This is a genomic window from Methylobacterium phyllosphaerae, assembly GCF_001936175.1.
Lineage (GTDB): Bacteria > Pseudomonadota > Alphaproteobacteria > Rhizobiales > Beijerinckiaceae > Methylobacterium > Methylobacterium fujisawaense.
In genome coordinates, this window is the sequence record NZ_CP015367.1 from 2,157,501 (window position 1) to 2,269,931 (window position 112,431).

Below are 112,431 nucleotides of genomic sequence, written 5' to 3' on the forward strand. Positions count from 1 at the left end.
TACGAGACGGCCGCGCGCCACGACCTGCCGCGGGCCGCCGTCGAGGATATCGTCCGGGTGTTCAGCTACGACCTGGACTTCCAGCGCCGCATCAGCAGCGGCGACGGGCTCGACGTGTTCTACAGCACCGACGACGATGCCAGCGCCGACCGTCCGGATCTTCTCTACGCGGCGCTGACGCTCGGTGGCGAGACCCGCAAGGTCTACCGCTTCCAATCCCCGGATGACGGGACGATCGACTATCTCGACGAGCAGGGCCGCTCGTTGAAGAAATTCCTGCTGCGCAAGCCCATCGCCGACGGGATCATGCGCTCCGGCTTCGGCTACCGGCGCCATCCGGTCCTGGGTTATGCCAAGCTTCACACCGGCGTCGACTGGTCCAATCCGATCGGCACCCCGATCATGGCAGCCGGCAACGGCGTGGTGATCCGCTCCGAGATGACCTCGGGCTACGGCAACCGGGTCGAGATCCAGCATGTCAACGGCTACGTGACGACCTACAACCACATGTCACGGTTCGGCCGCGGCATCCGGGAGGGCGTCAAGGTCCGGCAAGGGCAGGTCGTGGGCTATGTCGGCTCGACCGGCCTGTCGACCGGCGCCCATCTTCACTACGAGGTGATCATCAACGGCCACTTCGTCGATCCGATGAAGATCCGTGTCCCGCGTGGCCGGGAGCTCGACGGGCGCCTGCTCGCCGAGTTCAAGCGTCAGCGGGAGCAGATCGACGCCACCATGCAGAAGTCGAAGAGCGCCACCGCCATCGCCCAGCGCGATGCGGCGGTGCGCTGAGGCGATCGCTCAGGCGAAGCCGAGCCGGGCGCGGATGTCCCCGGGGGTCTGGCCGGCTTGCCGAAGGTCGGCGAGGGATTGCGAGCCGCGCGACTTGGACAGCTTCTCGCCCTCAGCGTCGTGCAGCAGCGGGTGGTGGTGGTAGCGCGGCGTCGGCAGGCCGAGCAGCGCTTGCAGGAGCACGTGCAGGTCGGTGGCGGCCTCCAGGTCGCGGCCGCGAACCACATGGGTGATCCCCTCGGCGGCATCGTCGTGAACCACTGCGAGATGGTAGCTTGTCGGCACGTCGCGGCGCGCGATCACCGTATCGCCCCAACGCCCCGGATCGGCCGCGATCCAGCGCTCGCCCGCCTCGTCGAAGGCGACGTAGCCGAGCGTCGAGCCGGCGCCGCGCAGGGCGGCCGCCATGTCGAGACGCCAGGTATGCGGATCGCCCCTGGCGAGACGGTCCGCCACGGACACGGCAGATTCGTGCCGGCAGGTGCCGGGATAGAGCGGCACGCCATCCGGATCGCAGGGGACCTCGCCCGCAGACGCGATCCGCGCCCGGATCTGCCCGCGCGAGCAGAAGCAGGGATAGGCGAGCCCGCGGCCGACGAGCCCGTCGAGGGCCGTCCGGTAGGCATCCATATACCGGGACTGACGCCGCACCGGCTCGGGATAGCTCAGCCCGAGCCAGGCGAGGTCCGAGACGATCCCGTCGATGAAGTCCGGCTTCGAGCGCGCCGGATCGATGTCCTCGATCCGCAGGCGGCAGAGGCCGCCCAGCCGGGTGGCGAACTGCGCGTTGAGAAGCGCCGAGTAGGCGTGGCCGAGGTGCAGGCGTCCATTCGGGCTCGGCGCGAAACGCAGGACCGGTCCTCCCGCACTTCTGAGCCGCTCCGCCGAGGCGCCCGGATCGGCCGGTCTGCGCGGGTGCGGCGTCAGCCCTCGCGGCGGCGGAGGCATTGCAGCGCGCCGGGCTGGCAGGCGAAGCCGGGGAGCGAGCAGGCCGGGCCGTCTGCGAGCCGCTGACAAACCTTGCAGCCGTCGCTCCATTCGAGGCAGGCCGGATCCTCGGCCGCCGAGCGCAGCGGTGCTGGGTGACGGGCGGGCGCCAGGGCGCCGATGAGCACGGTGGCGATCACGAGGACCGCGATGCCCCAGGCGGCAAGCGCGCCGCTCGACGAGCGCGGTGCGGGCGGCAGAGGGCTGGCTGTCGACATGGGCGTCCTGTTGGCGCGGGACTCGCCCGCCTGTCAACGCGCGCCCTCAGGCCGCGCGCGCGGATTGGCGCTCCAGCAGCGGGGGGAGCAGCTTCAGATTGAGCGGCTTGGCCAGGAACCCGTCGAAGCCGGCCGCCCGGGCGGCGATCTCGTCCTCGCGGCCCGCATTGGCGGTCAGTGCGACGAGATGGAGCCGGTGCGCGCAGCCCGATTCGGCCGCGCGGATCCGCCGGGCGGTCTCGTGCCCGTCGAGGCGCGGCATCCGCACGTCGATCAGCGCCAGGTCGAAGGGGCCGTCCGACTCAAACCGCTCGAGGGCCTCGACGCCGTCGGCCGCATGGACCACCGTGGCGCCGAGCCGTTCCAGCGCCCGGGTCGCCAGCAGGGCGTTGATCGGGTTGTCCTCGGCCAGCAGGACCCGAAGGTGGCTGCCGGTATGCGAGGGGGCCTCGGGCGGGGCGGCTGCGGCCTCGACCGGGCCCGTCGATGCGAGCAGGCGCTCGAACAGGGAGCGCGGGCGGACCGGTTTGATCAGGTAGCCGTCGAAGCCCGCCGCACCGGGCGCCCCGAAGCCGCGCCGGTCGAACGGCGAGAGGAGCACGAGGCTCGTGCGAACCCCGCAGGCCCGCGCCGCATCGGCGATCTGCCGCACGGCACCGTCGCCCAGCGCCCGGTCGGCCAGCACCACGTCGAAGGCGGCGCCCGACAGGGCGTCGAGGCCCGACTCGAGGCTGTCGACGATCACGGTGGCGGCTCCGGCCCGGGACAGACTGCGGGCGAGGTACGGCGCCTGGAACGGCGAGTCGGCGACGATCAGACAGCGTCGCGCGGAGAGCGGCGGCAACGGGACCCGTCCGCCGTCATCGATGCCGGCCACCTCGGCCAGCGGCAGCAGGACCCGGAAGGTCGAACCCCGCCCCAGGCGCGACTCCGCCTCGATCCGGCCGCCCATGCGGGTCACCAGACGCCGCGTGATGGCGAGACCCAGACCGGTGCCTTCATGGCTGCGGCTCGCGCTGCCGTCGCCCTGCTCGAACTCCTCGAACAGGATCGGCAGCCTCTCCTCCGGGATGCCTGGGCCGGTATCGGCCACGGCGAGCACGACCTCGCCGCCGGCTGCGGTCCGCACGAAGCTCAGGCTGACGCCGACGCCGCCCCGCTCGGTGAACTTGATGGCATTGCCCGCGAGATTGATCAGGATCTGCCGCACCCGGTCGGCGTCGCCCAGAACGGCGGCCGGAAAGTCCTCGGTCACGTCGAGGGCGATCTCGATCCCCTTGTCCTGCGCGCGGGGCGCGAGCAGTTCGACGACGCCCTCGGAGAGGGCCGGCAGGTCGAAGGACTCGGCCGCGAGGTCGAGGCGCCCGGCTTCGATCCGCGAGAAGTCGAGGACCCCGTCGATCAGGCCGAGCAGCGCTTGGCCGCTGGTGCGCACCGCCTCCACGTAGGTGCGCTGCTCGGGGTTCAGCTCGGTTCCGAGCACGAGGTCGGCCATGCCCAGGATGCCGTTGAGCGGCGTCCGCATCTCGTGGCTCACCGTCGCCAGGAAGCGGGATTTCGCGACGCTCGCCGCCTCGGCGCGCTCCAGGGCCGCGTCGCGGCTGCGGATCGCCTCGACCCGCGCGGTGACGTCCCGGCCCGCGCGGAGCCAGTGCGTCGCGTCGCCGTGCGCCACCGGCATCTCCACGAAGGCGAACCAGCGCGCCCGCCCGTCCGCCGCCCGGACCTGCGCCTCCAGGCGGCGGACCCCGTCCGGCCCGATCTCCACGGCGTTGCGGTCGAGGATCTCAAGATCGTCCTGAGAGCCGATCAGCGCGATCGGCTCGCGGCCGAGCAGGCGGGCGAAATCCTCGTTGGCGTAGGTGATGCGCCCGCGGGCATCGCGCTGGACGATGATCTCGGTGGTGGCGGCCACCAGGGCGCGATAGCGGTCCTCGCTCTCGCTGATCCGCCAGATGCGGTCCTGCAGCCGCTCGGTCTCGCGCTCGGCGCGCCGCGTTCCGCGCACGCGCCAGAGGCCGAGGCCCAGCGCGGCCGCTGTCAGGAGCGCCAGGACAGGCGCCATCATGTCGATCATTCCGGCCTCCCCGGCTTCAGGCCGGTCCGCCGCAGGATCGCAGCCGAAGCTGAAGGCCGCGTTGGGAAAGGCGCTTAACCGCCGGTTGCAGACTTCGCGGAGCCCGGGACGCCGCGCGCGCTTAACGGAACCGTGAGGTGATCCGAAAAGCGGCTCGCGAGTTGCCTGCCAGGACGCAGGTCCGGACGGAGACGCGACATGCCCGGTGAGCACTACGACGTCATCATTGTCGGGTCCGGTCCCGGCGGCGGCACGATGGCGTGGCGCCTCGCCCAGACGGGCAAGCGGATCCTGCTGGTCGAGCGCGGCGACTACCTGCTGCGGGAGCCGCGGAACTGGGACAGTCAGGCGGTGATCGTCGACGGCTACTACCAGGCCAAGGAGACGTGGTACTCCTCCGACGGCAAGAGCTTCCGCCCTGGCCTTCACTACTATGTCGGCGGGAACTCGAAGTTCTACGGTTCGATCCTCTTCCGCCTCCGCGAGAAGGACTTCTCCGAGATCCGCCACCAGGACGGCGTCGCGCCGGCCTGGCCCGTCGGCTACGACGTCTTCGAGCCGTACTATCAGGCGGCCGAGGAGCTGTTCCACGTCCACGGGCTGCGCGGCGAGGACCCGACCGAGCCCTGGTCGACGAAGCCCTATGCCCATCCGCCGGTGGCGCACGAGCCGCGGATCCAAGAGCTGTTCGACAACCTGAAGCGGGCCGGCCACCACCCGTTCCACCTGCCGGTGGGCGTGCGGCTGGTGGAGAAGGACGGCCGCGCGGTGCCGACCTCGCCCTGCATCAAGTGCGAATCTTTCGACGGATTCCCCTGCCCCACCAACGGCAAGTCCGATGCCCAGACCATGGTGGTGGACCCGGCCCTGCGGGACTGCCCGAACCTGACGCTGCTCACCCGCACCTTTGTCGAGCGCCTCGTCACCGACCCCTCCGGCCGCACCGTCACGGGCATCGTCGGCGCGCGCGACGGCGCGCCCTTCGAGGCCTCGGCCGACCTCGTGGTGGTGGCCTGCGGCGCCCTCTCCTCGGCGCTGCTGCTGCTGCGCTCGGCCAGCGACCGACACCCGAACGGCCTCGCCAACGGGTCGGACCAGGTCGGGCGCAACTACATGCGCCACAACAACTCCACCGTGCTGGCGATCTCGAAGGTCCCGAACCCGACCCGGTTCCAGAAGACGCTCGGCCTCAACGACTTCTACTTCGGCGATCCGGACCCGAAGGACGGCTGGGAGTTCCCCCTCGGCCACATCCAGATGGTCGGCAAATCGGACGGGGCCCAGATCCACGGCGAGGGCCTGCCGGGCTTCCTGCAATGGTTCCCCGACAAGCCCTTCGACTGGATCGCCAAGCACTCCGTCGATTTCTGGCTGACCTCGGAGGACGTGCCGCTCCCGCAGAACCGGATCTTCTATAAGGACGGCAAGGTCCATCTCGACCTCACCGAGACGAACGTCGAGGCGCACAAGCGGCTCCGGCAGAAGCTGCGCGAGATCTGCAGCTTCACCGACATCCACCCGCACCTGTTCGACCGCTCGCTCTATCTCGGCAAGAACGTCCCGATCGGCGGGACGGCCCACCAGGCGGGAACCCTGCGGTTCGGCGAGGATCCGAAGACGTCGGTGCTCGATCCGAACTGCAAGGCGCACGAGTTGGACAACCTCTACGTGACCGATGCCAGCTTCTTCCCGTCGATCGGCGCCGTGAACCCGACGCTGACCATCATCGCCAACGCCCTGCGGGTCGCCGATCATCTCGTCGCCCGGATGGGGGCCCGGGACGCGATCGCGCCGCCCCGGCTTTTCGATCACACCGAGCCGCGGGAGCCGCTGCCCGCCTGAGGATCGGCGGGGCGCGGAACACCGCTCCCGCCCGGCGCCGCATCCTTAAGCACCCGCGCCGGCGGGCCTAGAAGGCGGCTTCCAGGACGCGCGCGACCTGTGGAGGGCTCTCCCGAGGTCGCCGCGCTCCGGCACCTCGGGATGAGGGGCCGGCTTCGGATGTGCGTTATCGTCCCCGCGCGCCGCTGGCGCCGGGGGCATGGCCCGGGAGCGAACACGAGGGACGCGGGACGCCGCGGGAACCCAGGTGTCGGCCAAAGTCGCGCGGGATCCGATCCCCGCGGCGCCCCGCGGCATCGACCGGGCGCCTGCCCCGGCCGGTGCCGTCTTTCTCGTCGCGGCGTCTCCAGCGCCCCGGTCCTGCGACTCCCTGTTAGCGGTCTCGGGCGAGGCCCAGGCACGCCGTGCCCGCACCTCCGGAACCCGCATCAGCGCCGTGGCCTTCCAGCCGCCCCCCGCCTCGTAGTGGGCGGGTCCGCAGGTCGCTCAGGGTCGGCCCAGAGGCGGGTCGGCGCGGGGGCATTTCCTCGACCCCGCCGGGCAAACTGCCGCCCGGTCTCACGCCCGCTTCCGAGACACGCCCCGCACCGGTCCGCCGCCCGGGGCGATGGCGGCTGAAAGCCACCGACGCGGGCGCCGCCCCGCCCCCGGACCCGCACGGTCAGCCACCGGGCGGGCCCCCGAAGGACGCCCCGGGATCGCTCCCGGGCCGCCGCGGACAGGTGCGGTCAGGAAGCACAAAATAGGAACATTGTCAAGGTGCGGGCGGCGCGGCACGCGGGACTGGGCCTGTCCGCCGCGGTCTTCTGTACGTCCCCGCGCCGTCATTCCGGGGCGCCGCGGGCGCGCCGGAAATCCGGTGCCGCGGTCGGCGCGTCCGGATCCCGGGCTCCGCGCAGCAACACCGGGATGACGGGGAAGCGGCCGCGTCTGCTATGTCGGCGGTCCGAATCCTCATCGATCGCGCCGCCCGTGGCCATTGACCATATCGATCTCAGCCGGATCGACCTGAACCTGCTGGTGGCCCTGGATGCGCTGCTCGACGAGCGCAGCGTCACGCGGGCGGCCGCACGGGTGGGGATCGGTCAGTCGGCGATGAGTTCGAGCCTCGCCCGCCTGCGCCGCCTGTTCGACGACGAACTCCTGACCCGGGCGCCGGACGGGATGCGGCCGACACCGCGCGCCCTCAAGATCGCCGAGCCGCTGCGGGCCACCCTCCGGCAGGTGCAGGCGCTGGTGCATCGGGAGGAGCGGTTCGACCCGGCCACCGTCGAGCGCAGCTTCACGGTGAGCCTGCCGGACAGCGTCGAAGCGCTGCTCGGGCCGCGGCTGATCGCGCAGCTCCGCCGGGACGCGCCCGGCATCCGGCTCCTGCTGCGCTCGGTCGACCGGACCCGGATCCTCGACGAACTCGACGCCGACCAGGTCGATCTCGCCATCGGCCTGTTCTCCGAGGGGCAGCTCCACCACAAGCAGCGCCTCCTCTACCGCGACAGCTACGTGGTGCTGTTCAACGCCGCGCTGATCGGCCTGGAGCCGCCGATCGGGCTGGACGACTACCTGCGCTTCCCCCACGTGCTGACGTCCCTGCGCGAAACCGCCCACGGGGTGGTCGACGACGCCCTCGCGTTGATCGGCCGCTCGCGCACCCTGGCGGTGACGACCCCGCGCTTCCTCGTCGTCCCGTTCATGGTCCGGGCGGCGCCGGTGATCGCCACGATGCACGCCCGGCTCGCCACCTCCTTCGCCAACGCTCTGGCGCTCAGCGTCAGCCCCGTGCCGGTGCCCCTCGACGACGTGGCCGTGTCGATGCTGTGGCACGCCTCGTACGACCACGACCCGGCCCATCGCTGGCTCCGGGATCTGCTGGTCCGGCTGGCCCACGAACCGCCGGCCCCCGGCATCATCTGAGCTCGGCGCTCACAGGCAGGGATCGTCCGCGGTCTCCAGGCGGCCGCTCGCGATCGCCGCGCGGAACAGCGCGAAATCGGCCGCATTGCGCTCCGCATAGGCCGCAGCCCAGTCGGCGATCGCCGCGCAGAGGTCGTCGTGCTTGCCGCTGCCGCAATAGCCGGCGATCGCCGCCGCATCGCCGGTCCGCGCATGGGCACGGGCGAGAAGCGTGCCGTAGGCGTACGAGAAGGTCAGGAGCGGCGCGCCGGACATCCGCGCCAGCGGGATCGCGCCCTTCAGGTTCTTCATCTGCCGGACGTAGAACGGGCGGCCCGCGATGCTGGTCCAGCCGAGCAGCGGATCGCCCACCGCCTGGAGCAGGCGCTGGCCGTAGATCACGCGCTCGCCCTCGTGCCCGGAAAAGGGCGCCGGCACCCGCGGCAGGTACGGCGCGTGCGCCGGACGGACCGCCTCCTTGACCTGGAGGAAGAGTGCGTCCGCGTCGGAATTGCCGAACAGCAGCGCCAGATAGGCGCGGGTCCCGACGCTGCCCACGCCGACGACCCGATGGGCGACATCGACCACGTGGTAGCGGTCGAGCATGAAGCGCCGCTCCCGCGGCAGGGTCTCGGCGTAGCGCTCCAGACCGGTGACGACGCCCTCGCGGGTCGCCTCGTCCACGGGCGTCAGGATCGGCGGATCGGTTTGCAGGCGCCAGCTGCCGTCGGTGCGCCGCTCGGCGACCTGGGCGAGGAGGCTGCGGTTGTTCCGCCGCCGCGCCTTGTCGACGGCCCGCCGCACCACGGCCCGGGCCTCGGCATCCATCTGCAAACCGGCGATGTGCGGCGCGTCGGCACGCGTGGTCTGGTACCAGACGTCGAGGGAGCCCTGCGGCGCCAGGCGCCGCATCGTGTGTTGGTAGCCGGAGACCGCCTCCATGACGGCCGCGCGCCGCTCGGCCGCCGGCGCGCCCGCATCCGCGATGGCGACCGCGAGGCCGGCCGCGAGGCGCTTGAGATCCCATTCCCACGGGCCGATCGTGACCTCGTCGAAATCGTTGAGGTCGAGGACGACGTCGCGCTGCGGCGTACCGAACAGGCCGAAATTGTCCGTGTGCGCGTCGCCGTTCATCACCACGTCGATGCCGCTGCGCGGCCCGCGCGACAGGTCCCAGGCCATGACATGGGCGGCCCCGCGCAGGAACGCGAAGGGCGAGGATGCCATCCGGGCGACCCGCAAGGGGATCAGATGCGGCTGACGGCCCTTATGCGCGGCCTCGATCAGGGCGATCGGGTCGGGCCGGTCCGGACCGGGATCCAGCGTGGCCTGGCTCGCATGGGGCACCTCGGCGCGCAGCCGCTTGCCGGCCTTGCGGCGCTTGTCCCAGGCCTCGACGCCCACGCGGAGGTCGATCCGCGGAAACTCCGCGACCGGCGCGAGCACCGAGTCCATACCCGGGGCGTCGGAGACGCCGGTTTCCGGGGCAGTCCTGTCGCTCTCGATGCGATCCATCGATGTCCCATCGCGGCATGCAGGGCGGCCGCGGCCGTACGGGTCTCCCCCCCGAGCCGGGAGCGATTTCCATACGGTAGCATCGGCCCCGCTCTGTGACGTCCCGGGCCCGAACGGCCCTTGACCACTCTATAGGCGAGCCCTCTAACGAACCGAGTATTCGCGGGGCGTTTCCGGGTGCCGGGCCGTTCACAGCGTCGCGATCAGAGTTCCGGAAGTGGACGGGGCGTTCCGGGAACGCCGTTGCATCAGCGAGACTTCGCATGCCCAAGGGTTCAGATCTCCTCGTCGCCGCCCTCGAGAACGAGGGGGTCGACCGAATCTTCGGGATTCCCGGCGAGGAGAATCTCGACGTCGTCGAATCCCTGCGCAACTCCAAGATCGAGCTGATCCTGACCCGCCACGAGCAGGCGGCGAGCTTCATGGCCGCCACCCATGGCCGCCTCACCGGCCGCCCCGGCGTCTGCCTCTCGACCCTGGGTCCCGGCGCGCTGAATTTCTCCACCGGCGCCGCCTACGCCCATCTCGGCGCGATGCCGATGATCATCATCACCGGCCAGAAGGGCATCCTGTCGTCGCGGCAGGCCAAGTTCCAGATCGTCGACGTGATCAGCTCCATGAAGCCGATCACCAAGATGGCCCGGCAGATCGTCTCGGCCTCCTCGATCCCCACCATCGTGCGCGACGCCTTCCGGGTCGCCACCGAGGAGCGGCCGGGCCCGGTGCTGCTGGAGCTGCCCGAGGACATCGCGGCCGAGGAGGCCGAGGCCCACCTCGTGCCCTCGCACCCGATCGACATCCCGGTGGCCCATCCCACCGCCATCGCGCGCGCCGCCGCCATGATCCTGAAGGCCGAGCGCCCGCTGATCATGCTGGGCGCTGCCGCGAGCCGCCCCCGGGCCACCGGCGAACTCGGCGGCTTCGTGCAGCGGACCCAGATCCCGTTCTTCACCACCCAGATGGGCAAGGGCACGGTGGCGAGCGGCACGAACCTCTACATGGGCACGGCGGCGCTGTCCGAGCGGGACTACGTCCACGAGGCGATCGACCGGGCCGACCTGATCATCGCCATCGGCCACGACACGATCGAGAAGCCGCCCTTCTTCATGGGCCAGCACGACCAGAAGGTCCTGCACATCAGCTACATGCCGGCCAATGTCGAGCAGGTCTACTATCCCGACGCCGAGGTGGTGGGCGACCTCGGCCCCACCCTGAAGCTGCTCGCCGACCAACTCGACGGCAAGCTCCCCAACGCCGGCGCCCTGCTCCACCTGCGCGAGCACATCCTCAACCACATCGCCGACCGGGCCGGCGAGGACCGGTTCCCGGTGACACCGCAGCGGCTCGTGCGCGACGTGCGCCGGGTGATCCCCGAGGACGGCATCGTCTGCCTCGACAACGGGATGTACAAGATCTGGTTCGCCCGGAACTACCGGACCTACGTCGCCAACACGCTGCTCCTCGACAACGCGCTGGCCACGATGGGCGCGGGCCTGCCCTCGGCCATGATGGCGGCGATGCTCTACCCGAACCGGCGCGTCATGGCGGTGTGCGGCGACGGCGGGTTCATGATGAACAGCCAGGAGATGGAGACCGCGGTCCGCCTCAAGCTCAACCTCGTGGTGCTGGTGCTGGACGACTCGGCCTACGGGATGATCCGCTGGAAGCAGGCGGTCGACAAGTTCGCCGATTACGGGATGACCTTCAGCAACCCGGATTTCGTGCTCTACGCCAAGTCGTACGGGGCCACCGGCCACCGGGTCGAGTCGGTCAACGACCTCGTGCCGACCCTCGACCGGGCCTTCGCGGCGGGGGGCGTCCACCTCGTGGCGGTGCCGATCGACTATTCCGAGAACACCCGCGTGCTGGTCGACGAGCTGCGCGCCAAGGTGAAGGATTTCGAGCCGGCCGAGTGAGGCTGGTGTCGCAGTTGGGTCGGGACCAAGACAGGGCAGCGCGATGAACCCGTTCACCTTCCAGACCACGCCGAACGTGCTGTTCGAGGCCGGCGCCTCCAGGAAGCTGCCCGAGATCGTCGGCCGCTTCGGGGCGAAGCGCGTCCTGCTGGTCACCGACAAGGGCGTGCGCGGCGCCGGGCTGACCCAGGCCGCCGAGGCGGCGTTGGCGGCGGCCGGCGTCAGCCTCGACGTCTACGAGGACGTGGTGGCCGATCCGCCCTCCACGGTGATCGAGGCGGCGGCCAAGCGCGCCCGGGAGCTCGGGACCGACCTCGTCCTGTCGATCGGCGGCGGCTCGGCGCTCGATACCGCCAAGCTGGTTGCCTACCTCGCCAAGTCCGACGAGCCGCTCGACGCGATCTACGGCGTCGGCCTCGCCACGGGCGACCGGCTTCCGCTGATCCTCGTTCCCACCACCGCCGGCACCGGCTCGGAGGTGACGCCGATCTCGATCGTCACGACGCCGACCACCGAGAAGAAGGGCGTCGTCGCCCCGAAATTGCTGCCCGACTGGGCGGTGCTCGACCCGGAGCTGACGCTCGGCCTGCCGTCGCACGTCACCGCGGCGACCGGCATCGACGCCATGGTCCACGCCATCGAGGCCTTCACCAGCAAGAACAAGAAGAACCCGATCTCCGACCAGCTCGCCAAGCAGGCGCTGGCGCTGCTCTCGGCCAACATCCGCACCGCCTGCACGGATGGGGCGAATCTCGAGGCGCGCTCCGGCATGCTGCTCGGCTCGATGCTCGCCGGCATGGCCTTCGCCAACGCGCCGGTGGCGGCGGTCCACGCCCTGGCCTACCCGGTCGGGGCGATCTTCCACGTGCCGCACGGGCTCTCGAACGCGCTCGTGCTGATGGGGGTGATGCGCTTCAACCTCTCGCACGCGGAGGCGCTCTACGCCGAGCTGGCGCCGATCCTCGATCCCGCGGCCGCGGATCTGCCGCCGTCCGAGGCCGCCAAGCGCTTCGTGGAGAGCCTCGACGCGATCTGCCGCGACTGCAAGGTTCCGGCGTCCCTCGCCGAGGTCGGCGTCGCCCGGCAGGACCTGGAACGCATGGCCTCCGACGCGATGAAGCAGACGCGGCTCCTCGTGAACAACCCGCGCGAGGTCACCTACGACGACGCGTTCGCGATCTACGCCGAGGCGCTGGGCGAGGCACGCCCGGCGGCGTGAGGGCGGAAGCGGCGCTGGACTGCCGCTCGGCCAGTCCCGGCCACGCCGTCATCGCGAGCGCAGCGAAGCGACCCAGGGCAGCGCGACCTCGCCGAGCGAGACGCTGCTGGATTGCTTCGCTCCGCTCGCAAGGACGGAGGCGACGTTTCAGCCCTAGGGCTGTGAGGAGAAACGCCAGCATGGACCAGTTCGACGCGTTCCGGGCGATGGGCGAGTTCTGGACCCGGGCGGGCACGGGCTTCTTCACGCAGGGTCTGGGGCCATCCGCGCCCGGCTTCGGCTGGCCGACCTTTCCGGCGCCCGATCTCGCCGGCATGGCCGCCGCCCAGTCCAAGCTCACCGAGGCCTGGACCGCCGCCAACACCCTCTCGCAGACACTCGCGACATCGCTCCAGGGCGGCCCCGGGGCGCCGGACCCGACCGCCGGGGCGGTGCTCGCCCGGATCTTCGATCCCCAGGCCTGGCTCGGCGGCTCGGGCGAGTTCGACGCCGCGCTGACCCGCATGGCCGAGGGTCCGCAGCTCGCCGACCTGTGGCAGACCGAGCGACGCTACGCGGCCCTGTTCACCGCCTGGGCGACGCTGCGGCGAGCGCAGAGCGAGCATCAGGCCGTGATGCTCGACGCCTGGACCCGCGCCGCCGGCACCTTCGCCCAGGAGGCCAATGCCCGCGCCGAGCGCGGCGAGAGCTTCGCCTCCGCCCGGGAGATGATGACGCGCTGGATCGAGACCGCCAACGCGGTCCTGCTGGAGGTCCAGCGCTCGGACAAGTTCCTGGCCTCGCAGCGGGCGGTGCTGCGGGCCTCCACCGATCTCCGGCTGGCCCAGCAGGACGTCGCGGCCATCCTGTCCGAGTTCTACGGCCAGCCGACCCGGGCCGAGCTCGACGACGTCCACAAGAGCCTCACCGAGCTGCGCCGCGAGGTGCGGGCGCTCCGCCGCGAGCGCCGGCAGGCCGGCAAGGTCGCGCAGGCGGGTGGTTCAGAGGTCAGGAAGGAAGCCCATGGCTGACCAGGAAAGCCCGAAGGGGCCGGCCGCTCCGCTGAATCTCACACCCGCCGCGTTGCTGGCCGAAGTCGGCACCCTCGGCCGCCGGATCAGCGAGGGGGCCAAGCTGTTCGCCGATGTCAGCGACGCCGACGTCGCGATCGCTACCACGCCGAAGGATCTGGTCTGGAGCCAGGACAAGGTCCGGCTCTACCGCTACCGGCCCCTCGCCGAGAGCAAGGGCCTGCCGCCGGTCCTGATCGTCTACGGCCTGATCGGCCGCTACACGATGGCCGACCTGCAGGAGGACCGCTCGCTGGTCCGCAACCTGCTGAACCTCGGCCTCGACCTCTACGTGGTCGATTGGGGCAATCCCGGCCGGGCCGACCGCTACGTCACCATCGACGATTACGTGGACGGCTACCTCGCCGAGTGCGTCGCCGTCATCCAGGAGGCGGCGAAGCGCGACAGGATCAGCCTGCTCGGGATCTGCGAGGGCGGGGTCTTCACCACCTGCTACGCGGCGCTCTACCCCGAGACCGTCAACGCGATGGTGCTGACCATCACGCCGATCGACTTCCATGCCGATGCCCGGGATGCCCGCGCCGGCCACGGCTTCATCAATGTCTGGACGCGCTCGCTGACGCCCGAGGACGTGGACCGGCTGATCGACGCGCAGGGCTCCCTGCCCGGCGCTTTCATGGGCTCGGTGTTCTCCATGATGACGCCGATGCGCACCCTGACGAAGTACAACCTCGACCTGCTCGACGCCCTCGACGACAAGAAGAAGTTCTTGAACTTCCTGCGCATGGAGAAGTGGATCGCCGACCGTCCGGACCATCCCGGCGAGGCGGCGAAGCAGTGGCTCAAGGATCTCTACCAGGACAACAAGCTGGTCCAGAGTGCCTTCGAGCTCGGCGGCCGGACGGTGGATCTGAAGGCCATCACATGCCCGGTGCTGAACGTCTTCGCCCAGGACGACCACATCATCCCGCCCGCCACCTCGCAGGCGCTGAAGGACAAGATCGGCACCGCGGATTACACCGAGATGGGGCTGCCCGGCGGCCATGTCGGCGTGTTCGTCGGCGGCAAGGCCCAGAAGCTGCTTGGGTCGGGCATCGCCGACTGGCTCGGCCAGCGGGGGTAGGATGTCGGCCCGACGGTTCTCGATGAGCAGGACGCCCCTCCCCTCCCCCCGCTGTGGGGACGGCGACTGGACACACCCATCGTGCGCGGCGCCGTGGCGGCGGGATCAAGCGCGGGTCCCCTCTCCCGTGCGGGAGAGGGGCAGGGTGAGGGATCAGGTCCGTCCGATAAAGGCGCGACCTGACGGCGCTTCGAGGGCGTGCTCCATCCTGACGCGTCCCGTCCCTGACCCCGACCCTCTCCCGCACGGGAGAGGGAGCGCCTCGCGATCTGCCGCGGAGGCCAGCGTTCAATCCGGGCCGATGGACATCGTCGCTTCCCGGAGAAGGGCGAGCGCAGCCGCTCCGGCCGTATCCCGGGCGCCGAGGATCACCCGATGGGCAGCCTGAAGAACAAGATCGTCAGCGCCGACGAGGCGGTCGCCATCCTGCAGGACGGCGACATGGTGGCGGTGTCGGGCTTCGTCGGCATCGGCACGCCCGACGAGCTGATCCTGGCGCTCGCCCGCCGCTTCGAATCCGGCGCCGGCCCGCACGGGCTCGGTCTGATGTTCGCCGCCGCCCCCGGCGACGGCAAGGAACGCGGCCTCAACCGGCTGGCGCTCCCGGGCCTCGTCCGCCGCGTCGTCGGCGGCCACTGGGCCCTGGTGCCGAAGCTCGGCGCCATGGCGGTCGAGGGCCTGATCGAGGCCTATAACCTGCCGCTCGGCGTGGTCTCGCACCTCTACCGGGAGATCGCCGCCCACACGCCGGGCCACATCACCAAGGTCGGCCTGCGCACCTTCGTCGACCCGCGGCTGGAGGGCGGCAAGCTCAACGCCGTGACGCACGAGGACCTCGTCAGCGTGGTCGAGCTCGGCGGCGAATCCTGGCTCCACTACAAGGCGTTTCCCATCAACGTCGCGCTGATCCGCGGCACCACGGCCGATCCCGCCGGCAACATCACCATGGAGCGCGAGGCGCTCACCCTCGACAACCTCGCCGCCGCCATGGCGGCGAAGAACTCGGGCGGCTTCGTCATCGCGCAGGTGGAGCGGCTGGCCGAGGCCGGCTCGCTCAATCCGCGCGAGGTGCAGGTGCCCGGCGTGCTGGTCGATTGTGTGGTGCTCAGCCAGCCCGAGAACCACCGCCAGACCTACGGCACGCCCTACAACCACGCCTTCACGGGCCGCCAGCGGGTGCCCCTCGACCGGATCGCCCCCATGGCGCTCGATGCCCGCAAGGTCATCGCCCGGCGCTGCGCCTTCGAGTTGCCGCCGGGCGGCGTGGTCAATCTCGGCATCGGCATGCCGGAGGGCGTCGCGGCGGTCGCCGCCGAGGAGCGGGTGCTGAAATACCTGACGCTCACCGCCGAGCCCGGCGTGATCGGCGGCCTGCCGCAGGGCGGGCTCGATTTCGGCGCCGCCCTGAATCCGGCCGCGGTGCTGCACCAGAACCAGCAGTTCGATTTCTACGACGGCGGCGGCCTCGACCTCGCCTGCCTGGGTCTCGCCCAGTGCGACGCGGAGGGCAACGTCAACGTCAGCCGCTTCGGCAAGCGGCTCGCGGGCGCGGGCGGCTTCATCAACATCTCGCAGAACGCCAAGAGCCTCGTCTTCGCCGGCACCTTCACGGCCGACGGGCTCAAGGTCGCGGTGGAGGATGGCGGCATCCGGATCCTCACCGAGGGCCGCTCCCGGAAGTTTATCGCCGCGGTGGAGCAGGTGACCTTCTCGGGGGCCTACGCGGCCGAGCGCGGCCAGCCGGTGCTGTACGTGACCGAGCGCTGCGTGTTCCGGCGGACCCGGGCCGGGATGGAACTCGTCGAGGTTGCGCCGGGGGTCGACATCGCGCGGGACATCCTCGGCCAGATGGGTTTCGCGCCCATCGTGCAGGACCCGAAACCGATGGATCCGCGCCTGTTCCGCGAGGCCGTGATGGCCCTGGAGCCGTGGCTGCTGGGCCTCTCGCTGTCGGAGCGGATCAGCTACGACCCGGAGCGCAACATCCTGTTCTCGAACCTGGAAGGTTTCCAGGTGCGGACCATCGACGATGTCGAGCTGGTGCGCCGGGAATACGAGCGCGCCTGCCAGGAGATCGGCCGCAAGGTCCACCTGATCGCCAATTACGACGGGTTCGAGATCGACCCGACGGTGAGCGACGCCTATTTCTCGGCGATCGCCTATCTCGAGAACCGCTATTACGAGACCGCGTCGCGGTACACCACGAGCGCGTTCCTGCGATTGAAACTCGGCGCCTCGTTGGCGAGCCGCGATCTGGCTCCCCATGTCTTCGAGACCAAAGCCGAGGCGCAGGCGCGGAACACCGCCCAGAGCGTGCCCCTCAAGCCGCGCCCCGGCCTGTCCCAGCCCGACAGATCGCAGCCGCCGAAGGAACCGTTGGATGCCTGAGTTCGAGACCCCCGCCCTGACGGACCGCGCCTTGCTGGTCGATGCCTGCCTGATCGGCGGCACATGGTCGAAGGCCGGCTCCGGCAGCATCGACGTCACCAACCCGGCGACCGGCGCCTTGATCGCCCGGGTGCCGAATGCCGGCGCTGCTGAGACGGCCCAGGCGATCAAGGCCGCCCGCGCGGCCTACCCGGCCTGGCGCGCCAAGACCGCCAACGAGCGCGCCGTGCTGCTGCGCAAGCTCGCGGCGCTCGTCACCGAGCATCAGGAGGACCTCGCCCAGATCCTCACCGCCGAGCAGGGCAAGTCGCTGACCGAGTCCCGCGGCGAGGTCGCCATGTCGGCGGCCTACGTGCTGTGGTTCGCGGAAGAAGCGCGCCGCGTCTACGGCGACGTGGTCCCCTCCCCCTGGGGCGACCGCAAGATCCTCGTCACCAAGGAGCCGGTGGGCGTGGTGGCGGCGATCACGCCGTGGAACTTCCCGTCCTCGATGATCGCCCGCAAGATCGCCCCGGCGCTGGCCGCCGGCTGCCCGATCGTGATCAAGCCCGCCTCGCAGACCCCGCTCTCGGGCCTCGCCTGGGGCGTCCTGTGCGAGCGCGCCGGCTTCCCGGCCGGCACGGTCTCGATCCTCACCGGCTCGGCCCGCGCCATCGGCGCCGAGATGACCGGCAATCCGCTCGTCAAGAAGATCACGTTCACGGGCTCCACCGAGGTCGGCAAGGTGCTGCTGGAGCAGGCCGCCCACACGGTGAAGAAGGTCTCGATGGAGCTGGGCGGCAACGCACCCTTCATCGTGTTCGACGACGCCGACCTCGACAAGGCGGTGGCCGGCGCGATGCTCGCCAAGTACCGCAATTCCGGCCAGACCTGCATCTGCACCAACCGCTTCCTGGTGCAGGACGGGATCTACGACGCCTTCGCGGAGAAGATGGCCGAGGCGGCCAACCGCCTGAAGGTCGGCAACGGCGTCGAGGACGGCGTCGCCCAGGGGCCTCTGATCGACATGGCCGCGGTGGAGAAGACCGAGGCGCATATCCGCGACGCGCTCGAGAAGGGCGGCCGGGTGATCGCGGGCGGCCACCGGCACGCGCTCGGCGGCCAGTTCTTCGAGCCCACCGTGATCACCGGCGCCACGCCCGCCATGGCGGTGGCCCGGGAGGAGACCTTCGGACCGCTGGCGCCGCTGTTCCGGTTCCGCGACGAGGCCGAGGCGATCCGCATGGCCAACGACACCGAGTACGGGCTCGCCTGCTACTTCTACACCCGCGACCTCGGCCGCACCTTCCGGGTGGCGGAGGCGCTGGAATACGGCATGGTCGGGATCAACGAGGGGATCATCACCACCGAGGTGGCGCCCTTCGGCGGCGTGAAGGAATCCGGCCTCGGCCGCGAGGGCTCGTATCAGGGCATCGAGGATTACCTGAACACCAAGTACCTCTGCGTGGGCGGCCTCGGCGCGTAGGGCCGAGTCCCAGGTCGACCCGGATCGGGGCCTGATTGGTTCTCCCTCCCCTGCGGAGGAGGGAGAACCGGTGCGTCTTACTTCCCGCTCGGCGCCGCGCCGCTGCCCGTGGCGCCGTTGCCCGAGCTGCTGCCGGCGGGCGCGCCCGGGGTGCTGACGCGCGGGCCGCCGCTGGTGCCGGGCGCCATGCCGGCGCCGGTGGAGCCGGTGCTCTCCATGGAGCCGGCTCCCGTCCCGGTGCCACCCACCGCGCCGGACTTGTTGACGTTGCCCTGGTTGGCGCCGCCGGTCTGGGGGGCCTGAGCCAGCGCCGCGCCGGACGTGGCGAGCACGAGGGATGTGGCGAGGGCGAGGATCGTCTTCATGGGGACTCCTGACAATGGTGGGTCGTGTCAGAGCAACCCGGCGGCGCCGGGAATGTTCGGTCGCCTTTAGCGGGCGAGCGCCTCCCGCCACGCCGTCCAGGGCCAGCGCAGGGCCTCCCCGCCCGCCGACGGCGCGATCGACACCGTCGCGGTCCGGCCGCTGACCAGCCGCGGGTCCGCCGGGCCGCCGTCGAGGGTGATCCGCACGGGGATGCGCTGGGCCAGCCGCACCCACGAGAAAGTCGGGTTGACGTTCGCCAGCAGGTTGGTGGCGTCGCTGCGGCCGGTCTCGCCGATGCCCCCCGCGATGCTCGCCACGCGGCCCGTGAGCACGCCGTCCTCACCCATCAGCTGGACGGTGACCGGCGCGCCGACGCGGATGCGCGGCAGCTTGGTCTCCTCGAAATAGCCCTCGATCCGGACGGTGTCGCGGTCGATCAGCGCCATGACCCCGCGGCCCGTGGTGACGTAGGCGCCCGGACGCAGCTCCATGTTGGTGATCCGGCCGTTGACCGAGGCCCGCACCGCCGAGCGTTCCAGGTTGAGCTTGGCAAGGTCGCGGTCGGCCAGGGCCTGCTCGTAGGCCGCCTGGGCGGACAGGTCGGCGGCCTTGGTGGCCTCGACCTTCTGCTGCGAGACGGCCGCGTCGGAGAGCTTGCTGTAGCGGGCATAGTCGGCGGCGGTCTGCTCGGCGGTGGCCTTGCGGCCCTCCACCATCGCCTCCGCCTGCCGCAGCCCGATGCGGAACCGGTCCGGATCGATGCGGAACAGGACGTCGCCCTTCCTCACGACCTGATTGTCCTCCACCAGCACCTCGGTGACGAGGCCGGACACGTCGGGGGCCACCGCCACGACGTCGGCGCGCACGCGCCCGTCCCGGGTCCAGGGGGCATCCATGTAGTAATCCCACAGGCCGAGGCCGACGATCAGCGCCGCGGCGACCATGCCGAGGGTGACCAGGAGGCGGCCGAGGACGGAGAACAGGGCGGTCATTGCAGGGTCCGGTGGGCGAGGGTCACGACGCCGCCGAGCAGGACGACGTAGAGCGCGAGGTCGAAGAGCGGCCGGTGCCAGACGAGGCGGTAGAAGCCGGTCGCCGACAGGAGACGGCGGAGCGGCAGGCTGAGCGCGAAGGCGATGGCCATCCAGAGCGCGAGGCCCGGCACGAACACGCCGTAGAGGTCGATCTCGCCCATCATGCCGCCATCTCCCGGTCGTCCCGCGCGGGGGGCGCCGCCCGGTAGGCCGGCGCGTCGGGGAAGAGCCCGCGGCGCAGGCCGGTGAGTCCGATCAGGGCGGCCCGGCGTTCCGGCCCGGGGGCCGCATCCGCGACGGCGTCAAGCCCGTCGTCCAGCGCCGCCAGAAGCGCCGAATCCGGTCGGCCGGTCCGGTCGCGGAGCTGGCGCGCCGCCAGCGCGAGGGCCCGGTCGACGGCGGTCCGGGGCGGACCCGTCAGCCGCCGGCGCACCCGACGGACCTCCACGAGGTTGATGCCCACCCGGACATCGGCCAGCAGGTCGCCCACGGAAGCCGACGTCTCGGCCGGCAGCGTCGCCAGCCGCGGGGCGATCAGCCCGATGCGGTCGAGCATCAGGGCGGCGAGTTCGAGGCCGTGGCCGGTGCCGCGCCCGTCCGCGGCGGCTGCGAGGCTCTGCCGGTTGATCCGCACGAGCCGCCGGGCGCTCCAGCCGGCGCCCACCGAGCGGATCAGCCGGGTGACCACCGCCCCGACCCACATGCCCACCACCGAGGCGATCACCCCGTTGGCGAAGGGCGCGAAGTCGCCGCTGTAGCCGTTCTGGAGCGCCAGAAGCGTCGCGCCGTTCAGCGCCGCGCCCATGCCCATCGGGGCGGTGCGCGGCTGCGTCATCATCAGGCCGCACAGGATCAGGGCCGGCGCGAGCGCCAGGGCCAGCATCTCGAAGGAGGTGGCGAGGGGCAGCACGGCGAACAGGTAGAAGCCCGCGCCGAGGGCGCCGACGAGCGCCGAGTTGGTGAAGCTCAGGATCTGCGGCGCGGGATCATCCTGCGCGGCGAACAGGCAGCAGGCGACCGCGCCCATCATCGGCGCCGCGGATCCGTCGGGCCAGCCGGTGGCGATCCAGATCGCACAGCAGACCAGCAGGCCCACGAACACCCCGAAGGCCGAGAACGCCGCCAGCCCATGGTCGCGGTGGCGGATGGACCTGACCCGAGCCGTGTAGGCGAAGGCGAGCGGCGCCCGCGGCGGCGTCCCGGCGGCAAGGTGGCCACGGAGTGCCCGCAGGTCCTGCCGTAGGTCGATGACGTCGCGCAGGCGTGCCGCGAGGCTCGCGAGCAGCAGCGTGGTCCAGTCCGGATTCCGGCCGAGGGTCGGCTCGAACCCGTCGATCCGGCCGCGCAGATGCGCGGCGCGCTCCGGATCATCCGCCTCGTCGGCGAGCCAGACGGCGAGGTCCGACAGGAACGACCGGACCCGCGCCGGCAGCGCGCCCGCCCGCTCCAAGGTCTCGACGCGGTCCGCCACGGCGGCGACGATCGGCAGGACCATCAGCATGTGCTGCCGGAGCGGCGCGAAGGCCTCCGCGGCGCGCTCTGCACCCGTCGCCTCGTTGCGCAGGGCGAGGCCGAGGGCATCGAGGCCGAGGGCGTCCGAGGCGAGGCGCAGGCGCCGGCCCTGGCTCGTCCCGGAAGCCTCCGGCGCCCGGGCCGCCGCGAGGGCACCCTGGATCCACGCACGGGCTTCCGCCAGCCAGAGATTCAGACGCCCGACGATCAGGGGGGCCGCCGATTGCGGCAGGATCAGCGTGGCGGCGAGGCTGGCGCAGAGGATCCCCAGGGAGATCTCCTCGGCCCGCGCCACGGCGGTGTCGAAGATCGCCCCGGGATCCTCGACGGCGGGGAAGCCGATCAGCGCCGCCGTGTAGCCGGCGAGCATCGGCAGGTAGCTCGCCGGGGTACGATCGAGGAGCGAGACGTAGAGGCAGAGCGCGACCCAGAGGGCCACCGCGAGGCTCAGCAGGATCGGCTCGTTGACGAGGTTCGGCACCAGCACGACGCTCACCGCCGCGCCGAGCACCGTGCCGCCGACGCGGTAGACGGCCTTCGCGCGCGTCGCGCCCGAGAGGACCTGGCTGGTGATGTAGACGGTGCCCACCGCCCAGTAGGGCCGCGGCAGGTCGATCCAGAGCGCGAGGAACAGGGCGAGCATCGCCGCCGCGTAGGTCTTCAGCGCGAACGCCCAGTCGCGCCATCCGGGAAGGGTCACGACGCCGGCTCCAGCTCGGGGGCGGCCGCGGCGGCCTCCCGCCCGTAGCGCTGGAGCGCCGCGAAGACCCGCAGGCTCGCTTCGAGATCGGCGTCGTCGACCTCAGCGAAGACCCGCGCGCGCAGGGTCGAGAGCGCCGCCTCGATCTCCTCGAAGACCTGCCGTCCGCGCGGGGTCAGACCCAGCACCTTGGCGCGGCGGTCGGAGGGATCCTCGCGGCGGACCACCAGCCCGGCGACGGCGAGCTGGTCGAGGAGGCGGACCAGCGAGGGGCCTTCGATGCCGACGGCCTCCGCCAGGACGTTCTGGCGCGGTTCCTCTTCCATCCGACCGATGATGATCAGCGGGTGCGCGGTGGCGTCGGACAGGCCATGCGCCTCCGCGACATTGTTGGCGGCGCGCCGCCAGTGGCGTCCCGTCGTCAGCAACGCGTGCGTGATGGCCTGCTGCAGCCGCTCGCGCGTCCTGGGATCGTCGATGTCGGTCACGGTCTGATCCCCCGCCGCGAGGACCCGGCGAAGACGCCGGATCAATCAGTTCACATACTGATAGATAGCATCATATCGATTTGGACAGGGTGACATCGTGGTCGGTCAGGGTTGCGGGCAACGAATGGGCACGTCCCTCGTCGCGAGAGTGTGCAGCGTCAGCGGAATGCAGCTCAGGGTCCGGCACGCACGTGTGCGGAACGGTGAGCGGGCCAGTCCATCCCGCCCCTTCATCCTGAGGTGCCCGCGTCAGCGGGGCTCGAAGGCGGGCTTCGGGGATCGCGCGGCTGGCTGGAGCCCGCCTTCGAGGCCTCCGTTGCGCTCCGGCACCTCAGGATGAGGTGGAGCGGGGGGCGCCGATCAAGGGCGTCGCGGTCTCGCAGCCGCGCCGTCAGGCCGGATGCGTGTTGTGGATCTGGTCGAAGTCCAGCGACGCCGTATCGATCACGATCTGCGTCCGGCTGATGACCTCGAGCTTGCGCAGGATTTCCGAGACGTGCGCCTTCACGGTCGAGTCACCGACCTGCAGTTCGTGAGCGATCTGCTTGTTGAGCTTGCCCTGCCGGATCATCATCAGCACCCGCAATTGCTGCGGTGTCAGCCGGGCGAGGCGCTCGGGGAGCGGCGCCTTCTTGCTCCGTGGTGCGGGCGTTGTGGCCTCGGCGAGACCCGGCGGCAGGAACAGCGCCCCGCGCATCACCTCGGTGATCGCCCGGGTGAGCGTCGCCTTGTCCATGGCCTTCGGGACGAAGCCCGCCGCGCCGTGCTGCAGCGCCTCGCGCACGATGCGCGGATCCTCGTGGCCGGAGACGATCAGGATCGGGATCCGCGGAAAGCTCGCCCGGATGGTGATCAACCCGTCGAAGCCGGTCACGCCCCGCATGGAGAGGTCGAGGAGCGTCAGGTCGATGCTGCGATTCGCGGCGAGCACCGCGCAGGCCGCCTCGATCCCGTCCGCCTCGTGAAGGACCGCGTCCGGATGCGCGAGGCGGATCGTGGCCGCCAGGGCGTCACGGAACAGCGGGTGGTCGTCGACGATGAGGAGATTCACGCAGACCTCGGTCCTTCGCTCGAGATCCTCACAGGATCCGCCGAACCCGCGGGCGGGAGGTCCGAAGGGTGATCGATGCGGCCCCGGGGCGCAAGCGGGTGTTGAGACGAACGCCGCGCCCCGAGGCCCAGGCGTGCCGGCCCGGGAAGGCCGACACGCTTTCGGTTGCGCGCCGTCAGCGCGCCGCCACCGTCTTCGGCAGCTTGAACGCCCAGAAGCTGCCGCCCTGGTTGATGCCGGCCGTGGACTTGGCGACCTCGCCGCCCCAGAGCGGCACCGCGCCGCCCCAGCCGGCCGCGACGCCGACCCACTGCTCGCCGTCCTGCTCCCAGGTGATCGGCGAGGAGACCACGCCGGTGCCGACCTGGAACTTCCACACCTCCTCGCCGGTCTTGGCGTCGAAGGCCTTCAGGAAGCCCTCCGGGGTACCGGTGAAGACGAGGTTGCCCGCGGTGGTGAGCACGCCGGCCCAGAGCGGGGCCTTGTTCTTGTACTCCCAGACGACCTTGCCGGAGGCCGGGTCGATCGCCTTGAGCGAGCCGATATGGTCGTCGAAGACCGGCTTGATGGTGAAGCCGGCACCGAGATAGGCGGCGCCCTTCTTGTAGTTCACCGGCTCGTTCCAGATATCCATGCCCCACTCGTTGGACGGCACGTAGAACAGCTTGGTGTCGGGGCTGTAGCCGATCGGCATCCAGTTCTTGCCGCCGAGGAAGCTCGGCACCGCGAAGACCGACTTGCCCTTCTTGTCGTCGCCCTGGGCCTTGCTCGGGTCGCCGGGCCGGTTCTCCTCGTTGTAGATCGGGCGGCCGTTCTCATCGATGCCCTTGGCCCAGTTGATCTTCTCGACGAACGGCGTCGCCGAGATGAACTTCCCGTTGGTGCGGTCGAGGACGTAGAAGAAGCCGTTGCGGTCGGCGGTGGCGCCGGCCTTGATGGTCTTGCCGCCCTTGTTCAGGTCGAACGGCACGAACTCGTTGACGCCGTCGAAGTCCCAGCCGTCGTGCGGGGTGGTCTGGAAGCCCCAGACGATCTCGCCGTTGTCGGGGTTGAGGGCGAGGCGCGAGGAGGTCCACTTGTTGTCGCCCGGCCGCAGCCAGGAGTTCCACGGGCCCGGGTTGCCGGTGCCGAAGTAGATCAGGTTGGTCTCGGGGTCGTAGGTGCCGCCGAGCCACGTGGCGCCGCCGCCGAACTTCCACATGTCGCCCGGCCAGCTCTCGTTGACCTTGCCGGTCATGGTCGAGGGCTTGCCGTTGAGCTCGCCCATGTGGCCCTCGATCACGGGGCGCTTCCAGACCACCTCGCCGGTCTCGGCGTCGCGGGCCTCGATCCGCCCGATGACGCCGAACTCGCCGCCCGACACGCCGGTGATGATCTTGCCCTTCACGATGATCGGGGCGGCCGTGTAGCTGTAGCCGGCCTTGAAGTCGTCGATGTCCTTGCGCCAGACGACCTTGCCGGTCTTGGTGTTCAGGGCGACGAGCTTGGCGTCGAGCGTGCCGAAATAGACGTTGTCCTTGTAGAGGGCGGCGCCGCGGTTCACCACGTCGCAGCAGGGCAGGATGCCCTCCGGCAGGCGGGCATCGTATTCCCACTTCTTCTCGCCGGTGCGGGAATCGATCGCGTACATGCGCGAATACGAGCCCGTGACGTAGATGATGCCGTCCTTGACCAGCGCCTGGCTCTCCTGGCCGCGCTGCTTCTCGCCGCCGAACGAGAACGACCACGCCGGCACGAGGCTCTTGATGTTGTCGCGGTTGAGGGTCTTCAGCGGGCTGAATCGCTGGGCTTGCGGCCCGAGGCCGTAGGTGACGACGTCGCCGGGCGTCTTGGCGTCGTTGATGATGTCCTGCTCGCTCACCCCCTGGGCCATGGCCGGCAGGGCACCGCCCGCCACGAGGGCGGCGACGCCCACCGCGGCGAGGAACCGGGTCCGCATTCTCATGACGTCTCCTCCGTGATCGTCTCCGGTCCCTGCGGCCGGAGCTTTCGGGTTTCGGCGCGAGCCGCACGAGTCGCGGGGCGCCCCCTTGGAGAACGACGCTATCGCTGTTCTCAGGAAAGTCTTATTGGCCATTGGTCCAATAAGACGATCGGTCCAATGGCCGAGAAGAAAGTATTCGGTGAACCAAGAACAGCTGCCGCCCCGGCGCTGCGCGCCGGTCGGGGACGGAATGCACGGTCGGGTCCGTTCGACGCGCCGGTCTCGAACGGGCCGGTCGAGGGACGCTGAGATCCGACCCACGACCACATCCTGAGGCGCCGGAGCACAGTGGAGTCCTCGAAGGAGACCTCCAGCTGGTCGGGCCATCCCTGCAGATCTCCTTCGAAGCTGCTGCGCAGCACCTCAGGATGCCGTTGAGACTTGGAGATCCGGCTTCGGACCGTGATTTCTCCTTCCCTTCATCGTCCTCCGCCGGAGAGCGGCTCAGCGCCGCTCAGTACCCCTTCGGCGGCGTGTAGGTGACGCCGTAGGTCTCGCAGATCGCCTTGAGGCCGCCGTCCGCGTTCAGCGCCGTGATCGCGTCCCCGACCGCGTAGGCGAGGTCGCGGGAATCGGTGCGCACCGCCCCGCCGATCTCCCAGCGGGTCTTCACCAGCCCGGTCGAGGGGATCGTGGCGATCGGGTTGTCGTCCTTCGGGGCCTTCGCGGCGAATAGGGCGGCCTCGATCGCCGCGCGGGTGCCCGCCAGGATCGGCGCCTCGCCGGCGAGATAGGCCGTCGCGGCCTCCGCGAAGCTCTTGTAATGCTTCAGGTTCGGGCGGAAGCGGCCGCCCTGCGCGGTCAGCAGCATCAGGTCGGCGGCGCTGGTGCCTTCCAGGGCGACGGTCCTGTCGCCGATGTCGTCGAGCCTGTCGAAGCCCTCCAGGGCGTCCTTCCGGTACGCGAAGGCGATCTCCTGCTCGACATACGGGGCGGTGAAGAACACCTGCTCGTTGCGCAGGGCGAGTTGCCGGTCGGTCGGCACGTGCAGCATCAGGTCGGCGAGGGGCGTGCCGGCGAGATCGCCCCGCCACAGGTTCAGGCGCAGGTCGCCATCCACGTTCTCGCCGGCATCGACCACGCGCAGGTCGAGCTTCACCTTCAGCCTGTCGGCGATGGCTTGCGCGAGATCGGCATCGATACCCCGGGCCTTGCCCGTCCCCGCGTCGGAGAACGGCGCGTTGTCGCCGTAGACCGCCACCCGCAGGGTACCGTCCGCCACGACCTGATCGAGCGGGCGCGCGGCCGCCTCCGGCTGGAACCGGAGGGCCAGAAGCAATCCACAGGCGAGGAGGAGCCGCGCGCTACTCCTCATGCTTCGACTCGATGTAGCTGCGGATCGCCCAGAGGCCTTCCTGCGAGATCACCCCGTCGAAGGCCGGCATCTTGGTCGCGCCGTTGATGACGGCGCCGTGCTTCATGCGCTCGACGAAGTATTCGTCGCCCTCCTTGCCCTGCGGCAGGTAGCGCAGGTCCGGGGCGAGGCCGCCGGAGATCATCTCCAGGCCGTGGCAGCGGGCGCAGTTCTGGTTGAAGCCCGAGGCGCCGATCGCGATGGCGTGCTTGTCGCCCTTGTAGGGGTTCTCGGCGACCCACTCGGTGCCGAGCGGCTTCAGGCCGTCGGTGTTGACCGGCTGGGGCTGGACGTCGCCGTGTCCGAGGGCGCTGCCGGCGGCGAGGGCCAGCCCCAGCGCCGCGAGCATGCCGCCCGCCGCCGTCTTCATGGTGCGCATCCGCCGCCTCCCCTCGTTGTTGGACGAGGGTTAGCAAGGTTCGGGCAGCGGACCCATTATGCTTTGGTACGGATCTATAGGCTGATCGCCATCCACGACTTGTGTTGCACTGCATCATGATTGATGGGTGCACCTTGGTCCAATATCGGCGGGCACAACTCCGCTTCTAGACTCCGGCTCAACGACAAGGGACGCGGGGCTGGAGGAAACGGGCGGGGATGGTGTCCTCCGGTGCGCGACGGGCCAGGAAACGCGGAGGGCCGCAGGCCGCCCTGCGGCTGGCCGTCGTCCTGGCGGCTCTCGCGCCGGTCTCGCCCGGGCGGGCCGCGCCCGCGCCGGCGGGTCCGCCCCTGACGATCCAGTACCTGGAGCGGCGGGTCGAGCGGCCGGTGCCGCTGAACAACGAGGATCCGATCCCCGCCGATGAGGGGGCGAAGGGCGCGGAACTCGGCCTGAAGGATTCGAACGCCACGGGCCGCTTCCTCGGCCTGAGCTTCGGCCTCGACGCGAAGGTGGTCGAGCCGGGCGACGACATCCGCCAGGCCTTCCGGGATCTCGCCGACCGCCGCTTCGTGGTGCTCAACGCGCCGGCCGCCGACGTCCTCGCCCTCGCCGACCTGCCGGAGGCGAAGGGCAGCGTGCTCCTCAACATCGGCGCCCCGGACACGCGCCTGCGCGACGCCGATTGCCGGCGGAACCTGCTCCACGTCCTGCCGTCCCGCGCCATGCTGGCCGACGCGCTGGTGCAGTTCCTCGCCTTCAAGCGCTGGTCCCGGATCCTGCTGGTGACCGGGCCGGCGCCGGGTGATGCGCTCTACGCCGAGGCGCTGAGGCGCAGCGCCCGGAAGTTCGGCGCGCGGATCGTCGCCGAGTCGCGCTACGACCCGCAGGGCGGCGACGTCCGCGACACGGCTTTGCGCGAGTTCGCCCTGCCGACCCGCGGGCCCGAGCACGACGTGGTCGCGGTGGCCGACGAGGCGGGCGCGTTCGGCGCGAGCCTGAACTACAACACCGCCTCCCCCCGCCCCCTGGTCGGCACCCAGGGCCTTGCGCCGGCCGCCTGGGGGCGCCCCGTCGAAGCCTGGGCCGCCGTGCAGCTCCAGGGCCGGTTCCGGAAGCTCGCCGGCCGCGCCATGCGGCCCGTCGACTGGGCCGGCTGGATGGCGGTGCATGCGGTCGGCGAGGCGGCCGTGAAGGCGCGCAGCGCCGATCCCGCGACGGTCCGCGCCGCCCTGACGGCGCCCGGCTTCGAGATCGGCGGCTTCAAGGGGCGCCCCCTGAGCTTCCGTGCCTGGGACGGGCAGCTGCGCCAGCCGGTCTTCCTGCTCTGGCCCGGGGCCGTGACCGCGACGGCGCCGATCGAGGGCTTCCTCCACCACCGCACGGAACTCGACACCCTCGGCCTCGACGAGCCCGAGAGTGCCTGCCGCGCCTTCTCGGGGACACCAGGATGAGCCGGCCCGCCGCCCTTGCGCTGCTCCTCTGCCTCACAGGTCCCACGCGGGCCGAGGAGATCTTCGTCTCGAACGAGCGCGACAACACCGTCTCGGTGATCGACGGCGACAGCCTGGAGGTGCTGCGCACCTTTCCGGTCGGCCGTCGGCCCCGCGGGCTGACCTTCTCGCAGGATGGGCAGGCCCTCTACGTCTGCGCCAGCGATTCCGATGCCGTGCAGGTGATCGATCCGGATACCGGCGAGGTGCGGCACAACCTGCCCTCCGGCGAGGATCCGGAGCAGTTCGCCCTGGCGCCGGACGGGCGCACCCTGTTCATCGCCAACGAGGAGAACGCCACCACCACGGTGGTCGACGCGCAGAGCCGCAAGGTGCTGGCGCAGATCGATGTCGGCATCGAGCCGGAAGGCGTGGCGGTGAGCCCGGACGGCCGCACCGCCGTCACGACCTCCGAGACCACCAACATGGTCCACTGGATCGACACCAAGAGCCTGGCGGCGGTGGACGCCACGCCGGTCGGCCAGCGGCCGCGCTTCGCCGCCTTCACGGCGGACGGGGCCCGGCTCTGGGCATCCTCGGAGATCGGCGGCACCGTGTCGGTGATCGACGTCGCCACCCGCCAGGTGATGCGGACGATCGAATTCGCCGTTAAGGGGATCGCGGCCGACCGTATCCAGCCGGTGGGCATCCAGCTTTCGAAGGACGGACGCCACGCCTTCGTGGCCCTGGGGCCGTCCGACCGGGTCGCGGTGGTGGACACCGCGACCTATGCGGTCGAGAGCTACATCCTGGTCGGCCGCCGGGTCTGGCAGCTCGCCCTGAACGCGGCCGGCACGCGGCTCTTCGCCACCAACGGCGTCTCCGGCGACGTGACGGTGATCGACGCCGCGACGTTCAAGCCCATCAAGACCGTGAAGGTCGGCCGCTTCCCCTGGGGCGCGGCGGCGCGGCCGATGACGCCCGCGCAGGCGCCGGATGGGCGCGCCGCCGGTGCGGTGCCGTGAATCTTCCGCGATTGCGCATGGCCGCATCTCCCGCTCCCGTGAGGGCGATCGGATCCACGCATCGGCAGCGGCGACGCGGCTACGGGACGGAGCGCGGGTCCCCTCTCCCGTGCGGGAGAGGGACAGGGTGAGGGACATGCGGCATCCGGATAAGGCGCAGCGGACCCGCACGTCGACGGTGTGCTCCATGTTGGACGTTCCGATCCCTCACCCCAGCCCTCTCCCGCACGGGAGAGGGGGCCCGTCGCGCTCTGCCGCCAGCGGCCGTGCTCAACCCGGACGCGTGACCGACGCTGCCAGGGGCGGAGGCAGGCGGAAGGCCCGGCCGATGCGGGGCGGGGTGTCTCCGCGCCCGCCCGCGCCCCGGGCCGCGGTGGGTGGCGGCCGGGGCGCGGGCCTGCTCCTGCGCGCCGCATTGCTGCTTCTCGCTGTCCTGGTCGCGCACCCCGCTGCCGCCGGCCAGCTCGATCGGGCCGGCCTCGAACGACACTTCCCGCCTCCGCTGGTCGTCGGCGAGAAGGACGACAGGCTCCCGGTCTGGCCCATCCTGAAGCAGCAGGCCGGGTCCTACGAGGTCTTCGCCTACGCGTTCGAATCCGTCGATCTCGCGCCGATCCCCGGCTTCGGCGGCACGCCCCCCGACCTGCTGATCGCGCTCGCCCCCGACGGCACCTTCCGGGACGTGACGGTGCTCTCGCATCACGAGCCGGTCTTCCTCGAAGGCCTAGGCCCGGAGCCGCTCTTCGCCTTCGTCGAGCAGTATGCGGGCCTCTCGGCCCGGCAGGCGATCCGGGTCGCCCGGCCGAACGCGCGGGCCGCCGGCGCCGCGCCCCAGACCACGGTGGACGGCATCTCCATGGCCACCGCCTCGACCCGGGTGATCAACCAGTCGATCCTCGCCTCGGCCCTGGCGGTCGCCCGCGCGAAACTCGGCTTCGGGGCGGCCAATGTCGGGCTGAAGGTCGAGGCCAAGCCCGATCTCTACGAGCCCCTGGCCCTGGCCGACCTCCTCGCCCGCGGCTGGGTGAGGCGGCTGACGGTGACGAACGCCGATGCCGCGTCGGCCTTCAGGGGCACGGGCGTGGCGGACCCGTCCGAGGGACCGCCCGATGCCGCCCTGACCGACCTGTACGTCGCCGCCCTGGACCCGCCCGCGATCGGCCGCAACCTGCTGGGGCAGGCCCGCTACGACGCGCTGATGCACGAACTCGGCCCCGGCAACCACGCTGTGATGGTGATCAGCGCCGGACCGGAGGACGCGCCCGAGAACCCGGTCGGCGACCGGTTCGTCCTGGGCGCCGTTCCCGAAAGGCTGGCGATCAGCCAGGGCGGCCTGATCGTGAATGCCCGCGACATGGCGGTGGAGCGCCGCGGGGCCGGCCTCGCCGAGGGCCTGCCGCCCGGACCCTGGACGATCCTGCGGATCGACCAGGCCGCCGGGTTCGACCCGTCCGCGCCGTGGGTGCTGACCGAGACGATCGTCCGCGAGCGCGGCCAGATCCTGTCCGAGAAGATCGCCCGGACCTTCACGGTCGAGACCGCCCTCCCCGCCGACCTGTTCACCCGGATCCGGCCGGATGACGGGCCGAGCTGGACCGACCCCTGGCGGGCCCGGGCGCCCGAACTCGCGTTGATCGGGCTAATGCTCGCCGTGCTGGTGCCGGTCCTGAGCCGACAGCGCGCGCTGGTGGCGGACCGGCGCCGCTTCGCCCTCTTCCGCCTCGGCTTCCTGGCGCTGACCCTCGGCTTCGTCGGCTGGTTCGCGCAGGCGCAGCTGTCGATCGTGACCCTCGTCGGCCTCGTGCGGGCCGCCACGGTGACCCACGACCTTGCCTTCCTGCTCTACGATCCGCCCTCGCTGGTGCTCTGGGCCTTCGCGCTGGTTGCCCTGGTCGCCTGGGGGCGCGGCACGTTCTGCGGCTGGCTCTGCCCCTTCGGCGCGCTCCAGGAATTCGTCGGGCTGCTGGCCCGGCCGCTGCGCATCCGCCCGGTCGCGGTGCCGCCCGGCCTCGACCGGGCACTGCGGTCGCTGAAATACGTCGTCCTCGCCGGCATCCTCGGCGCGGCCGCGGCGGGGTCGCCCCTCGCCGACACCTTGTCCGAGGTCGAGCCGTTCAAGACCGCCATCACCCTGTATTTCGTCCGGGCATGGCCGTTCGTCGCCTACGCGGCCGCGCTGCTGGTCCTCAACCTGTTCGTCTTCAAGGGCTTCTGCCGCTACCTGTGCCCGCTCGGCGCCGGCCTCGCCCTCCTCGGGCGGGTCCGGATCCTCGACTGGATCCCGCGCCGGGCGGAGTGCGGCTCGCCCTGCCAGCTCTGCAAGGTCCGCTGCCGCTACGGTGCCATCGCGCCCTCCGGCCGCGTCGATTACGCCGAGTGCTTCCAGTGCATGGAGTGCGTGACGATCATCCACGATCCCGGGCAGTGCGTGCCGGAGGTGGTGGCGCGCAAGCGGGGCCGCCGCGCCGCGCCCCGGCCGGTGACCGTCGGATGAGCGCGCCGGTCCGCTTCGCGCCCGGCCGGCGCCGGCTGCTCGTCGGTGCCGCGGGGCTGGCCGCGCTCGGCGGCGTCGCGGCGTTCCGCGCCTCCGCGGCGTCAAGGGGGCTGGCGCTGCGCACCCGCGCCGGCCTCGCCTTCGGCACCACCGTGGCGTTGACCGCCGCGGGGCCCGACCCATCCGCCATCGAGGCGGCGCTGAGCGACGGGTTCGCGGCGATGCGCGCCGTGGAGGACGCCGCCAGCCTATTCCGGTCCGACAGCGCCCTGGCGCGGCTGAATCGCGATGGCGTTCTCGAGGCCCCCGACCCGCACCTCGTCGTCCTGCTACGGTTCGCCCTCGCCCTCGCGGCCGAGACCGGCGGCGCTTTCGACCCGACAGTCCAGCCGCTCTGGCCGGTCTGGGCCCAGGCCGCCGCCCGCGGCGAGCGCCCCGGGGCGGAAGCCCTGCGCGCGGCCCTGGCGCGGGTCGGCTGGCGGCGGGTGCAGGTGGGGACGGACCGCGTCGTCCTGGAGCCCGGGACGGCCCTGACCCTGAACGCCCTGGTCCAGGGCTATGCCGCCGACCAAGTCATGGCGGCGCTCCGGGCGCGCGGGATCGCGGACGCCTTCGTGGATACCGGCGAGTTCGGCGCCGCCGGCGCGCATCCCGACGGCACGCCCTGGCGCCTCGGGCTGGCCGATCCCCGCCATCCCGGCGCGGTCGCCGCCGTCATCGCCCCGTTCACGGGCTTCGCCGCGACCTCGGGCGACTACAACATGAGCTTCTCGGACGACCGCGCCGACCATCACATCTTCGATCCGGCCACCGGCCGGTCGCCGCGCGCCCTGTCGTCCGTGACGGTGACCGCGCCGACGGGGCTCGCCGCCGACGGGCTGTCGACCGCCTGCATGGTCCTCGGCCGCGCGCGCGGCGCGGGCCTCGTCGCGGCCCGTCCGGGCTGCGCCGTGCGCTTCACCGGCAAGGGCTGACACATCCGGCTCCGGTGCGCGGGGCGAGGCCCGAACCGCGCCACGCGCTCTGCCCCCGCGGGGGCGATGGCTCTACGGATGGCCCGATCCGCGGCGCAGGCCCTGCATGCGTCCGCACCGGAGAGGACCGTCGGGAGAACGCGCGTGACCGAAGCGACCGGGCCGTACTGGCCGACGCAGGACTGGGCGGAGCAGGACCCGGGTGCGGCGGGGCTCGATGCCGGGCGGCTCGCGGACGCGGTCGCCTTCGCGGAGGCCCACGAGAGCGCGTGGCCGCGCAGCCTGTACTATCCCGACGGGCGCTACGTCGGGATCGTCGAGTGGAACGAGACGGGGCCCTGGAGCGCCATCGACGGGCCGGTGCGTCCGCGGGGCGGCCCGGCTGGCGTGATCCTGAAGGGCGGCCGGCGCGTCGCCGCCTGGGGGGACACCGCCCGCCCGGACATGACCTTCTCGATCGCCAAGAGCTACCTCGCGGTGCTGGCCGGCCTCGCCCACGACGACGGACTGATCCCCGACGTCGACGCGCCGGTGCGGGACAGCGTCCCCGACCCGCTGCTCGACGGCCCGCACAATGGCGCGATCACGTGGCGCCACCTCCTGCAGCAATCGAGCGAGTGGCAGGGCACGCTGTTCGGCAAGTCCGATCAGGTCGACCATTTCCGGCAGATCGGCCCCGGCGCCGACAACAGCCGCAAGGGCGAGGCCCGCGCGCTGCGGCGCCCGGGCACCTACTACGAGTACAACGACGTCCGGGTGAACCTGCTGTCGTACGGCCTGATGCGCCGCTTCGGCCGGGCCCTCCCGGAGGTGCTCCGCGAGCGGATCATGGATCCGATCGGCGCCTCCCGCGACTGGGCGTGGCACGGCTACGACACGGCCTGGGTCGAGGTCGCGGGCGCGCGGGTCCAGTCGGTCCCCGGCGGCGGCCACTGGGGCGGCGGCCTGTTCATCGGGGCCGACGACCACGCCCGCTTCGGCCTCCTCGTCGCCCGCGGCGGCGCCTGGAACGGGCGGCAGCTCCTCTCGGAGCGCTGGATCCGCGCCATGCTGACGCCGTCCCCGACGCTGGACAGCTACGGCTACCTCTGGTGGCTGAACCGCGGCGCGGCCGCCAGGCCGCAGCTGCCGGCCTCGGCCTTCAGCGCCCTCGGGGCGGGCAACAACGTGATCTGGTGCGATCCCGAGCACGACCTCGTCGCGGTGCTGCGCTGGATCGACAAGGCGGCCCTCGACGGGTTCCTGCTGCGCCTCGTGGCGGCCCTGCGCCCGTAGGCGCGCCGGCGGCGCTAGCGGCCCCGGACGTGATCGACGAAGCTCCTGAGCACCGGCCGCATCTGGCGGCCGGCCGCGATATCCTGGCCGCCGCCTGCGCCTCGAACGGACAGGCGCGTCCGGCGCCGCGGCGTCCGCCCGGAGACGGCGACCGCCGCGGCGCGGCCGGGCTGGCGACGGTCGGCCTCTGAATCGTCAGAGCGCCGCGATGGTCTCGGCCATCGCGCGCGCCCGCGGCACGAGGCTTCCCACCTCCAGGTATTCCTCGGGCGAGTGGGCCTTGCCGCCCACCGGGCCCACCGCGCAGAGGGTGGGACAGCCGACGCTGGCGGTGAAGCCCGAATCGGCGCAGCCGCCGGCGAACTCGCCGGTGACGGGATGGCCGCCCTGCGCGCTCACCCGGGCATAGGTCTCGAACAGCGCCCGCGAGGCCTCGTCCTGCACGAGCGGCAGGAACTCGCCCTTGATGGTGAGATGCGCGGTGGTGTCCGGCACCGTCGATCCGGCCACGATCGCGGCGATCCGGCCCATGGCCGCCTCGCGGTCGGGTGGGGTCACGTAGCGCAGGTCGATCTCGCAGGTCGCCCGGGGCGCCACGGTGTTCACCGACTGGCCGCCGGCGATCAGGCCGACATTCACCGTGGTGCCGCGGTCGAGGTCGGTGAGGGCGTGGAACGCAACGGTCTTGTGGGCGAGCTCCAGGATGGCGCTGCGCCCGTCGGCGTAGTTGCCGCCGGAATGGGCCGCCTTGCCGAGCACCTCGAGATGCATGAACACCCCGCCCTTGCGGCCGGTGACGACGTTGCCGGTCGGCCGCCCCGGCTCGGAATTCAGCACCGCGCGGGCGCCTTGGGCGGTCTCCTCGATGATCGGGCGGCAGGCCGGCGAGCCGATCTCCTCGTCGCTGGTGAACAGGCCGACGAGCGGCACCGGGGCGCCGCCGGCCCGGTGGTAAGCGGCGAGCACGAAGGCGTTCATCACGAGGCCCGCCTTCATGTCGGCGACGCCGGGCCCGTAGGCGCGGCCGTCGGTGACCCGGAACGGCCGCCGCGTCGGCTCCCCTTTCGGGAAGACGGTGTCGCGATGGCCCATGAGAACGACCGGCCGGTTGCCGCCGCCGGACCCGGCCACGCTCGCCTTCACCGCGTCGCCGTAGCCCTCCACCGGGATCGTCGTGACCGGGATGCCGTGGCCGGCGAGGAACTCCGCGATGCGGATGCCGACCGCGTCGACGCCCGGCTTGTCGTAGGAGCCGGAATCGATGTTCACCAGCTCCTCGAGGAGCGACAGCATCGCGCCCTCCTGCCCGTCGAGCCACTGGAGAACGTCGGCGTCGCGTGCGGTCATGGATCGATCCTGGGCAAGGGTGATGGGACCCGGTCGCCGCGCCCGCCAGCGTGCGCGGTGTGTTGCGGGCCGGCTTCGAGCGAGCCCCGGTTTCCCGCGGCGAAGGTGCCTCGCCGGGTAAGCAAGGACGGCGCCGCGCATCCGTAGCCCGGACGGGGGGCGGTGCGCCTACTCGACCGTGACCGACTTGGCGAGGTTCCGGGGCTGGTCGACGTCTTTCCCCATGAACACCGCCGTGTGGTAGGCGAGCAGCTGGATCGGCACCGCGTACACGATCGGCGCCACGGTGGCGTTGACCGCCGGCATGGTGAAAGTCGCCAGCGTGTCGAGGCCGTGCTCGGCCGCGCCCTTCGCGTCGCCGATCAGCACGATGCGGCCGCCGCGCGCGGCCACCTCCTGCATGTTCGAGACGGTCTTCTCGAACACCGCGTCGTGCGGGGCGATCACGATCACCGGCACGCTCTCGTCGATCAGGGCGATCGGGCCGTGCTTCAGCTCGCCCGCCGCGTAGCCCTCCGCGTGGATGTAGCTGATCTCCTTCAGCTTCAGCGCGCCCTCCAGCGCCATCGGGTAGCTGGTGCCGCGGCCGAGATAGAGCACGTCCCGCGCCTTGGAGACCTCCCGGGCCAGGCCCTCGATCGCCGCCTCGTGGGTCAGCGCCTCCGCCATCAGGCCCGGCGCCTTGATCAGCGCGTCGACCAGCCGACGCTCGCCCGCCGCGTCGAGGGTGCCGCGGGCGCGGCCCGCCGCGATGGCGAGGCACAGCAGCACGGTGAGCTGGCACGAGAACGCCTTGGTGGAGGCGACGCCGATCTCCGGCCCGGCCAGCGTCGGCATCACCACGGAGGATTCCCGCGCGATGGTCGAGGTCGGCACGTTGACGACGCTCAGCGTGTGCTGGCCCTGGCTCTTGGCATAGCGCAGGGAGGCCAGGGTGTCGGCGGTCTCGCCCGATTGCGAGATCACCAGCGTCAGCCCGTCCTTCTCCAGGGGCGCCTCGCGGTAGCGGGCCTCGGAGGCGACGTCGATCTCCACCGGCAGGCGGGCCACCTGCTCGAACCAGTACCGGGCGACGAGGCCGGCGTAGAAGGCGGTGCCGCAGGCGGTGATGTAGACGCGGCTGAGCTTGGCGAAGTCGAAGGGCAGCGACTCGGGCAGCACGACCCGGCCCTGCGCCATGTCGACGTAGTGGGCGAGCGTGCGGCCCACGACCTCGGGCTGCTCGTGGATCTCCTTGGCCATGAAGTGGCGGTACTCGCCCTTGTCGATCCGGTAGGCCTGCGTGGCGATCTTTTGCCGGGGCCGCTCCACCGTGGCGCCCGAGGCGTCCCGGATCTCGGCGCCCGCCCGGTTCAGGATCGCCCAGTCGCCCTCGTCGAGATAGGTGATGGCGTCCGTGAAGGGGGCGAGCGCCAGGGCGTCGGAGCCGAGATAGGTCTCGCCCTGGCCGAAGCCGACCGCCAGCGGCGCGCCGTGGCGGGCGCCGATCAGCAGGTTCTCCTCGCCGGCGAAGATGAAGGCCAGCGCGAAGGCGCCGCGCAGCCGCGGCAGGGCGGCGGCCACGGCCTCGACCGGGCCCATCTGCCGGTCCATGTTGCGGCTGACGAGCTGGGCGACGACCTCGGTGTCGGTCTCGGTCTCGAACACGACGCCGTCGGCCTCGAGCTCCTGCTTCAGCTCGCGGAAATTCTCGATGATGCCGTTATGGACGACGGCCAGACGCGCGGTGGCGTGGGGGTGGGCGTTGGTCTCGTTGGGCCGGCCGTGGGTCGCCCAGCGGGTGTGGCCGATGCCGAGCGTGCCGGTGAGCGGCTCCTCAGCGAGCTTGGCCTCCAGGTTGACGAGCTTGCCCGAGGCCCGGCGGCGCGCCAGCCGGCCGTGCTCCAGGGTGGCGATGCCGGCGGAGTCGTAGCCGCGGTATTCGAGCCGGCGCAGGGCCTCGATCACCTGTCCCGCCACCGCGTCGCGCCCGACGATGCCGACGATGCCGCACATGGGTGTGTCTCTCGCTGTCGTGCCCGGCTGGCCGCGCGAGGGTCTTGCGCAAGGTCCAGGCCGCCCCGCTTCATGCGGGGCCAAACGCGACTTGTACCGGATCGGGGCGGCGCAGGGCCAGCCCCGGCCCGTTCGGTCCGTCGGGCCTCAGCTCTTCCCGCGTCGCGCCTTCTCGGCCTGCAGCGCCGCGCGCTTCTTCCCGGCCCAGCCCGGTTTCACCGCCTGCCGGCCGCGGGCCACCGCCATGGCGTCCGCCGGCACGTCGTCGGTGATCACCGAGCCCGAAGCCACGTAGGCGCCCTCCCCCACCGCGACGGGGGCCACCAGCGCCGAGTTCGAGCCGATGAACGCGCCCGCGCCGATCGTGGTCTTGTGCTTGAGGACGCCGTCGTAATTGCAGGTGATCGTGCCGGCGCCGATATTGGCCTTGGCCCCAATCTCCGCGTCGCCGAGATAGGTGAGATGCGCGGCCTTGGCGCCAGCACCCATCCGGGCGTTCTTCAGCTCCACGAAATTGCCGAGCTCCGCGCCGGCCTCCAGCACGGCGTGACCGCGCAACCGGACGAACGGCCCGATCTTCACCCCCGCCTCCAGGCTGGTCTCGGTGAGATGCGCGAAGGCGCGCACGGTGCACCCGTCCGCCACCCGCACGCCCGGCCCGAACACCACGTTCGGCTCCACGATCACGTCGCGCCCCAACACCGTGTCGTGGCTGAGGATCACCGTCTCGGGGGCGATCAGCGTGGCGCCGCCCAGCATGGCGGTGCGACGCAGCTGCGCCTGGAAGGCGGCTTCCGCAACACTGAGCTGCACCCGGTCGTTGACGCCCTGCGCCTCGGCCTCGTCCACCGGCACGACCGTGACCGGAAGCCCGTCGGCCACCGCCAGCGCCACCGCGTCGGGCAGGTAGTACTCGCCGGCCGCGTTGTCGTTGCCGATGCGGGCGAGCAGCGCCAGGGCGTGCCGTCCGGCGAGCGCCATCAGCCCGGCATTGCACAGGGTCACGGCCCGCTCTGCGGCGCTGGCGTCCTTCTCCTCGCGGATCGCCAGGACGCGGTCGCCCTCGGTCAGAACCCGTCCATAGCCGGTGGGCGTCGCCGTCTCGAAGGCCAGCACCGCCACCGCGGCGCCGTCGGCCAGGGGCGCCCGGAGGCGCAGGAAGGTCTCGGCCGAGACGAGGGGCGTGTCGCCGAAGGCGATCACCACGTCGTCGTCGGGCTCGGCCAGGATCTCCCGGGCGGCCAGGACCGCGTGGGCGGTGCCGAGGCGCTCGGCCTGCGGGAAGACCCGGGCGCCGGGGGCCGCCCGCGCGATCTCGGCGGCGACGTCGTCGCGGCCGGGCTCGGCCACCACGGCGATCCGGCCCGCCCCCGCCGCCTGTACGGCGGCCAGGACATGGCCGAGCATGCTGCGCCCGGCGATCCGATGCAGGACCTTCGGCAGGTCCGAGCGCATCCGCGTGCCCTTCCCGGCCGCGAGCACGATGGCGGTGAGGCTGCGCGGGGGCGTTCCGGTCGGGGTCATCGCAGGTCCAGGCGTCGAGCAAACGGCACGACGGATGGGCCGGACGCGCGCCCGGCGCAACCCCATCCGGGCGATCAGCGCAGCGCCAGGGCGGCGTGCTGGCCCGAACCGTGGGCGAAATGCTCGCGGCGGCGCTCGATCGAGCTCGGGATCCGCAGGGATTCCCGGTATTTCGCCACCGTGCGTCGGGCGATGTCGACGCCCTCCCCGCGCAGCTTCTGCACCAGCGCGTCGTCGGACAGCACGTCGTCCGGCGTCTCGCCGTCGACCAGCTGCTTGATGCGGTGGCGCACCGCCTCGGAGGAATGGGCGGCCGCGCCGGCCGCACCGGGGATCGCCGCGGTGAAGAAGTACTTCATCTCCAGGGTCCCCCGGCTCGTGCCGATGGCCTTGTTGGAGGTGACTCGCGAGACGGTCGATTCGTGCATGCCGATCGCCTCCGCCACGGTCTTGAGGTTCAGGGGCCGCAGGTGGGAGACGCCGTGGACGAAGAACCCGTCCTGCTGGCGGACGATCTCGGTGGCGACCTTGAGGATGGTGCGGGCCCGCTGCTCCAGCGAGCGGGTCAGCCAGTTGGCGTTCTGCAGGGCCTCGGACAGGAAGGCCTTATCGCCCTCCGCGGCGGCATTGCGCGAGACGCGGGCGTAGTAGCTCTGGTTCACCAGGACGCGGGGGAGCGCCTCGCTGTTGAGCTCGACCAGCCAGGACCCATCCGGCGCGGCGCGCACGAACACGTCCGGAACCAGAACCTCGACGGCGCTCGATCCGAAGGCGCGCCCCGGCTTCGGATCCAGGCGGCGGATCTCGCCCAGCATGTCGACGAGGTCCTCGTCGTCGACGCCGCAGAGCCGGCGCAAAGCCGCGAAATCGCGCTTGGCGACGAGGTCCAGACGCGAGACCAGCGCCTGCATCGCCGGGTCGAACCGGTCGCGCTCGCGCAGCTGGATCGCGAGGCATTCGGCGAGATCGCGGGCCGCGATCCCGGGCGGATCGAAGGTCTGCACCAGCGCCAGCATCCGGCCGACGAGGGCGGGGTCGGCGCCGAGCCGCTCGGCCACGTCCTCCACGGTCTCGCGCAGGTAGCCGGCCTCGTCCACGGCGTCGATCAGGAAGCCGCCGATCAGCCGCTCGGCGGGATCGCGGGTCGCGAGATCGAGCTGGCCCGCGAGGTGATCGCGCAGCGAGGTCTCGGCCGTGAGGGTCGCCTCGAAATCGGGCGCCTCGGCGTCGAAGCTTCCCCCGGTGCTGCCGTAGGGCGGCGGCGTCAGCGAGAGCATGTCGCCCCCACCCGCCTCGCGCGCCTGGACCGGCGTCTCGTCCGGGAAGACGTTGTCGAGGCGCGTGTCGAAATCGCTCTCGATCTCGCCGCGGCTCGGGTTAAGGTCGGCGGACAGCCATGATTCGGGTTCCGTGACCTCCAGGCCGTCGGAGGAGGCATCGTCCGAATGGCCGCTCGATTCGGAGGTCTCGCCGGGGCCGGGCAGTTCCGGCTCGGCGCGCTCCAGCAGCGGATTGCGTTCCAGCTCGGCCTCGACATAGGCCGCGAGATCGAGCTGCGACAATTGCAGGAGTTTGATCGCTTGCAGAAGCTGCGGCGTCATCACCAGGGCCTGGCCCTGACGCACTTCCAGCCGTTGCACCAAACTCATGTGAGGCCTCGATGCCCTTCCGGCGCGGTTCGCCAGCCTGAGCCACGCTGCTCACGGCATGGTTCTTGCTTGCTCCGCCAGGCCTTCTCTAGCCCGATCCGTGGCGCGGGTCAAAGCGCGGCCTTGCACAGGCGTGTTGGCAACTGCACTGCAGTTCCGGGGGTCTGGCGCTCCCGCTCCATCGCCGGGACGCCACGGTCAGTCTGAGAGCAGGTCTCGGGGGCCGCTGTGTTCCCCTTTATCCCGGCGTGTCTGCCGAGATGTCCGACTAAGCTGCGCGTTGCTTTGTTCGGTTGCGGACGGTTCCGCGACGGGATGCGATATCCGCTCGCTATTGTCCGATGATCCGAGCATGGCTCCCTGGGCACAATGGCTCGCGGACTTGAGCTGGCGTGCCAATGCCGAATTCTGCGTACGCTTGCGGCCGATGCGACACCAAAACCGTCTTCTGGCTGCCCTATCCGAGGCGGATGGCGCGCTGCTCGGACCGCATCTCGAGGCGATCGACCTCCCATTGGGCCATGTGCTCGTCGAACCGGCGGCCGAGATCCCGTACGCGATCTTCATCGACACCGGCCTGTGCTCCATGGTGTCGACGCTCGACCAGGGCGGGCGCATCGAGGTCGGCCTGGTGGGCCGCGACGGCATGGCGACGCCGGCGCTGCTGCTGGGGACGGACACGATCCCGTACCAACTTTTCATGCAGGTTGCCGGTCACGGGCACCGGATCGCGGTGCCGGCCCTGCGCGACGCGGTGAAAGCCAGCGCTTCGCTGCGCACTCTTTTTCTGCGCTACGTCCAGACCTTCCTGGTTCAGGTGGCCCAGACCGCCATCGCCAACGCAGGGGCGCCTGCCGAGGAAAGGCTCGCGCGGTGGCTGCTGATGTATCACGACCGTCAGGACGGCGACGACCTTTCCGTGACGCACGAGTTCCTGTCGATCATGCTGGGTGTGCGTCGCCCGACCGTCACGGTGGCGATCCACACGCTGGAGGGGGCCGGCCTGATCCGGGCTCGGCGCGGCCGGATCCGGGTCCTGAGCCGTGCCCGCCTGGAGGAGGCCGCCGGCCAGACCTACGGGCCGGCCGAAACCGAATACGAGCGCCTGATCGGCCCGCTGCGGCGGTCTGAGGATTCGCCGGCGTAAGGCACCTCTGCGCCGACGAGGCCGGTTCATCGGTGATCCCGACCGTATCCGAACGCCAGGTCCGTGGCGTGCCGACGCGCCGGTCACGTCCCCACCGGAGAGAGGCCGGCCGGGTATCGGTGCCGATGCGCCGCGTCCCGCCGCGCAGGCGGTGGTCCTCTGTCAGGGACACGTGGCCCTGTCCGCACCGCGATCGCCGTCTCTGCCCCGCAATCCGCGTCGGACCGGCTTGGACCGGGCCGGGCAGGCGCCGGCCTCAGACCGGTCCATGCCCCTTGGACCTCCAGGCGCGCTTGCACGGGACGCCGCCAGGGCCGGCTGTCCCGCCCCGCGGAAGGGCCGCGATTCGGCGATTGTCAGCAGGCCTGTCGCGCGGCGGCGGCAGTGCCGGGCGAAACCGGGCAGGCCCGGCTCCGCCTCAAGGCTGACCGGCCTGCCGTCGGAGAGGACGGCGCGGTGCAGGCGACGCGGGCCCGGAAGCCCGCTCGGTGGCATCCTCTTCCGCGTTGACCCGCCCGCGCGCCGGATCGACTTTGATGTCGACGGGCGAGACCCGGCTCTACCAGCCGCAGTTCGGGACCGGCGGCTGGGCCTTGGCCATCGCCGACTTCTCGATCGGCACCATCGCGCCCCAGGCGTATTTCTGGGCGTGGGGCGTGACGTTGGCGAAGAGGCAGCCGAGCTGGAAGTGCGTCGCGCCCATCTCGCCCGAGAAGCCCATGCAGTCCAGGAACGTCCAGGTCTTGGGCACCGGGGTCATGGAGCGCCAGCGCGGCATCGCCACGGGCGAGCAGACCTTGACCGCCCCGGTGCCGTCATCGGCGTTGAGCGCATCGCCCGGGCTCTGCGCCGCGCCGGGCCGGACGCCCGGGCCGAGCAGCAGGGCCGCCGCGACGAGTGTCCGGCGGGTGATCAGGGCAAATCGGCTCATCGGGTCAGCGCATCGTCCACCACAGGGCCGCGAGGATCGCGAAGCCGAGGACGTTGTAGAGGATTGCCCAGATCCAGACACCCAGCACGGCGCGGCTCGGCTGGCGGGGTCGCGGCCGGCCGGGACGCAGGCGATGGCGGTCCTCTGGCGTCGGCCAGATCGCTGCTCTGGGCGCCTTGAGGAGCCGCGTCAGCGCCTCCGGAAGATGCGGGCCGGGCGGTCCCTCGCCGGTCATGACGGTCTCGGATGCGGCGGGGGGCCTGTGCGGGGCGAAGCGGCACGCAGACGGACATGGGCGCAGGCCCTGCGGCCCTCAAGACCCACGCGCCGCATCCCGCATCCGCCGCGCCCGGCTCACAGCACCGTGCCGGGCGCCTGCGGGTCGTACCGGTAGGCCCAGGTTTCGGAGAGCAGCCGGTCTCCGGACTTGAGCTGCAGACGCATCTCCACGGGCTCCGGGCCCTCGGCATAGACCTTGAAGAAGACCCGCCAGGGGCTCGGCTTGCCGTAGGGCGCCCAGGTGGCGCCGACCTCCTCGGCGCTGCCGCGCGACAGGGTCAACGCCACCGTGGCCGTCTCGGGATTGAGGCCCGACAGGGCCGCACCCGCGAATTCCAGCACGAATTGCCGCACGAGATTGGCGCGGCCCGGGCGCCGGTCCCCGTCCGCGAGCCACGCGGCCTTGGTGGCCCGTGTGGCGACGCAGCGGGCGAGATCGGTGGCGACCGGTTCCTTCACGGGCCAGCGCAGCCGGTAGGCGAAGCTGCGGTCGGATCCGGCCTGAGGCGGGTCGTCCGGTACCCAGAGGGCGACGATGTTGTCGTCGGTTTCCTGATGGGTCGGGATCTCCACGAGCTGGACGCTGCCCCGGCCCCAGTCGCCCTGCGGCTCGACCCAGATGTCGGGCCTGTTCTCCTCGAAGCCGTCGTCGATGTAATTCTCGTACGCGCGGTCGCGCTGGAGCAGGCCGAAGCCCTTCGGAGCGCGGTCCGCGAAGGCGCTGACGCTGAGGCGGTGCGGGTTGTTGAGCGGCCGCCAGATCAGCTCGCCGGCCCCGGTCTGCATCAGCAGACCGTCGGAATCATGCACCTCGGGCCGCCAGTCGCTCGCGAGGAAGCGGCTCATGCCCTCCGAGTACCAGAGCATCGAGGTCAGGGGCGCCATGCCGAACCGCTCCACCGACTTGCGCATGTAGACCGTGCAGGCGACGTCGATGACGACATGCGGCTCCTTCCGGGCGACGAAGCGGTAGGCGCCCGTCAAGCTCGGACTTTCGAGGAGCGCCAGCACGGTCACGGCGCCGTCCGCGGCCGGGCTCACGTAGAAGCGCGTGAAGACCGGGAATTCCTCGGTTCTGCCCGGTGCCGGCGCGGTGTCGATGGCGATGCCCCGGGCCGAGGCGCCGTACTGCGCGCCGTCTCCGGCGGCGCGGAAGTAGGAGGCCCCCAGAAAGGCCAGCCAGTCGCCGTCGTCGCCGGGCTGTCCGGCGGGCGCCTTCTGGAAGCGGAACCCCGCGAAGCCCGCCCCGTCCGGGACGTCCTTGGCCGGGTTGCCGGCCGGATAGGTGAACAGGTCGTGGGCGTAGAGCACCTCGCGCGCCTGTCCGCCCTCCAGGGCATAGACCTTCACGGGGTGGCGGAAGAAGTTGCCGAGGTGGAAGAACGTCACCGGGTACGGGCTCTCGGCGAACAGCGCGTGGCCCGGCGGGTAGCGGATCTCCTGGAGCGGTCCGTAGGTCAGGGCGTCGAGGGCGGCCGAGGCCGGGGCTTCGGGCGGCGGCGCATAGGGCCGGTCCCGCAGCGTCCGGGCGAGAGCGTTCAGCCGGTCGAGATCCATGGGTTCCGGCGGCGCGAGGCGCGGCCCCCCGGAGGCGGCCCTGGCGAGGCCGGGGAACGGCGCGAGAGCGAGGAGCCCGATGGCAGTCAGGACGCGGCGCGTGATCAAGCTGGGACCCCCGGATTCGGCCGGGCCTCGCGACCCGCGCCGCCCTCTAGCCACGCGGGCGCCACGGCGCAATTTCCCGGGCTGCAGCTCAGCTCCGCGGGCCGCAGCTGCCGGTGCTGCCGTCGGTGGCCCAGAGATTGGCGCCGCCCCCCGGCGGGCATTGGCCCGGCAGCGCCAGGGTTATCAGCTTGGCGAAGGCGCTGGCCTCGTCCTCGCCGTAGCCGATCTCGCCGACCATGCGGCCGGACTTGTCGAACAGCGCCACGGTGGCGGAATGCTCCATCGTGTAGTCGCCGTCCTTAGTCGGCACGTGCTTGTAGGCGACGTGATAGGCGTCGGCCATGCGGGCGACCTGCTCGGGCGTGCCGACGAAGCCGCGGATGCGCGGATCGAAGGAGGCGAGATAGTCCCGCAGGGTGTCGGGCGTGTCGCGCTGCGGGTCCAGGGTGACGAAGACGACGTTGAGGCGATCCGCATCGCGGCCCATCCGGCCGAGGGCGGTCGACAGGGTGGCGAGCGTCGTCGGGCAGACATCCGGGCAGTGGGTGAAGCCGAAGAACAGGACGGCCGGTTTGCCGCGGAGGTCGGCCTCAGTCACCGGGCGGCCCTCGAGATCCGCCATCGTGAACGGGCCGCCCACCTTTCGGGGATGGCTGAACCGCGAGCCCTGCTGCAGGACGATCGCCCCGGTTCCGGTGGCGACCACGGCAACGAGGGCGGCGGAGGCGATGAGTGCGAGGGGGCTCGGTGCCATGCTGTGACCTGCGACGGCGCGTCGATGCTGCCCATATGGGGTTCGTGTCGACCGGCGTGAGGCCGCGGCGCGCCGTGCCGCGCCAGTCTTACGTCCGGGCCGAGCCGGTTGGCCAGGCTTCGGTCGGCCACCCGGAGCGGCGCGAGGCCGCGCGTCGCAGGGGCCGGAGCGCCGCCCCGAAGCCTGGCCGTCCCGGGGACCACCCGCTCGGGCCAGCCGACGGGAGGCCGCGACGCTCGGACGGCCAACTGCCCTTACGAGGCCTGCGCCAGAGGCCGAAGCGGGAGCGCGGATTGCGCGGTGGCGAGGATCTCGTCCATCTCGGACTTCGGCATGGCGTGACCGAACAGGTAGCCCTGGCCGAATTGGCAGCCCTGGTCGGACAGCCAGTCGAAACTCGCGTCCGTCTCGATCCCCTCGGCGGTGGTGGAGAGGCCGAGGCTCGCCCCGAGCTTGATGATGGCATCGACCAGCTTGGCCCGCTCGTCGCTCATCGTGATCGCGTCGACGTAGCTGCGGTCGATCTTCAGCTTGTCGAACTTCAATTCACGCAGGTGGTACAGGCTCGAATAGCCGGTGCCGAAATCGTCCAGCGCGATGCGCACCCCGAGCTCACGCAGCGACAGCAGGGTCATCCGGGTCGCTTCCAGGTCCTGGATCAGGGCGCTCTCGGTGATCTCGACCTCGAGGCGCTGCGGTGGGAAGCCGGTCTCGGTCAGGATCCCCAGGATCCGCTGGGCGAGCCACGCGTCCTGGAACTGCTGCGGAGCGATGTTGACCGCCAGGATCAGGTGGGGCGGCCAAGCCCGGGCATCCAGGCAGGCGCGACGGATCAGGTTGTAGCTGAGATCGCCGATCATCCCGGTCTCCTCCGCCACCGGGATGAACTCGCTGGGGGCGACCAGTCCGCGCGTCGGATGGCGCCAGCGCGCCAGCACCTCGACGCCGACGATCTCCCGCTCGGGCAAGGACACCACCGGCTGGTAGAAGGGTTCGATCGCCCCGGTCTCGATGGCGCTGCGGAGTTCCGTCTCCATGCGGGCCCGGGCCCGCAGCTCCGCGTCCATGGCGCTGCGGAAGAACCGGAATTTACCGCGCCCGTCCTTCTTGCCCTGGTACATCGCGAGGTCGGCCGCATGCAGCACCGCGTCGGCATCCCCATGGTCGGCCGATACCGCGGCGACCCCGACCGTCGCGCCGACCTTGAGGTCGTTCTGGTTCCACGTCACCGGCTCGGCGATCCGCGCGATGACAGTCTGGGCGAGGCGCCTCAGCCCCTCGCTTTCGTAGCGCAGCGGGACCAGCATGGCGAATTCGTCGCCGCCCAGCCGAGCCGCGAGGCCGCCCGGCGGGACGAGCTGCTGGAGACGCTCGGCCACGGCGCACAGGACGGCGTTGCCCGCAGCATGGCCGTAGAGATCGTTGACCGGCTTGAACCGGTCGAGATCGATCAGCAGCACCGCCGAATCCCCGGTAGCCGAGGCATGCGCGCGCTCCACGGCATCGATGAAGCGGCGACGGTTCGCGAGGCCCGTCAGCCCGTCATGTCGAGCGATCGCTTCGGCCTGCGCGGCGGCGGCGGCGCGTTCGAGCATCAGCCGGCGGAGGATGATCGACTTGCGGATGCTGGCGCCGCATTGGGCGACGCCCATGCAGGCGGCCAGCAGCAGGAGGTCGGTGAGGTTGTAGGCGGCAACGAGACCGTTGAGGTAGTCGAAGGTCCCGAGGGTGACGCCGACGAACCAGATCCCGACGCCGATGACGAGCAGGCACAGGGTCTCGTAAAGCTCGCCGCGACCCCACGTGGTCGGCGTCTCGATCGGCATGTTCTGGACCCGGTTCCCGAAGCGATCTTGAAGCATGCTGTCCGCTAAGGCGGCGTAAATATCATGTCCAACGTGGTCGGCTATTTACATCGTTGCGCGCGAAGGTCTTGGTTTAATTTGAATTAAGGCGCGCATCTCTATCGCGCCTGTCAAATCATGCCGTCGGCAGGGTCGCCGCCATCTCTGGATCCCGCTGGCGGCCCGAACGGCGATCGTCCGGACGTTTCGCCGGTTCGGGGTGTCGGACCGGCGCCCTCACTCCCGGGCCGCGGCTTCCGCGCGCTGCGCACTCGCGCGGCTCTCCTGAAGGGCGGCGGCCGCCTTGACGATCGACAGGATGCCGCTGCGGGTCGTCTCGTCGGGGATGCTGGTGAAGGCCAGGACCAGTTCGAGCACCTTCGGATCATCGAACAGGGCCGCAGGTCCGGCCTTATCCCGTCCGCTCTCCTGCAGATCGGCGAAGAAGGTATCCACCGGCACCTTCAGCAGGTCGGCGATGGCCTGGAGACGGCCGGCACCGATGCGGTTGCGGCCCTTCTCGTACTTCTGAACCTGCTGGAAGCTGACGCCGATCGCTTGGCCGAGATTCGTCTGGCTCAGCCCCTGCGCCACCCGGAGCGCCGCGATGCGTCCGCCGATCGTGCGGTCGGCGTCGGTGGCGGATTTGGGCTTCGGGGAGGATGACATGGATGAGAGCTTTCGGCGTGGTGGATTGATCGCGAGTTAACTCGCCGTGGCGGCGAAAAACACAACCGAGAAATGCTTAGTGCACCAACAAGTTGCGCGTGCCAAGTCTGCGTGGGACGCATACCTTGGCCATTGGCCGGGCGCGGCTGGGCCATTCGTCGCGCGCACGCCGCGTTGTCGGCTCCAATGAATAGCGGTTCAGATCAGCCTCGAAACGCTATCGACCGAGACTCTGAGTCTATTCGGGCGACGATTTAGCGGAAATCGGAAGCGATAAAGAGTACTGAGATGTTGAATTGCGTAGGACCGGGCTGATCAGGCGCGGAAACTGCCGGCGACGTAACCGGGATGGTGCCGGCCGTGCCGTCTCAGGACTTTAATGGTGTTGCAGGAGGATCATGAGCCCGCTGAAGCCGCGCTCAAGGACCGTGCCGGTGTCGGGATTTTCCCTATGTGGCGGGGTGAACACTTTAAGTTTGAGATAAAGAAATCTATGAAATGATGTATTCATTGACCGACCCCAGCGGTAGGTTCGCCGTCCATTCACAGCGCCCGCGTCGATGACCGACTCTCTGACCACCCTCTCGGAGACTGCCGATTCCGTCCTCCGGGCCGATGCGCTGGCCGAGACCTCGGCCCTGCGCGCCCATATCCGGCGAATCCTGCGAAAACTCGCTGCGGCCAAGTCGACGCGGCGGATCGGCTGAGTGCGTCCCGGGTGCCCACCTGGGCGCCGGCGCGTGTGCCCTGCGACCCTCTGCCTCAACCCTGCAGGCAGGGAGCGGAGGCTGACCGGAGCGGGGATGTCGCGTCGCGACCCTCACGGCTCGCGGCCCGTTGAATCCGGGCCGCCCAACCCGTGACGAGGGTTCGGTCGTGCGGCCCGGCGGTCACCGGGATAAACAATCCTCGGTTGAGCAGATGTTTAAGCGTCCGTTTACCCTGCGGCTCGAGAGTTCCGAACTCAGTCGGAGCTTAATGAGCAGCCATGCTTGATGTCGCCTTCTGGTGGTGCGTAGCCGTGGCGATGACCGGATCGGTCGGCTTGGTCGGCATTGCCCTCGTCGCCGGACGCACGGTCCGATCGCAGCCGCGCGGCGTTCCGCTCTCCCGGAGCGAGCCGCTCGTCCTGCGTCACTTCGGTCGGGCTTGATGGAGGGAGCCTGCGGGCACGGCGGCCGCTACAGAAGGTCCGCGACCGGCTGAGCGTCGCAGAAGAAAAATGGTCGGAGTGGCCGGACTTGAACCGACGACCCCCTGTCCCCCAGACAGGTGCGCTACCGGGCTGCGCTACACTCCGACGCCGCTTAGGCTCGCGGCTCTTAGCCTCCGCGCAGCGCCCGCGCAACCCCTTCCGGCATCCGGGTTCCGTGCCGCGAGGCCGGCAGATGCTGGCACTTGCGGATCAGGACCGCTACGGGGAGCCCCCGCCCCGACGATTGCCAGAGGATCATGACGGACCGACCGATCGCCTTCGATCTCACGCGCCTCGTCACGCGCCTGCGTCACGCCAGCCCGTCCGGGATCGACCGCGTCGACCTCGCCTACGCCCGCGCCTTCCTCGGCTCGGCCGAGACAGGTGTCGGCGTCGTCTCCACAGCCGTCGGACCGCGCATCCTCGATCGCGCGCAGGCTCTGGAGATCGTCGAGGCGGTGGCGGCCGGCTGGGTCGAGGACCGGGACGCCGCCTCGGACCCGGTCTATCGGCGGCTCGCCGCCCTCTGCGGGGATCCGGCCGCGGGACCGGCAGCCCTCTCGGAGACGCCGGCCAACATCGCCGACCGGCGGCGGATCCAAGCGCGGAAGACGCTCGACATCGCCCTGCGCGGCCGGTCGGTCGCCACGCTGCCCCGGGATGCGCTCTACCTCCACACCTCGCATCTGCGCCTCGACGATCCGCGGCGGTTCGACTGGCTCTACACGCGGCGGGACGTGCGGGCCGCCTTCTTCGTCCACGATCTGATCCCGATCACCCATCCCGAATACGGCCGGTCCGGCGAGGCCGACCGCCACCGGGCGCGCCTGCGCACGATCGGCCGGCACGCCGCCGCGATCCTGGTGAATTCGGAGGATACCGGCCGGCGCACCCTCGCGCATCTCGCCGCCGAGGGGTTCGGCCGGCCGCCGGTGGCCGTGGGCCATCTCGGGGTCGAGCCCGCCTTCGGGCGCACGGGACCGCGGTTCAGGCCGGACCGGCCGACCTTCCTGGTCTGCGGCACCATCGAATCGCGCAAGAACCACCTGCTGCTGTTCCAGATCTGGCGGCACTTGGCCGAGCGGCACGGGGCTGCCACGCCCCGGCTCATCGTCGTCGGGCGCCGGGGCTGGGAGGCCGAGAGCGCGATCGACATGCTCGAACGCTGCCCTGGCGTGCAGGCCCATGTCATCGAGGCGTCGGGGTTGTCCACGCACGGGCTGGCCGCGCTGATGCGCAGCTGCACGGGATTGCTGATGCCGTCCTTCACGGAGGGCTACGGCATCCCCGTGGTCGAGGCCGCGGCTTCGGGGCTGCCGGTCATCGCCTCCGACATCCCCGTCCATCGGGAGATCGCCGACGGGTTCGCCCTGTTCCGCGACCCTCTGGACGGGCCGGGCTGGATCGAAGCGATCGAGGCGCTTGCGCAGCCCGCCGCGTCCCTGCGCGCCGAACTGGCGGGACGTCTGGACGGATATCGACCGCCGGACTGGCCCGCGCATTTCGCCGCCGTGACCCCCACCCTGGCCATGCTCTGACCGAGCCGTTCCGGTCCGATGTCCGGTCGCGCCGCCTGCGCGCCCGGCCGCACAAGTTGCGCCGCTCGGGTCTGACGAATAAGGAAAAGCGTCAGTCAACCAGCCTGGCCGAGAGCGGGCGGAACGGAGATCCTGCCGATGCGGGTGGTCGACCTCGATCGCGATACGGTCAAGCGCGGGCTCAGCGACGGCTCGATGCTGATCATCGATGTGCGTGAGCCGCACGAATTCGAGGCCGGGCACATCCCCGGTTCCGTCTCGCATCCCCTCTCCAGCTTCGATCCGCAGGCGGTGGCGGATCTCGTGGCCGCCGATGGTCGGCGCGCGGTCTTCTCGTGCGGCTCGGGCGTCCGCTCGATCCACGCGCTGATGGCCGTGCAGAATGCCGGACTCAATCTCGCCGAACACTACAAAGGCGGGTTCAAGGACTGGTACAGCGCAGGTGAGACGATCGCCTGACCTGCGGATTCAATCCGGTACACGAGACCGTGATGTGCGCTCGCGCACAAGCAACAGCGTGGCGCGCGGGTTAGGCCGCACCCGCGGCGGAACAATCGTCAAGCTCGGCGCGACCGCACGGTCAGCCAACGGACAGCAGGACCCGATGCGCAGCCGGCTTCCCAGCCTTCTCACCCTCTTGTCAGCCCTCGTCGCGGGTCTCGCGGCAGGTCCCCTCACCCCGGCGGCCCGCGCCCAGGCGCCGGGCGGGCCGCCGCCGAAGGTCACCGTGGCCAAGCCCGTGGTGCGCCAGATCGTCGAGCAGGACCAGTATACCGGTCGCTTCGACGCGATCGATTACGTCGAGGTCCGGGCCCGCGTCACCGGATATCTCGAGAAGATCAACTTCGTCGACGGCCAGACGGTGAAGAAGGGGGATGTGCTGTTCGTCATCGACCGGCGGCCCTACAAGGCGGCCCTGGAGCAGGCCCAGGCCGCGCTGGCCTCGGCCAAGGCGCGCCAGTCCTTCTCGCAGACGGATCTCGAGCGCGCGCAGACCCTGTCCCGCAGCGGCAACATCTCCGAACAGGTGACCGACCAGCGCCGGCAGGCCTCCCAGACGGCCCAGGCCGACGTCGACAGCGCGCAGGCCGCCCTCAACAACGCCCAGCTGAACTACGATTTCAGCGAGGTGAAGGCGCCCATCAACGGCCGCATCAGCCGGCGCCTCGTGACCGAGGGCAACATCGTCAGCGCCGACCAGACGATGCTGACCACGATCGTCTCGCTCGATCCGATCTATTTCAGCTACACGGTCGATGAGAAGGCGTTCCTCAAGTACCAGAACAGCCTCGGCATCGGGATGGGCCAGACCCAGCAGGGCAAGGGCGTGCCGATCCTGATCTCGCTGTCCGGCGAGGCGAAGCCGACCCGCAAGGGCACCCTCGACTTCGTCGACAACCGCGTCGACAACGCCACCGGCACGATCCTGCTGCGCGCCACCGTCCCGAACGCCGACCTGTTCATCAAGCCGGGCCTGTTCGGCATCGTCGCGATGCCGGCGACGAAGCCCTTCCAGGGCGTGCTGGTCCCCGACGAGGCGGTTGCCGCCAACCAGGACAAGCGCATCGTCTACGTGGTGGGGCCCGAGAACGTCATCCAGCAGAAGGATGTCGTGCTGGGACCGAAGGTCGACGGCTACCGGGTGATCCAGTCGGGGCTGAAGGGCGACGAGACCATCGTGGTCAACGGCCTCGCCCGGGTCCGGCCGGGGGCGAAGGTCACGCCCGAGACCGTCGAGTTGCCGCCGAGCAAGACCTGAGCCCGCGCGGCTCGTCACGAATGCCTTCGTGCGCGCCCCAGGGTGCGCCCCGCACCGACGACGCAGGGCCCCGTCCGGGAGACCGGCGGGCCTCAGAGGTTTGACCGATGCGTTTCGCCCATTTCTTCGTCGACAGGCCGATCTTCGCGTCCGTCACGTCGATCGTGTTCCTGATCCTCGGCTTCGTGGCCTACGAGAGCCTCCCGGTCTCGCAGTATCCCGAGATCGTGCCTCCGACCGTGACGGTGCGCGCCTCCTATCCGGGCGCTAATGCCGAGACCGTGGCCGCCACGATCGCGACGCCGATCGAGCAGGAGGTCAACGGCGTCGACAACATGCTCTACATGACGTCGTTGTCGACCAACGACGGCAACATGCTGCTGACCGTGACCTTCAAGGTCGGCACCAACCTCGATATCGCCAACGTGCTGGTGCAGAACCGGCTCTCGGTGGCGCAGCCGCGCCTGCCGCCGGACGTGCGCAACCTCGGCGTCACGGTGCGCAAGGCCTCCCCCGACCTGATGCTGGTCGTGCACCTGCTCTCGCCGAACAAGACCTACGACCAGAACTACCTCGCCAACTACATCTACCTGAACATCCGCGACGAGCTGCTGCGCCTCGACGGCGTCGGCGACATCACGATCTTCGGCGGCAACGAGTATGCCGAGCGCATCTGGGTCGATCCCAACAAGCTCGCCGCCTACGGCCTGTCGGTCACCGACGTCACCACGGCCCTGCAGGAGCAGAACGTCCAGGTGGCGGCCGGCCAACTCAACGGTCCGCCCGCGGCCAAGAGCGAGGCGTTCCAGCTCGTCGTTCAGTCGCAGGCGCGGTTCAAGACGCCCGAGCAGTTCGCCGAGGTGATCATCAAGGCGCAGGACGGACGCCTCGTCCGGGTGAAGGACATCGCCCGCGTCGAGATGGGGCAGAAGGACTACACGACCAACTCGTTCCTCAACGACACGCCCGCGGTGGGCATCGGCGCCTTCCAGCGGCCGGGCACGAACGCCCTGGACGCGGCGGCGTCGGTCAAGAAGGTGATGGAGGAGGTCAAGAAGAAATTCCCGCCGGACGTCGAGTACCGCATCGCCTACAACCCGACGGAGTTCATCGAGGAATCGATCCACGAGGTCTACAAGACCCTGTTCGAGGCCGTCGGCCTCGTCGTCATCGTGGTGCTGGTCTTCCTCCAGAGCTGGCGCACCGCGCTGATTCCGGTGATCGCGATTCCCGTGTCGCTGATCGGCACCTTCGCGGCGATGGCGGCCTTCGGCTTCTCGCTGAACAACCTGACCCTGTTCGGGCTGGTTCTCGCCATCGGCATCGTGGTCGACGACGCCATCGTGGTGGTGGAGAACGTCGAGCGCAACATGGCCGAGGGCCTGTCGCCGGGGGACGCCGCCCACAAGACCATGGACGAGGTCGGCGGCGCGGTCATCGCCATCGCGCTGGTGCTCGCCGCGGTGTTCGTGCCCACGGCGTTCATCCCGGGCATCTCGGGCCAGTTCTACAAGCAGTTCGCGCTGACCATCGCGGCCTCGACGCTGATCTCGGCCTTCAACTCGCTGACCCTGTCGCCGGCGCTCTGCAAGCTGCTGCTGGTCCCGCATCATGCGCGCAAGGAGCCGAAATTCTTCCTGACGCGGTTCGTGAACTGGCTGGCGAACGGCTTCAACCGCGCCTTCGACGCGACGTCGAACGCCTACGGCCGGACGATCCGCGTCCTGACCGGCGGCATCGTCGGCCTGGGCGTGATGCTGCTGGTCTATGCGGCCGTGATCGCCGGGACGCTCCATCTGGCGCAGACGACGCCCACGGGCTTCATCCCGGACCAGGACCAGGGTTACCTGATCGGCGTCGTCCAGCTCCCGTCCGGCTCGTCCCTCGACCGCACCACTGAGGTGTGTCTGCGCGCCGCCAAGCAGGCCCGGACCGTCGACGGCGTGGCCAACGCGGTGATCATCGCGGGCTTCGACGGCGCGACCTTCACCAACACGACCAATGCCGGCGTGATGTTCCTGACCCTCAAGGGGGCGAAGGAGCGCGCGGAGGTCGGTCGAAGCGCGGCCGTCATCACCGGCGACGTGCTGAAGGCCACCTCCGACATCCAGGAGGCGCGGGTCATCGTGATCCCGCCGCCGCCCGTCCGCGGCCTCGGCAACGGCGGCGGCTTCAAGATGCAGATCGAGAGCCGCCAGTCGTCGGATATCGGCCCGCTCATGGCCGCGGCCGGCGAGGTGATCGCTCAGGCCAACCAGAGCGCGGACGTGCAGCGCGTCTTCACGACCTTCGATAACTCGACGCCGCAGCTGTTCCTCGACATCGACCGTACCATCGCCCGGATGCTGAACGTGCCGCTGGCGAACGTGTTCTCGTCGGTCCAGGCGGATCTCGGCGGCACCTACGTCAACGACTTCAACACGCTGGGCCGGATCTATCAGGTGCGCCTGCAGGGCGACGCGGCGTTCCGCACCTCGGTGCAGGACATCTCGCAGATCAAGGTGCGCTCCTCCACCGGCGCGCTGGTGCCCATGGGCACCCTCGCCTCGGTGCGGGACGTGACCGGTCCGCAGATCGTGCAGCGGTTCAACCTCTACTACTCGGTCCCGGTCCAGGGCGTGGCCAAGCCGGGCGTCTCGACTGGTCAGGCGCTGACCGCCATGGAGGAGATCGCCAAGAAGGCTTTGCCCGACGGCTACTCCTACGACTGGACCGAGATCGCCTACCAGCAGAAGGCCGCGAGCGGCACCGCGGGCGCGGTCTTCGCCCTCGGCGTGCTGCTGGTCTTCCTCGTCCTCGCCGCGCAGTACGAATCCTGGGCGCTGCCGCTGGCGATCCTGCTGGTGGTGCCGACCGGGGTGCTGGCGGCGCTCGCGGGCGTGCAGTTCCGCGGCCAGGACAACAACATCCTGACCCAGATCGGCCTGATCGTGCTCATCGGCCTCGCGGCGAAGAACGCGATCCTGATCGTCGAGTTCGCCCACGACATCGAGCAGCGGGAGCATCGCGGCCCGGTGGAGGCGGCGGTGGAAGCCTGCCGCCTGCGCCTGCGCCCGATCCTGATGACCGCCTTCGCGTTCATCCTGGGCACCCTGCCGCTGGTGATCGCCACCGGCCCCGGCGCCGAGATGCGTCAGGCGCTCGGCACGGCGGTGTTCTTCGGGATGATCGGCGCGACCTTCTTCGGCCTGTTCCTCACGCCGGTCTTCTACGTGGTGATCCGCCACTTCTCGCTCTGGATCGGGCGGTTCCGGAAGAAGCACACCCACGGTGATTCCGGCGGCGCCGCGCCCGCGCACGGCTGACGGGCACACTCTCGGCTGCCGTATCCTGGAAGCCGTGCCGGATCCGCGAGGATCGGGCGCGGCTTTCGCGCGACGGGCGGGCGCGCCCGGTGTAGAGGCTGGCGCCATGCACGCCCTCGGTCGCCTCATTCTCGGGGCCTTCGCCCTCCTGCTCGCTGTTCCGGCGGGCTTCGTGGTTCTCGTCCTGGCGCTGCTCGTCGATCCGGCCGCGCAGGCCTGGCTGAGCGGCGGGGCGCTCGCCGGCCTCGACATGGCCCTGTCGGACCTCTCGGCCGGGCTCCCGCCGGAGGGACTCGCCCTGTTCGTCGCCGGCCTCGCCAAGGCGCTGTTCGTGCTGCTGTTCGTGCCCCCGGCCCTGATCGGTCTCGGCGGGGAGATCCTCGGATGTCGCGGCCTCCTGTGGTACGGCGCCGGCTGCGGCCTGCTCACCGCCGCCCTCCCCTGGCTGACTCGCGGCGCGCTCCGGTCCGGCGGGGCAACCCGGGATGCCGCCCTCCTCGCCGGCGAGGTGCGCCTGACGCTGATCCTGTTCGTGGTCGGCGCGAGTGCGGGCTTGGTCTACTGGCTGGTCGCGGGGCGCGGCGCCGGGCGCATCCGCGAGGCCGACCTCTCCGAGGATGCCTGACGGCTCCCGGCGACGTCGCCCTTGGCCGCGGACACGCGGGCGCGCTACAGGAGGCCGCTACGACACGGTATCCGATGCTCGCCCTGCGCTCCCTCGCCTTCAACATCTGCTTCTACGCCGTCACGGCGGTCCTGGCGGTCGCCGGCCTGCCCATGCTGGTCTCCGGCCGGTCGGTTCTGCGGCTGGCCCGCGCCTGGGGGCGGATCACCCTGTGGCTGCTGCGCGTCGTCGCCGGAACGCGGGTCGAGTTCCGTGGGCTGGAGAACATCCCGACGGGTCCCCTGCTGGTGGCGGCCAAGCACCAGTCGGCCCTTGAGACCCTGGCCCTCTGCACGGTGCTGCCGAACTTCGCCTACGTCCTGAAGAAGGAGCTGCTGCTGATCCCCCTGATCGGCTGGTACTTGTCGCGCAGCGGCATGGTGGCGATCGACCGGTCCAAGGGCACCCGGGCCATGAGCCTGATGAATGCCGCGGCCGGCGCGGCGATCCAGGACGGGCGCCAGCTCATCATCTTTCCCGAGGGCACCCGCCGGCCGGTCGGCGCGCCGCCCGCCTACAAGCAGGGACTCTCGCATCTCTACACCGCCCTGAAGGTCCCCTGCCTGCCCGTCGCGCTGAACACCGGCCTGTTCTGGTCGCGCAACAGCCTCGTGCGCCGGCCGGGCACGGCGGTGATCGAATTCCTGCCGCCCATCCCGCCCGGCCTGCCCCGCCAGGAGTTCCAGGCGCTGGTCCAGGATCGGCTCGAGACGGCCTCGAACGCCCTCGTCGACGGCGGCATCGCAGGCTGCGCGGCAGACGGCCATGCCGTACCGGCGGACGAGGCACCGGCCGTGGCCGCGCCGCGCCGCTGAGCCCCGCGCAACCGCCGCGTTCCGTCCCCGGTGGCGCTGAGCCAGCTTGTGGATAACGGGCATCGTCGCCACATCTGCCCTTGGGAACGTCGCGCTTGACGCCTGTGGATATCGCGCGTTAGGTTGGAACAAATGGCGAACAGAAGAGCCCTGTCCTGGTCGGCCGCGCTCCGCGACCTGAAGGACGATCGCACCCGGAGGCAGGACGTGCGTGAAGAACGCCTCAAGACGACCGCAGGTCTGCGCGGCTCGCCCGCGCTTCCCCTTTCGGCCTGGCGCGGCCGTTCCGGCCGCCGCTACGTGGTCGGGGTTCATCCGGCCGGGGGCTTCGACCTCGACGAGATGGCCCAGGCCGTGGTGATCGCCGTCCGCCGAGACAATGCGGGCATCGCCGAAATGGTCTCGGTGGCCAGCTCCAGCGAGAGTCCGCGCGATCATCTGCGGCGGACTTGGCTCGACCGTGTCCGCCGCCGGGGCGCCACCGAGATGCACGTGCATCGCCTGGCCGAGAACGACGTCGAGCGGGTGGCGATCGTCGAGGATCTGCAGGTCGACACCGTCGAGCCGGCGCAGGTCTGACCGGAAACGCCACGCGCGCGGACGGATCACGTCCGCAGCGGTCGACCCGGGGCGGCGCTGCCCCAGTTTCGCCCCTTGCATGGCCTCAAGGCGAGGCCGCGATGTCCCTGCGGGGATCGGGTCGGGGAGCGGAGCGCATGGTGCAGGATCGGACGCGGCCGGAGGGTGCCGACCAGACAGCCCCGGTGGGGCGCGCGCGGCGATCCCGGCTCGGGCTGTTCCTGCCCTACATCCTGCTCGCCCTCGTGGTGGCGGGCTGGTCGGCCGGCTGGCTGTGGATGCGTGAGCGCGCGGCCGCCGAGATCGACGGCTGGATCGCCCGGGAGGCGTCGGCCGGGCGCACCTGGACCTGTGCGGACCGCTCGCTCGGCGGCTACCCGTTCCGGCTTGAGCTGCGCTGCAGCGCCGTCACGCTCGACCGTGCCGACGGACGCTTCCGGCTGGGACCGAGCACCGCGGTGGCGCAGATCTATCAGCCGCGCCTCGTCGTGTTCGAGAGCGCCGGTCCGTTCCATGTCGAGCAGGGAGCGCTGACCGGAGACGCGTCCTGGTCCGCGCTCCAGGGCAGTTTCCACGGCGCCGCGGATGGCTTCACCCGCGCCTCTCTGGTCGTCGACGATCCCGATGTCACCGTGAAGGGGGCAGAGCCCGGTCCGATCGCGGTTGCGGGCCGGCACCTCGAACTGCACGCCCGGCCGAGCCCCGGCCGTTTCGATTCCGACGGTGCGGTGGATCTCAGCCTGCGCCTGAATCAGGCGGCGGTGCCTCAACTCGATGCCCTCACCGGAACACGGGATCCGGTCGATCTGGCCCTTGATGCGAGCCTGACGCAGGCCACCGTGTTGCGGACCGGGACGGTGGCGCGCGAGCTGGAGCGCTGGCGCCAAGCCGGCGGCAACCTGGACCTGACGGCCCTGTCGCTGGCCAAGGGCGCACAGCGCGTTCAGGCGAAGGGCACCCTCGCCCTCGATGCCGCGCACCGCCCGGCGGGCCAGATCGACCTGCGGGCGGCCGGCGTCGATGCGCTGGTCGGCAGCATCGTCGGCCAGCGCTTCGGCTCGGATCGGGGCGCGCTGGTCGGCCAGCTGGTCGGCGGCCTGCTGGGGCTGGCCCAGCGTCCGAACCCGGACGCGCCGGCCGACGCGACACCCCTCAAGGCGCTCCCACCCCTGCGGCTCGTCGACGGGAAGGTGGTCTTCAGCGGATTTCCGATCCCCAACGTCTTCGTGCCGGCGCTGTATTAGGCGGCTCTCGGTCTGAGGGGGGCTCTGAAACGCCCGGACAGGCGCGTCTTCGGCGCAAGACGATGCAACGCGCCTTGCCGCCTATCCGGGCTCATGGCCGCGCGCATCGGACACCCTGGCTCACCATTGATGTCCTGCGCCGTCAGGCCGGGGCGTTGCCGGCGAGACCGGAATGGAAAGGCGCTCGTGGTGCAGGATCTCGTGGTGCAGGATCTCGCGGCCTCGGCGCGTCGGGATCCCGGGCGGCGCTGCGGGGCTACGGGATGATCGCGCAGCGCGACGGCACGTGTCGCCCTGCGCGCGATGCCTGGTTCGTCGGCGTGGGGGCGGATTAGAGCAACGGGCCTGTCGCACGGGCCTGCTCGGCGACGCTGGATCGGCTATAGGAGGCCCATGGCCTCATCCGCGTCCCCGACCCGTATCAAGATCTGCGGGCTCAGCACCGAAGCGACTCTCACCGCCGCTCTGGACGCCGGGGCGGACTGGATCGGGCTCGTCCACTTCCCGCGCAGTCCCCGGCACGTGGCGCTGGAGCAAGCTGCCGCCCTGTCGGCCCTCGCCCGCGGGCGGGCCGAGCGGGTGATCCTGCTGGTCGATCCGGACGACGCTTTGCTCGCCGCGGCCGTCGCGGCGGTGGATCCGGATCTCATCCAGCTCCATGGGCGCGAGAGCCCGGAGCGCGTCGCGGCGATCCGCGCCCGTACTGGCCGGCCGGTGATGAAGGCCCTCGGCATCGCCACGTCCGCGGATCTCGCCGTCCTGCAGGCCTATGCTGCGGTCGCCGACCGGATCCTGCTGGATGCCAAGGCGCCGCCGGATGCGGCCCTGCCGGGCGGCAACGGCCGATGCTTCGACTGGGAGATCCTGCGCGGCGCCGCGCTTCCAGAGGGCACCATGCTGTCGGGCGGCCTCGATGCCGGCAACGTCGCCGATGCCATCGCCCGCACGGCACTGGGCGCCGTCGATGTCTCGTCCGGGGTCGAGACGGCGCCGGGGGTGAAGGATCCGGCGAAGATCGCGGCCTTCGTGGCGGCCGCGCGGCGGGCGCGCTGAGGTTTCCGCCTCAGCGCCGCGAACGGGAACCGCTCAGCGCGGCGCGGGCAGCGCGGTCCGGCCCGTATTCGGGACCGTATAGGTGCCCGCGGTCTCGCTCTCGGGCGCATAGGTGCGCAGCCGGGTCGCCTCGCGCTCGTACCGGACGGCCTCGCGGCGATGGTAGCGCGCCCGGGCGCGGGTCTTGCCCTGGCCGAGCCACGTGAAGATGCCGCCGACCACGATGCCGAGGGCCACGGCGCCGAACAGGATCGCGTAGAGCGGAAGAGCGACGCTGAAGACCGGCGCGTCCGCGTTGAACGGATCGAAGGAGAGCTGCACCGGCGCGCGGTTGGCCACCGCCAGCAGGATCACCAAGGCGGCGATCGGCAGCAGCACGAGGCTCTTCAGGAAACGGATCATCGCGCTCACAGGTCCTTCCTACTCGGCGGCCGAGGCATTCTCGCCGATCCCGGCGGCGTTGAGGCGCTGGCGCATCTCCTTGCCGGTCTTGAACACGGGGATTGCCTTCTCGGACACGGCAACGGCGGCACCCGTGCGCGGGTTGCGTCCCCGACGCGCCTCCCGGCGCTTCACCGAGAAGGCCCCGAAGCCGCGCAGTTCCACCCGGTCGCCGCGGGCCAGCGCATCGGAAATGGTGTCGAGGATCGCGTTGACCAGGATCTCCACGTCACGCTGGTAGAGATGCGGGTTCTGCTCGGCGATCCTGAGGACGAGCTCCGACTTGATCATGGCGTGGAATCTTCTCGCGGGATCGGGGCGGGCTGCGCGGTGGCGGTGGTTCAGGGTTCCGGACGCCAGAGGGCAAGCATCCCACCCCGGGCGGCCTGTGCCTCGGCCCCCACGGACCGAAGGCGCGCCGCGAGGCCGTCCAGGCCCAGGAGGTCGGCGCCGATGCCGGCCGCGGACCACAGGGTGAACCGGCTCTCCGTCGCGGGCTTCCAATCCTTGATCGGCAGGTTCGTCTGGACGCCGCGGGCACTCTCCAGCCACGCCACCGCCTGACGCTCGCCGCCGAGCTCGTCGACCAGCTTCAGCGGGATACTCTGGCGACCGCTGAACACCCGGCCGTCGGACACGGCGCCGAGTTGCGCCGGATCCATGCCCCGGCGCTCCGCGACGAGGCCCTTGAACCACGCATAGGTGTCGCCGACGACGGAGGCCAGGGCGGCGCGCGCCTCCGGCGAGGTCGGTGTGAAGCCCGACGGCTCGGCCTTGAGCGGCGACGACTTCACGGACTCGACCTTGACGCCGACCTTGTCCAAGAGCCCCGAGAAATCGGGATACTGGAACAGCACGCCGATCGATCCGACCAGGCTGGTCTCACGCGCGACGATGTGATCGGCCGCGATGGCCGTGATGTAGGCCCCGGACGCGGCCGTGCCGTCCACGAAGGCGACGATCGGCTTCTTGGCGGCGAGCGTCCGGAGGTTGCGGAAGATCTCCTCCGACCCCGTGGTCGTACCGCCGGGCGAGTTGATCGAGACGATCACGCCCTTCACCGCATCCGAATCCCCTACCCGCTTCATCAGCTTGGCGGTGGCCTCGCTCCCGGCGATGAAGCCGGAGACGGAGATGCGGGCGATCTGCGGCTGCACCGCGAATGCGCCTTCGACGCCCGTCCGCGCCCGATAGCCCAGGGCACCGACCGCCACGATGAGGCCGCCGACGCCGAGCACGCGCCAGAGGGACAACCTGCGACGCAGGCGCCGCCGGTCAATCAGCAGTTCGGCATCGGCTGCCATGCTGTCGCTTCCCCTAAAGCCCCCCGGCCGGCCCCCTCGACGGGATGCGGGCGCATCGCGCTCGCGCCGGGCAAGTCCTTGGTTTCCTTCGGCTCGCTCGGTCCGCGCCGGGCGAGGCCGGTGTTCTAGAGCATTTTCCGCAGGCGTGGATACGGGGCGCGCGAAGAAAATGACCGGGTGGCCCGTCCCTGTCGTTCCGGACGGGGCGACCCCGCCGGCGCTCCGCCATCGTCAACCTTGAATTGCTGGGCGCAAAAAAGAACCCGCGCAGGACGTCGGTCCTGCGCGGGTGTCGAAGCCAGGGATCCACCGCCCGGACGGGCCGGGCGGCGGGGTCGGCGTCTTACTCGTCGTCGGAGCGCTTCTTGTTGAAGGCGGCGCCGAGGATGTCGCCGAGCGAGGCGCCCGAATCGGCGGAGCCGAACTGGGCCATGGCCTCCTTCTCCTCGGCGACCTCGAGGGCCTTGATCGAGACCTGCACGCGGCGGGCCTTCCGGTCGAACTGGACGACGCGGGCGTCGAACTTCTCGCCGGCGGCGAAGCGCTCGGGACGCTGGTCGCCGCGGTCGCGGGCCAGCTCGGCGCGGCGGATGAAGGTCTGCATGTCGGTGTCGACGATCTTCACCTCGACGCCGGCATCCTTCACCTCGACGACCTCGCAGGTGACGATCTGGCCCTTCTTGATCTCGCCGGCCTCGGCGAAGGGGTCACCGCCGAGCTGCTTCACGCCCAGGGAGATCCGCTCCTTCTCGACGTCGACGTCGAGAACCTGAGCGCGGACCATGTCGCCCTTCTTGAACTCCTCGATGACCTGCTCGCCGGGACGGTTCCAGTCGAGATCCGACAGGTGGACCATGCCGTCGACGTCGCCCTCGAGGCCGATGAACAGGCCGAACTCGGTCTTGTTCTTGACCTCGCCCTCGACCTCGGAACCGACCGGGTGCTTCTCGGCGAAGGCCTCCCAGGGGTTCTGCAGGGTCTGCTTGAGGCCCAAGCTGATGCGGCGCTTGACCGGATCAACCTCCAGGATCTGCACCTCGACCTCCTGGGAGGTGGAGACGATCTTGCCCGGATGGACGTTCTTCTTGGTCCAGCTCATCTCGGAGACGTGGATCAGGCCCTCGATCCCCGGCTCCAGCTCCACGAAGGCGCCGTAGTCGGTGATGTTGGTCACGCGGCCCTTGAGCTTGGCGCCCTCCGGGTAGCGGGCGGCGATGCCCTCCCACGGATCGGCGAGGAGCTGCTTGATGCCGAGCGAGATGCGGTGCGTCTCGTGGTTGATCTTGATGATCTTGACCTTGACCGTCTGGCCGATGGTCACGACCTCGGACGGATGGTTCACGCGGCGCCACGCCATGTCGGTGACGTGCAGCAGGCCGTCGATCCCGCCGAGATCGACGAAGGCGCCGTACTCGGTGATGTTCTTGACGACGCCGTCGATGACCTGACCTTCCTCAAGGTTGGCCACCAGCTCCGAGCGCTGCTCGGCGCGGCTCTCCTCGAGCACGGTCCGGCGCGATACGACGATGTTGCCGCGGCGGCGATCCATCTTGAGGATCTGGAACGGCTGCGGGGTGCCCAGCAGCGGGGTGACGTCGCGGACCGGGCGGATGTCGACCTGCGAGCGCGGCAGGAACGCCACGGCGCCGTCGAGGTCGACGGTGTAGCCGCCCTTGACCTGGTTGAAGATCGTGCCGGTGACGCGGTCGTTGTTCTCGAACGACTTCTCGAGCTTGACCCAGCTCTCCTCGCGGCGGGCCTTGTCGCGCGAGATGACGGCTTCGCCCAGCGCGTTCTCGATCCGGTCGACGTAGACCTCGACCTCGTCGCCGACCTTCAGCTCGCCCTCGCGGCCAGGACCGGTGAATTCCTTCAGCGCGACACGGCCTTCCGTCTTGGCGCCGATGTCGATGACGGCCACGTCCTTCTCGATCGCGACGACGCGACCCTTGACGACGGAGCCTTCGGTGATCTCGTGTTCGAGGAAGCTCTCCTCGAGGAGGGCTGCGAAATCCTCGCGGCTCGGGCCACGCCCCAGAGCGGTACCTGCGGTCATTCTGTCTCCTGAACGGCCTCCATCGGAGGCCCGTTGCGTCGGCGGCTCGCGTTGCAGGCGCCCCCGTTCGCCGCGGCCTTCCCGGAGTCTTTCGGGAGAGGCGGCCGGTCCCGCGGGACCCGGCTTGCCGACGCGTCGATACGGATGACGAGGGCGGTCCAGCCGGAAACCTGGCGGGCGCACCGGAAAGACGGGCGCGCGAGAGGGGATCCGGGAGGACGCGGGTCCCTTACAACATCGGCCTTGCGACTTCAACCGATTAGGGTTTTAGCCTCGCCGGGCGTCGGATGGCCGCGGCGCAGGTGCGGTCTTGCGTGCGGTCTTGCCGCCGGCTGCGGATGTGGCAAGTCTGTCTGCCGCCGGACGCTTGCCCGGCGCATATCCGCCGGTCAGGAGAGCCCGCACCGGTCCGTCGGGCGCGGCCTGGTGTCTGTCCGGCGCATCCGGAGCGTTTTGAGGGAAGAAGCGTGCTGCGTCCTGATCTCGTCTCCCGTCGTGCCCCGCGTCTGCGGCACAGCGATATCCCCCATGTCTCGCGAACCGAGGCCTGAACGCCCGATGCCGAACGGGTACAACGCCCCGATGGAGATGCTGGCGCGCAAGCTCGACAGCATCGCGCGGATTGCGGATGCCGACCGCGAGGCGCTCCTCGCGCTGCCCCACACCGTCCGGAACCTGCCCGCGCGCCACGACATCGTCCGGTTCGGCGACAGGCCGAACCAGAGCTGCCTCGTCCTTCAGGGCTGGGTCTATCGCTATTCCGCCCTGGCCGAGGGCGGACGCCAAATCCTGTCGTTCTACATCGCGGGCGACCTTCCGGACCTGCAGAGCCTCCATCTGCACCGGATGGATCACAACCTCGCCACGCTGACGTCCTGCGTCGTGGCGCTGGTCGCGCATGACGACCTGCGTGCGGTTCTCCTGAAGAATCCCGGTCTCGCCGCCACCCTCTGGCGCGACAGCCTGATCGACGCCGCGCATTACCGCGAGCGGATCACCAGCCTCGGGCGGCGGCAGGCGCTCGGTCGCGTCGCCCACATGTTCTGCGAGCTCTATCTCCGGCAGAAGGCGGTCGGGCTGACGCGCGGCCTGAGCTGTCCGCTGGCGCCCAAGCAGTCCGAACTCGCGGACTCCCTAGGCCTGACGAGCGTCCACCTGAACCGGGTTCTGCGGACGCTCCGGGGCCGCGGGCTCGTCACGCTGGGCGGCGGCATTCTGACCATCGAGAACTGGGACGCGCTCGCCGAAGTCGCCGAGTTCGACCCCACGTTCCTGCACCTCGCGAACAACGCCGCCCCTGCGCACCCGACCGTCGAGACCGTCTAGGGCGTGGGGCCGCCTCAGGCGGCCTGGGCCAGCGCATCCCGTGCGGCCAGCACCTCGTCGGTATGGACATCGAAGCGGATCAGCTGCGCGGCACCGAAGCTCGTGGTCAGGGCGCAGTCGGTGGCGTCGCGGCCGCGGGCCATGACGATGCGGCCGATCCGGGGCCGGTTGTGGCGGGCGTCGAACGTGTACCAGCGCGGTCCGTCGGGACCGTGGAGGTAGACCTCGAACCACGCGGAGAAGTCCATCGGCGCCGGATCCTTCGGCACGCCGATGTCGCCCAGATAGCCGGTGGCGTAGCGCGCCGGGATGTTCATGCACCGGCACAGGGCGATCGCCAGATGCGCGAAGTCCCGGCACACGCCGACGCGCTGCGTGTAGCCGTCGAAGGCGGTGCGGGTCGCGTCGGCCTGCTGGTAGTCGAAGCGCAGGCGGTTATGGGCGAAATCGACGATGGCCTGGACGCGCGCCCAGCCCTCCGTCGTGGCGCCGAACAGCGACCAGGCCGTCTGCGAGAGCCTGTCGGTGTCGCAGTAGCGCGAACCCAACAGGAAGGTCAGGACGTCGTCGGGCAAGTCCTGCACGGCGATCTGGCGGGCGTCGGGTGCCTGGTCGTCCGGCCGGCCGCTGTCGGCGATCGTGAAATCAGCCGCCATGGTGATTCGTCCACCCGGCGCGACGAGGCGCGTGCAGACGTTCCCAAAGGCATCCACGTGCTGCCGGGCCACCACCGGAGGATCGAAGGTGATCACCTCCGGGGTCACGAGGTCGTGCCTCAGCTCCGGGCGGACGTTGAGCAGCAGGTTCATCGGCGTCGGGCCGAACGTGTCGAACGCGATCGAGAAGCCGGTGCGGATATGCATCGTCGAGGACCGAATGGTAGGTCGCTGTCCGGCGCTGCCGGAGATCGAGCCGATAACAGTACAGGGCCCTACAAGCCGCGAGGCGACCTCAAGTTCCGTCGGAGATGCCCGCCGAGCGTCGTCGACCTGCCCGAATATTCGGCACGGTTCGGCGCAGGCCGAGGCCGCGCGACCCCGCTGCGCGCCCTGAAGCGCTCCCCGGGCGGGGCTGCCCGGCGTCGCGCCATGTTGCAACGCACAGGGCGCCCTCGTATCCGGAGCCGCTTCGAACCCAAGGTCGTCCGGCCGCCGCCGGGGGGCCTGCTGCCAGACGATCCATGCCCATGACGCCCGACAAGCTTTCCCTGCCCAAGGACAAGATCCGGGTCTTGCTGCTGGAGGGCATCAACGACAGCGCCGTGGCACTGATGCGGGCCGCCGGCTACACCAACCTGACCCGGCTGCCGAAGGCGCTGGACCGGGAGGCCCTGCACGAGGCGCTCCAGGGCGTGCACATGGTGGGCATCCGCTCGCGGACGCAACTCGACGCGGCCGCCTTCGCGGCGTCGGACCGGCTCCTGGCGGTGGGCTGTTTCTCGGTCGGCACCAATCAGGTCGATCTGGAGGCCGCCCGGCATCGGGGCATTCCGGTCTTCAACGCCCCCTTCTCGAACACGCGCTCGGTGGCGGAGCTGACGATCGGCGAGATCGTGATGCTGCTGCGCCGGATCGTTCCGCGCTCGGTGGGCGCCCATGCCGGCCGCTGGGACAAGTCGGCGGCGGGCTCGCTGGAGGTGCGCGGCAAGACGCTGGGCATCGTCGGCTACGGCAACATCGGCACGCAGCTCTCCACGCTCGCCGAAGCCATGGGCATGCGGGTTCTGTATTACGACCACACCGACAAGCTGCGCCACGGCAACACCGAGCCGACCGAGACGCTGCACGAGCTTCTGGGCCAGAGCGACGTGGTCTCGCTGCACGTGCCCGAGACGGAGGCCACCGCCAACATGATCGGCGCGGCCGAGATCCGTGCGATGAAGCCCGGATCCTTCCTGATCAACAACGCCCGGGGCACCGTGGTCGATCTCGAGGCTCTGGCGGCGGCGCTGCGCGACGGCCACCTCAAGGGCGCCGCCGTCGACGTCTTTCCGGCGGAGCCCGGGTCCAACGCGGAGGCCTTCGTCAGCCCCCTCCAGGGACTCGAGAACGTGATCCTCACGCCGCATATCGGGGGATCGACCGAGGAGGCTCAGGAGCGCATCGGCTCCGAAGTGGCGCGCAAGCTCCTCGACTATTCCGATATCGGCTCGACGGTCGGCGCCGTGAACTTCCCGCAGGTGCAACTCCCGGCCCGCCCGACCGGAACGCGCTTCATCCACGTCCAGCGCAACCTGCCCGGCATGCTCGGACGCCTCAACGGCGTGTTCTCCCGCGGGCAGGTCAACATCGCCGCGCAGTTCTACCAGACCGACGGCGAGGTCGGGTACGTGGTGCTGGAGACCGACGCCACCGACGCGGATGCGGAGGCGCTGCTCGCAGAGATCCGCGCCATCCCGGGCACGATCCGCGCCCGCCTGCTCTACGAGCGGCGCTAGCCGGAAGGACGCGCCTCGCGGGACCGGCGAGCCTGTGGGCTTTCAAGCGTGCGGTAATTTACGCGGCGCGCGTGAACGCGGCCGATCTTGCCGCGTTCGTCTTGCGCGGCCAAGCTGGCCGCTGTTCAAGTCGCAAGCGGCATGATCGACGGCCTCGACCGATCGAGCGCCCGGCCGGCGGAGGAATTGCGGTGACGAAGCGTGTAGCATGGGCATGGGCCGGACTCGCGCTCGGCATCGCCGGGACGGTCTCGAGCGTCTCCGGCGCGTCGGCGGATTGCCTGCGGCGGGTCTACAATCGATCGAACCTGGTCCTGGTCGCCCGCCAGGATGGCGGGCCGCCCGCCACGCTGTTGCCCGGTCGGTCGCTGCCGATGCGGCTGTCACGGCCGGGCCAGATCGACATCACGGGCTATTGCGGGATGCCGGGCGCGGGTGCGGGCCCGGTTGTCCAGCGGACCTTCGACTATGAGGCGGTCCTCGACCGCTGCTTCGTCCGGTTCGGGGGCGACTTGTTCGTGCCGCAACTGGGGCGCGGCTTCATCGGTCTTCAGGAGACGGCTCCCTTTACAGTGAACAACCCGCGGCAGGGCGACATCGTTCTCGGACCCGCAGTCGGATCCGCATGCCCGGTGCCCGGGCCGGCCGTTCTGAGCCGGCGCGGCTGAGCCTCAGAGGTAGTGCCGGAACACGACCCCCGTATCCGCGGAAGTGCCGGGTTGCGGGGGCGAGGCCGGCCCGATGAAGGGGCTTGCGAGGCGCAGGGCCACAAGGCCGAGGGCAGCCAGCGCCGGGGCGATCAGGCGGAACGGGCGAGCGAGCATGGACGCCTCCGTCGCGCCGCCGGTCTCGCCTGCAACGTGCATGCGGATCGGAGCGCATGTGAAGCATCGCACCTTACGGCCGAGCTGAACGTGCCGAAGCGCACACGGGGCGCGTCGAGACCGATCCCGGCGCGTCGGAGCCTGGCGCCCGGTGCGGTGACGGTCCGACGATTGCGTCCACCGGGTCGCTGGCGTGTACACCGATGCACTCCTATGCTGCCCGGTGTCGGGGGCCGCCGGGAGCCGCGCTGCCAGGGCCGCGGTGGCGCTCCCCGGGTGGAACCGACTGCGTGAACGAGGACGCGCGTATGCTGACCCAGACAGGCAACTCGATTCTCCGAGGCGATCTCGGCGTCGAGGAGACCATCGAGTCCGACAATATCGTCCGCTGGGACGGCGAGCGGCTCTATGTGGAGCAGGACGTCTATCACAACGGTCAGCTGGTCCACCGCAAGTACCGCCGCACCGTCACCGAGCCCGTCGCCCGCGTGCTGTGGGCGATCATCAATCGCGCCAAGCAGTGAGCGCCGGGGCAGGAGCGGATCGGATGCGTTCGTTCGGGCGGCCTTCCTGACGCTTCCGCCCGTATCGCTGCAAAGTCGGGGGCCGCGGTCGAGCACCATCCGGGCCGGGCCGATGGTTTCGTGCCTCGCATCCGAATGGGGAACGGGATTCGACGCCGTGCGCGGCGCGGCCGCTGGCGCCGCGCGGTGCCCAGGGTCTCTCAGGGGGGGCGTATAATCCCATATCGCGGCCCCTGCGTTCCAAACAGTCTCTAGTTCTTGACGGGGCTGAAGCGACGCGCTCTTGCTGATTTCGTCCAGTGACAGTGGCTCTGGGTCGCGCCAGAGTTCTGCGCCCCTGCGAGTTCAGAATTTCATTCGGTCCATGCTGGCAAGATCACTTCTCAACCGCTGGTCGATCTTCGCGTTTAATGTGCTGATCGCGTTGCCGCTGACGCTCGCGCTTGTCGAGGTCGCGATCTTGCTCTGGGGCGCTGGATTTCAGCATCACGCCACGATTCACGAGGCCGGGCATCTGATCGAGGGGATGGGCGTGATCCTGATCGGTTGGGGCGTGGTGCTGGAAGAGCGGCCTGGCGTGAGCCATCTCCTCGGCGGCCTTCCGACCGAGGATCCCGATCGCGAGGCGGCGATCGACGCGCTTTGCCACCATTGCGGCCTCGCCCTGCTGGTGCTGGGGCTCGTCGCCGAGATCCTCGTGCAATGCGTCGAGGTCCCCGACCACATCATCAATACGGACCGGATCGAGCGTGTCGTCCTGACCGGCGGGGCCGTCTTCCTGGCGCTCGGCCTCGCCACGCTGGCGCGGCTCTCCGCCGGTCTCGCGGCGTTCCGCGCGCCAATTCCCCTGGACCCCGAAGGCTCCCTGCCTGAGGCGGGGCCGCGCTGAGAGCCCTGAGCCCGACGATCGGTCCGGCTCTCTGCGGGAGATGGTGCGGCTTCTAGGCTGCGACGGCAGCCTCCGGTTCGACGAGGGTGAGATGCGACGGTCGCAGCACGTCGAGGCGCTCGTGCGCGTTGTCGAAGGCGGCCCGGATCGTCGTGCTCGCGTCCTCGACGGCAACCAGGACAGCCAGTTTCTGGGCGCTGGCGCGGTCGGCGACGCTGCGGGCGGCCGCGATCAGCGACTGCTCCAGGCCGAGAAATTCCGCCTCGGCATCCCGTCCCGCATCCCGCGCGGCCGATGCAAGACGGTCCAGTACGGCTTCCAGGGCATGGCGCAGGACAAGCGTCCGCACGCGCTCCTGCAGGAGCGCCCTCTCGTCGATCTTCATCGGAATCGGTCCGCGTTGGGGAACACGGCCAAGCTCTCATACTTCGGCTCACCGTGCAGCCACCTTTTTGCAACAGAGCAATACTGTCTCGTGCGCCGGGCGCGCGGCGCGTTCACCGTTTCGTCGGCGAGATCATGCAAAGTTGTTCTGCAATCGTGTGTCGAGTATTTGCGCATCCTGAGAATCGAAAGCGCTGTCTCGATCACTTCATGGCGCAAAATTGCGCGCATCGAGGTGCGCTTGGCCGTTCGAATACCTCCGATGCACCGGGGGCGTTGTCTCCCGCGAGGGGGCGATGACGCCGCCGCGACGGGGCTGGGGGCGGCCGGCTGCCGCTCAGTACGGCGTGCCGCGCTGGCGCCGGTCCCGCAGGGCCTCGGCGTGCCATTCGAGTTCGTCGAGGAAGCGGTTGGCCGCCGTCGTGATCCAGGGCTCGGCAGGAATGCCCTGGCTGTCGATGGCTTTCTGGAGCCGCGGGATCGGCAGGAGCGAGGGGATGCTGGACATGCCCATCTCGGCAAGCATCGCCCGCAATGCCATTGCCGCCCGGACGCCGCCGAACTGACCGGCCGAGTAGCAGCAGATGGCCGACGGCCGCCAGAAGTACTCTTCCAGGAAATGGTCGAGGGTGTTGGAGAGCGCGGGCGGGACGCCGTGATTGTACTCGGCCGTGACCACCAGGAAGGCGTCCGATCCGCGGAAGAGGTCGGCGAGGCGCTGCAGGGGCTCCGGCGCGGTGCCGGCCGGATATTCCTTGTACATCCGGTCGAGGAGCGGGAGCTTCAGCTCGGCGGGGTCCACCAGCGGGGCGGCGTGGCCGCGCGCCTCGAGTTGCGCAATCAGGAACTGCGCGGCGCGGTTGCCGATGCGGTCGGTGCGGACGCTACCGAGAATCACGGGGATGGTCAGGGGCATGGCGATCTCCGGTTCCCCCGATCATGCCAGAGGCCGGCGGACCACTCCAGACGCCAGGCGATCCCGGCCGGGTCAGGCCTGGGTGCTGCTGGTGAGTGCAGCCGCCATGCCCACCGGGCCGCCCGTCGCATAGGCGGCGATCGCCTTCGTCACCTGTTGCAGGAAGGATTGCAGGCCGTCGCCGCTGCCGGTCGCCGACGCGGCATCGGCGGTCGCCGTCGTACCCGCGGACGCACTTGTGGACGCGCTTGTGGACGACGCGCCGTCCGTTGCGGCGCCGGTCGGCGCGGATGCCCCGCTCTGCGTCGCGTCCGACGCCGGCCGATGGCCATGGTGGCCGCGACGGTGATGGACGGGCGCCGCGCCGTCCGCGGTCGGGCTCGACGACGTGCCGGTCGCTGAGGCTTCGTCGGCATTGGCGGTGGCGTCCGCCGGTGTGGTGACGCCGCTCTGAAGGCCCATCTGGCTGAAGTCGGATTGCAGTTGCAGGAGCGACGCCATCAGATCGTTCGACAGGGTCGGTGTCGATGTGGTGCCGGTCGTCTGCCCGGTGCTTCCGGTAGCCTGGGTGGTGGTTGGATCCTGGCCCGCCGTGGTCGAGGCACCGGCCTCGATCCGGGCCGTATTCGCCGCACGCGCCTGTCTCAGGGCGCTGACAAGATCCCGCTGGAGAGAACTGCCCGTAACCGCATTCGTCGACATGCTACGCCTCCGCGACCGCCTTCGGTTCGGGGAGGCACGGCGCATTCCAGAATTTTCCCAATGATTTCAGCGACGCTCCCGGGCCGGGGACCGGCAGGATCGGCCCAGCGGCAGATTCTGCCGATCCACCCCGCTGAGAGGGGGCGGGTCAGGTCGGTGCGGCGCGGGGGGCTGTCCGTCGACGAAGACAAGCACGGCGATCTTGATCCGCTCTACGCCCGGCTGAGCCGGGGCGCCTCCTTCGATCCCCGCCGCGGCCCGCCGACATTTCGGGTGCCGCTCCGGGTGAACGCAGCCGCCGACATGCGCGGCCGCCCCGAGACCGTCCGGTCGCGCTCGCGACCAGCATTTCGCCTTGAGCGCTGCGCGTGTCTCAGCCGTATCGACGACCGGGATCTTGGGCCGGCGCACAGACGGGCTGAAGCGGCTGCTGACGAAGGGGCCCCGAGATCCTGTCGCAAGAACGGATCGGCATCAGCGCTCAACGCCGTGCGATCCGAGAGGCGGGGCTGTGATGGGGGCTGATGGCTCCCCGAGCAGGACTCGAACCTGCGACAAGGCGATTAACAGTCGCCTGCTCTACCAACTGAGCTATCGGGGATCACGAGGGGGTCTCTACACACCGCAATGGCGGGACGCAAGGGCCTCGACGCATGATCCGCGGGCATTCCACGGCACGGCGCTCTGCGTCACAGGGCGCGGCCTGCACCGATGGCAGTCGAGCGCCTGCTATGTGGCTTTTTGGCAACATATGCGCCGGGTCCCGCCGCTGGTTTGAACCGCTCGCTCCGGCCGTCGCCGCCTGGGTCATCCGAATGTCGCGACGCGATCCTACGGGAGCGCCAGCCCGGACGACCCGGTGCGTGTCCGTTGCTATCATGCTGACCCATCACTGCCTGAACCCCCAAGACCCCTATGCGGAGCGCGAAGTGCGTGTCGCCTTCGAGTGGGCCGCCGACCGTCCCCGACTGATCGCGGCCCTCGACGAGCACGAGGCCGATATCCTGCCCGATCTCGTCGACGTGCAGCGCGACGACCTCCGCCGGGAGATCGTCGCCGCGCTCCGGATGCAGGAGCAGTCCCGCCGTCAGCCGGTCCGCAGTCCGGCCCCCGTCGCGCGGGATCGCTGACGGGTCTCGCGGCGGGCGCGCAGCCCGCCACCGGCACGCGGGCGTCCATAGGCCCGACGCGGTCCAATACGCAGCTCCAGCGCTCGCGAGATCCAGCATTCGCAGTCGTCCGGTCCGGAAGCACGCGGTCATTCTGAGTGCGTGCCGCTATCTCTGGCTATTCGTTGATAGATATCGGTCTCGATCGCCATATCAGATAATAGAGTTTGCCGGCTATATTTACCTGTTCAAAAGGAAGTGTTCGTGTATAGCTGCGCCTCGTCGTAACCCTCGCTGAAGCGGCGCGGCTCCCATGCGAATTTCACTCGGCCTCAAGCTCTCGGCAGTGATCGGATTGCTGGCCCTCGTGGCGATCGGCATCGCGGCCTTCGCCGTCCGGCAGTCGAACTGGGAGCAGGAGCGCGCCGCCGCGACGGACAGGATCTGGAATGCCGGGCTGCAGGCCGGTGCCCTGGGGCAGGCGATCGAGCACGCGGTGGTGCAGGCCACGGCCCTCTACACGGCGGAAGACACCGCGGAGGCACGGACACGCCTGTCGGCACTCCACGACGCCCTTGCGACGGTGGAGCAGGTGCGCGGACCCTTCCTCGCAGCGATGGAAGATCAGCTTCCCGAAGATCGGCGCCGGCGCTTCGATCTCTTCGTGAAGGAATTCATCGCCTACCAGACCGACACGGCCGAGCTGGGGCTGACGGTGTCGCCCAAGGCGGCCCTGATCCAGGCGACCGACGAGGCGACCGTGAAGAATCGGGAGCGCATGGTGGCCGAGATCGGCGCCCTTGGACGGGAGGTGCTGAGCCGCCTGAATGCCCGACGCGCCGGGGACGCCGTCGACCGGCGGCAGGCGCGGATCACCCTCGTGGTCGTGCCGGCGGTGGCGCTCGTGCTGGGGTTGCTCGCGGCGGTCTGGATCATCGTCACCCAGGTGCGGCGCCCCCTGCACCGTCTCAAGGATGGCATGACGGCGCTCGCCGCCAACGACCTCGGCCTTGTCATCCCGTTCACGCATCGTCGCGACGAGATCGGCGAGATGGCAGCCGCCATCGCGGCGTTCCAGACCGCTCTGATCGAGAAGCGCGACTTGGACGCGGAGGCGCAGATGCGCCGTGATCGTGACCGGATCCGGGCGGAAGCCTTGGCGACGGCGACCCATGCCTTCGAGGCCGAGACGCATCGCGCGGTCGCCGATCTCGCCGGATCGGCCGAGGCGATGCAGGCGGCCGCCGACACGCTCACCGGCAATGCCGGCGCGATGGCGTCCGAGGCCGCCATCGTGGCGGGCGCCTCCAGCCAGAGTGCCGGTTTGGTCGACAGCATCGCCAGCGCTGCCGAGGAACTCTCGGTCTCGGCCCGGGAGATCGAGGCCCGGGTGCGGCACACGAGCGAGATCGCTTCCTCCGCCCTCTCCGACACGCAGGGCCTGAAGGAGACGGTGATGAGCCTGTCGCAAGCGGCCGAGGAGATCGGCACGGTGGTCACGTTGATCCGCGAGGTGGCCGGGCAGACCAATCTGCTGGCGCTCAATGCGACGATCGAGGCCGCCCGGGCCGGTGTCGCCGGGCGCGGCTTCGCGGTGGTCGCCGCCGAGGTGAAGGCCCTGGCCGGCCAGACGGCGCTCGCAACCGACCGCATCACCGGGCAGGTCGGGGCGATCCAGGGGGCCGCAGGACGCACGGTCGGCGCGATCGGCACGATCGGCGAGACGATCGCCCGCATGAGCCTGATCGCCTCCGAAGTTGCGAAGGCCACCGATCAGCAGGGCCAGGCCAGCCAGGAAATCGCGCGGGCGATCTCCAGCGCGGCCGCGGACGCCCGGAGGGTTTCGGAGAGCGTTGCCGGTGTTCAGGCCGCCGCCGCGTCCAACGAGGCGCAGGCCGGACAGGTGCGCGGCGGCGCCGTGCGGGTCACGTCCGGGGCGCACAGTTTGCAGAAGGCCATCGAGACCTTCACGACGCAGGTCCACAGCGCATGAGCGCGCGGCGACGCTCACGCCGGAGCATCACGGCGGGATCAGCCAGGAGAGGAAGAAGAAGGATGGAGGCCTCGCCCGGAATCGAACCGGGGTGCAAGGATTTGCAGTCCTCTGCGTAACCACTCCGCCACGAGGCCTTCCTGAACGGCGTTGCCATCCGGTCCGGAGCTTGGCGGACAGCTCCGGGTGCGCGTCTCTAGCAGAGGTCGGCCGTCGCAGGCAACGGTCCTGAGCCGCCGACGTGGCGGTTCCTGTCAGCTCTGCCAGACCCGGGGCATCGCGACGCCGCGATACTGCGCCACGAACCGGGCGATGAGGCCGCGCAACGGGCCGACGGCCTCCCCGAGGGCGCGGATCGCCAAGTGACCGTTCCAGGCACTCGCGGCTGCCGCTGTTCCGGGTGCGGCGGCCCCGGCCAGGAGGGCGCGGGCCTCCTCGAGGCGCGCCTCCGCGCCGGGGGCGATGTCGAGGACGGTCGCGCAGGCGCGCGCTCCCCCGCCCACCGCCGGACGGGCGAGGAGATCGCTGATCGGGCCGTCCAGCAGAAGATCGTCGGCGTAAGCGAGCCGGCCGCCCCGGCGAATGCGCCAGGAATCCGCGAACAGCCCGTCCGTGATCCGCTCGCCCCTGGCCGCTCGGCCGAAGGCGACGACCTCCACGGCGATCAGCGCCGCACCTTCGGCGAGATCGGCCGTGAAGCGGCGGCGCACCCGGGCGCGGTCGAACAGGATGGTCTCCTGCGGCAGCCAGGCGAGGTGCGCGCCGGCCTCGAGAGCCAGGGTGTTGGCGATATGGCTTACGGGGCCGTCCGATCGGTAGATCTTCTCGGCTGCGGTGGTGGTCAGGACCAGTTCGGCGCCCGGATCGAGGGCGAGGTCGATGGCGAAGGTGTCGCCGCAGGCCACGCCGCCTGCGGTGTTGACCAGGACCGTCTCAAGCGCGCCCGTTCCCCGTGGGAATCGGAGCCGCGACGGGCCGGATTCGGCGAGATCGAGGATGCGCGTCGCGCCGCCCGGGTGGGTCGGGCCCACCCGCAGCCGGACGCGCCCGTCCGAGCGCTGGCGTGCCGGTGGGGCGCCGGTCGCCGCGGGGGGGCATGACGACGTGGGGAGGCGGTGGTCCATCAGCCGCGCCCGGCCGGCTCGATGGGGGCGGCCTCGACCGGCAGGGTGGGCCGGTCGAGAATGCGACGGCCGAACAGGCTCGCCACGAGCTCGACCAGCACCCGGGCGCTGCGCCCGCGCTCGTCGAGGAAGGGATTGAGCTCGACCACGTCGAGGGACTGCACCAGACCGGAATCGTGAAGCATCTCCATGATGAGATGCGCCTCCCGGAAGGTGGCGCCGCCCGGGACCGTGGTGCCGACGCCGGGCGCGATCGACGGGTCGAGGAAGTCGATGTCGAGGCTGACATGGAGATGCGCGCCCTGGCCCGCGACCCGGTCGAGCACCCGCCGGAGCGGCGCGACCACGCCGAATTCGTCGATCGTCCGCATGTCGGTGATGCCGACCCGCCGCGTCGTCACCAGCGCACGTTCGCCGGCATCGATCGATCGCAGCCCGAACAGGTGGACGTTGGCGGGGGACAATGGCTGCGGGACCGGCTCGGCGAACAGGCGTGGAAAGCCCGGCTCGCCGCACAGGGCGGCGAGCGGCATGCCGTGCACGTTCCCGGAGGGCGATGTCGCCGGCGTGTTGAAATCGGCATGGGCGTCGAGCCAGAGCACGAAGACGGATCGGCCATGCCGCGCACAGTGCCGCAACACGCCGTCGACGGAGCCCAGGGACAGGCTGTGATCGCCCCCGGCCGTCAACGGAAGCGACCCGGCATCGAGGGCGCCCTCGACGACCCGGGACAGGGCCCGCGTCCAGGCGGCGACGCCATCGAGCCCGCGCATCCCGGCGGGCCCCTCCGGGGCGACGTCGCCGCGATCCGTGACGCTATGGCCGAGTTCGCTGAGCGCGCGGACGAGCCCGGCCGTGCGCAGGGCCGCAGGTCCCATAAGGGCGCCGGGCTCGCTGGTTCCGACTTCGATCGGCGCGCCGATCAGCGCAATGCTGCGCGCCGCGTGGAGGCTGACTTCGCTGCTCATCCCGTCTCCATCGCCGTCACCATCGCCATCTCGGCGCACCCGCGCTCCGCAGGGCCTCGGCCATCGGGCTCATAACCTTCCGCCGATGGCGGTTGCGAGACCGCATCCCGGGCCGGAGATGGATCCTGCGCGCGATGGATGTCCTGGCACACGCGCAACGATCGGTCTCAGGGATCGACGTGTACCCGGCCGCTCTCGAAGACAAGTTCAGGCGAGCAGGACAGCGAGGATCCCGGCCGAGAGGACGTAGGCGATCCACAGCAGCGCTGGACGTCGGGCCGTCAGAAACACGCGCAGGATCATGAACACCATCATCTGCCCGATCAGCAGCACGCAGACCTGTCCCTCGAAACGACCTGCCGCACGCCACCAGGATCGGTCCTCCGGCACCGCCCGCCCTTCCACCAACAGGGTGCCGGCCGCGGCCAGCGCCAGCGTGAGCAAAGCGGCGACCGCGATGTGTCGCGGGACGCGGAAGCGCGGCCGCGCCGCCTGCCGCCGGTGCCAAGACGCGATCTCGACGGCATAGAAGCCGACGACGGGCGTCGCGAGGGCCGCGCCCACGATCGCGATCTTCGTCGGCAGCGGCCTGGACGCCAATGCCCGACAGCGCGCGACGCGGCTGACCCAGACGAGATGCGCGACGATCACACCCCCAAGCAGGACGATCGCGATCCAGAGGAGTCGCAGGACGCCGGCGAGGGCGTCGCTATTGATGAACATTCCGTGCCTCCGCCGACGCGGCAGATGCGACCGAACTTACCGCCGCCAAGGGTCGCGCGGCAGCACCCGACTTGTCCAACCTCCGGATCTCGGCTGCATCGTCGGCGGATGCTGCATCACAGCCCGAGATGGCGGGCTCACGAGCGGCCGAAGGCCCGCGCGGCGGGCCAGATCGCGGCTCGGTCTCGGGGATCCAGATCGCGCGTCCGACCGCGCAGGGCGGTGGACTGTTGCCTTTCGACAGTCGCAAACCGTTCATTCGCCTGCCTCCAGCGGCGGCCCAACCGTCGCCCATCGGATCACCGCCGGCCCGTGCGCATCCACGCCTTGGGTTCGGAGCCCGACCGGCACTGGGTCACCGTCAGATGGCCGAGTGATTACGAGGACGGTCCGTGGACATGACCGTGATGATCCGAGATTCCGGGAGCAGGAGAGCCAGCACGCGCGCCGGCCGGGTCCGCAATGCTGCAGACCCTCCGCCATGGCCGCAGGGCGGGTGACTATCGAAAACCGAAGGGGGCCCGTCCACAACTTGAATTCTTGGCAGAGCACGTTCTTTCAGGTTGTATAGTGCCAGTGCTCGATATCCGCGCGCTGCATCGATGTTTACGAGATTTTTATAAGAGTCGGGCCATTGGACTGGTTGGATCGCCGTCATTCAATAGTTCAGGGTCATCATGAAAACGCTTTCGCGGCTGAGCACGCGCCTTCCCGCGACAACCGTCGGCCTCGCGCTTCTGAGCGCCACCGCCATGGGTGGATTCAGCTGGTACTCGGCGCGGTCGGGCTTGATCACCGCGGCGCACGAGCGCCTCGAACTCGCCGCGGCGGCGCGCCGGGACGCGATCGAGCTGGTGGCGGACCGGATGCAGGCGGACTTCCAGGCGGTGGCGACCCATCCGCAGATCGTCTCGAATTTCACGGACCTGATCGAGAATCTCGACCCTGCGAAGCCCGACACCGCGAGCGTCATCGAGGCGTTCCAAGCGCCTCAGACGGCTGAGGCGCGGATCGCCCTCGACGGCAGCGGCATGACGTCGATGTATGCCCGGCGCCACGTCAAGGTCCAGGAAGTGGCCCACAAGCTCGTGGCCCAGCCCGGCTACGCCGACCTGATGTTCGTCGATAACAACGGCCGGATCGTCTACACCACGACCAAGGGCGCCGATTTCGCCAAATCGGTCTCGGAGGATGGCTTGGCGGGCTCGGCGCTCGCGCGGCTCGTCGAGCGTCTCAAGTCCGCCGATCCGGGCGCGGTTCTCTTCGAGGATTTCGCCGCCTACCCGGTGGATGGGACCCCGGCTGCCTTCATCGGCCGTGTCATGACCAAGCGGGCGAACGTCGCCATGGGCACGGCGCAGGCGGCCGAGCGGACCGGCTACATCGTCATGCGGGTCACGCCGACCCTGTTCGATCAAACGCTGTCCAAGCGGACCGGTCTCGGCGAGACCGGGCAGATCCTGGCGGTCGGGACAGACGGGCTGTTGCGCAGCAACCCACCGCTGAACCCGGCTCTGCATGCCGGTGCAGGCCTCGCCGGAATCGGCCTGGCCGCCGACCGGATCAAGGTCGGCGGTCCGGTCGATTTCACGGCCGAGAACGGCGCACACATGGCGGCCGCCTCGCCGGTGACGGTCCTCGGCGCGCCCTGGACCGTGCTGGCTGAGCAGACCCAGGCGGAGGCGATCAATGCCGTGCAGGCCCTGTCTCGGACGCTGATCCTGACCGGTCTCATCGTCCTGGCCGTCACGGCGGTGCTCGGCCTGCTGCTCGCGCGCTCGATCGTGTCGCCGCTGGGAGCCCTGACCCGCGCGCTGAAGGCCCTCGCCGACCGCCAGGCCCTGACCGACGTTCCCGGCAGCAAGAGGCGGGACGAGATCGGCGACATCGCCCGCGCGGTCGTCACCATCCGCGACATGTCGCTTGAGGATGCCGCCCAGCAGCTTCAGACGACCGAGGCCGCGCGTCTGCGCGAGGAGCAGAGCCGCCGCGCCATGCTGAAAGACCTCGCCGACGGCTTCGAACGCTCGGTCGGGGCGATCGTCGAGGGCCTGACGGGGGCCGTCACGGAGCTTCAGGGAGCCTCGGGTACCATGCGGAGTGCGGTCGCGGGCACGTCCGAACGCTCGACCAGCGTCGCCAGTGCCGCCCAGCAGACCTCCGAGAACGTCAACACCGTTGCGGCCGCGGCCGAGGAACTCGGCGCCACCGTGCAGGAGATCGGCCGCCAGGTCGAGCAGGCGGCCGGGATGTCGGCGACGGCCGTCGGTGAGGCGCGTCGGGCCGAGCAGACCATGACGGAGCTGGCCGCCGCGGCGACGCGGATCGGCGACGTCGTCGGGATGGTCTCGACGATTGCCGGTCAGACCAATCTGCTGGCCCTGAACGCCACGATCGAGGCAGCCCGGGCCGGCGAGGCCGGGCGCGGCTTCGCGGTGGTCGCCTCCGAGGTCAAGGAACTCGCCGCCCAGACCAGCCGGGCCACCGAGGAGATCAGCCGGCAGGTCGCGGCGATCCAGACCGTCACCGGCGATGCGGCCGGTGCGATCCAGGGAGTCACGGCTCAGATCGAGGCGATGAATCACGTGTCGACCAGCATCGCGGCCGCGGTGGATCAGCAGGGCGTCACCACGCAGGACATCGTCCGCAGCATGGGCCAGGCGTCCGCCGGCACCGGCACGATGACCGTCGAGATCGCCGAGGTCGCCCGGGTCGCGGGCGATGCGGGTCAGGCCGCGGCTTCGGTTGCTCAGGCGTCCGATGCCCTGGCGACGCGCTCGGAGCAGCTCCGCGCCGAGGTGGCGCAGTTCCTGCGCAACGTGCGGGCCGCGTAGACCGGACGAGACCCGAGGCGGCCTCAGGCCGCCTCGGCCGGACGCGGCACGGGCTTCTGCGCCGCGCGCCCCGCGAAGGCCTGTGCGGCCAGGGGCAGTTCGATCGCGGCGCAGAGCCCGCCCCCGGGGCGATTTTCCAGCTGCAGGCGCCCGTTATGGGCCTCGACGATCGCCTGCACGATCGACAGGCCGAGTCCGAAGCCGCTGGCCTCGTTGAGGTTGCGGGCGCGGTCGCCGCGCACGAAGGGCTGGAGCATGGCCTCCCGCTCCGCCTCGGGAATCCCGGGGCCCGAATCCAGGATGCAGACCCGGACACCGCGCTCGGACGCTTCCATCTGGACTTCGGCGCGGCCGCCGTACTTCACGGCGTTGTCCACGAGGTTGGTCACCGCCCGCTGGAGTTCCTCGGGCCTTCCCTGGACCAGGACGTGCCGGCTGCGGCTGACGCTGACCGGGGATCCGAAATCCGAGAAGTCGTCGCAGACCGTCTGGACCACCGATGCGAGGTCCACGAGGCTGTGGCTGTTCGCATCCCGGATCTGGCCGTCGCGCACGAAGGAGAGCGCCGCCTCGACGAGGCCGTTCATCTGGTCGAGGTCGCGCAGGGTGGAGGCCCGGGCGTGCTCGTCCTCGATGAACTCGGCGCGCAGGCGGAGCCGGGTGATCGGCGTGCGCAGGTCATGGCTGATCGCCGCCAGCATCTGCGTCCGGTCGTCGATCAGGCGGCGCACCCGCGACCGCATCCGATCCAGCGCCCGGGATACGGCGAGCACCTCGCGCGGGCCCGCCTCCGGCAGCGCCACGTGGTCGTCGCGGGCGCCGAACGCCTCGGCGGCACCGGCGAGCCGCTTCAGCGGCGCCGTGAGGGCCCGGGTGGCCCAGACGCAGAGCAGCGCCAGGGTCAGCGCCAGGAAGACGACGGTGAAGATCAGCGCACCCTGGCGGGGCCCACGGAGGGGATCGTTCGGCAGCGTCGCCTGGAGCCGCGCGCCCGCCGGCGTGACGATGCCGATATGCAGCCGCGCGTCCGACCGCTCCCCGTCCGGATCGGCCGCGGAGAGGTCGGTGATCGTCACCGGCCGGCCGGCGCCGTTGCGCAGCCGCCGGATCACCGGCAGGTCGGGCGGCGACGTCGCCCCCGGCAATACGGTGCCGTCCCAGGGCTCGACATGGATCAGCGGCAGGCTGCGACCGCTCGCGAGCAGGGCCGGCCGCGCCGCCGGATTGGCGGCGTCCAGCAGTCTCACCAGCACTCCGAGGCGGCTCGCGGCCACACCCGGCAGCGTGTCGGGGTTCTGCGATTCGTGCAGAATCAGGAATGCCGCGGTGGCGACCACATGGGCGACCGCGATGCCGGCGACCACGAGCAGCGCGATCTGGCCCGCGATGGTCTTCGGACGCAGCCGCGCGCGAAGACGGCGCAGACCGCTCATGACCGCGTGACCTCCGGCGTGAACAGATAGCCGCCCGACCGGATCGTGCGGATGAATTCCGGATTGCGGGTGTCGCGCTCGATCTTCTGACGGATCCGGGAGATCAGCACGTCGATGCTGCGTTCGAACGGGCCGGCGGAGCGGCCCTGCGTGAGGTCGAGGAGTTGGTCCCGCGACAGAACCCGCCCGGGCCGGAGGCAAAGGGCGTGCAGGAGATCGAACTCCGCCCCGGTGATCGAGATGCGGGCGCCCTCGGGGGACAGAACCTGGCGCAGGGACACGTCGAGCGTCCAGCCCGAGAAATGCAGCCGCCGCCGCTCGTCCGCGTCGGGGGCCTCGGCCGCGACCCGCCGCAGGATCGCGCGGATGCGGGCGAGCAGCTCCCGTGGGTTGAACGGCTTGGCGAGGTAATCGTCGGCGCCGAGCTCCAGGCCGAGGATCCGGTCCACCTCCTCGGATTTCGCCGTCAGGATCAGGATCGGGATCTGCGACGTGCCGCGCAGGCGCTTGCACAGGCTCAGTCCGTCCTCGCCGGGAAGCATCAGGTCGAGGACGATCAGGTCGATCCGCGCTTCCGCAAGGACCCGGTCCATCTCGGCCCCGTCACCCGCCAGCGTGACCCGGCAATCGTTGCCGCGCAGGTAGCGCGCGATCAGGGCCGAGATCTCTCGATCGTCCTCGACCACGAGGATGTGGGGTGTTGCGGGTGCGTTCATCGCGAAGGAATCGGTCAGCGGTTCGGCCTGCATCATCAGGCTATTATGGCCCGATCCGCCGATTATTCGAAGGTGGACGACGGAACCAATTTGTAAGCGCGTGTTTCCCGCACGGGCCTCAACTGAGTTGCCACATGGCGTCAAACCATACGGGGGTAACGATGACCGGATCCGAGGATCGGAAGGACCTGATCGCGCCGCAGCCGCCGGAACTCGCCTCGCCCTGGCGGACCGAGGCCCGGGCGGCGCTTCAGGCCGAGGCCCGCGCCTTCGCGCGCGACACGGTGCTGCCGATGGCCGACACGCTCGACCGGCAGAAGGCCGAGATGCCGCGTACGCTCATCGACGCCATGGCCGAGAAGGGCTGGTTCGGCATCACGATCCCCGCGGAGCACGGCGGCCTGGGCCTCGGCGTGTTCGAGTACTGCCTCGTCTCGGAGGAACTGGCACGGGCGTGGCTCTCGGTAGGCAGCATCCTGGCGCGCGGCCAGGGGCTGGGCACCCAGACCCTCGACGCGGAGCGCCGGGCGGAGCTGCTTCGCCGTTCGGCCCGGGGACACTGGATCGGCTCGATCTCCCTGTCGGAGCCCAATGCCGGCTCCGACCTCGCCGGCGTGCAGACCCGGGCGGTGCGGGACGGCGACCTCTGGCGGCTCACCGGCACCAAGCGCTGGGCCGGCTTCGCCAAGGGCGCCGATTTCATCGAGGTCCTCGCGCGCACCCGCGACCCGGAGCCCGGGGAATCGCGCTCCGCCGGCCTGGAGCCGTTTCTGGTGCTTAAGGAACGCGACAGCTTCCCGCCCGGCGTGACCGGGAGGGTGATCGACAAGATCGGCTACCACGGCTTCCAGACCTTCGAACTGACCCTCGAGGACGTGTGCGTGCCCGAGAGCGACCGGCTCACCGGACTCTACGGCGACCAGGGAGCGGACGCGGATTCCGGCGGCTTCGCCGCGGTGCAGCGCGGCCTCAACATCGCCCGGGTCCACACGGCGGCCCGGGCCGTCGGCGTCGCGCGGGCGGCGGTCGAGGATTGCCAGAGCTATCTTCAGGAGCGGGTCCAGTTCGGCCACCCGATCGGCGATTTCCAGGCTCTGCGCTTCGCCCTTGCCGACATGGCGGCCGAGGTCGCGCAGGCGCGGGCCTTCTGGCATCAGGTCGCCCACCTCCTCGACCAGGGCGAGGCCGCCGAGAGCGAATCGGCGATGGTGAAGCTCCTGGCCACCGAGATGGCGGTGCGGGTCACCAACCAGGCGATGCAGCTGCACGGCGGCAACGGCTACACCACCGAGCGTCGGGTCGAGCGCTACTGGCGCGACGCGCGGCTGACCACGATCTTCGAGGGCACGAGCGAGATCCAGCGCCGGATCATCAGCGACCGGATGCTGCCCCGGCCGGCGGCCTGATCGCTCGTGCGGCGAATCGTCGAGCGGGACTCCCCGCCCGGCGCACTCCGGCTACCTCAGGACTCTGTACTGCCCGGCGGACCGGGTGCCGCCAGCCGGAAGCCCTGTGTCGAAGCCCATCAGCGATTACGCCCTCATCGGTGACACCCATTCCTGCGCGCTGATCGCCCGCGACGGATCGATCGACTGGCTGTGCTGGCCACGTCACGATTCGCCGGCCCTGTTCGTGAAGCTCCTCGACGACGACACGGGTGGCTCGTGCAGCGTCGCCTTCGACGGGCCGACCGAGGCCGTGCGCCGCTACCTGCCCGACACCAACATCCTGGAGACGACCTTCACGACGGCGACCGGCCGGGCGCGCCTCGTCGACCTGATGCCGGTCAACCCGCCGAGCCCGGAGCCCGACGAGGGCCCGGATGGCGAGAGCGAGAGCCGGCTGATCCGGCTGCTCACCTGCGAGCAGGGCCGGGTGACGGGCGCGTTCCGGGTGCGGCCGACCTTCGATTATGCGCGACGCCCCTGCACGCCCCTGATGGCGGGCGGGTCCGTCCTGTTCGAGGCCGGAGACTGGCGTCTGCGCGTCAACGCGCAGCCCTGTCCCACCCTCGACGGCGATGCCGCCGAAGTGCGGTTCAGCCTGTCGGCCGGAGAGACCGCCTATCTGGTCCTGACCCATGGCGAGGATCAGGACGAGGCCTGCATCGAGGATTACGCCGGCGCCCGACGCCGTCTGGAGACCACCGCCGATTACTGGCGTCGCTGGTGCGCCCGCAGCACCTATCGCGGCGCCTACCGGGAGGCGGTGATGCGGTCCGCCCTGTGCCTGAAGCTGCTGACCTACTCGCCCTCGGGCGGGATCGTGGCAGCGGCCACCGCCGGTCTGCCCGAGGCGGTGCCGGGCAACCGCAACTACGACTACCGGTTCACCTGGATGCGGGACGCCGCCTTCACGGTCACCGCCTTCGTGATGCTGGGCTACGTCCGCGAGGCGTCTGAATTCCTGCGCTTCCTGCGCGAGCGCGACGGCACCTACGGGCGGGAGACCCGGCTGATGTACGGCATCGCCGACGGCATGCCGCCGGAGGAGGAGCTGAGCCATCTCGCGGGCTGGAACGGCGTGCGGCCGGTGGTGATCGGCAACGTCGCCGAGGCTCAGGACCAGCACGACATCTACGGCGAGTTGCTCCGGGCGCTGTGCATCTTCCTTGAGGCGGTGGACTACGACCCGCCCGAGAAGGTCAACGACCGCCTGCCGGAAGTGCTGCACAACCTCACCGCCCGCGCCATCCGTCACCGCCACGATGCGGATCACGGCATCTGGGAGCTGCGCACCGGGCCGCGACAGCAGGTCCACACCAAGGCGATGATCTGGGTGGCCCTGAGGGACGCCGCCCGGATCGCCCGCAACATCGCGGGCGTGGCCGCGGAGACGATTGCCGAATGGGAGCGGATCGCTGCCGAGATCCGGGCGGAGTATCTCGAACAGGGCTGGAACGCGGAGAAGCAGGCCTATGTCGGCGCCTACGGCTCGCATCATCTCGATGCCGCGGTGTTGCGCGCGGCCCTGTTCGGCGCCCTCGATCCGACGGAGCCGCGCATGCGGGCGACCCTCGCGGCGGTCGAGCGGGAACTCGGTGTCGGCGACCTGATCTATCGCTACCGCATGGAGGACGGCCTGGAGGGTGACGAGGGCACCTTCACGGCCTGCGCCTTCTGGCGGGTCGGCTGTCTCGCTCTCGGCGGACGGGCGGCCGAGGCCAAGGCCGCTTTCGAGCGGCTGATCGCCCGGGCCAACGATGTCGGGCTGCTCGCGGAGGAGATCGATCCGGCCACCGGGGCGCAGCGCGGGAACATGCCGCAGGGCTTCTCCCACATGGCCCTGATCAACGCGGCGCTGCGGCTCGAGAGCAGCATCGCGCGCTTCGGCGCCGACGATGGTGCCGATGCCATGGCCTCGGCGGCGGAATAGGGATCCGGATCTGCGATGGCACCCACCCGTCGGGCCGGGGCTTCGTCTCGACTTCCGCGTATGGGCGCGGATCGCGCTGGTGCCCCTCAGCCTGACGCCGCCGCGTTGGCGGTCCGCACGGATACGCCCTGCGATGCAGCCTCTCTCCGCCCTCCGGAGAGAGATGATGTCACGCGAAGGCATTCGGCGGTGGATCGCGGCGGTTCGCCACGCGATGGGCACCGGCCGCATCGGCCGGCAGAGCAGCCCTAGCCAGAACCACAGCCGCATCAGCAGGTCTCCAATGGCGCCCCTGATCGGGCTGCCTCCGGGCCCGGCGCACGGTCCCCTCGAACTTCGGGACATCTGGGCCGTTCCTGTGCCGCAGCACGCAGCACGGACACTTGTATGACCCGCACCACCATGGCCTTCGCCGGCGTCCTGAGCATCGTTCTGGCCGGCCCTGCCGTTGCCCAGGTGGTCACTGGAGGCGCCGGCAACACCGGTGTCGCCCCACCCGCGACGGTCGGCGGCGTCGCCCCCGGCACCCGGGATCTGGGCCCCAGCCCGATCACACGGGGGAACGAAGCCAATCCCAGCAACTCCTCGGTGCCGGGCACGACGCCAGATGTGAACATCGGCGGCACGCCCACCAGCGGGCCGCCCGGCACCGGGGGGACATCCGGCGGCCCATCGCTCGGTCGATAGCGGTGGGTGCTATCCCCGCTGCTGACCAGCAGATCTGTGAGGTGAAGGTGGGCGAGGCGTGGACGCCGGTTAGCCTCGCGGAGGCACGCGGATTGTACACGATGACCCCGAAGCGATGCCCGGCCTGCCATGGCCAAGTGATCGTCGCCGGGAGCTACACCGGCACCGGTCGTTTGAAGCTACAGCACCGCCGCGCGCATACCGGCTGCCCCCTGAGGCCTCAGGGCTATGTTGGGACGCCGTCACCGCACCCCCAGGCGCTGACCTGACGGCGAAGCCTCGGCGGCTCGGCCCCCTCCCCGCTCCGTTCAGGGGCCGGAGAGCATCCGATCTCGTTGGCGATGAGCCGATCCGCAACATGGCTTGCAACCATGGTGCTTGGGTTCGGTTAGGGGGCGTCGCCAGCTGACCTGATCGGCTGGCGTCGGACCGGGCTGATCGAGAGGGTCGGCCCGGTCCGGAGGCGGCGGACCTGCGGCGCGCTCCACGTCGGCGTCCGGCCGCAGAGCCTCTGGGCTGATGCTCTGGATACATCCCGGCGGCCCCCTCACGGGGTCAGCATCGGCTTCTTTGTCAGCGGATGGGCCGCGGATCAGCCGCGACCGCCGCCTGGCCGACTTTCGGCCGTCAATGCCCCAGGCTGCCCTGGCTTCAGCCGCAGGGCCGATCGTCGTTCCTGGAAGAGAATTAGCGGGCCCCGAGGCCGAAGCCTCGGGTTCTGTTGCTAGGCGTGCCCACGCCCCGGAAGATTACGCCGCGAGGCGCATCTCCATGCCGACGTTGTCGTTGGCATTTAGAGTTTTGGTCAGGTGCTCGGAACGAGGGTTACCCGCGCCGAACCGGTCGAGTCCTTACCGAAAGCCGCATCTTACCCTGCCGAGGCAGGGCAGAACTCGCGATCCCTTTACCGTCCAGTCGAACCTGTTTCGCCCCCAGCAGAAGCATCCTGGCAGCGCGCTGTCCGCAACGCCGGACGCTCGCCCTCACCTCCGTGCGGTATCCGGGGCAGGATGCTTCTGGTGGAGGCGCCGGGTACCGCCCCCGGGTCCTGAAACGTTATTATGAACCGGTCATCAACCTCGCGGACACCTTACGCAGAAAGCGGCGCTCAGGTCTACTAACCCACCGCCTGCCATGGCCGGACGGCTATGCCCTGACGTCTCAGTCCCCTGGCTCGACCGCGAACCGCGGGTCTGACCGGAACCGCCCCGGCCGGCCGTGCGGGGACGGGCCTCTGATCCTCAGCACGACCCACCTTGAACCGCCCGGCTCCGGCCGCGGCAGTTTATTCGTGTCTGGTGTCCTGCTGGCCTGCAGCGTGCGTCGGTTCGACCGTTTCTTCCAGGCCAATGAGCCCCGCCGGCATCACCGTGCGGGGCTTTCTGCGGATCACCCAGACCGTCACGATGAGCTGCCAGTGACGGCCGCAAATCAGCGCGATCAGTTCTGAGGGCGTCGATGAAGGAAAGCTAAACGACTCGCCCCGCTTACCATGTGCCTACCAGACTGAATTACCGGTAATCAGGAAGTGGTCTAGATCTTGGTGGGCGCACTAGGGTTCGAACCTAGGACCCGCTGATTAAGAGCCGTTTTTGGGGGCATCACATAGGCTCTCACATCAGAACATCTCGGGCGTCCAAAGCCCATGCGTTTCCGGGCGTTGACGCGGTTTGTACGTCCTCGATAATAACACGGGGTAACGGCCCTTAACAGGCCATCCGTGTTACCCCCGGGCTACCCAAAGCGGGCCAACTGATGGTGTCGCCGGCGTATCCTCGGGCTCAAGAGAGCCTAGATGCCGGCCTTCACCGCGCGCGCCGTCGAGTTGCAGAAGCCGGATCCTGGCAAGCGTCTCGAAATTGCCGATAGCACGTTGCCGGGCTTCTACTTGGTCGTCCAGCCATCCGGCGCCAAAAGCTGGGCCGTGCGGTATCGGGCGGATGGAAAGTCCCGCAAGCTCACCCTTGGCCCCTACCCTCGCCTTGGCCTCGCGGATGCCCGAGAGCGGGCGCGTACAGCTCTGCAGGCGGTATCCGAGGGTCGTGACCCTGCCGGCGAACGGACGGCGGTCCTGCAGGAGCAGGCCGCCGCCGCACGCCTCACGTTCGGTGCTGTGGTCGCCGACTTCATCCAGCGCTACGCCAAGCCTCGTAATCGCAGTTGGCCTGAGGCCGAGCGGCTTCTCAGCCGCGGCGATCTTGCCCCGTGGCAGGATCGGGACGTGCGCTCGATAGGTCGGCGCGACGTCCTCGACGTGATTGACGCCATGGTCGAGCGCGGTGCCCCGGTTCAGGCCAATCGCCAATTCGCTGCCATGCGGAAGCTGTTCGGTTGGGCGGTCGAGCGGGGCATCCTTGAGACCTCGCCCATGGCGACGCTCAAGCCGCCCTCGCCTGAGGTCGCTCGGGACCGCGTGCTCACTGACGCCGAGCTGCGGGCCATTTGGATGGCAGCCTCCGAGATCGGCTACCCCTTCGGCCACGCTGTGCAGTTGCTGATCCTCACCGGCCAGCGTCGCGCCGAGGTGCTTGAGGCGGAATGGCGCGAATTCGATTTCGATTACCGCCAGTGGACGATCCCGCGCCAGCGCGCGAAGAACGACCGCGCGCATGTGGTTGCCCTGTCTGAGGCCGTCGTAGCGATCCTGAGTGCCCTCCCCCGTATCGGGCAGCCTGCGCGCTTCCTCTTCACCACCACAGGCGCAACGCCGTTTTCCGGCATCAGCAAGGCGACGGAGCGGCTCTCGAAGTTGGCGGCTGCTCACATGCCGGCCGGGCAGGAAATCGAGCCCTGGCGCCTCCATGATCTTCGTCGCACCTTCGCCAGCGGCTGCGCGCGGCTCGGCGTCGGCATCCACGTGGTCGAGAAAATCCTCAACCACACCTCTGGTACCTTCGGAGGCATTGTGGGTGTTTATCAGCGGCATGACTTCGCGGACGAACGTCAGGCTGCTCAGTCTAAGTGGGCCGATTTTGTCACGAAGCTATGCAAATCTGCGGCTGAGATCTCAGACAGATGAGCGATCTCAAAGTGTTCGACACCTATGAGAGCGCCGAGAGGCATTGGGTCGCTCATGACAAAATCGATTTTCGCGGCGTCGAAGATGAGTTGGCTTTCAAGATCGACGCACCAAGTTTTGTAATCGCTCTTGAGACACTCCACATGGTCACAGGCGACGCGCGTTTTCAGGCCGCAGTCGAAGCCTTGCGAGAAGTTGGTGTCGTGTCCGGATATAGTTGGACCAATAAGTCGCCGTTCCCAATCATAAATGGACTTGAAGAACGCCACAAAGCGAAGGCTGCTCGTTTAGTGAGTCTGTTTGTAGAAAACGGGATTTCAGCACGTCTCGCAATCGCAAACACAGCTGTCAATTTGCAATGGCCTGGAAACTCTTTCCCGGCTGCCTTCAAGGCGGTCGAACGCTTGTGGCGAGCTAGCTTGAGGGGCGATGAGTGAGACAGGCGGCACAGGCAAATGTCCTATGACAGGCCGAGAGAAAGATATCAGTACGTGAGCCGCCGTTAATAACGAGGCTCGCCAGATGACAGCGGAAACCAGCTACCTGCCCACAAAGAAGGTGCTCCAACGCTACGGGGTGAGCGCCATGACGCTATGGCGTTGGGAACACGACGCTGCTCTGCCGTTTCCCGCCCCGCTCAAGATCAACAAGCGCAAGTTCTATGAGCTCCCCCGGATCGAGGCGTGGGAGCGCGCTCGGGCAGCTGCGGCGACAGATCCTAAGCCTTCAGCAGCCGAGGCCGCCTGAGAAAGGCGTGAGCGGCAGGACACTCCGTCGCCAGCTTCCACGATCAATACTCCGAAGCTTCTTATCAAGCGGCGCTGCAGCCGTTTTTGATGCGGAAGTCGGAGTATCTGTCTCCAAGCAGGTTGCAAAAATACCGTCTGGTGGGAGTTGCGACCCTGCCGGTCTCAGAATACGCCTGCAGCTAGTGTCCGATAGCCGAGGTATTGCCGCCGCGGAACCTAGATCCAGAATAAGCAACGGCCCCGCCCCTGGCAGGGCGAGGCCGTCAAAACCTGAAGCTCTGTAAGGGCCCCAAGCCACAGCCCTAACAAAGCCATATCGCCCACCTGGGCGTCAACCCGGAAACGCAATTTCCGGGATCGGGTGAGCTTTGCCTGAACCCTGGAACGCGGCCCGAGAGGGTTCGTGAACGATGGTCTATGAGCAGATGCGGCGCGCCATAGAGGCCGCCGCTCCCGACCGGCTGGGCGAAGTCGTCACAGCCGTGTGGAAGGCTTACGGCGCTGGCGGCCTCACAGACGCCGAGGCTGAGCAACTCGAGGGGCTCCTGAACGCCCGACGCGGGGCGGCTCGGGCGGCCCCTACGAAGGCGCAGCACCTTGCGGCCGTCGCGGCGCAGCTCGTGCCGGCGGTCGCCCTGCCCCCTCGAGGGGAAGGAGCGCCACCTGCCCGCGCGCACCATCGTACAGGTTCTCGCCCTCGCACGCCTGATAGCCTTGCCAGGCGCCGCCGTATGGCCGCCGGCGGCTATCTACCCCCGGCACTCGCCGCCGGCTTCACGCAAGGCGAGCTCGCGGTGCTGGCCGTCGTCGCTCTCGAGGTCGGGAAGCGGGGCACATGCACGCTCGCCCTCGGCCACATGGCGGCGCTCGCCGGCGTAAGCGAGACGACGGCGAAGCGGGCCCTGCGCCAGGCGCGCACGCTCGGCCTTGTGACTGTCGAGGAACGGCGCCTCAGCCGTTCGCGCAACGACACCAACGTGCTGCGCGTGGCGAGTCGCGAGTGGGCCGCCTGGCTGCGCCTGCGCCTGCCCCGGGGCAACCACGCGGGCCTGTGCCCTCCTGGGGGCCAGGTAGCGCCCCCCACGAATATCAGAGTTTCTTCTCCAACCTCGGAAGCGCGTTGGAAGCCGGGACAGGGGCTCGCTGCACATCCGAATCGTGCGAGCCGGCCTATAGCGCGCAGGGCAGGCGCGTGAGCCGGCCGCTTCGCTCGCATGGCGAGCGGCCGCCTCACGCTTCCGAAGGGACGAGCTCTTCCTACAGGCCGCGGCTGGCGCCAGCGACGGCGAAGGGCTGCCGAGAGCCGGCGGATGGCCCGAAGCGCGGTGCTCGAGGGATGAACATGGGCGGATCGCGGAAGATTCGATGGGCCTTGAGGAGTACAGGGGCGGCGTACTTCTCCGGGAGTATTTTCAGGGAGGGAGTGTTTACAGCTGCAGGTATCAGATTAGCTTGCCGGCGTCGCTGATATGCGTTCGAAAACGGCACCATACTATGCAGACCAAGCTTCAGAGCCTCAAAGACGCCGCCGCCCGCCAGGACTGGCAGAGCGCCCTTCGGATCGCCGCCAAGTTCGCCGACCTCGGCGAGCACAAGGCGGCCATCGTTCGCGGCCACGAGGCCTACGGGAACGCCCGCTTCGCCAAGCAGCTCGGCCGGGATCCGCAGGGGGATATCGACGCCGGCATCCTGGCGCTCTGCGCCCGCTACCGGCTCAATCACGACGGCAGCCCGTGCGAGGAGCCGAAGGCCTACAGCCTCAAGAGCAACTGCATCCGCGCCGCCCGCAAGGCGCTCGGCGCCGAGGCGCAGGCGGACCGGGACTTCACGCTCACGGCGACGCACGCCGGCTGGGTCTGGGCGCCTGTGTCGGCCGAGCAAGAGGGCCCGCAGGCCCTCTTGCCCCCTACTGACGCCTTGCAGGCCCCGGCTGAGGGCCCGACGCCCGTGATTGAGGCCCCCAAGGCCGTTCCCGCGCCCGAGAAGCCCGCCCGGGCCTCGAGCGAGGCCGTCATCGCCAAGCGCCGGCTCATGCTCAGCGAGGCCGACGCCCGGGGCTTCAGCGCCCGCTGGCTCGGCGCCATGCAGGCCGCGGCCGCCGGCGAGCTGCCCGAGGCGCCCGATTTCAGCAAGCCGACGCACGTGAGCGGCCGGAAATGGCTCGCCGAGGCCGTCGCGCTGCAGGCCGCCGGCGATATCGAGGGCCTGCGGGCGCTCGTGTACGACCCCGAGGGCAGCACGGGCGGCGCGCTGCACCGCTTCGTGCGCTTCAGCATCTCGGCCCTCGAGGCCAAAGACCACGCCCACGCCCGGTAGAGCGCCGCCGCATGTTCATTTTCGTACTGACGGATAAGGATGGCCGGGATGTATTCAAGTTCCGCGCGGAGGCGGTGTTTCAGTTCAACATGACGGACGATTACACATTGTCGGTGGCGAACTATAAAGAGCCTCCGCTGCCCGATGCTGCTGCGGCCAAGGCGAACAATCCAAAGCCTGGCAGGCGCAATCCGAGCGATGAGGCGGAGGGCTAGTGATGGATAGGCTTAGCAGCATCGGGCGCTTCGACCTTCAGCACGCGGCCGAGGCTCGCCGGGACCGCTGGCTTATCCCCTTGCTGGTCGTGCTCGGCATGCTGGCTGGCGCAGCCCTGTTCGCTGCCGGCATGGCCACGGCCTACATGATGCCGCCGCGATGCCAGGCGTCGGCTTGCGCACTGACACATTGACGCGCGCCTCGCCGATCCGGCGCGCCCCGCGTTGCGCCCGTGACCATGCCGATTGGGCCTCAGGCCAGGCAGGAACGGAGCACCGATGACGCACAACAAGGACCGCGCACCCCTGCGTATCGCCCCCGAGGGCGACGCCCCTATCACAAGCCTCGCGAAGGCGTTCTCACGGCTGCCGCGAGAGCAGACGCCCAAAGCCCGGCCATCCACGGGGAGCAGCCTGCCGGCGGTCGGCTCACTCAGCTGATGCCCGGGGCCTGCCTCGCTGGGCAGGCCCTATCCCCCTTCACCTTTGCCATGCGGAGACCAGCCTTCCGCCGGCAGATCCGGAGGCCGAGGGCCGCGAGCTTCGGCCCGAGGCCAGATAGCGCCTCACGAAGGGCGGCCTCGTCCTGCCAGCCCCCGGCGGCCACCAGAGCAGCTGCAGGATGGCGCCCGCCTGCGGCCAGTGGGGCGAGCGTGCGCACGATGCGCTCGCTCGAGCCGAGCCCGCCGGCCGGGCCCTGGATCACGAGAGCGGCGGCGTCGACAGCAAACAGCCTCCCGGCCGGCGGCCTCAGGCGAGATTGCACCCGAGCGCGCAGGGATCGGGCTGCAGCGGCATCACGGGCTGCGACCTCGGCCTTCTCCCGCAGCCGGGCAATCGTCCGTGAGCTCGGCGGCCGCTTCACAGGCGGCGCATTCGGATCCACAGGCGGGATCACAACCCGGATCAGGTTCGAGCTCTCATCAATGTTCATAGCGCCTGTCCGCATATATTATTGAACGAATATGGTGGGTGCGCCGTTCACTCACGAGCCCGAACACGGGCAGACTGAGGGAACGCCTATGCGCATGAAGATTATTGGCCTTGCGGCTGCGCTTACTGTTGTCTTGACCGGCGCGGCTTACGCCCAGCAACCCGCGGGCGGCGGCAGCGCGACCGGCAACATGAACAACCCGGGGTCTGTGAAGAGCGAAGGTCAGAAGGCGACCGAGGAGGCGACCGGGACAAGCACCCGTTCGCCCGCAGCCGGCGCCGCGGCAGTCCCCGGAACCGGCACTGCGCGCCCTGGAGTCGGCGCTGGCGGAAGCACAGCTGCGCCGGCCCGATAAGCTCTGCGAACGCAGCCCCAAACAAAGGCCGGGTCCGGCTCGAAGCCGGCCCGGCCTGCCGCACGTCTGAGAGCTGCAGGGCTCACTGCAGCCTTGCCGACAGACTAGCGAGCGTCGAGCGCATGACGTCCTCCTGTTCCGCGGGCTCGAGGGTTAGAGCCTCGACAAGCGTCCCGGCGAGGCCGCCCGGAACACCCCCCTGAGCGGCCAAAGCGCCAAAAGCCGCCTCTCGGATCACGTCGCGGTCAATCTGGCCGCTGAGCTGCACGAGGAGAGCGCCGTTCACGACGGTTAGGGCTCGCACGTGCTCGATGAGCACGCGGAGAGCGCCGTTCTGCACCAGGGCGAGGCGCTCGAGGTCAGCGAGCCGGTCGTCTGCCATAGACATCACTCCGCACCGGCACCCGGCGTTTCACCGTCCGAGAAGCTGTTCCTCGACCGGCCCCGCAAGGTGCCGGCTGCCGCAGCGGCCCGGCTTACTGAGCCTGCGGCGGCCGACGCCGCCGGACCGACCTGCGCCAGTTTGCTGAGAAGCCCATCTACAGCCCCGGAAGCTGCCGTGATTGAGCCTGTGTCGATAGTGGGGGCGACCGTGACCGCGCCGAGCGACTGCAGCTTGGCTTCCATGCCCGAGATGAGGCCCTCGAGCTCGGTCTTGCGCCGCTCCATGCCCTCGCCAAGGCCCGGCAGGTCCAGGCCTGCCGTCGCGCTCATGTCGGTCTTGAGCGAGGCCAGTTCGGCCCGGTAGCCCTCGAGCGCCGTTTTCGCCTCGGCGATCTTGCCCGCGTCGACGGGCGAGGCGCCGAAGCCCGAGCTCGGGCCGCCGCCGCCCGAGCCGAGCGGCACGGCGTCGAGCGCCCCGACCGGCCCGTTGAGGCCGAAGCCGAGCCGGGCCGAGCCTACCTCTGTCGGCAGGCTCGAGCCCCGGATCCCGGCCATACGGCGCCCAGCAGCGTTCGCCCGACGCTGCCGGCCGACCGCGCTGCTCTCGCCGTAGATCATGTCGGCGAGGACTGGATCGAACGCCGCCACGGCAGCTCGCCCCAAGCCATCCGATAGGTCGGGCGCCGTCAGCACGTTCTGCTGCTGTGCGAGCTCGGCCAGGGCACCGACGCCGGCAACGCCGGCTGCGCCCTTCACGAGCTTGCCTGCCCGGCCGAAGCGGCTCGCCTTGGCCCCCGCAGCCCCAGCGCCGGCCGCCGCAGCTGCAGCGGCGCCGCCGTTGGCCGCGGCGCCGGCTGCCGCCCCGCCGCCCAGAGCGGTCGCCGCGACCGTCAGGGCCGCGGCTGAGCCGTCTAGGGCGACGGCGCTGGCCCCGAGGCCGAACCCGTTCATGATGCCGTAGCTGAGCGCCCCGGCGCCCGCGAGGCCGGCAGCCGCTGCCGAGGCGCCGGCTGCCGTGGCCAGCGCCGGATGGTCCGACGCCGCATTCGCGATGGCGTGCAGCCCCACTGCCAAATTCTTGAGGCTCGAGGCCGCAAACGGCATGCCGGGCGCCGTCGCCGTCGTCATGAGATCATCGAGGCCGGCCTTGAGCGCCGTCAAAGCAACTTTTGCATCCTTGCTCATGTTGCGTTTGAAGATTTCTTCGGGCGTGCCAACAAGCTCCATCAGGTGCTCGTCTTTGTGCAGACGACTGCGCATGTTCTTCTGTGACAGTTCGTTGGCGAAGAAATTGGCGTTTTGGTTGCGGAATAGTGTGGCTAGGGCCTGCTTCAGTGCCTCCTTATCGTCTACGTCGATCCCCTTTCCATCCCGGCCGCCCTTCTCGCGAAGTGCCGGCAGAACAACGTCCTCCATCCACTGCAGGGGATCCGCGTGCGCGCCGGCCGTGTCCTTGATCGCGCCCGTGCGCCAGCCGACCGCATGGCCCTTTTTCATGATGGCCTGCGACTTATCGAGCAGGCCAAGGCGCATCCATTCCTCGGCCTGTTTCATGTCATTGACCTTGCCGTCGATGACACCGTTGAATGAATTCGCTGCCGTGCCGGCGCGGTCGCCGCCCATCGTTCCAACAATCGAGGGCATGATGCCGGTCAAGAACCGCTCGTTATAGCCCTGCAGGCTCGACTTTGCTTGCTGGGCAAAGTTGAGCATCTCAGTCGGATTGAAGTTGCCGCGCGTGAACACCATGGCGCGGACGAGCTTTCCCGTCTCTCGTTCGAAGGTTGCGCCGTCGCCCGCCGTGCCGCGTTCCTCGGCGAAACGGGCCATCTTGTTCCCCATCTCACCGGCGTCGTCCTGCACCTTGTCGCCCGCCGCCGCGTGCACGACACTCGCCGCGCGTTGCATGAAGGTCAGATGCTCGATGGCGTGCTCGAGCGAGCCAAAAGCGCTGGTCGTCTCGTTCACGACCTTCAGGCTCTCCTCAAACGAAGCAGTCGGGATCGCGGCGGCAGTCTGCTTCGCTGCCGCATGGATCTCCTCGAGCTCGTGATCCGAGCGACCGGCGTTCTGCAGCGCGACAACCTCGTGCTGATAGTTTGCACCCGCCCGCACGGCATGCTCGATGCCGCCCACGACGCCATGCGCCGAGGCATAGCCCGCGGCGCCGGCGGCCGTGTAGCCGATAATGCCGTGATGACGAATATAGTGGTCGCGCTGTTCCTCCTCGCTATGCCCGCCCCCTCGGCGGCGGCGCGAGGCGTGCGCGAGTGCGCCGGCCTCGGCCCCGGCTGCCGCGGCGCCGCCCATGCCGCCGGAACGGCCCATGCCATTCCTGAGCCGGCGCTCGGCCTGCGCGATAGCCTGGCGGCGGCTGTCGGCCGTCGCCATGCGCTCGGCCATGGCGTGCGTCTTGGCTGCCGCAGCCGCCTTGTGCTCGGCGCCGGCGACGCGGCCGAGCAGCGCAATCTGTTCGCGCAGCTGGGCGTTGGCAGCCTCAGTCTCAGACGCGAGCGCCTTCTCGGCCGCGCCGAGCGCCAAGCCGCGCCCGGCTCGGCCGACGCCCGTATTGAGCAGCTCGTTCCGGGCGGCGCGCACGGCCTTGCCGCGCTCGATGAACGCCTCTTGTTGGGCCGCCTGGCGGCGCATGGCCGCCGTGTGGGCCTTCTCCGCGGCCTTGATTGCCTTGGCGTCGCCGGCGGCCTGCGCGCGGGCGAGCGCCGCGGCTTCCCGGGTGGCGGTCGCCCGAGCCTGCCGCAGGGCGTTGCCCTGTTCCTTCAGCGCCCGGGATCCGGCCTTGAACGCGTCGATCCGCGCGCCCTTGCCGGCCAGCGCGTCGAGCTGCTTGAGCGCGGCTGCGCCGGCCTCGCCGAGCTTCTTCAGGTCCGCGCCGCTCGCGCCGAGCTTCTTCAGCGCCTCGGCGTCGGCCTTCGCCTTGGCGGCGAGCCCGTCGTCCTTGAGCTGAAGCGTGAGGGTCGAGGTCAAATTCGACATGGGGCAGTGCGCTCAGCTCGAGGATGGGTCAGACGGTTGGCTGCGGCGTGCCGACCTGGCATAGCGCCACCAGGCTGCCGACGAAGGGCGCGCGTCGTGCCTTCGCGCCCTGGGTTGCGTACACGGATGAACGGCGCTCGAGGCGCGGGCTCGCCTGCGCAGCGTCGGGCTCGCCATCGGCGGCCGGCGCGGCCGGGATCACGGCGAACGAGGCGAAGTTGACCGAGCCCCCGCTCGACAGGACCGAGACCGCGAGCTCGTGGCCTGCAGCTGCGGCCGGGACGATCGGCGTGACGCTCACGGTGCCGGCATCGACCTCGGCCGTGCCAGTCCAGAGCGAGGCGAAATCCTCAGCCGCGGTCGCGCGGCCGAGCAAAGTGATGTTGGCTTTCATCATGATCCCCTCGTGAAATGGTTGCGGCCACGCGCGCCTTGGCCGTGAACAGGTCTCCGGGGGACGGAGGCGCGCTTTTCGCTGTTCGACGGGCCGCTACGCCGTCAAAGGATCCCCCCGCAGGGTTGCTGCCGGGCGCGGTGCGCGCCCGGCAAAGTCAGGCTCGCGCCTCGTTCTCGGGCGCGTCGGCGTATGGGCCCCGGTAGGGCTGCGTCGGCGGCGCGGCCGGGAGGGCCTGCACGCGCTCGGCCCCAGGCGCCGGGATGAGCTGTGTGATGATAGCGCCCGATGCCAAGGCAGGCCCTCCCGGTCGCGCGTAGCGGAGCGCTTCCACCTGACCGATGACCTCACCCGGCTTGGAGAGGCTGCTCATCGGGCGCCAAACGTAAGGGTCAGACGCCAGGAAGCCCGGGAGCGAGATCTTCTCGGCGAGGCGATAGGCGGATATGTGCCCCCTGCCCCTCTGGAAGCGCCGCTCCGTGAATGTGCGCAGCTCCACTTGCGTGCATTCGTTTACAGGCACGCCTTCGATCCTGATGACGCCTCGACCGGGCCCCGTTTTGTAGACGTTCCCCTGCTCGAACGTGCCCGGCTTGACGTTGCCGACCGCAACCCACCGCTTCACTTCGACTTCGGACAGAACCTCGTCTGCCTCGGCCGGAACGTCTCGAGCAGGATGCTCGACCCCGGCGAGCGGCTCTACACCGCGCGGCAGGTCGGCGTTCGCCGCCTCGACCTCGACCTCGGCGCGCGCCACGAGTTCCATGAGCTGCACAAGGTCGGCGGCGAGCTGCGGATACAACTCGGCGAGTGCACGGCGCGCGTCGTCAGCTTCCGCCCGCGCAGCCTGGTAGACAGCCACGCGCTCGGCTTCGGCCTCGCGATCCTGCGCCTCGGCCAGGCGCTCGCGCAGGGTCTCGACCAGGGCCTCAGCGCGCTCAACGCGCATGCCGGCGTCGCGGCGAGCTCCGTCGAGCAGTTGGGGGGCCTTCTCATCCGCCGTCAGGAGCCCAGCGCGATACGCAGCCTCGGCGGCTGCCTGTGCCTCGCGCGCCGCGGAGAGCTCGGCCTCGGCGGCCGGCAACGACGGCGCGAGCTCGTCCGCGGTTGCATCTTCACGCTGAGCGAGCCCCAGAAGGGCCTTCAGGGCGCGGATCATCGTGCGGTCTCCGGGATGTGTGCGCCACGCGGAAGAGTGGCATTGAGCCTCGCAACGGCGTCACGAGATGAGGCTGCAGCGGGGATGACTGCGCCGGCGCGGCCAGCGAGGGTCGCGTTCAAGGCGGCCACGCTGGCATCGCTCGACGCCGGCGCCGAGCTGCCGGCGCGCGTGGCCGTGGGACTGCCCTGGGGGGTGCCGAGGCCGATGCGGCCGGCCTCGAGGTCCACGAGAGCACCCTCGAAAGTTCCGATCTCATCGGCCAAGCCAGCGGCGACGGCCGCCGCGCCCATGTATGTCCGAGCTTCCGTGCTGCGGATCGCCTCGGCCGTGAGATTGGCGCGGCCCGCGGCGACGCACCCCACGAAGGCGCTGTAGAACGCGTCGATCTCGGCGCGGAGGTCCGCCTTCACGCTGGCTGGAAGCGGGCCGTACGGATGGCCGTCGACCTTATGCGCGCCGGCATAGATCAGGGTCGGCTTCACCCCGGCCTTGGTCAGCGCGCCGGACACGTCCGTGTGCAACATGACGACGCCGACGCTGCCGGCGATCCCCGAGGGCGTGGTCACGATGCGGGTCGCGCCCGAGGCCATGGCGTAGGCTGCGCTCGCGCAGAGGCCGTTCACGACCGCGACGACGGGCTTGAGCGCCGCGACCTGACGGACGACGGCCGCCGCCTCGAAGGCGCCGACCGCCTCGCCGCCGGGGCACTCGAAATCGAGCAGCACGGCCCGGGTGCGGTCATCCTGCGAGGCGTGCGCGAGCTGAAACTTTAGCCCCTCGTAGCTCACAAGGCCGCTGCTGGCGCCAATCCAGGCGCCCCGGTTGACCGTCGAGCCGATGACGGGGATCAGAGCCGTTCCCGCTGCCGTGCGGCGGTAAGGCAGGCTGCCCTGAGAGCCAGGCGCCTGGCGGTCGACGTGGCTGCCGACGAAGCGGGAGGCCTCGGGCGTCAGTCCCGAGACCTCGAGGCCGATCCGGCCGCCGAGCACGGCCGCGATAGTTTCCAGCTTGCTTGGCAAGATCGCGAGCGGCCGGTTCAGCACGAGGCTGGCGATGTGCGGGAGCGAGGTCATGGGCGGGCCTTCGGGCGCGTGTCGCGAGCGATAGCTTCCTCGACGGCCTCGCGGGCAAAGCCGCTGATCGACTTGCCAGCGCGGCGGGCGGCCTTGGTGAGCGCATCCTTGGTGTCGAGCGGCAGCCCGACGCGGACGGTCTCGGTCACGAGGTCCCGGCTGGGACTATAGGGAGGGCGGCGAAGCATGGCCGCAGGCTAGGGCGCAGGGTCGTGGCCGAGCACCCATTACGGTTGCTCGCCGTCGTACGCCGTTGGTCAGTCGCGCTGGTCACGCACGTATCGCCGAAGCCGAGCTATCGGGATGCACCATGGGGCGTTCGGAACGCCGCCAGGCTGATAGCCTATCGGGTCGCGGGGGTGAGCGGCGTTGTGGCGAACGATGTGACGCCGCAAGCGCTGCGTCGTCCAGCCTACGGCATGCGCGGCGCGCTGCAGGGACAATACCTCGTCACGTTCCTCGACGGGGTGTCGGTAGGCGTCCGGATTTACTCCTTGAGCCGCAGCGAGCTCAAGCGCGAGCTCTTTCAGCCTTCCAATGACCGCACGCATCTCGGCGTCGATCTCTGCCGGCGTGCGGGACACGGACGGGAAGGTTGGACGGATGACGTCGGCGGTCATGGCAGCAGGCTCATCAACAGCCCGAACACTACCAGAACCGAGAGCTAGATCAGAGGCTTAGGAGTGGTCTGAGTGCCACGGCAGGGGCGCCTGAGGCGGGGTTATCCACATGCTGGCGACGCTGAGCCAATTGGCCGGCTAGACGCCGATGCTCGACGCCGAACTCGAGGGCCGCTGGAAAATGCGGGAGGGGAGTTAAGTCCTTGATTTCTCACAATCCGGAGTGAACTGAAACTCGAATTGGCGAACCGCAAAAAACGCTCGAACCTTCCGCTGCGCCGGCATCGCGGGTCCCTGCCGCCGCGTACGTTCCTTTTGCCCTCCCCCCTCCCCTCCCTCCATGGCACTCGAATGGCCGGGCCGAGCGTCAGCGCGGGTCGCTGGCGGGTGTGTTCAGGCATGGACGGCCGGAGGGAAGTCGCGGGGCGAGCGCCCGTGAGCGACCAATTCCTGCGCGGCAGGCTCAGCTTCGACGGCCACGCACAGGGCAGACCCGTTAAGGCCTATGGGTCATGCTCACAGCCAGGGCAGCTCGCCCTCGGGGCATGTCATGCTCGAGCGCCGCACCAAGCTACGTGCCCACGCCGCCGTTCCCGGCCGCGCCATCTTCTCCATGGCTACGGCAGAGGCGTCATGCGTCGTTGTCGATTTCTCGGCCGCGGGTGCGTGCGTGCGCTTCGCCGAGGGTGTGTCGCCGCCCCGGCTCTTCAACCTGCACATCGGCCCGGATCCTGAGCCCTGTGCCGTCCGCGTCGTCTGGCGCAGGGCTGCTCATGTCGGCGTCGCATTTCTGAAAGCTCGCGCCGCGCCTGACGTCGTTCCGGGCTGAACGAAAAGGCCCCGCCGGCGCGAAGCCGGGCGGGGCCTCAAGCACTGTTCCACCCGGCTCCTGCCGGCAATCGCGGCCTGCCTGATCGCGACAGGCTGGCAAAGGAGCGCACCGCGGCTGCGTTCCACGCGACTGATAAGTGCAACATACGCTCTTGATCCGCTATGTGACCGAACAGGGCTCGAATTTCAAGATCATGCGCGCTGAGGGTTATGCCTCTCAGGAGCGAGGACAGGCTTACGTCGGGCCTGTGCTTTGAGAATTGAACACTCCGGGTGTTTTCTGCTCCCAACTCGTCGCCCTCGACGTCGCCGGCGAGCTGCGGCTCGAGGGCTCGCTCATGCCCGCTTATCAGCGGCGCCTTGGCGAGGGGCTGAGCGCCCGCGTGTGCCCTCAAGGCACGAAAGCGGGCGAGCAGGCCCGGCCTCATGTGTGCTCGTGCGCAGGCGCGGGGTGAGATGCTACGGAATTTCATCTTGCCGCCGTCACGCCCATGCGTTCCGTCTCCTCGCTCTATCCGGCATGGTCGCGGTCGAGGGGCAAAGCCCTCGCCGCGATGCCAGAGCGAAACTCACGGCCCGGGCCGATTGGCAGACCACACAGGCTGAGGCTGTTGAAGCCCGGTTTCAGGCGTTGGCTCTTATAGGCAAACGGAACTGAATTCCGACTTCTGAGGGGGTTTTTGGCCCCCGCAAACGGAACTGAATTCTGAGTGGGCTGAGACTGATTTGCCCGGCTTTCGAGGCTTACGTCCGTGTTGCTGCCGGTCGTAAAGCGTCTTGGCCGGGGCCTCGGGATCGAGCAGCTTCGCCTTTGCGAGCTTCTCACCGCGCCGCGGTGTGCCCTTCGCCCTGCGAACTTCGGCTTTCCGGTCCCGGTCCCTGGCCCGCTTTTTCTCGGCTCGAGCTACGTCAGTCATGTCGACTGCCTCGGCGTAGCGGAAGTCGATCAGGTCACGCTCCGCATCCAGGAGTCCGAGCTGCTCGCCAACCCAACGATGCGTTACCTCGACCGGGTAGGCCCGTAGATCCGAGCGAACCATGATCCGCTCGGCCTCGCTCAGCCGGCGAAGGTGCCTCTGGCTCCAATTGTGCAGGTCGCGCTCGAACTTCGGATTGCGGGCGGCGGCCGCATCTTCTGCCGCGGCAACGACCCTGTAGATGTCGGACGAGTGTTCGGCAGGGGCGCCATCTCGGCCATAACGAAGCTTCAGCAGCTTTACCGTGTCGCCAATCACCTTCGTGAGGTGCCCGATGTTGCTGATGATCTTGGAGCCGTCCTTCCCAACGACGGATCCAGGCGTTTCCCGCTCTTGGTCGGAAGGGCGAGGCGCGCTATATCCGGGTACAGCTGATGAGAAATTCGAGAGGCCTTCCGGTTGCCGCCGGGGGGCCTTTTCTCTGTCCGGTTGCGCAGCGTCGCCCCAACCTGGGGCTAGTGACATGTCGCTATGTCCTCTCAAATAGCTCACGTACACGTTCCATGTACGCTTCATGCAGTAGATCTTTAGCACAACGCCGAGCAGATTGCTTCTGAAGGCCGCGGCTGATCAGCCGCTTCTCGAACTTCCGGGCCTCTCGATCACACACCACATCCAATTCGTCAGGATCACAGTGCGGAAGTCGCTTGATTACCTCCGCGAGCACGGTCGCATTCCTGACGAGCGGGAAAGAGAGCACGGGCGCCGGGCTCAGGTCGCGCGGCGTCCCGACACGTGAGCGCTGGCCGAGGCTCGCCGGGGCCCGAGAGCGGCGGCCGCCCTCGAGGCGGACCGCCGCGGCGCGCTCGGCCGGCGTCGGCGGCTTTGGCTTCCGGGGGCGCTTCGGGCGCGAGATCCGCGCAGTTTTGCGCGCATGTTCCTCAAGCATGAGGCCGGCGGCGGCGAACAGGTCGGGGTCGGGTGGCTTTGGCATGGTTAACAGCTCAGCAGCTGCCCCCGTCGTGAGTCTCACCGGGGGCACAGCCAAGAGAGCTTCGGCAGTTTTCCACAACGACCACGAGCCGTTCACGACTTCGCCAGGTTCAGGGTGCCAGCTTCGGGGCAATGGCGGCCTTACCGGCCGATGTCGTCAGGAGTGATCTCCGATGTTCAAGTGCGCGCTTGCCCTGCTGACCGTCCTCGCCGTCGTCGCGATCGGCGGCCTGATACAGCTGCCCCTAAAGCCCCTGCGCGCGATCCGTGGCCTGATCCGCGACAAGGCTGCGTTGGCTCACGCGCCGGCCGCCTAGCCGAGTGTTACGAGCCAGCCCGCGGATGCGCATGGCTGCCCCGCTGACACGGGCGTGGCAGCCATGCGAGGCCTTGCTCTATGTCCGCCAGCCCTGTCCCGTCCCCGCCTGCGGGGCGGCACGTGCGCGTACGCTGGCTGATCAGGAACGCCCCTATGAGAAGGTTGCTCGCGTTCGCCGCGGCCATGGTCGTGTGCGCCTGTCCCGCGCTTGCCCAAGCCGGTCAACCGTCCCGGGACTGCAACATGGATCCAGAGACGACGGGCGCGCTGCCTGCTGATCCCCGCAGCCTGTATATGTCTGGCGAGCACCCGGTTCGGGCAGATCCGGATCCGCCAGCGGCGAGCTGGCAGGACGAAGCCCAGGAGAATTCCGAGCAGCGCAGGCGCGATCTGCTGGGTTGCGGGGTGGACTGACGCCCCGCCGTCAGCTGGGATCCTTGCCCCACGACGTCTCGTTTCCGTTCATCGCCGCGGTCGAGCCCCGAACGGCTCCCGCATGCGAGCGCGCCGGCTGCCGTGCTTCCCTGACACATGGCGGCCGGCGCGTCCCGAACTTCCAGCACCAACCCGGGACAGCCGCACGATCAGCCTGGTGACGGGCGCCTAACCCGCCTCGCGCATGATGCTGTTGAGCCGCGTTGCGTATCGGCTCGGCTCATTGCTGGTGAGATCGGACGCTCCCCCGCCCCGTGAGCAGATCGGGGCGGGGCCGAGCGGCCGATGTTTTGGGGGGCATGCTCATGACGGACGAGCCTGGCCAGACGCTATCGGACGAGGAACTCGACCGGCTGGCGCGGAAACTGTTCGCTGAGGTTCGGGCTGAGAGCGAAGAGGCGAAGGCAGAGCGAGCCCTTGAAAGCGCCGGCGAGGTCGCCGGGGATGTGCTCCCTGGAATACCCGATTGGCTGCTCGACGCTGGCGACGGCGACAGCGGGGATTGAGCCGCCCCGCCGCTGCAGGGCCTCGACTTCCACGGCAGCCCACTCGCCACGTTCGAACACGCCGGCGAGCGATGGGTTGTGATGCGCCCCGTGGTCGAAGGCATGGGGCTGAACTGGGCAGGTCAGCAGCAGAAGCTGTCCGCAGATCCGGGCCGGTTCAACTGTATGGATATCCATACGCTTGGCGCAGATGGCCGCCAGCGGGAAATGGCCTGCATTCCGTTGCGCCGCTACCCGATGTGGCTGGCTACGATCAATCCGGCCAAGGTCCTCGACCCAGCCGTGCGCCAGCGCGTCGAGCAGCTCGAGGCCGAGCGCCGGCGCCAACGCGGCCCACGGCCTGCGCCGCACGAACGCCGACAAGCGCCGCGCAGTGCTCATGCTGCTCGAGGATGAGGAATGGGCCGCCTGGTCGGACCGAGAGATTGCCCGGCGTTGCGCCGTCGACAACAAGACCGTCGCCCGCCTTCGCGATGAGTTGAGCCCCAAGACTGAGGAAATCCTCAGTGAACCAGCCCCGCGCACCTATCAGGACCGACACGGCAACGTGACCCGCATGGACACAGCCCGGATCGGTCGCAAGGCCGCCGAGCCGGCACCGAGTGTCCCTGTCGAGGCTGAGCCTGTCGAGCCGCCAGCGCTTGAGACCGAGCCCGCGCTTCCCTTCGTTGCGCCGCCGAGGAGCGTTGTTCGCGCCGGCGATAGGTTTAGCCTTGGTCCGGCCTCGAGCGTTGGGCGCAATCGGCATCTGCGGCGTTGAAAGGAGTAAGTGATGAGGAGGACGGATGGCGGACGCCTTCACGCCGCGCCTTGCCATGCTGCTGGTCGAGGACGATCCCCTGCAGCTCATCGACGCCTCCGCGGCTCTGCGAGAGGCTGGCTTTGAGGTAGCCGAAGCGTCGACCATCGACGCGGCTCAAGCCCACCTGGCAGCCCGTCCCGAGCTAGTGGCCATGGTCGCGGACGTCGACCTCGCCGGCGAGCCCCTGAGTGGCTTTACCCTGGCAAAAGCAGTGGCGGCGCGCTGGCCCGAGATCGCGATCCTGATCGTGTCGGGAGTGGAGTGGCCTGGCGAGGAGCAGATGCCCATGGGCGCACGCTTCCTGCGCAAGCCGTACGCCCCTAAGGGGCTCGCCGAAGCCCTACGTGCCGTTCTGGCAGCGCGGGGGATCGGCTTATGAACCGCCTTGCCCGCCCTGGCGGCGACGCAGGCCGCACGAGCCACGTGACGGACGCGACGGCGCCGCGGACGGCGGCCTTCGTAGGCTCCTGCCCGCACTCTAGCCGGGCATCGAGCGTGCGGCGGATCACGCCAGGGTCGGCCGCCTCAGCGTCGCGCATCTGCCGGGCCTCGTGGATCGCCTTGCGGGTTAGGCCAAGGTCGGCGACGGTCGCCAAGCTGTTCCCGTCCGGAACGGCTTTTCCGCGCTGCCCGTTGGCCGCAACCTCGCCCCGGTCCTGCGCGGCGTCGTACTCATCCGCGAGCCGGTGCGCGGCATGCGACGATAAAACAGAGGATGAGCATCTAGCCTAATTTCCAACCGGCGGTTGCGGTGTCTAACCTCGGCAACAACTCGCCGCGCCTGAGGTTCTGATCGATGCTTGAGCTTGAACCGTTCGACGCACTTGCCGTTTCGCTTCACCATGGTCCCGGAGTGTTCGCCCTCCTGATCGGCTCCGGTCTCTCGCGAGCAGCGGGCATTCCTACTGGATGGGAAATCACGTTAGATCTTATTCGAGAGCTTGGCGCACTCAATGACAATACAGAGAGTGACGACTGGGCCAAGTGGTATCGTGAAAAATTTGGAATAGAGCCGAGCTATTCTGAAATACTAGATAAGATCGCCTCTACCCCAAGCGAGCGCCGCAGTATCTTGCACAGATATATTGAGCCTGCGGAAGGCGAAGAAACGCGTCGCCCAACCAAGGCTCATCGAGCTATCGCCAAGTTGGTGGAAGACGGAATAATTCGTGTCATCGTCACGACCAATTTTGATCGCTTACTCGAGAATGCTTTGAGAGAGCTGGGAATCGAAGCTACGGTGATCGCTAGTGACGATGCTATTTCTGGTGCGGTGCCTCTTATTCATTCTCGCTGCACAATAATCAAAGTTCATGGAGATTACTTGGATAACCGCATCAGAAACACTGACGCAGAATTAGACGGGTATGCTCCAGAGATGAACAGTCTGCTCGACGAGGTCTTTGATCGATTCGGCCTTCTCGTCGTGGGTTGGTCCGGAGAATGGGACACTGCGCTCCGCGCCGCTTTGATGCGAGCGCCGAGCCGTCGTTATCCAATGTACTGGGCTGCTCGGGGGTCGATCGCTCGGTCCGCGGAGGACCTCGTAAGACATCGCGGAGGTAAATCTTTTCAGATAACGGATGCCGATTCATTCTTCTCCCGATTGTCAAATACGGTTGACGCACTTCGAAGCGTGAACCGCGCGCATCCCAGCACCGTCGCGATGGCGCTTGCGCTTACCAAACGATACTGCAGAGAAGATCAATTTGGCTTGGAATGGACGGAATTGCTCGCATTGGAGGCGAACAAGATCCGCGACTACATAAACGGGCCCAATTATCCGACAGCTCACCCAACGCCCGAGATCATGAACGAACTTGTGAGCGCCGTGGTTGCGAAAACGGAGACGCTGCGTAGAGTTTGCATGCTGTGCGGCCGATGGGGCACCGTAGAGGCCAACAAGGCGGCGATTAAAACTGTTCGTTCGCTCGGCATGCGTGGAGAATTTCGAGGCGGTTATACCATCTACTCTGAAATGCGCGATCTGCCTGCGTCTCTCTGCTTCTACTGGCTTTTGGCTGGCTCTCTGGCACGTGAGAGCTGGTTACGGACAGCCCAAGTCCTACATGAAAAAATCAAGAGAGATGATGAGTTGGAGCGCTTCGTAGATGTGCTGAACATCTATGCTATACAATCGAACAATTGGAAGTTCCTAAAGGGTCTTGAGAACCGAAAGACGCCAGCAAGTGATTTCTTGTTCGATCTTCTTCAGAAGGAAATCTCCGATATCAATTATAATCCGCAAGAGGTCGAAGATTTGTTCAACAGGATGGAATTTACCATTACGGCGGATTTTGCGCATCAACGGATAAAGAAAGTAGAAGAAGGAGTTGGACCTTGGTTTTGGGCGCCGCTCGGGAGGTATATGTGGAGGGGGCGTTTCAGCAGGGAGACTACTACACCCCTCGATTTGACAAGCCTTGGGGATGATTCCCCTATCTTGAAGGCGGGTTTGTTTGGAGGAACCTCTGCAGAAGCAAGAAAAATCGCTGCGCAATTGGATCAGTTCTTCAAACAAAACGCGGGAGCGTTTTACTGACCTCCGGTGTAGCCAGCCGCAACCCTACCTTCCACCGGCACAGCCGCAAGCCGACTGCAGCCAGCTTCGCTCGGAACGCTTCAAGGCCCCCCAGAGCGGGCTCCTCCTATTAGGGGCCGGCGACCAGCAGGAACGGCACGGGATGCCGTCTCTTGCCCACCAGTGTCTCACACGTGCGTGGGAGGGCTCCGCCGCAACTGACGCTTCGGTGCAGATCAGCGCCGCAGCGCCTCGATCCAGGCTTTGACTGGATCCACCACGAACGACACGTACGCCGCCCACGTCCGCGCCCAGCCATGCACGGGCATGTCGGCGTCATCCGGACGGGTTGCCATCAGGGCGGCCACGTAGGCGTCCTCGTGCGGCTTGCACTCGTCCAGGGCGTTACGCTCACGCCCGGCCCGGCTGCCTTGCTCAGGCTGTCGGTCGAAGGCTTCCCGAACGCATCCGTGCCAGGCCTGTTCAAGCGATGGCAGGTTGGCCGGCTCGGCCGCCAGGGCCGACGCCGGCCCAGCGCTGGCGAGGGCCGTGAGAAAGGCCAGGCCGAGGGGGACGGGCAGCCGCCTACTCATCGGCCGCCACGGCAAACGCCATCTCGCTCGCGGCCCGCCGAAGCTCATAGCGCGCCACGCCATCCGCGAGCGCCACGAGGCTGCCGAGCATCAGCCCGAGCACGATGCAGCGACGGATGGTGAGCGCGGGAACGAGCATGAAAGGCGCCTGGAGGAGACGCCGGGAGGATAGCTGAGCCGTACGTTGCTGCCTGCCGCGCCGGGATCACAGCGGTACGAAAAGCGAACGCTTAGCACTCGGGCTCAGCCTGCGTGACCTTCAGCAGAGTGCTCTGGTTGTTCTCGAGACCGGCAGCTCGGGCAGCTTCCTTCGCCGCCGGCGCTATGCCGTCGATCTTGATGGCCCGCTTGGCCTCGGTGTTCTCGACCCCGAGTTCACGGGCTGCAGCCGCGATGCCGCCCTCGGGGCGACCCCGCCGCATTTTCGGGGCAAGTTGCCCCGAAATTCCCTCGACCGTCTGCGCCTCTGTGAGCCGGATCCACTCGGCAATCTGCTCGTTCCGCTGCAGGGTCGTAAGGTCGGCCCGATGCAGGTTCTCGGAAATCTCCCGCCGGCGGGCCTCGGCTCAGCCTTTGGCGCTCACCGCCATCTCGCCCTCAGAGCGAGGCCGAAGGCGCAAGCCCGGCCCGGCGTCGTCAGGCTCGAGGAACGAGGCTCCGGCGGCTTCAAGCACGGTCTGAATGGCTCGGATCGTTCGGTCCCGCAGCTCGGCGCCGCCCTCGTATCGGACAATCGTATTCGTGCTCACGTCGGCCATCTCGGCGAGCGTGCGCACGGAGATATCCAGGCCGGCTCGGGCAGCCTTGCAGGTCGCCGGGGTTATAATCGCCACTGCGTTAACAATTCCGCTTGACGGAGCGACTTGCTCCCACCATCGTTGCGACAACGTAGCGAAATGGGACCAAAGACACAATGTCGATAGAAGCAAACCGGCGAGTCATGCACATGCAGACCGCCGACGTTGATCTGAAGCATATGCATCGGAAGCTAGTGCGTTCCATCGAAAGCTTAAAAAGGCAAGAAGCTGGCGAATACTACGGTGAGCCGGACCGACCTTCCAAGCTTTTCGCTTCCGTTCTCTATGATGTTGTTCGCGCTCCTATCAGGGACAGGGAACACCTTGATGCGCTGTTCACCGCCATCAATTACCTCATGACTGAGAACAATGAGCCTGTTACTCAGTCGATAGAACGGGCAGTTGATGAGGCTCTATCGGAAGCAATTGATAGAGCGGATCCACGCGAGCAAGCGTTGCTCGCACTCGTCCGTTATCGGCTGAAAGGCCCGCGGCGTGATCTGATGAACGCTTAGGCGACGCCCTATGCTGAACGGCTCGGCTTCGACACCCTGTCGAAATCAGGGCAACGGACCAGATGCGAGCGATTGAAGAGCTGAAGGCGCGGGCCGAGCCCTCAAGGGGCCGGCCCGCATGCCGTTCGGCTTCAACCCCCGAAGAGTGGCCGTAGCGACGGCTCAGAGGACCATCGCCGGGTTAACGATCCGTTAACCACCCCGGACGACCGTGCCGTGACGTCATCACGAAGACCGTTCGTGCATCGGTCAAGTCAGCTGCAGGGGACGGGATGAGCATGGACATGTCCGCTTGTCCGTGCTGCGGCCGGACGGATTTCGGCACGGATGAGCAGCGGCTCGCCGATGCCGGGATCTGGGCCGAGGAGTTCGTGCACATGTGCGAGCACGTGCACGAGCGCCGACACCTGAGCGACCTGCGAATGCATTCGTGCCCACATTGGGCCAGGTCCATGCAGGACGCCGCAGAAGCACAGCAGAGCTTGCGCTGAGGGCCGTCGCCCCCCTCCCCCATGCTGCGCCCCATACAGGGCGGCCAAGGAGCTGACGCCTCGGCCCCGGACTACTTCGATGGATTGGGGAAGGGTCCGGGTAGCGTCGCGTTACCCTGGGAGTTACCCGGATGGGGCAGAGCTTGCGGCTCGATACCAATTTCCGGGGCTAAGTCTTTGAAGATCTTGGTGGGCGCACTAGGGTTCGAACCTAGGACCCGCTGATTAAGAGTCAGCTGCTCTACCAACTGAGCTATGCGCCCGATCGCGTCTGCGACCGCCCGGTGGCCACCAAGTCCGTCCGGGGTGACGGGCTGATACCAACGCGGCTGGGGGGTGTCCACCCCCCGCCGCAGCTTTTTCTCATTCCGCCGCCGCATGCTGTGCATGCACGCGCACCGAATGGGCCGAGAGCTTGTTCAGCGCCGAGAGATACGCCTTCGCGGACGCGACCAGCGTGTCGGGATCGGCACCGCGGGCCGTGACGCTGCGCTCGCCGTCCCGCAGGCGCACCGAGACCTCGGCCTGGGCATCCGTGCCGCCGGTCACGGCATGGACCTGATAGAGTTCCAGCTGCGCCTGATGCGGGACCAGCGCCGAGATCGCGTTGAACACCGCATCCACCGGCCCGTTGCCGTCCGCCTCCTCGATCCGCGTGCCGGCCTCGTCGGCGATGCGCAAGGTCGCGCGCTGCGGCCCGCGGGTGCCGGCGATCACCGACAGGGAGACCAGCCGGATGCGGTCGTGGGCCGTGGCGAGGTTCTCGTCGACCAGCGCCTCGATATCCTCGTCGTAGACGTTCTTCTTGCGGTCGGCCAAAGCCTTGAACCGGTCGAAGGCGTCCTGAAACTGGTTGTCCGACAGGTGCAGGCCGAGATCCTCCAGCTTGGAGCGGAACGCCGCCCGGCCCGAGTGCTTGCCCATCACCAGCGAGGTCTTGGTCAGCCCCACCGAGGCCGGCGTCATGATCTCGTAGGTCTCAGCGTTCTTGAGCATGCCGTCCTGGTGGATGCCGCTCTCATGGGCGAAGGCGTTGCGGCCGACGATCGCCTTGTTGAACTGCACCGGGAAGTTCGTGGCGTGGCTCACGAGCTTCGAGGCGCGGGTCAGCATGGTCGATTCGACCCCCGTCTCGTAGGGCAGCACGTCCGCGCGGGTGCGCAGGGCCATCACGATCTCTTCCAGCGCCGCGTTGCCGGCCCGCTCCCCGATGCCGTTGATCGTGCACTCGACCTGCCGGGCGCCCCCCTCGATGCCCGCCAGG

Annotated in this window: 101 protein-coding genes, 4 tRNA genes and 1 other RNA gene (2 of these 106 running past the window's edge); 52 read left to right on the forward strand and 54 right to left on the reverse strand. The window is 69.5% G+C overall.

Annotated features, from left to right (window positions below):
* Window positions 1–792, forward strand: partial view of a M23 family metallopeptidase gene (locus tag MCBMB27_RS09595; RefSeq protein ID WP_043354565.1) — the end only. It extends 1,233 nt beyond the left edge of the window; 792 of the gene's 2,025 nt are visible here — the last part of the coding sequence; its start codon lies beyond the left edge, outside the window; its stop codon occupies window positions 790–792.
* 9 nt (window positions 793–801) lie between these two features.
* Here MCBMB27_RS09595 and gluQRS read toward each other — a convergent pair whose 3' ends face one another.
* From gluQRS to MCBMB27_RS09610, 3 genes are read right to left on the reverse strand one after another with little or no spacing between them, the layout of a single operon-like run.
* Window positions 802–1,740 carry a tRNA glutamyl-Q(34) synthetase GluQRS gene (gluQRS, locus tag MCBMB27_RS09600; RefSeq protein ID WP_083683440.1) on the reverse strand — a complete coding sequence of 313 codons (939 nt, stop codon included), beginning with the start codon at window positions 1,738–1,740 and terminating at the stop codon, window positions 802–804.
* Complete coding sequence (locus MCBMB27_RS09605; protein WP_043357333.1) at window positions 1,716–1,997, reverse strand: hypothetical protein; 282 nt, start codon at window positions 1,995–1,997, stop codon at window positions 1,716–1,718. Before MCBMB27_RS09605 ends, gluQRS begins: the two co-directional genes overlap by 25 nt.
* A 46-nt stretch (window positions 1,998–2,043) precedes the next feature.
* Window positions 2,044–4,074 carry an ATP-binding protein gene (locus tag MCBMB27_RS09610; RefSeq protein ID WP_075380297.1) on the reverse strand — a complete coding sequence of 677 codons (2,031 nt, stop codon included), beginning with the start codon at window positions 4,072–4,074 and terminating at the stop codon, window positions 2,044–2,046.
* 198 nt (window positions 4,075–4,272) lie between these two features.
* Between MCBMB27_RS09610 and MCBMB27_RS09615 the strand changes: the two genes are divergently transcribed.
* Both MCBMB27_RS09615 and MCBMB27_RS09625 read left to right on the forward strand, forming a co-directional pair.
* A complete protein-coding gene (locus tag MCBMB27_RS09615) occupies window positions 4,273–5,916 on the forward strand; it encodes a GMC oxidoreductase (protein ID WP_075380298.1) in 1,644 nt (547 codons plus the stop codon).
* 972 nt (window positions 5,917–6,888) lie between these two features.
* Window positions 6,889–7,827 carry a LysR family transcriptional regulator gene (locus MCBMB27_RS09625; protein WP_043357345.1) on the forward strand — a complete coding sequence of 313 codons (939 nt, stop codon included), beginning with the start codon at window positions 6,889–6,891 and terminating at the stop codon, window positions 7,825–7,827.
* 9 nt (window positions 7,828–7,836) lie between these two features.
* On the opposite strand, the gene MCBMB27_RS09630 is transcribed toward MCBMB27_RS09625, so the two are convergent.
* Window positions 7,837–9,321 (reverse strand): DUF2252 domain-containing protein, encoded by a 1,485-nt coding sequence (locus MCBMB27_RS09630; protein WP_083683443.1) that lies wholly within the window; start codon window positions 9,319–9,321, stop codon window positions 7,837–7,839.
* A gap of 263 nt (window positions 9,322–9,584) precedes the next feature.
* Between MCBMB27_RS09630 and MCBMB27_RS09635 the strand changes: the two genes are divergently transcribed.
* The 6 genes from MCBMB27_RS09635 (at window position 9,585) to MCBMB27_RS09660 (ending at window position 18,442) form a co-directional block, all read left to right on the forward strand.
* Window positions 9,585–11,237, forward strand: a complete 1,653-nt coding sequence (locus MCBMB27_RS09635) for an acetolactate synthase large subunit (RefSeq protein WP_053610259.1) — start codon at window positions 9,585–9,587, stop codon at window positions 11,235–11,237.
* Between the two features lie 43 nt (window positions 11,238–11,280).
* Window positions 11,281–12,456 carry an iron-containing alcohol dehydrogenase gene (locus MCBMB27_RS09640; RefSeq protein WP_053610260.1) on the forward strand — a complete coding sequence of 392 codons (1,176 nt, stop codon included), beginning with the start codon at window positions 11,281–11,283 and terminating at the stop codon, window positions 12,454–12,456.
* Window positions 12,457–12,635: 179 nt separating this feature from the next.
* Complete coding sequence (locus MCBMB27_RS09645; RefSeq protein WP_075380299.1) at window positions 12,636–13,466, forward strand: poly(R)-hydroxyalkanoic acid synthase subunit PhaE; 831 nt, start codon at window positions 12,636–12,638, stop codon at window positions 13,464–13,466.
* Window positions 13,459–14,589 carry a class III poly(R)-hydroxyalkanoic acid synthase subunit PhaC gene (gene phaC / locus MCBMB27_RS09650; RefSeq protein WP_051045109.1) on the forward strand — a complete coding sequence of 377 codons (1,131 nt, stop codon included), beginning with the start codon at window positions 13,459–13,461 and terminating at the stop codon, window positions 14,587–14,589. The genes MCBMB27_RS09645 and phaC overlap by 8 nt, the downstream gene beginning before the upstream one ends.
* Window positions 14,590–14,964: 375 nt before the next feature.
* The gene (locus MCBMB27_RS09655) at window positions 14,965–16,977 is read left to right on the forward strand and encodes an acyl CoA:acetate/3-ketoacid CoA transferase (protein WP_053610262.1); all 2,013 of its coding nucleotides are present in this window, start codon (window positions 14,965–14,967) and stop codon (window positions 16,975–16,977) included.
* Window positions 16,970–18,442, forward strand: coding sequence for an NAD-dependent succinate-semialdehyde dehydrogenase (locus MCBMB27_RS09660; RefSeq protein WP_075380300.1), 1,473 nt, complete (start codon window positions 16,970–16,972; stop codon window positions 18,440–18,442). Before MCBMB27_RS09655 ends, MCBMB27_RS09660 begins: the two co-directional genes overlap by 8 nt.
* Window positions 18,443–18,519: 77 nt before the next feature.
* Here MCBMB27_RS09660 and MCBMB27_RS29530 read toward each other — a convergent pair whose 3' ends face one another.
* From MCBMB27_RS29530 to pedF, 9 genes are all read right to left on the reverse strand, one after another.
* A complete protein-coding gene (locus MCBMB27_RS29530) occupies window positions 18,520–18,807 on the reverse strand; it encodes a hypothetical protein (protein WP_043757663.1) in 288 nt (95 codons plus the stop codon).
* Between the two features lie 66 nt (window positions 18,808–18,873).
* The gene (locus MCBMB27_RS09670) at window positions 18,874–19,800 is read right to left on the reverse strand and encodes an efflux RND transporter periplasmic adaptor subunit (RefSeq protein WP_043355777.1); all 927 of its coding nucleotides are present in this window, start codon (window positions 19,798–19,800) and stop codon (window positions 18,874–18,876) included.
* Window positions 19,797–20,006 carry a DUF1656 domain-containing protein gene (locus tag MCBMB27_RS09675; RefSeq protein ID WP_043355775.1) on the reverse strand — a complete coding sequence of 70 codons (210 nt, stop codon included), beginning with the start codon at window positions 20,004–20,006 and terminating at the stop codon, window positions 19,797–19,799. Before MCBMB27_RS09675 ends, MCBMB27_RS09670 begins: the two co-directional genes overlap by 4 nt.
* Window positions 20,003–22,054, reverse strand: coding sequence for an FUSC family protein (locus MCBMB27_RS09680; RefSeq protein ID WP_075380301.1), 2,052 nt, complete (start codon window positions 22,052–22,054; stop codon window positions 20,003–20,005). The genes MCBMB27_RS09675 and MCBMB27_RS09680 overlap by 4 nt, the downstream gene beginning before the upstream one ends.
* On the reverse strand, window positions 22,051–22,542 hold the full coding sequence (locus MCBMB27_RS09685) for a MarR family winged helix-turn-helix transcriptional regulator (RefSeq protein WP_081948821.1): 492 nt from the start codon (window positions 22,540–22,542) through the stop codon (window positions 22,051–22,053). The genes MCBMB27_RS09680 and MCBMB27_RS09685 overlap by 4 nt, the downstream gene beginning before the upstream one ends.
* 391 nt (window positions 22,543–22,933) lie before the next feature.
* Window positions 22,934–23,593: a response regulator gene (locus MCBMB27_RS09690; RefSeq protein ID WP_043353911.1), complete on the reverse strand. Its 660-nt coding sequence runs from the start codon at window positions 23,591–23,593 to the stop codon at window positions 22,934–22,936.
* A 175-nt stretch (window positions 23,594–23,768) separates the two neighbouring features.
* Complete coding sequence (locus tag MCBMB27_RS09695) at window positions 23,769–25,538, reverse strand: PQQ-dependent methanol/ethanol family dehydrogenase (RefSeq protein ID WP_043387970.1); 1,770 nt, start codon at window positions 25,536–25,538, stop codon at window positions 23,769–23,771.
* 493 nt (window positions 25,539–26,031) lie between these two features.
* Window positions 26,032–26,892 carry a substrate-binding periplasmic protein gene (locus MCBMB27_RS09700; protein ID WP_053610267.1) on the reverse strand — a complete coding sequence of 287 codons (861 nt, stop codon included), beginning with the start codon at window positions 26,890–26,892 and terminating at the stop codon, window positions 26,032–26,034.
* Complete coding sequence (gene pedF / locus MCBMB27_RS09705) at window positions 26,882–27,310, reverse strand: cytochrome c-550 PedF (protein WP_210187524.1); 429 nt, start codon at window positions 27,308–27,310, stop codon at window positions 26,882–26,884. The genes MCBMB27_RS09700 and pedF overlap by 11 nt, the downstream gene beginning before the upstream one ends.
* Window positions 27,311–27,528: 218 nt before the next feature.
* Between pedF and MCBMB27_RS09710 the strand changes: the two genes are divergently transcribed.
* The 5 genes from MCBMB27_RS09710 to MCBMB27_RS09730 all read left to right on the forward strand — a co-directional run bounded on the left by MCBMB27_RS09710 (window position 27,529) and on the right by MCBMB27_RS09730 (window position 34,511).
* Window positions 27,529–28,764 carry an ABC transporter substrate-binding protein gene (locus MCBMB27_RS09710; RefSeq protein ID WP_043387968.1) on the forward strand — a complete coding sequence of 412 codons (1,236 nt, stop codon included), beginning with the start codon at window positions 27,529–27,531 and terminating at the stop codon, window positions 28,762–28,764.
* The gene (locus MCBMB27_RS09715) at window positions 28,761–29,768 is read left to right on the forward strand and encodes a YVTN family beta-propeller repeat protein (protein WP_075380303.1); all 1,008 of its coding nucleotides are present in this window, start codon (window positions 28,761–28,763) and stop codon (window positions 29,766–29,768) included. The genes MCBMB27_RS09710 and MCBMB27_RS09715 overlap by 4 nt, the downstream gene beginning before the upstream one ends.
* A 328-nt stretch (window positions 29,769–30,096) precedes the next feature.
* On the forward strand, window positions 30,097–32,262 hold the full coding sequence (locus MCBMB27_RS09720; protein ID WP_075380304.1) for a 4Fe-4S binding protein: 2,166 nt from the start codon (window positions 30,097–30,099) through the stop codon (window positions 32,260–32,262).
* Window positions 32,259–33,236, forward strand: a complete 978-nt coding sequence (locus MCBMB27_RS09725; protein WP_075381916.1) for an FAD:protein FMN transferase — start codon at window positions 32,259–32,261, stop codon at window positions 33,234–33,236. Before MCBMB27_RS09720 ends, MCBMB27_RS09725 begins: the two co-directional genes overlap by 4 nt.
* A 144-nt stretch (window positions 33,237–33,380) precedes the next feature.
* On the forward strand, window positions 33,381–34,511 hold the full coding sequence (locus tag MCBMB27_RS09730) for a serine hydrolase domain-containing protein (RefSeq protein WP_043380573.1): 1,131 nt from the start codon (window positions 33,381–33,383) through the stop codon (window positions 34,509–34,511).
* A 195-nt stretch (window positions 34,512–34,706) separates the two neighbouring features.
* On the opposite strand, the gene MCBMB27_RS09735 is transcribed toward MCBMB27_RS09730, so the two are convergent.
* The 4 genes from MCBMB27_RS09735 to rpoN all read right to left on the reverse strand — a co-directional run bounded on the left by MCBMB27_RS09735 (window position 34,707) and on the right by rpoN (window position 41,026).
* Window positions 34,707–35,858, reverse strand: coding sequence for a M20 family metallopeptidase (locus MCBMB27_RS09735; protein ID WP_075380305.1), 1,152 nt, complete (start codon window positions 35,856–35,858; stop codon window positions 34,707–34,709).
* Between the two features lie 168 nt (window positions 35,859–36,026).
* On the reverse strand, window positions 36,027–37,853 hold the full coding sequence (gene glmS, locus MCBMB27_RS09740; RefSeq protein ID WP_043380577.1) for a glutamine--fructose-6-phosphate transaminase (isomerizing): 1,827 nt from the start codon (window positions 37,851–37,853) through the stop codon (window positions 36,027–36,029).
* A gap of 147 nt (window positions 37,854–38,000) precedes the next feature.
* Window positions 38,001–39,377: a bifunctional UDP-N-acetylglucosamine diphosphorylase/glucosamine-1-phosphate N-acetyltransferase GlmU gene (gene glmU, locus MCBMB27_RS09745; RefSeq protein ID WP_075380306.1), complete on the reverse strand. Its 1,377-nt coding sequence runs from the start codon at window positions 39,375–39,377 to the stop codon at window positions 38,001–38,003.
* A gap of 74 nt (window positions 39,378–39,451) precedes the next feature.
* Window positions 39,452–41,026 (reverse strand): RNA polymerase factor sigma-54, encoded by a 1,575-nt coding sequence (gene rpoN, locus MCBMB27_RS09750; protein ID WP_043380582.1) that lies wholly within the window; start codon window positions 41,024–41,026, stop codon window positions 39,452–39,454.
* Between the two features lie 427 nt (window positions 41,027–41,453).
* Here rpoN and MCBMB27_RS09755 point away from each other — a divergent pair, with 427 nt between their 5' ends.
* Window positions 41,454–42,173: a Crp/Fnr family transcriptional regulator gene (locus MCBMB27_RS09755; RefSeq protein WP_043353123.1), complete on the forward strand. Its 720-nt coding sequence runs from the start codon at window positions 41,454–41,456 to the stop codon at window positions 42,171–42,173.
* Between the two features lie 559 nt (window positions 42,174–42,732).
* On the opposite strand, the gene MCBMB27_RS09760 is transcribed toward MCBMB27_RS09755, so the two are convergent.
* The 6 genes from MCBMB27_RS09760 to MCBMB27_RS09785 form a co-directional block, all read right to left on the reverse strand.
* Window positions 42,733–43,104: a hypothetical protein gene (locus tag MCBMB27_RS09760; protein WP_043353125.1), complete on the reverse strand. Its 372-nt coding sequence runs from the start codon at window positions 43,102–43,104 to the stop codon at window positions 42,733–42,735.
* A gap of 4 nt (window positions 43,105–43,108) precedes the next feature.
* Window positions 43,109–43,339 (reverse strand): hypothetical protein, encoded by a 231-nt coding sequence (locus MCBMB27_RS09765; protein ID WP_043353127.1) that lies wholly within the window; start codon window positions 43,337–43,339, stop codon window positions 43,109–43,111.
* Between the two features lie 119 nt (window positions 43,340–43,458).
* Window positions 43,459–45,048, reverse strand: a complete 1,590-nt coding sequence (locus MCBMB27_RS09770) for an OpgD/OpgG family glucan biosynthesis protein (protein ID WP_075380307.1) — start codon at window positions 45,046–45,048, stop codon at window positions 43,459–43,461.
* A gap of 88 nt (window positions 45,049–45,136) precedes the next feature.
* Entirely contained in the window at window positions 45,137–45,802 is a 666-nt protein-coding gene (locus tag MCBMB27_RS09775; RefSeq protein ID WP_075380308.1) for an SCO family protein, read from the reverse strand.
* A gap of 254 nt (window positions 45,803–46,056) precedes the next feature.
* Window positions 46,057–47,628, reverse strand: a complete 1,572-nt coding sequence (locus MCBMB27_RS09780; RefSeq protein ID WP_053610277.1) for a putative bifunctional diguanylate cyclase/phosphodiesterase — start codon at window positions 47,626–47,628, stop codon at window positions 46,057–46,059.
* A gap of 255 nt (window positions 47,629–47,883) precedes the next feature.
* Window positions 47,884–48,315, reverse strand: a complete 432-nt coding sequence (locus tag MCBMB27_RS09785) for a helix-turn-helix domain-containing protein (RefSeq protein ID WP_043353136.1) — start codon at window positions 48,313–48,315, stop codon at window positions 47,884–47,886.
* A 560-nt stretch (window positions 48,316–48,875) separates the two neighbouring features.
* On the opposite strand from MCBMB27_RS09785, the gene MCBMB27_RS29535 reads away from it, so the two are divergent.
* Window positions 48,876–49,022: a hypothetical protein gene (locus tag MCBMB27_RS29535; RefSeq protein WP_159020313.1), complete on the forward strand. Its 147-nt coding sequence runs from the start codon at window positions 48,876–48,878 to the stop codon at window positions 49,020–49,022.
* 516 nt (window positions 49,023–49,538) lie between these two features.
* Here MCBMB27_RS29535 and MCBMB27_RS09790 read toward each other — a convergent pair.
* Window positions 49,539–49,615 (reverse strand) — tRNA-Pro (locus MCBMB27_RS09790).
* Window positions 49,616–49,767: 152 nt separating this feature from the next.
* On the opposite strand from MCBMB27_RS09790, the gene MCBMB27_RS09795 reads away from it, so the two are divergent.
* The 9 genes from MCBMB27_RS09795 to MCBMB27_RS09835 all read left to right on the forward strand — a co-directional run bounded on the left by MCBMB27_RS09795 (window position 49,768) and on the right by MCBMB27_RS09835 (window position 60,467).
* The gene (locus tag MCBMB27_RS09795; protein ID WP_075380309.1) at window positions 49,768–51,048 is read left to right on the forward strand and encodes a glycosyltransferase family 4 protein; all 1,281 of its coding nucleotides are present in this window, start codon (window positions 49,768–49,770) and stop codon (window positions 51,046–51,048) included.
* Window positions 51,049–51,186: 138 nt separating this feature from the next.
* A complete protein-coding gene (locus tag MCBMB27_RS09800; protein ID WP_075380310.1) occupies window positions 51,187–51,507 on the forward strand; it encodes a rhodanese-like domain-containing protein in 321 nt (106 codons plus the stop codon).
* Window positions 51,508–51,652: 145 nt separating this feature from the next.
* Complete coding sequence (locus tag MCBMB27_RS09805) at window positions 51,653–52,807, forward strand: efflux RND transporter periplasmic adaptor subunit (RefSeq protein WP_043380594.1); 1,155 nt, start codon at window positions 51,653–51,655, stop codon at window positions 52,805–52,807.
* 107 nt (window positions 52,808–52,914) lie between these two features.
* Window positions 52,915–56,112 carry an efflux RND transporter permease subunit gene (locus MCBMB27_RS09810; RefSeq protein WP_043380596.1) on the forward strand — a complete coding sequence of 1,066 codons (3,198 nt, stop codon included), beginning with the start codon at window positions 52,915–52,917 and terminating at the stop codon, window positions 56,110–56,112.
* A gap of 106 nt (window positions 56,113–56,218) precedes the next feature.
* On the forward strand, window positions 56,219–56,737 hold the full coding sequence (locus MCBMB27_RS09815) for a hypothetical protein (protein WP_043353149.1): 519 nt from the start codon (window positions 56,219–56,221) through the stop codon (window positions 56,735–56,737).
* Window positions 56,738–56,811: 74 nt separating this feature from the next.
* Window positions 56,812–57,591, forward strand: a complete 780-nt coding sequence (locus MCBMB27_RS09820) for a lysophospholipid acyltransferase family protein (protein WP_075380311.1) — start codon at window positions 56,812–56,814, stop codon at window positions 57,589–57,591.
* A gap of 132 nt (window positions 57,592–57,723) precedes the next feature.
* Entirely contained in the window at window positions 57,724–58,170 is a 447-nt protein-coding gene (locus MCBMB27_RS09825) for a hypothetical protein (protein WP_043380600.1), read from the forward strand.
* 137 nt (window positions 58,171–58,307) lie between these two features.
* Window positions 58,308–59,414 carry a DUF2125 domain-containing protein gene (locus MCBMB27_RS09830; RefSeq protein WP_075380312.1) on the forward strand — a complete coding sequence of 369 codons (1,107 nt, stop codon included), beginning with the start codon at window positions 58,308–58,310 and terminating at the stop codon, window positions 59,412–59,414.
* Window positions 59,415–59,807: 393 nt separating this feature from the next.
* Entirely contained in the window at window positions 59,808–60,467 is a 660-nt protein-coding gene (locus tag MCBMB27_RS09835) for a phosphoribosylanthranilate isomerase (protein ID WP_075380313.1), read from the forward strand.
* A gap of 33 nt (window positions 60,468–60,500) precedes the next feature.
* On the opposite strand, the gene MCBMB27_RS09840 is transcribed toward MCBMB27_RS09835, so the two are convergent.
* From MCBMB27_RS09840 to rpsA, 4 genes are all read right to left on the reverse strand, one after another.
* On the reverse strand, window positions 60,501–60,869 hold the full coding sequence (locus MCBMB27_RS09840; protein WP_043351022.1) for a LapA family protein: 369 nt from the start codon (window positions 60,867–60,869) through the stop codon (window positions 60,501–60,503).
* An 18-nt stretch (window positions 60,870–60,887) separates the two neighbouring features.
* Complete coding sequence (locus MCBMB27_RS09845) at window positions 60,888–61,199, reverse strand: integration host factor subunit beta (RefSeq protein WP_043351019.1); 312 nt, start codon at window positions 61,197–61,199, stop codon at window positions 60,888–60,890.
* 50 nt (window positions 61,200–61,249) lie between these two features.
* Complete coding sequence (gene sppA, locus MCBMB27_RS09850) at window positions 61,250–62,212, reverse strand: signal peptide peptidase SppA (RefSeq protein WP_043351016.1); 963 nt, start codon at window positions 62,210–62,212, stop codon at window positions 61,250–61,252.
* 343 nt (window positions 62,213–62,555) lie between these two features.
* Window positions 62,556–64,268: a 30S ribosomal protein S1 gene (gene rpsA, locus MCBMB27_RS09855; RefSeq protein ID WP_043351014.1), complete on the reverse strand. Its 1,713-nt coding sequence runs from the start codon at window positions 64,266–64,268 to the stop codon at window positions 62,556–62,558.
* A gap of 558 nt (window positions 64,269–64,826) precedes the next feature.
* Between rpsA and MCBMB27_RS09860 the strand changes: the two genes are divergently transcribed.
* Complete coding sequence (locus MCBMB27_RS09860; protein ID WP_043380608.1) at window positions 64,827–65,594, forward strand: Crp/Fnr family transcriptional regulator; 768 nt, start codon at window positions 64,827–64,829, stop codon at window positions 65,592–65,594.
* A gap of 14 nt (window positions 65,595–65,608) precedes the next feature.
* Here MCBMB27_RS09860 and MCBMB27_RS09865 read toward each other — a convergent pair whose 3' ends face one another.
* Window positions 65,609–66,457 (reverse strand): transglutaminase-like domain-containing protein, encoded by an 849-nt coding sequence (locus tag MCBMB27_RS09865; RefSeq protein ID WP_075380314.1) that lies wholly within the window; start codon window positions 66,455–66,457, stop codon window positions 65,609–65,611.
* A 323-nt stretch (window positions 66,458–66,780) separates the two neighbouring features.
* On the opposite strand from MCBMB27_RS09865, the gene serA reads away from it, so the two are divergent.
* Together serA and MCBMB27_RS09875 are read left to right on the forward strand one after the other, a co-directional pair.
* A complete protein-coding gene (gene serA, locus MCBMB27_RS09870; RefSeq protein ID WP_091955054.1) occupies window positions 66,781–68,031 on the forward strand; it encodes a phosphoglycerate dehydrogenase in 1,251 nt (416 codons plus the stop codon).
* A gap of 191 nt (window positions 68,032–68,222) precedes the next feature.
* Window positions 68,223–68,699 (forward strand): hypothetical protein, encoded by a 477-nt coding sequence (locus tag MCBMB27_RS09875; protein WP_043351003.1) that lies wholly within the window; start codon window positions 68,223–68,225, stop codon window positions 68,697–68,699.
* 3 nt (window positions 68,700–68,702) lie between these two features.
* On the opposite strand, the gene MCBMB27_RS30190 is transcribed toward MCBMB27_RS09875, so the two are convergent.
* A complete protein-coding gene (locus MCBMB27_RS30190) occupies window positions 68,703–68,855 on the reverse strand; it encodes a hypothetical protein (protein ID WP_167380413.1) in 153 nt (50 codons plus the stop codon).
* Between the two features lie 308 nt (window positions 68,856–69,163).
* On the opposite strand from MCBMB27_RS30190, the gene MCBMB27_RS09885 reads away from it, so the two are divergent.
* A complete protein-coding gene (locus MCBMB27_RS09885) occupies window positions 69,164–69,379 on the forward strand; it encodes a hypothetical protein (protein WP_043351006.1) in 216 nt (71 codons plus the stop codon).
* 283 nt (window positions 69,380–69,662) lie between these two features.
* Window positions 69,663–70,268, forward strand: a complete 606-nt coding sequence (locus MCBMB27_RS09890; protein ID WP_236952941.1) for a hypothetical protein — start codon at window positions 69,663–69,665, stop codon at window positions 70,266–70,268.
* A 52-nt stretch (window positions 70,269–70,320) separates the two neighbouring features.
* Here MCBMB27_RS09890 and MCBMB27_RS09895 read toward each other — a convergent pair whose 3' ends face one another.
* The 4 genes from MCBMB27_RS09895 to MCBMB27_RS09910 form a co-directional block, all read right to left on the reverse strand.
* On the reverse strand, window positions 70,321–70,653 hold the full coding sequence (locus tag MCBMB27_RS09895; RefSeq protein ID WP_043352724.1) for a hypothetical protein: 333 nt from the start codon (window positions 70,651–70,653) through the stop codon (window positions 70,321–70,323).
* Between the two features lie 336 nt (window positions 70,654–70,989).
* Window positions 70,990–71,568: an NADPH-dependent FMN reductase gene (locus MCBMB27_RS09900; RefSeq protein WP_043352726.1), complete on the reverse strand. Its 579-nt coding sequence runs from the start codon at window positions 71,566–71,568 to the stop codon at window positions 70,990–70,992.
* 72 nt (window positions 71,569–71,640) lie between these two features.
* The gene (locus tag MCBMB27_RS09905) at window positions 71,641–72,270 is read right to left on the reverse strand and encodes a cell wall anchor protein (RefSeq protein WP_075380315.1); all 630 of its coding nucleotides are present in this window, start codon (window positions 72,268–72,270) and stop codon (window positions 71,641–71,643) included.
* A gap of 525 nt (window positions 72,271–72,795) precedes the next feature.
* Window positions 72,796–72,871: transfer RNA gene (locus MCBMB27_RS09910), tRNA-Asn, on the reverse strand.
* 262 nt (window positions 72,872–73,133) lie between these two features.
* Between MCBMB27_RS09910 and MCBMB27_RS09915 the strand changes: the two genes are divergently transcribed.
* Together MCBMB27_RS09915 and MCBMB27_RS09920 are read left to right on the forward strand one after the other, a co-directional pair.
* Window positions 73,134–73,400: a hypothetical protein gene (locus MCBMB27_RS09915; RefSeq protein WP_236952942.1), complete on the forward strand. Its 267-nt coding sequence runs from the start codon at window positions 73,134–73,136 to the stop codon at window positions 73,398–73,400.
* Window positions 73,401–73,692: 292 nt separating this feature from the next.
* Window positions 73,693–75,372 carry a methyl-accepting chemotaxis protein gene (locus MCBMB27_RS09920; RefSeq protein ID WP_043345914.1) on the forward strand — a complete coding sequence of 560 codons (1,680 nt, stop codon included), beginning with the start codon at window positions 73,693–73,695 and terminating at the stop codon, window positions 75,370–75,372.
* Window positions 75,373–75,435: 63 nt separating this feature from the next.
* Here the strand turns inward: MCBMB27_RS09920 and MCBMB27_RS09925 are convergent.
* The 4 genes from MCBMB27_RS09925 to MCBMB27_RS09940 form a co-directional block, all read right to left on the reverse strand.
* Window positions 75,436–75,509, reverse strand: a tRNA-Cys gene (locus tag MCBMB27_RS09925).
* Between the two features lie 117 nt (window positions 75,510–75,626).
* Entirely contained in the window at window positions 75,627–76,496 is an 870-nt protein-coding gene (locus tag MCBMB27_RS09930) for an urease accessory protein UreD (protein ID WP_075380317.1), read from the reverse strand.
* Window positions 76,496–77,464, reverse strand: coding sequence for an arginase (rocF, locus tag MCBMB27_RS09935; protein WP_075380318.1), 969 nt, complete (start codon window positions 77,462–77,464; stop codon window positions 76,496–76,498). The genes MCBMB27_RS09930 and rocF overlap by 1 nt, the downstream gene beginning before the upstream one ends.
* A gap of 207 nt (window positions 77,465–77,671) precedes the next feature.
* Complete coding sequence (locus tag MCBMB27_RS09940; RefSeq protein ID WP_075380319.1) at window positions 77,672–78,187, reverse strand: hypothetical protein; 516 nt, start codon at window positions 78,185–78,187, stop codon at window positions 77,672–77,674.
* Between the two features lie 677 nt (window positions 78,188–78,864).
* Between MCBMB27_RS09940 and MCBMB27_RS09945 the strand changes: the two genes are divergently transcribed.
* Window positions 78,865–81,021 (forward strand): methyl-accepting chemotaxis protein, encoded by a 2,157-nt coding sequence (locus MCBMB27_RS09945; protein ID WP_043380633.1) that lies wholly within the window; start codon window positions 78,865–78,867, stop codon window positions 81,019–81,021.
* Between the two features lie 23 nt (window positions 81,022–81,044).
* Here MCBMB27_RS09945 and MCBMB27_RS09950 read toward each other — a convergent pair whose 3' ends face one another.
* Together MCBMB27_RS09950 and MCBMB27_RS09955 are read right to left on the reverse strand one after the other, a co-directional pair.
* On the reverse strand, window positions 81,045–82,454 hold the full coding sequence (locus MCBMB27_RS09950; RefSeq protein WP_075380320.1) for an ATP-binding protein: 1,410 nt from the start codon (window positions 82,452–82,454) through the stop codon (window positions 81,045–81,047).
* A complete protein-coding gene (locus MCBMB27_RS09955) occupies window positions 82,451–83,206 on the reverse strand; it encodes a response regulator (RefSeq protein ID WP_170861821.1) in 756 nt (251 codons plus the stop codon). The genes MCBMB27_RS09950 and MCBMB27_RS09955 overlap by 4 nt, the downstream gene beginning before the upstream one ends.
* A 125-nt stretch (window positions 83,207–83,331) precedes the next feature.
* Between MCBMB27_RS09955 and MCBMB27_RS09960 the strand changes: the two genes are divergently transcribed.
* The 3 genes from MCBMB27_RS09960 (at window position 83,332) to MCBMB27_RS09970 (ending at window position 87,232) form a co-directional block, all read left to right on the forward strand.
* Window positions 83,332–84,576 carry an acyl-CoA dehydrogenase family protein gene (locus MCBMB27_RS09960; RefSeq protein WP_075380321.1) on the forward strand — a complete coding sequence of 415 codons (1,245 nt, stop codon included), beginning with the start codon at window positions 83,332–83,334 and terminating at the stop codon, window positions 84,574–84,576.
* Window positions 84,577–84,682: 106 nt separating this feature from the next.
* Complete coding sequence (locus MCBMB27_RS09965) at window positions 84,683–86,545, forward strand: glycoside hydrolase family 15 protein (RefSeq protein WP_043380641.1); 1,863 nt, start codon at window positions 84,683–84,685, stop codon at window positions 86,543–86,545.
* 387 nt (window positions 86,546–86,932) lie between these two features.
* A complete protein-coding gene (locus MCBMB27_RS09970) occupies window positions 86,933–87,232 on the forward strand; it encodes a hypothetical protein (RefSeq protein ID WP_043345897.1) in 300 nt (99 codons plus the stop codon).
* Window positions 87,233–88,128: 896 nt separating this feature from the next.
* On the opposite strand, the gene ssrA is transcribed toward MCBMB27_RS09970, so the two are convergent.
* Window positions 88,129–88,301, reverse strand: a transfer-messenger RNA (tmRNA) gene (gene ssrA, locus MCBMB27_RS31085).
* A 726-nt stretch (window positions 88,302–89,027) separates the two neighbouring features.
* On the opposite strand from ssrA, the gene MCBMB27_RS09985 reads away from it, so the two are divergent.
* From MCBMB27_RS09985 to MCBMB27_RS10000, 5 genes are all read left to right on the forward strand, one after another.
* Window positions 89,028–90,251 carry a tyrosine-type recombinase/integrase gene (locus tag MCBMB27_RS09985; RefSeq protein WP_075380322.1) on the forward strand — a complete coding sequence of 408 codons (1,224 nt, stop codon included), beginning with the start codon at window positions 89,028–89,030 and terminating at the stop codon, window positions 90,249–90,251.
* The gene (locus tag MCBMB27_RS29540; RefSeq protein WP_139231571.1) at window positions 90,248–90,688 is read left to right on the forward strand and encodes a hypothetical protein; all 441 of its coding nucleotides are present in this window, start codon (window positions 90,248–90,250) and stop codon (window positions 90,686–90,688) included. Before MCBMB27_RS09985 ends, MCBMB27_RS29540 begins: the two co-directional genes overlap by 4 nt.
* An 85-nt stretch (window positions 90,689–90,773) precedes the next feature.
* The gene (locus MCBMB27_RS29545; RefSeq protein WP_075380323.1) at window positions 90,774–90,998 is read left to right on the forward strand and encodes a helix-turn-helix transcriptional regulator; all 225 of its coding nucleotides are present in this window, start codon (window positions 90,774–90,776) and stop codon (window positions 90,996–90,998) included.
* 1,496 nt (window positions 90,999–92,494) lie between these two features.
* Window positions 92,495–93,316 (forward strand): hypothetical protein, encoded by an 822-nt coding sequence (locus MCBMB27_RS09995; RefSeq protein ID WP_075380324.1) that lies wholly within the window; start codon window positions 92,495–92,497, stop codon window positions 93,314–93,316.
* Between the two features lie 11 nt (window positions 93,317–93,327).
* A complete protein-coding gene (locus MCBMB27_RS10000) occupies window positions 93,328–93,531 on the forward strand; it encodes a hypothetical protein (RefSeq protein WP_075380325.1) in 204 nt (67 codons plus the stop codon).
* Window positions 93,532–94,902: 1,371 nt separating this feature from the next.
* Here the strand turns inward: MCBMB27_RS10000 and MCBMB27_RS10020 are convergent.
* The 6 genes from MCBMB27_RS10020 to MCBMB27_RS28800 form a co-directional block, all read right to left on the reverse strand.
* Window positions 94,903–95,202, reverse strand: a complete 300-nt coding sequence (locus MCBMB27_RS10020; RefSeq protein ID WP_139231572.1) for a hypothetical protein — start codon at window positions 95,200–95,202, stop codon at window positions 94,903–94,905.
* A 5-nt stretch (window positions 95,203–95,207) separates the two neighbouring features.
* A complete protein-coding gene (locus tag MCBMB27_RS10025; RefSeq protein WP_075380330.1) occupies window positions 95,208–98,198 on the reverse strand; it encodes a hypothetical protein in 2,991 nt (996 codons plus the stop codon).
* A 28-nt stretch (window positions 98,199–98,226) separates the two neighbouring features.
* Window positions 98,227–98,595 (reverse strand): hypothetical protein, encoded by a 369-nt coding sequence (locus MCBMB27_RS10030; RefSeq protein ID WP_075380331.1) that lies wholly within the window; start codon window positions 98,593–98,595, stop codon window positions 98,227–98,229.
* 154 nt (window positions 98,596–98,749) lie between these two features.
* Entirely contained in the window at window positions 98,750–99,751 is a 1,002-nt protein-coding gene (locus MCBMB27_RS10035) for a hypothetical protein (RefSeq protein ID WP_075380332.1), read from the reverse strand.
* Window positions 99,748–100,797, reverse strand: a complete 1,050-nt coding sequence (locus MCBMB27_RS10040) for a S49 family peptidase (protein WP_236952943.1) — start codon at window positions 100,795–100,797, stop codon at window positions 99,748–99,750. The genes MCBMB27_RS10035 and MCBMB27_RS10040 overlap by 4 nt, the downstream gene beginning before the upstream one ends.
* 26 nt (window positions 100,798–100,823) lie before the next feature.
* The gene (locus MCBMB27_RS28800; protein ID WP_159020325.1) at window positions 100,824–100,976 is read right to left on the reverse strand and encodes a ribbon-helix-helix protein, CopG family; all 153 of its coding nucleotides are present in this window, start codon (window positions 100,974–100,976) and stop codon (window positions 100,824–100,826) included.
* Window positions 100,977–101,039: 63 nt separating this feature from the next.
* Here MCBMB27_RS28800 and MCBMB27_RS29550 point away from each other — a divergent pair, with 63 nt between their 5' ends.
* Window positions 101,040–101,495 carry a hypothetical protein gene (locus MCBMB27_RS29550; RefSeq protein WP_210187510.1) on the forward strand — a complete coding sequence of 152 codons (456 nt, stop codon included), beginning with the start codon at window positions 101,040–101,042 and terminating at the stop codon, window positions 101,493–101,495.
* A 502-nt stretch (window positions 101,496–101,997) separates the two neighbouring features.
* Window positions 101,998–102,276: a PilZ domain-containing protein gene (locus tag MCBMB27_RS10045; protein WP_159020327.1), complete on the forward strand. Its 279-nt coding sequence runs from the start codon at window positions 101,998–102,000 to the stop codon at window positions 102,274–102,276.
* Between the two features lie 640 nt (window positions 102,277–102,916).
* Here the strand turns inward: MCBMB27_RS10045 and MCBMB27_RS29555 are convergent.
* Window positions 102,917–103,771, reverse strand: coding sequence for a hypothetical protein (locus MCBMB27_RS29555; protein ID WP_139231574.1), 855 nt, complete (start codon window positions 103,769–103,771; stop codon window positions 102,917–102,919).
* A gap of 590 nt (window positions 103,772–104,361) precedes the next feature.
* On the opposite strand from MCBMB27_RS29555, the gene MCBMB27_RS30195 reads away from it, so the two are divergent.
* From MCBMB27_RS30195 to MCBMB27_RS10080, 7 genes are all read left to right on the forward strand, one after another.
* Complete coding sequence (locus MCBMB27_RS30195; protein ID WP_167380414.1) at window positions 104,362–104,505, forward strand: hypothetical protein; 144 nt, start codon at window positions 104,362–104,364, stop codon at window positions 104,503–104,505.
* Between the two features lie 155 nt (window positions 104,506–104,660).
* Window positions 104,661–104,921 (forward strand): hypothetical protein, encoded by a 261-nt coding sequence (locus MCBMB27_RS10055; protein ID WP_075380336.1) that lies wholly within the window; start codon window positions 104,661–104,663, stop codon window positions 104,919–104,921.
* A gap of 320 nt (window positions 104,922–105,241) precedes the next feature.
* On the forward strand, window positions 105,242–105,448 hold the full coding sequence (locus tag MCBMB27_RS30975; RefSeq protein WP_418287727.1) for a hypothetical protein: 207 nt from the start codon (window positions 105,242–105,244) through the stop codon (window positions 105,446–105,448).
* A gap of 81 nt (window positions 105,449–105,529) precedes the next feature.
* A complete protein-coding gene (locus MCBMB27_RS30980; RefSeq protein WP_418287728.1) occupies window positions 105,530–105,844 on the forward strand; it encodes a phage antirepressor N-terminal domain-containing protein in 315 nt (104 codons plus the stop codon).
* Complete coding sequence (locus MCBMB27_RS30360) at window positions 105,828–106,208, forward strand: hypothetical protein (protein ID WP_174695256.1); 381 nt, start codon at window positions 105,828–105,830, stop codon at window positions 106,206–106,208. The genes MCBMB27_RS30980 and MCBMB27_RS30360 overlap by 17 nt, the downstream gene beginning before the upstream one ends.
* Window positions 106,209–106,233: 25 nt before the next feature.
* Window positions 106,234–106,629, forward strand: a complete 396-nt coding sequence (locus MCBMB27_RS10075) for a response regulator (RefSeq protein WP_075380338.1) — start codon at window positions 106,234–106,236, stop codon at window positions 106,627–106,629.
* Window positions 106,630–107,046: 417 nt separating this feature from the next.
* Window positions 107,047–108,792 carry an SIR2 family protein gene (locus MCBMB27_RS10080; RefSeq protein WP_083683453.1) on the forward strand — a complete coding sequence of 582 codons (1,746 nt, stop codon included), beginning with the start codon at window positions 107,047–107,049 and terminating at the stop codon, window positions 108,790–108,792.
* Window positions 108,793–109,007: 215 nt separating this feature from the next.
* Here the strand turns inward: MCBMB27_RS10080 and MCBMB27_RS10085 are convergent, their stop codons facing one another.
* From MCBMB27_RS10085 to MCBMB27_RS10095, 4 genes are all read right to left on the reverse strand, one after another.
* A complete protein-coding gene (locus MCBMB27_RS10085; protein WP_083683456.1) occupies window positions 109,008–109,364 on the reverse strand; it encodes a hypothetical protein in 357 nt (118 codons plus the stop codon).
* The gene (locus MCBMB27_RS30200) at window positions 109,357–109,503 is read right to left on the reverse strand and encodes a hypothetical protein (protein WP_167380415.1); all 147 of its coding nucleotides are present in this window, start codon (window positions 109,501–109,503) and stop codon (window positions 109,357–109,359) included. Before MCBMB27_RS30200 ends, MCBMB27_RS10085 begins: the two co-directional genes overlap by 8 nt.
* Before the next feature lie 91 nt (window positions 109,504–109,594).
* Window positions 109,595–109,786, reverse strand: coding sequence for a hypothetical protein (locus MCBMB27_RS10090; protein ID WP_075380340.1), 192 nt, complete (start codon window positions 109,784–109,786; stop codon window positions 109,595–109,597).
* Between the two features lie 144 nt (window positions 109,787–109,930).
* Complete coding sequence (locus MCBMB27_RS10095) at window positions 109,931–110,140, reverse strand: transcriptional regulator (RefSeq protein WP_335633079.1); 210 nt, start codon at window positions 110,138–110,140, stop codon at window positions 109,931–109,933.
* Between the two features lie 170 nt (window positions 110,141–110,310).
* Between MCBMB27_RS10095 and MCBMB27_RS29560 the strand changes: the two genes are divergently transcribed.
* Both MCBMB27_RS29560 and MCBMB27_RS10100 read left to right on the forward strand, forming a co-directional pair.
* Window positions 110,311–110,676, forward strand: coding sequence for a hypothetical protein (locus tag MCBMB27_RS29560; RefSeq protein WP_139231575.1), 366 nt, complete (start codon window positions 110,311–110,313; stop codon window positions 110,674–110,676).
* Window positions 110,677–110,954: 278 nt separating this feature from the next.
* A complete protein-coding gene (locus tag MCBMB27_RS10100) occupies window positions 110,955–111,167 on the forward strand; it encodes a hypothetical protein (protein ID WP_139231576.1) in 213 nt (70 codons plus the stop codon).
* 187 nt (window positions 111,168–111,354) lie between these two features.
* Here MCBMB27_RS10100 and MCBMB27_RS10105 read toward each other — a convergent pair.
* Both MCBMB27_RS10105 and MCBMB27_RS10110 read right to left on the reverse strand, forming a co-directional pair.
* A tRNA-Lys gene (locus MCBMB27_RS10105) sits at window positions 111,355–111,430 on the reverse strand.
* Between the two features lie 100 nt (window positions 111,431–111,530).
* Window positions 111,531–112,431 carry the 3' portion of a 2-isopropylmalate synthase gene (locus MCBMB27_RS10110; RefSeq protein WP_043380649.1) on the reverse strand. The gene runs 665 nt beyond the window's last position, so only the last 901 of its 1,566 coding nucleotides appear in the window; its start codon lies off the right edge, out of view; it ends in the stop codon at window positions 111,531–111,533.

Coding starts and splice junctions, on each gene's coding strand:
- MCBMB27_RS10090 (WP_075380340.1), bottom strand. CDS start 109,786: ATGCGGCGGGGTCGCCCCGAGGGCGGCATCGCGGCTGCAGCCCGTGAA.
- MCBMB27_RS09920 (WP_043345914.1), top strand. CDS start 73,693: ATGCGAATTTCACTCGGCCTCAAGCTCTCGGCAGTGATCGGATTGCTG.
- MCBMB27_RS09715 (WP_075380303.1), top strand. CDS start 28,761: ATGAGCCGGCCCGCCGCCCTTGCGCTGCTCCTCTGCCTCACAGGTCCC.
- MCBMB27_RS09970 (WP_043345897.1), top strand. CDS start 86,933: ATGACCCGCACCACCATGGCCTTCGCCGGCGTCCTGAGCATCGTTCTG.
- MCBMB27_RS30190 (WP_167380413.1), bottom strand. CDS start 68,855: ATGCTCGCTCGCCCGTTCCGCCTGATCGCCCCGGCGCTGGCTGCCCTC.
- MCBMB27_RS09895 (WP_043352724.1), bottom strand. CDS start 70,653: ATGAAGATCGACGAGAGGGCGCTCCTGCAGGAGCGCGTGCGGACGCTT.
- serA (WP_091955054.1), top strand. CDS start 66,781: ATGACGCCCGACAAGCTTTCCCTGCCCAAGGACAAGATCCGGGTCTTG.
- MCBMB27_RS09835 (WP_075380313.1), top strand. CDS start 59,808: ATGGCCTCATCCGCGTCCCCGACCCGTATCAAGATCTGCGGGCTCAGC.
- MCBMB27_RS09780 (WP_053610277.1), bottom strand. CDS start 47,628: ATGCCGATCGAGACGCCGACCACGTGGGGTCGCGGCGAGCTTTACGAG.
- MCBMB27_RS10025 (WP_075380330.1), bottom strand. CDS start 98,198: ATGTCGAATTTGACCTCGACCCTCACGCTTCAGCTCAAGGACGACGGG.
- MCBMB27_RS09830 (WP_075380312.1), top strand. CDS start 58,308: ATGGTGCAGGATCGGACGCGGCCGGAGGGTGCCGACCAGACAGCCCCG.
- MCBMB27_RS10100 (WP_139231576.1), top strand. CDS start 110,955: ATGGACATGTCCGCTTGTCCGTGCTGCGGCCGGACGGATTTCGGCACG.
- MCBMB27_RS09755 (WP_043353123.1), top strand. CDS start 41,454: ATGCGACACCAAAACCGTCTTCTGGCTGCCCTATCCGAGGCGGATGGC.
- MCBMB27_RS09930 (WP_075380317.1), bottom strand. CDS start 76,496: ATGGACCACCGCCTCCCCACGTCGTCATGCCCCCCCGCGGCGACCGGC.
- MCBMB27_RS10080 (WP_083683453.1), top strand. CDS start 107,047: ATGCTTGAGCTTGAACCGTTCGACGCACTTGCCGTTTCGCTTCACCAT.
- MCBMB27_RS09995 (WP_075380324.1), top strand. CDS start 92,495: ATGCAGACCAAGCTTCAGAGCCTCAAAGACGCCGCCGCCCGCCAGGAC.
- MCBMB27_RS09940 (WP_075380319.1), bottom strand. CDS start 78,187: ATGTTCATCAATAGCGACGCCCTCGCCGGCGTCCTGCGACTCCTCTGG.
- MCBMB27_RS29560 (WP_139231575.1), top strand. CDS start 110,311: ATGCAGACCGCCGACGTTGATCTGAAGCATATGCATCGGAAGCTAGTG.
- MCBMB27_RS09630 (WP_083683443.1), bottom strand. CDS start 9,321: ATGGATCGCATCGAGAGCGACAGGACTGCCCCGGAAACCGGCGTCTCC.
- MCBMB27_RS10055 (WP_075380336.1), top strand. CDS start 104,661: ATGAGAAGGTTGCTCGCGTTCGCCGCGGCCATGGTCGTGTGCGCCTGT.
- MCBMB27_RS09635 (WP_053610259.1), top strand. CDS start 9,585: ATGCCCAAGGGTTCAGATCTCCTCGTCGCCGCCCTCGAGAACGAGGGG.
- MCBMB27_RS09820 (WP_075380311.1), top strand. CDS start 56,812: ATGCTCGCCCTGCGCTCCCTCGCCTTCAACATCTGCTTCTACGCCGTC.
- MCBMB27_RS09655 (WP_053610262.1), top strand. CDS start 14,965: ATGGGCAGCCTGAAGAACAAGATCGTCAGCGCCGACGAGGCGGTCGCC.
- MCBMB27_RS09645 (WP_075380299.1), top strand. CDS start 12,636: ATGGACCAGTTCGACGCGTTCCGGGCGATGGGCGAGTTCTGGACCCGG.
- MCBMB27_RS09725 (WP_075381916.1), top strand. CDS start 32,259: ATGAGCGCGCCGGTCCGCTTCGCGCCCGGCCGGCGCCGGCTGCTCGTC.
- MCBMB27_RS09865 (WP_075380314.1), bottom strand. CDS start 66,457: ATGCATATCCGCACCGGCTTCTCGATCGCGTTCGACACGTTCGGCCCG.
- MCBMB27_RS09900 (WP_043352726.1), bottom strand. CDS start 71,568: ATGCCCCTGACCATCCCCGTGATTCTCGGTAGCGTCCGCACCGACCGC.
- MCBMB27_RS09815 (WP_043353149.1), top strand. CDS start 56,219: ATGCACGCCCTCGGTCGCCTCATTCTCGGGGCCTTCGCCCTCCTGCTC.
- MCBMB27_RS30980 (WP_418287728.1), top strand. CDS start 105,530: ATGCGCCCCGTGGTCGAAGGCATGGGGCTGAACTGGGCAGGTCAGCAG.
- sppA (WP_043351016.1), bottom strand. CDS start 62,212: ATGGCAGCCGATGCCGAACTGCTGATTGACCGGCGGCGCCTGCGTCGC.
- MCBMB27_RS09615 (WP_075380298.1), top strand. CDS start 4,273: ATGCCCGGTGAGCACTACGACGTCATCATTGTCGGGTCCGGTCCCGGC.
- MCBMB27_RS30975 (WP_418287727.1), top strand. CDS start 105,242: ATGCTCATGACGGACGAGCCTGGCCAGACGCTATCGGACGAGGAACTC.
- rocF (WP_075380318.1), bottom strand. CDS start 77,464: ATGAGCAGCGAAGTCAGCCTCCACGCGGCGCGCAGCATTGCGCTGATC.
- MCBMB27_RS09945 (WP_043380633.1), top strand. CDS start 78,865: ATGAAAACGCTTTCGCGGCTGAGCACGCGCCTTCCCGCGACAACCGTC.
- gluQRS (WP_083683440.1), bottom strand. CDS start 1,740: ATGCCTCCGCCGCCGCGAGGGCTGACGCCGCACCCGCGCAGACCGGCC.
- MCBMB27_RS09695 (WP_043387970.1), bottom strand. CDS start 25,538: ATGAGAATGCGGACCCGGTTCCTCGCCGCGGTGGGCGTCGCCGCCCTC.
- MCBMB27_RS09960 (WP_075380321.1), top strand. CDS start 83,332: ATGACCGGATCCGAGGATCGGAAGGACCTGATCGCGCCGCAGCCGCCG.
- rpsA (WP_043351014.1), bottom strand. CDS start 64,268: ATGACCGCAGGTACCGCTCTGGGGCGTGGCCCGAGCCGCGAGGATTTC.
- MCBMB27_RS09885 (WP_043351006.1), top strand. CDS start 69,164: ATGCTGACCCAGACAGGCAACTCGATTCTCCGAGGCGATCTCGGCGTC.
- MCBMB27_RS09670 (WP_043355777.1), bottom strand. CDS start 19,800: ATGACCGCCCTGTTCTCCGTCCTCGGCCGCCTCCTGGTCACCCTCGGC.
- MCBMB27_RS10000 (WP_075380325.1), top strand. CDS start 93,328: ATGTTCATTTTCGTACTGACGGATAAGGATGGCCGGGATGTATTCAAG.
- MCBMB27_RS09840 (WP_043351022.1), bottom strand. CDS start 60,869: ATGATCCGTTTCCTGAAGAGCCTCGTGCTGCTGCCGATCGCCGCCTTG.
- MCBMB27_RS09610 (WP_075380297.1), bottom strand. CDS start 4,074: ATGATCGACATGATGGCGCCTGTCCTGGCGCTCCTGACAGCGGCCGCG.
- MCBMB27_RS09605 (WP_043357333.1), bottom strand. CDS start 1,997: ATGTCGACAGCCAGCCCTCTGCCGCCCGCACCGCGCTCGTCGAGCGGC.
- MCBMB27_RS29555 (WP_139231574.1), bottom strand. CDS start 103,771: ATGAAGCGTACATGGAACGTGTACGTGAGCTATTTGAGAGGACATAGC.
- MCBMB27_RS09825 (WP_043380600.1), top strand. CDS start 57,724: ATGGCGAACAGAAGAGCCCTGTCCTGGTCGGCCGCGCTCCGCGACCTG.
- MCBMB27_RS09775 (WP_075380308.1), bottom strand. CDS start 45,802: ATGGCACCGAGCCCCCTCGCACTCATCGCCTCCGCCGCCCTCGTTGCC.
- MCBMB27_RS09720 (WP_075380304.1), top strand. CDS start 30,097: ATGCGGGGCGGGGTGTCTCCGCGCCCGCCCGCGCCCCGGGCCGCGGTG.
- MCBMB27_RS09845 (WP_043351019.1), bottom strand. CDS start 61,199: ATGATCAAGTCGGAGCTCGTCCTCAGGATCGCCGAGCAGAACCCGCAT.
- MCBMB27_RS30195 (WP_167380414.1), top strand. CDS start 104,362: ATGTTCAAGTGCGCGCTTGCCCTGCTGACCGTCCTCGCCGTCGTCGCG.
- MCBMB27_RS30360 (WP_174695256.1), top strand. CDS start 105,828: ATGCTGCTCGAGGATGAGGAATGGGCCGCCTGGTCGGACCGAGAGATT.
- glmS (WP_043380577.1), bottom strand. CDS start 37,853: ATGTGCGGCATCGTCGGCATCGTCGGGCGCGACGCGGTGGCGGGACAG.
- MCBMB27_RS09640 (WP_053610260.1), top strand. CDS start 11,281: ATGAACCCGTTCACCTTCCAGACCACGCCGAACGTGCTGTTCGAGGCC.
- MCBMB27_RS09700 (WP_053610267.1), bottom strand. CDS start 26,892: ATGAGGAGTAGCGCGCGGCTCCTCCTCGCCTGTGGATTGCTTCTGGCC.
- MCBMB27_RS09805 (WP_043380594.1), top strand. CDS start 51,653: ATGCGCAGCCGGCTTCCCAGCCTTCTCACCCTCTTGTCAGCCCTCGTC.
- pedF (WP_210187524.1), bottom strand. CDS start 27,310: ATGCGCACCATGAAGACGGCGGCGGGCGGCATGCTCGCGGCGCTGGGG.
- MCBMB27_RS09760 (WP_043353125.1), bottom strand. CDS start 43,104: ATGAGCCGATTTGCCCTGATCACCCGCCGGACACTCGTCGCGGCGGCC.
- MCBMB27_RS10020 (WP_139231572.1), bottom strand. CDS start 95,202: ATGGCAGACGACCGGCTCGCTGACCTCGAGCGCCTCGCCCTGGTGCAG.
- MCBMB27_RS29530 (WP_043757663.1), bottom strand. CDS start 18,807: ATGAAGACGATCCTCGCCCTCGCCACATCCCTCGTGCTCGCCACGTCC.
- MCBMB27_RS29535 (WP_159020313.1), top strand. CDS start 48,876: ATGACCGACTCTCTGACCACCCTCTCGGAGACTGCCGATTCCGTCCTC.
- MCBMB27_RS09765 (WP_043353127.1), bottom strand. CDS start 43,339: ATGACCGGCGAGGGACCGCCCGGCCCGCATCTTCCGGAGGCGCTGACG.
- MCBMB27_RS29545 (WP_075380323.1), top strand. CDS start 90,774: ATGACAGCGGAAACCAGCTACCTGCCCACAAAGAAGGTGCTCCAACGC.
- MCBMB27_RS09785 (WP_043353136.1), bottom strand. CDS start 48,315: ATGTCATCCTCCCCGAAGCCCAAATCCGCCACCGACGCCGACCGCACG.
- MCBMB27_RS09985 (WP_075380322.1), top strand. CDS start 89,028: ATGCCGGCCTTCACCGCGCGCGCCGTCGAGTTGCAGAAGCCGGATCCT.
- MCBMB27_RS09810 (WP_043380596.1), top strand. CDS start 52,915: ATGCGTTTCGCCCATTTCTTCGTCGACAGGCCGATCTTCGCGTCCGTC.
- MCBMB27_RS30200 (WP_167380415.1), bottom strand. CDS start 109,503: ATGCTCGTTCCCGCGCTCACCATCCGTCGCTGCATCGTGCTCGGGCTG.
- glmU (WP_075380306.1), bottom strand. CDS start 39,377: ATGACCCCGACCGGAACGCCCCCGCGCAGCCTCACCGCCATCGTGCTC.
- MCBMB27_RS10030 (WP_075380331.1), bottom strand. CDS start 98,595: ATGATGAAAGCCAACATCACTTTGCTCGGCCGCGCGACCGCGGCTGAG.
- MCBMB27_RS09800 (WP_075380310.1), top strand. CDS start 51,187: ATGCGGGTGGTCGACCTCGATCGCGATACGGTCAAGCGCGGGCTCAGC.
- MCBMB27_RS10075 (WP_075380338.1), top strand. CDS start 106,234: ATGGCGGACGCCTTCACGCCGCGCCTTGCCATGCTGCTGGTCGAGGAC.
- MCBMB27_RS09950 (WP_075380320.1), bottom strand. CDS start 82,454: ATGAGCGGTCTGCGCCGTCTTCGCGCGCGGCTGCGTCCGAAGACCATC.
- MCBMB27_RS09735 (WP_075380305.1), bottom strand. CDS start 35,858: ATGACCGCACGCGACGCCGACGTTCTCCAGTGGCTCGACGGGCAGGAG.
- MCBMB27_RS09860 (WP_043380608.1), top strand. CDS start 64,827: ATGCCGAACGGGTACAACGCCCCGATGGAGATGCTGGCGCGCAAGCTC.
- MCBMB27_RS09795 (WP_075380309.1), top strand. CDS start 49,768: ATGACGGACCGACCGATCGCCTTCGATCTCACGCGCCTCGTCACGCGC.
- MCBMB27_RS09660 (WP_075380300.1), top strand. CDS start 16,970: ATGCCTGAGTTCGAGACCCCCGCCCTGACGGACCGCGCCTTGCTGGTC.
- MCBMB27_RS29540 (WP_139231571.1), top strand. CDS start 90,248: ATGAGCGATCTCAAAGTGTTCGACACCTATGAGAGCGCCGAGAGGCAT.
- MCBMB27_RS10035 (WP_075380332.1), bottom strand. CDS start 99,751: ATGATCCGCGCCCTGAAGGCCCTTCTGGGGCTCGCTCAGCGTGAAGAT.
- MCBMB27_RS10085 (WP_083683456.1), bottom strand. CDS start 109,364: ATGAGTAGGCGGCTGCCCGTCCCCCTCGGCCTGGCCTTTCTCACGGCC.
- MCBMB27_RS09710 (WP_043387968.1), top strand. CDS start 27,529: ATGGTGTCCTCCGGTGCGCGACGGGCCAGGAAACGCGGAGGGCCGCAG.
- MCBMB27_RS09905 (WP_075380315.1), bottom strand. CDS start 72,270: ATGTCGACGAATGCGGTTACGGGCAGTTCTCTCCAGCGGGATCTTGTC.
- MCBMB27_RS09955 (WP_170861821.1), bottom strand. CDS start 83,206: ATGATGCAGGCCGAACCGCTGACCGATTCCTTCGCGATGAACGCACCC.
- phaC (WP_051045109.1), top strand. CDS start 13,459: ATGGCTGACCAGGAAAGCCCGAAGGGGCCGGCCGCTCCGCTGAATCTC.
- MCBMB27_RS10045 (WP_159020327.1), top strand. CDS start 101,998: ATGCTCGAGCGCCGCACCAAGCTACGTGCCCACGCCGCCGTTCCCGGC.
- MCBMB27_RS09675 (WP_043355775.1), bottom strand. CDS start 20,006: ATGATGGGCGAGATCGACCTCTACGGCGTGTTCGTGCCGGGCCTCGCG.
- rpoN (WP_043380582.1), bottom strand. CDS start 41,026: ATGAGTTTGGTGCAACGGCTGGAAGTGCGTCAGGGCCAGGCCCTGGTG.